The organism is Zafaria cholistanensis (assembly GCF_008580665.1).
Taxonomy (GTDB): domain Bacteria; phylum Actinomycetota; class Actinomycetes; order Actinomycetales; family Micrococcaceae; genus Zafaria; species Zafaria cholistanensis.
This window is the reverse complement of record NZ_BKDJ01000001.1, coordinates 1-111739: the sequence shown is the minus strand read 5'-3', so window position 1 is coordinate 111739 and position 111739 is coordinate 1. Positions and strand designations below refer to the sequence as shown.

At 68.8% G+C, this 111739-nt stretch carries 113 protein-coding genes, 6 tRNA genes and 1 pseudogene (1 of these 120 cut by a window edge); 35 read left to right on the top strand and 85 right to left on the bottom strand.

Going from position 1 to position 111739, the window contains the following annotated elements:
- The 4 genes from NCCP_RS00600 to NCCP_RS00585 form a co-directional block, all read left to right on the top strand.
- Positions 1–1155 carry the 3' portion of a CpaE/TadZ family protein gene (locus NCCP_RS00600; protein ID WP_149955162.1) on the top strand. Its footprint begins 39 nt before the window's first position, so the window shows 1155 of its 1194 coding nt (coding positions 40–1194); its start codon lies beyond the left edge, outside the window; it ends in the stop codon at positions 1153–1155.
- A 236-nt stretch (positions 1156–1391) separates the two neighbouring features.
- Positions 1392–2840 carry a TadA family conjugal transfer-associated ATPase gene (locus NCCP_RS00595; protein ID WP_149955512.1) on the top strand — a complete coding sequence of 483 codons (1449 nt, stop codon included), beginning with the start codon at positions 1392–1394 and terminating at the stop codon, positions 2838–2840.
- 2 nt (positions 2841–2842) lie between these two features.
- Complete coding sequence (locus NCCP_RS00590; RefSeq protein ID WP_149955161.1) at positions 2843–3808, top strand: type II secretion system F family protein; 966 nt, start codon at positions 2843–2845, stop codon at positions 3806–3808.
- Positions 3809–3817: 9 nt separating this feature from the next.
- Positions 3818–4708 (top strand): type II secretion system F family protein, encoded by an 891-nt coding sequence (locus NCCP_RS00585; RefSeq protein ID WP_225873594.1) that lies wholly within the window; start codon positions 3818–3820, stop codon positions 4706–4708.
- 18 nt (positions 4709–4726) lie between these two features.
- Here the strand turns inward: NCCP_RS00585 and truA are convergent, their stop codons facing one another.
- From truA to infA, 8 genes are all read right to left on the bottom strand, one after another.
- Positions 4727–5566: a tRNA pseudouridine(38-40) synthase TruA gene (gene truA / locus NCCP_RS00580; RefSeq protein WP_225873627.1), complete on the bottom strand. Its 840-nt coding sequence runs from the start codon at positions 5564–5566 to the stop codon at positions 4727–4729.
- 220 nt (positions 5567–5786) lie between these two features.
- A complete protein-coding gene (locus tag NCCP_RS00575) occupies positions 5787–6275 on the bottom strand; it encodes a VOC family protein (protein ID WP_149955159.1) in 489 nt (162 codons plus the stop codon).
- Positions 6276–6525: 250 nt separating this feature from the next.
- The gene (rplQ, locus tag NCCP_RS00570; RefSeq protein ID WP_149955158.1) at positions 6526–7065 is read right to left on the bottom strand and encodes a 50S ribosomal protein L17; all 540 of its coding nucleotides are present in this window, start codon (positions 7063–7065) and stop codon (positions 6526–6528) included.
- An 85-nt stretch (positions 7066–7150) separates the two neighbouring features.
- Entirely contained in the window at positions 7151–8161 is a 1011-nt protein-coding gene (locus NCCP_RS00565; protein ID WP_149955157.1) for a DNA-directed RNA polymerase subunit alpha, read from the bottom strand.
- Between the two features lie 162 nt (positions 8162–8323).
- Positions 8324–8725, bottom strand: a complete 402-nt coding sequence (gene rpsK / locus NCCP_RS00560; protein ID WP_149955156.1) for a 30S ribosomal protein S11 — start codon at positions 8723–8725, stop codon at positions 8324–8326.
- 45 nt (positions 8726–8770) lie between these two features.
- Positions 8771–9145, bottom strand: coding sequence for a 30S ribosomal protein S13 (gene rpsM / locus NCCP_RS00555; RefSeq protein WP_149955155.1), 375 nt, complete (start codon positions 9143–9145; stop codon positions 8771–8773).
- A 155-nt stretch (positions 9146–9300) separates the two neighbouring features.
- On the bottom strand, positions 9301–9414 hold the full coding sequence (rpmJ, locus tag NCCP_RS00550; RefSeq protein WP_071894985.1) for a 50S ribosomal protein L36: 114 nt from the start codon (positions 9412–9414) through the stop codon (positions 9301–9303).
- Between the two features lie 84 nt (positions 9415–9498).
- Positions 9499–9720, bottom strand: coding sequence for a translation initiation factor IF-1 (gene infA / locus NCCP_RS00545; RefSeq protein ID WP_068731548.1), 222 nt, complete (start codon positions 9718–9720; stop codon positions 9499–9501).
- A 445-nt stretch (positions 9721–10165) separates the two neighbouring features.
- On the opposite strand from infA, the gene NCCP_RS00540 reads away from it, so the two are divergent.
- The gene (locus tag NCCP_RS00540) at positions 10166–10987 is read left to right on the top strand and encodes a hypothetical protein (protein ID WP_149955154.1); all 822 of its coding nucleotides are present in this window, start codon (positions 10166–10168) and stop codon (positions 10985–10987) included.
- A 61-nt stretch (positions 10988–11048) separates the two neighbouring features.
- On the opposite strand, the gene map is transcribed toward NCCP_RS00540, so the two are convergent.
- The 30 genes and pseudogenes from map to rpoB all read right to left on the bottom strand — a co-directional run bounded on the left by map (position 11049) and on the right by rpoB (position 37626).
- Positions 11049–11879, bottom strand: a complete 831-nt coding sequence (map, locus tag NCCP_RS00535) for a type I methionyl aminopeptidase (protein WP_149955153.1) — start codon at positions 11877–11879, stop codon at positions 11049–11051.
- 112 nt (positions 11880–11991) lie between these two features.
- On the bottom strand, positions 11992–12558 hold the full coding sequence (locus NCCP_RS00530) for an adenylate kinase (RefSeq protein WP_149955152.1): 567 nt from the start codon (positions 12556–12558) through the stop codon (positions 11992–11994).
- Positions 12555–13859, bottom strand: coding sequence for a preprotein translocase subunit SecY (gene secY, locus NCCP_RS00525; protein WP_149955151.1), 1305 nt, complete (start codon positions 13857–13859; stop codon positions 12555–12557). The genes NCCP_RS00530 and secY overlap by 4 nt, the downstream gene beginning before the upstream one ends.
- A 217-nt stretch (positions 13860–14076) precedes the next feature.
- Positions 14077–14535, bottom strand: coding sequence for a 50S ribosomal protein L15 (gene rplO / locus NCCP_RS00520; RefSeq protein ID WP_149955150.1), 459 nt, complete (start codon positions 14533–14535; stop codon positions 14077–14079).
- Positions 14536–14537: 2 nt separating this feature from the next.
- On the bottom strand, positions 14538–14744 hold the full coding sequence (rpmD, locus tag NCCP_RS00515) for a 50S ribosomal protein L30 (protein WP_149955149.1): 207 nt from the start codon (positions 14742–14744) through the stop codon (positions 14538–14540).
- Between the two features lie 3 nt (positions 14745–14747).
- Entirely contained in the window at positions 14748–15467 is a 720-nt protein-coding gene (gene rpsE / locus NCCP_RS00510; protein ID WP_149955148.1) for a 30S ribosomal protein S5, read from the bottom strand.
- On the bottom strand, positions 15464–15835 hold the full coding sequence (gene rplR, locus NCCP_RS00505; protein WP_149955147.1) for a 50S ribosomal protein L18: 372 nt from the start codon (positions 15833–15835) through the stop codon (positions 15464–15466). The genes rpsE and rplR overlap by 4 nt, the downstream gene beginning before the upstream one ends.
- A gap of 2 nt (positions 15836–15837) precedes the next feature.
- Positions 15838–16374 carry a 50S ribosomal protein L6 gene (gene rplF, locus NCCP_RS00500; protein ID WP_149955146.1) on the bottom strand — a complete coding sequence of 179 codons (537 nt, stop codon included), beginning with the start codon at positions 16372–16374 and terminating at the stop codon, positions 15838–15840.
- Between the two features lie 20 nt (positions 16375–16394).
- On the bottom strand, positions 16395–16793 hold the full coding sequence (gene rpsH, locus NCCP_RS00495; protein WP_149955145.1) for a 30S ribosomal protein S8: 399 nt from the start codon (positions 16791–16793) through the stop codon (positions 16395–16397).
- Positions 16794–16855: 62 nt separating this feature from the next.
- Entirely contained in the window at positions 16856–17395 is a 540-nt protein-coding gene (rplE, locus tag NCCP_RS00490) for a 50S ribosomal protein L5 (protein ID WP_225873626.1), read from the bottom strand.
- Between the two features lie 32 nt (positions 17396–17427).
- Entirely contained in the window at positions 17428–17790 is a 363-nt protein-coding gene (gene rplX / locus NCCP_RS00485) for a 50S ribosomal protein L24 (RefSeq protein WP_149955143.1), read from the bottom strand.
- Between the two features lie 2 nt (positions 17791–17792).
- Positions 17793–18161 carry a 50S ribosomal protein L14 gene (gene rplN, locus NCCP_RS00480; RefSeq protein ID WP_149955142.1) on the bottom strand — a complete coding sequence of 123 codons (369 nt, stop codon included), beginning with the start codon at positions 18159–18161 and terminating at the stop codon, positions 17793–17795.
- Positions 18162–18550: 389 nt separating this feature from the next.
- Positions 18551–18841, bottom strand: a complete 291-nt coding sequence (gene rpsQ, locus NCCP_RS00475) for a 30S ribosomal protein S17 (RefSeq protein WP_149955141.1) — start codon at positions 18839–18841, stop codon at positions 18551–18553.
- 2 nt (positions 18842–18843) lie between these two features.
- Positions 18844–19092: pseudogene (rpmC, locus tag NCCP_RS00470) on the bottom strand (50S ribosomal protein L29); the annotation flags it as partial.
- Between the two features lie 2 nt (positions 19093–19094).
- Positions 19095–19511, bottom strand: coding sequence for a 50S ribosomal protein L16 (gene rplP / locus NCCP_RS00465; protein ID WP_149955139.1), 417 nt, complete (start codon positions 19509–19511; stop codon positions 19095–19097).
- Positions 19512–20330, bottom strand: coding sequence for a 30S ribosomal protein S3 (gene rpsC / locus NCCP_RS00460; RefSeq protein ID WP_149955138.1), 819 nt, complete (start codon positions 20328–20330; stop codon positions 19512–19514). It lies immediately after the preceding gene.
- Positions 20331–20696 carry a 50S ribosomal protein L22 gene (rplV, locus tag NCCP_RS00455; RefSeq protein WP_149955137.1) on the bottom strand — a complete coding sequence of 122 codons (366 nt, stop codon included), beginning with the start codon at positions 20694–20696 and terminating at the stop codon, positions 20331–20333.
- A 55-nt stretch (positions 20697–20751) separates the two neighbouring features.
- Entirely contained in the window at positions 20752–21033 is a 282-nt protein-coding gene (rpsS, locus tag NCCP_RS00450; protein WP_149955136.1) for a 30S ribosomal protein S19, read from the bottom strand.
- A gap of 12 nt (positions 21034–21045) precedes the next feature.
- Complete coding sequence (gene rplB, locus NCCP_RS00445; RefSeq protein ID WP_149955135.1) at positions 21046–21885, bottom strand: 50S ribosomal protein L2; 840 nt, start codon at positions 21883–21885, stop codon at positions 21046–21048.
- Positions 21886–21915: 30 nt separating this feature from the next.
- On the bottom strand, positions 21916–22221 hold the full coding sequence (gene rplW / locus NCCP_RS00440) for a 50S ribosomal protein L23 (protein WP_149955134.1): 306 nt from the start codon (positions 22219–22221) through the stop codon (positions 21916–21918).
- Positions 22218–22823 (bottom strand): 50S ribosomal protein L4, encoded by a 606-nt coding sequence (rplD, locus tag NCCP_RS00435; RefSeq protein WP_149955133.1) that lies wholly within the window; start codon positions 22821–22823, stop codon positions 22218–22220. Before rplD ends, rplW begins: the two co-directional genes overlap by 4 nt.
- Positions 22824–22827: 4 nt before the next feature.
- A complete protein-coding gene (rplC, locus tag NCCP_RS00430) occupies positions 22828–23478 on the bottom strand; it encodes a 50S ribosomal protein L3 (protein WP_149955132.1) in 651 nt (216 codons plus the stop codon).
- Positions 23479–23496: 18 nt separating this feature from the next.
- Positions 23497–23805 carry a 30S ribosomal protein S10 gene (gene rpsJ / locus NCCP_RS00425; RefSeq protein ID WP_003803825.1) on the bottom strand — a complete coding sequence of 103 codons (309 nt, stop codon included), beginning with the start codon at positions 23803–23805 and terminating at the stop codon, positions 23497–23499.
- A 456-nt stretch (positions 23806–24261) separates the two neighbouring features.
- Entirely contained in the window at positions 24262–24918 is a 657-nt protein-coding gene (locus NCCP_RS00420) for a thermonuclease family protein (RefSeq protein WP_149955131.1), read from the bottom strand.
- A gap of 274 nt (positions 24919–25192) precedes the next feature.
- Positions 25193–26383 (bottom strand): elongation factor Tu, encoded by a 1191-nt coding sequence (gene tuf, locus NCCP_RS00415; RefSeq protein ID WP_149955130.1) that lies wholly within the window; start codon positions 26381–26383, stop codon positions 25193–25195.
- Positions 26384–26621: 238 nt separating this feature from the next.
- Positions 26622–28736, bottom strand: coding sequence for an elongation factor G (gene fusA / locus NCCP_RS00410; protein WP_149955129.1), 2115 nt, complete (start codon positions 28734–28736; stop codon positions 26622–26624).
- Between the two features lie 87 nt (positions 28737–28823).
- The gene (gene rpsG / locus NCCP_RS00405; RefSeq protein WP_149955128.1) at positions 28824–29294 is read right to left on the bottom strand and encodes a 30S ribosomal protein S7; all 471 of its coding nucleotides are present in this window, start codon (positions 29292–29294) and stop codon (positions 28824–28826) included.
- Positions 29294–29668, bottom strand: a complete 375-nt coding sequence (gene rpsL / locus NCCP_RS00400; RefSeq protein ID WP_071894958.1) for a 30S ribosomal protein S12 — start codon at positions 29666–29668, stop codon at positions 29294–29296. Before rpsL ends, rpsG begins: the two co-directional genes overlap by 1 nt.
- A 431-nt stretch (positions 29669–30099) precedes the next feature.
- A complete protein-coding gene (locus NCCP_RS00395; RefSeq protein WP_149955127.1) occupies positions 30100–33990 on the bottom strand; it encodes a DNA-directed RNA polymerase subunit beta' in 3891 nt (1296 codons plus the stop codon).
- A gap of 129 nt (positions 33991–34119) precedes the next feature.
- Positions 34120–37626: a DNA-directed RNA polymerase subunit beta gene (gene rpoB / locus NCCP_RS00390; protein WP_149955126.1), complete on the bottom strand. Its 3507-nt coding sequence runs from the start codon at positions 37624–37626 to the stop codon at positions 34120–34122.
- A gap of 666 nt (positions 37627–38292) precedes the next feature.
- Between rpoB and NCCP_RS00385 the strand changes: the two genes are divergently transcribed.
- Positions 38293–39480 (top strand): acetyl-CoA C-acetyltransferase, encoded by a 1188-nt coding sequence (locus NCCP_RS00385; protein WP_149955125.1) that lies wholly within the window; start codon positions 38293–38295, stop codon positions 39478–39480.
- Positions 39481–39564: 84 nt separating this feature from the next.
- Here the strand turns inward: NCCP_RS00385 and NCCP_RS00380 are convergent, their stop codons facing one another.
- The 8 genes from NCCP_RS00380 to NCCP_RS00345 form a co-directional block, all read right to left on the bottom strand.
- On the bottom strand, positions 39565–40815 hold the full coding sequence (locus tag NCCP_RS00380; RefSeq protein WP_149955124.1) for an acyltransferase family protein: 1251 nt from the start codon (positions 40813–40815) through the stop codon (positions 39565–39567).
- A gap of 205 nt (positions 40816–41020) precedes the next feature.
- Positions 41021–41398, bottom strand: a complete 378-nt coding sequence (gene rplL / locus NCCP_RS00375) for a 50S ribosomal protein L7/L12 (RefSeq protein WP_149955123.1) — start codon at positions 41396–41398, stop codon at positions 41021–41023.
- A gap of 65 nt (positions 41399–41463) precedes the next feature.
- A complete protein-coding gene (gene rplJ / locus NCCP_RS00370; RefSeq protein WP_149955122.1) occupies positions 41464–42033 on the bottom strand; it encodes a 50S ribosomal protein L10 in 570 nt (189 codons plus the stop codon).
- A gap of 821 nt (positions 42034–42854) precedes the next feature.
- A complete protein-coding gene (gene rplA / locus NCCP_RS00365) occupies positions 42855–43562 on the bottom strand; it encodes a 50S ribosomal protein L1 (protein WP_149955121.1) in 708 nt (235 codons plus the stop codon).
- A 142-nt stretch (positions 43563–43704) separates the two neighbouring features.
- Positions 43705–44136 carry a 50S ribosomal protein L11 gene (rplK, locus tag NCCP_RS00360; RefSeq protein WP_149955120.1) on the bottom strand — a complete coding sequence of 144 codons (432 nt, stop codon included), beginning with the start codon at positions 44134–44136 and terminating at the stop codon, positions 43705–43707.
- Positions 44137–44259: 123 nt separating this feature from the next.
- A complete protein-coding gene (gene nusG / locus NCCP_RS00355) occupies positions 44260–45060 on the bottom strand; it encodes a transcription termination/antitermination protein NusG (protein ID WP_149955119.1) in 801 nt (266 codons plus the stop codon).
- A 58-nt stretch (positions 45061–45118) separates the two neighbouring features.
- Positions 45119–45385: a preprotein translocase subunit SecE gene (gene secE, locus NCCP_RS00350; RefSeq protein ID WP_149955118.1), complete on the bottom strand. Its 267-nt coding sequence runs from the start codon at positions 45383–45385 to the stop codon at positions 45119–45121.
- Positions 45386–45501: 116 nt separating this feature from the next.
- Positions 45502–45574 (bottom strand) — tRNA-Trp (locus NCCP_RS00345).
- 222 nt (positions 45575–45796) lie between these two features.
- Between NCCP_RS00345 and NCCP_RS00340 the strand changes: the two genes are divergently transcribed.
- The gene (locus tag NCCP_RS00340; RefSeq protein ID WP_149955117.1) at positions 45797–46987 is read left to right on the top strand and encodes a pyridoxal phosphate-dependent aminotransferase; all 1191 of its coding nucleotides are present in this window, start codon (positions 45797–45799) and stop codon (positions 46985–46987) included.
- Between the two features lie 79 nt (positions 46988–47066).
- On the opposite strand, the gene NCCP_RS00335 is transcribed toward NCCP_RS00340, so the two are convergent.
- Together NCCP_RS00335 and NCCP_RS00330 are read right to left on the bottom strand one after the other, a co-directional pair.
- The gene (locus NCCP_RS00335) at positions 47067–47714 is read right to left on the bottom strand and encodes a LuxR C-terminal-related transcriptional regulator (RefSeq protein WP_149955116.1); all 648 of its coding nucleotides are present in this window, start codon (positions 47712–47714) and stop codon (positions 47067–47069) included.
- Positions 47711–49006, bottom strand: a complete 1296-nt coding sequence (locus NCCP_RS00330) for an ATP-binding protein (RefSeq protein ID WP_149955115.1) — start codon at positions 49004–49006, stop codon at positions 47711–47713. The genes NCCP_RS00335 and NCCP_RS00330 overlap by 4 nt, the downstream gene beginning before the upstream one ends.
- A 124-nt stretch (positions 49007–49130) precedes the next feature.
- Between NCCP_RS00330 and NCCP_RS00325 the strand changes: the two genes are divergently transcribed.
- The 5 genes from NCCP_RS00325 (at position 49131) to NCCP_RS14875 (ending at position 52873) form a co-directional block, all read left to right on the top strand.
- Positions 49131–50366, top strand: a complete 1236-nt coding sequence (locus NCCP_RS00325; RefSeq protein ID WP_172627235.1) for a PspC domain-containing protein — start codon at positions 49131–49133, stop codon at positions 50364–50366.
- Positions 50363–50590, top strand: a complete 228-nt coding sequence (locus NCCP_RS00320) for a hypothetical protein (RefSeq protein ID WP_149955113.1) — start codon at positions 50363–50365, stop codon at positions 50588–50590. The genes NCCP_RS00325 and NCCP_RS00320 overlap by 4 nt, the downstream gene beginning before the upstream one ends.
- Positions 50591–50628: 38 nt before the next feature.
- A complete protein-coding gene (locus NCCP_RS00315; protein WP_149955112.1) occupies positions 50629–50871 on the top strand; it encodes a PspC domain-containing protein in 243 nt (80 codons plus the stop codon).
- A gap of 111 nt (positions 50872–50982) precedes the next feature.
- Positions 50983–52011, top strand: coding sequence for an ATP-dependent 6-phosphofructokinase (locus NCCP_RS00310; protein WP_149955111.1), 1029 nt, complete (start codon positions 50983–50985; stop codon positions 52009–52011).
- A gap of 121 nt (positions 52012–52132) precedes the next feature.
- Positions 52133–52873, top strand: a complete 741-nt coding sequence (locus NCCP_RS14875; protein WP_172627234.1) for a GNAT family N-acetyltransferase — start codon at positions 52133–52135, stop codon at positions 52871–52873.
- A 10-nt stretch (positions 52874–52883) separates the two neighbouring features.
- Here NCCP_RS14875 and ygfZ read toward each other — a convergent pair whose 3' ends face one another.
- The 3 genes from ygfZ to NCCP_RS00290 all read right to left on the bottom strand — a co-directional run bounded on the left by ygfZ (position 52884) and on the right by NCCP_RS00290 (position 55557).
- Positions 52884–53954 carry a CAF17-like 4Fe-4S cluster assembly/insertion protein YgfZ gene (gene ygfZ / locus NCCP_RS00300; protein ID WP_149955110.1) on the bottom strand — a complete coding sequence of 357 codons (1071 nt, stop codon included), beginning with the start codon at positions 53952–53954 and terminating at the stop codon, positions 52884–52886.
- Between the two features lie 16 nt (positions 53955–53970).
- The gene (locus NCCP_RS00295; protein WP_149955109.1) at positions 53971–54570 is read right to left on the bottom strand and encodes a nitrobindin family protein; all 600 of its coding nucleotides are present in this window, start codon (positions 54568–54570) and stop codon (positions 53971–53973) included.
- Positions 54571–54798: 228 nt separating this feature from the next.
- Positions 54799–55557 (bottom strand): hypothetical protein, encoded by a 759-nt coding sequence (locus NCCP_RS00290; protein WP_149955108.1) that lies wholly within the window; start codon positions 55555–55557, stop codon positions 54799–54801.
- A 169-nt stretch (positions 55558–55726) separates the two neighbouring features.
- Here NCCP_RS00290 and NCCP_RS00285 point away from each other — a divergent pair, with 169 nt between their 5' ends.
- The 4 genes from NCCP_RS00285 to NCCP_RS00270 all read left to right on the top strand — a co-directional run bounded on the left by NCCP_RS00285 (position 55727) and on the right by NCCP_RS00270 (position 60718).
- Positions 55727–56437, top strand: a complete 711-nt coding sequence (locus NCCP_RS00285; RefSeq protein ID WP_149955107.1) for a winged helix-turn-helix transcriptional regulator — start codon at positions 55727–55729, stop codon at positions 56435–56437.
- A 53-nt stretch (positions 56438–56490) separates the two neighbouring features.
- Positions 56491–57462, top strand: a complete 972-nt coding sequence (mshD, locus tag NCCP_RS00280; RefSeq protein ID WP_149955106.1) for a mycothiol synthase — start codon at positions 56491–56493, stop codon at positions 57460–57462.
- 77 nt (positions 57463–57539) lie between these two features.
- Positions 57540–59750, top strand: coding sequence for an RNA degradosome polyphosphate kinase (locus NCCP_RS00275; protein ID WP_149955105.1), 2211 nt, complete (start codon positions 57540–57542; stop codon positions 59748–59750).
- Entirely contained in the window at positions 59750–60718 is a 969-nt protein-coding gene (locus tag NCCP_RS00270) for an NUDIX hydrolase (protein WP_149955104.1), read from the top strand. Before NCCP_RS00275 ends, NCCP_RS00270 begins: the two co-directional genes overlap by 1 nt.
- A 24-nt stretch (positions 60719–60742) precedes the next feature.
- On the opposite strand, the gene NCCP_RS00265 is transcribed toward NCCP_RS00270, so the two are convergent.
- Positions 60743–62137, bottom strand: coding sequence for a cryptochrome/photolyase family protein (locus tag NCCP_RS00265; protein ID WP_149955103.1), 1395 nt, complete (start codon positions 62135–62137; stop codon positions 60743–60745).
- 201 nt (positions 62138–62338) lie between these two features.
- Between NCCP_RS00265 and NCCP_RS00260 the strand changes: the two genes are divergently transcribed.
- From NCCP_RS00260 to asd, 4 genes are read left to right on the top strand one after another with little or no spacing between them, the layout of a single operon-like run.
- Positions 62339–63142 carry a thymidylate synthase gene (locus NCCP_RS00260; RefSeq protein ID WP_149955102.1) on the top strand — a complete coding sequence of 268 codons (804 nt, stop codon included), beginning with the start codon at positions 62339–62341 and terminating at the stop codon, positions 63140–63142.
- Positions 63139–63756, top strand: a complete 618-nt coding sequence (locus NCCP_RS00255) for a dihydrofolate reductase (RefSeq protein ID WP_149955101.1) — start codon at positions 63139–63141, stop codon at positions 63754–63756. Before NCCP_RS00260 ends, NCCP_RS00255 begins: the two co-directional genes overlap by 4 nt.
- The gene (locus NCCP_RS00250; RefSeq protein WP_216364638.1) at positions 63753–63998 is read left to right on the top strand and encodes an NF038396 family protein; all 246 of its coding nucleotides are present in this window, start codon (positions 63753–63755) and stop codon (positions 63996–63998) included. The genes NCCP_RS00255 and NCCP_RS00250 overlap by 4 nt, the downstream gene beginning before the upstream one ends.
- A 42-nt stretch (positions 63999–64040) precedes the next feature.
- Positions 64041–65159 carry an aspartate-semialdehyde dehydrogenase gene (asd, locus tag NCCP_RS00245; RefSeq protein WP_149955100.1) on the top strand — a complete coding sequence of 373 codons (1119 nt, stop codon included), beginning with the start codon at positions 64041–64043 and terminating at the stop codon, positions 65157–65159.
- Between the two features lie 150 nt (positions 65160–65309).
- Here asd and NCCP_RS00240 read toward each other — a convergent pair whose 3' ends face one another.
- From NCCP_RS00240 to NCCP_RS00175, 14 genes are all read right to left on the bottom strand, one after another.
- Complete coding sequence (locus tag NCCP_RS00240) at positions 65310–65501, bottom strand: hypothetical protein (protein WP_149955099.1); 192 nt, start codon at positions 65499–65501, stop codon at positions 65310–65312.
- Positions 65502–65626: 125 nt separating this feature from the next.
- Positions 65627–66694: a UDP-N-acetylmuramate dehydrogenase gene (locus tag NCCP_RS00235; RefSeq protein ID WP_149955098.1), complete on the bottom strand. Its 1068-nt coding sequence runs from the start codon at positions 66692–66694 to the stop codon at positions 65627–65629.
- Between the two features lie 175 nt (positions 66695–66869).
- The gene (locus NCCP_RS00230; protein ID WP_149955097.1) at positions 66870–69260 is read right to left on the bottom strand and encodes an ATP-binding cassette domain-containing protein; all 2391 of its coding nucleotides are present in this window, start codon (positions 69258–69260) and stop codon (positions 66870–66872) included.
- A gap of 117 nt (positions 69261–69377) precedes the next feature.
- Positions 69378–69824 (bottom strand): MaoC family dehydratase, encoded by a 447-nt coding sequence (locus NCCP_RS00225; RefSeq protein ID WP_149955096.1) that lies wholly within the window; start codon positions 69822–69824, stop codon positions 69378–69380.
- Complete coding sequence (locus tag NCCP_RS00220; RefSeq protein ID WP_149955095.1) at positions 69824–70273, bottom strand: FAS1-like dehydratase domain-containing protein; 450 nt, start codon at positions 70271–70273, stop codon at positions 69824–69826. The genes NCCP_RS00225 and NCCP_RS00220 overlap by 1 nt, the downstream gene beginning before the upstream one ends.
- Positions 70274–70281: 8 nt before the next feature.
- The gene (locus NCCP_RS00215) at positions 70282–70539 is read right to left on the bottom strand and encodes a hypothetical protein (RefSeq protein ID WP_149955094.1); all 258 of its coding nucleotides are present in this window, start codon (positions 70537–70539) and stop codon (positions 70282–70284) included.
- A gap of 104 nt (positions 70540–70643) precedes the next feature.
- A complete protein-coding gene (locus NCCP_RS00210) occupies positions 70644–71600 on the bottom strand; it encodes a DUF2797 domain-containing protein (RefSeq protein WP_225873593.1) in 957 nt (318 codons plus the stop codon).
- A 31-nt stretch (positions 71601–71631) separates the two neighbouring features.
- Positions 71632–73107, bottom strand: a complete 1476-nt coding sequence (locus NCCP_RS00205; RefSeq protein WP_149955093.1) for an ATPase — start codon at positions 73105–73107, stop codon at positions 71632–71634.
- 452 nt (positions 73108–73559) lie between these two features.
- Positions 73560–73633: transfer RNA gene (locus tag NCCP_RS00200), tRNA-Met, on the bottom strand.
- Between the two features lie 59 nt (positions 73634–73692).
- A tRNA-Thr gene (locus NCCP_RS00195) sits at positions 73693–73764 on the bottom strand.
- Positions 73765–73894: 130 nt separating this feature from the next.
- Positions 73895–73968, bottom strand: a tRNA-Met gene (locus tag NCCP_RS00190).
- Positions 73969–74027: 59 nt separating this feature from the next.
- A tRNA-Thr gene (locus NCCP_RS00185) sits at positions 74028–74099 on the bottom strand.
- 194 nt (positions 74100–74293) lie between these two features.
- Complete coding sequence (locus NCCP_RS00180; RefSeq protein ID WP_149955092.1) at positions 74294–76234, bottom strand: DEAD/DEAH box helicase; 1941 nt, start codon at positions 76232–76234, stop codon at positions 74294–74296.
- 318 nt (positions 76235–76552) lie between these two features.
- Positions 76553–77215 (bottom strand): MOSC domain-containing protein, encoded by a 663-nt coding sequence (locus NCCP_RS00175; RefSeq protein ID WP_149955091.1) that lies wholly within the window; start codon positions 77213–77215, stop codon positions 76553–76555.
- Positions 77216–77270: 55 nt separating this feature from the next.
- Here NCCP_RS00175 and NCCP_RS00170 point away from each other — a divergent pair, with 55 nt between their 5' ends.
- Entirely contained in the window at positions 77271–77690 is a 420-nt protein-coding gene (locus NCCP_RS00170; protein WP_149955090.1) for a hypothetical protein, read from the top strand.
- 124 nt (positions 77691–77814) lie between these two features.
- On the opposite strand, the gene NCCP_RS00165 is transcribed toward NCCP_RS00170, so the two are convergent.
- Together NCCP_RS00165 and NCCP_RS00160 are read right to left on the bottom strand one after the other, a co-directional pair.
- Positions 77815–78972, bottom strand: a complete 1158-nt coding sequence (locus NCCP_RS00165) for a cystathionine gamma-synthase (RefSeq protein ID WP_414727684.1) — start codon at positions 78970–78972, stop codon at positions 77815–77817.
- A gap of 8 nt (positions 78973–78980) precedes the next feature.
- The gene (locus NCCP_RS00160; protein ID WP_149955088.1) at positions 78981–80357 is read right to left on the bottom strand and encodes a cystathionine beta-synthase; all 1377 of its coding nucleotides are present in this window, start codon (positions 80355–80357) and stop codon (positions 78981–78983) included.
- Between the two features lie 222 nt (positions 80358–80579).
- Between NCCP_RS00160 and NCCP_RS00155 the strand changes: the two genes are divergently transcribed.
- Positions 80580–81659, top strand: coding sequence for a DNA-3-methyladenine glycosylase family protein (locus NCCP_RS00155; RefSeq protein WP_225873592.1), 1080 nt, complete (start codon positions 80580–80582; stop codon positions 81657–81659).
- Positions 81660–81890: 231 nt separating this feature from the next.
- Complete coding sequence (locus NCCP_RS00150) at positions 81891–82823, top strand: acyl-CoA thioesterase (protein ID WP_414727689.1); 933 nt, start codon at positions 81891–81893, stop codon at positions 82821–82823.
- Between the two features lie 79 nt (positions 82824–82902).
- On the opposite strand, the gene trxA is transcribed toward NCCP_RS00150, so the two are convergent.
- A complete protein-coding gene (trxA, locus tag NCCP_RS00145) occupies positions 82903–83277 on the bottom strand; it encodes a thioredoxin (protein WP_149955087.1) in 375 nt (124 codons plus the stop codon).
- 159 nt (positions 83278–83436) lie between these two features.
- Here trxA and NCCP_RS00140 point away from each other — a divergent pair, with 159 nt between their 5' ends.
- The gene (locus NCCP_RS00140) at positions 83437–83850 is read left to right on the top strand and encodes a hypothetical protein (protein WP_149955086.1); all 414 of its coding nucleotides are present in this window, start codon (positions 83437–83439) and stop codon (positions 83848–83850) included.
- 30 nt (positions 83851–83880) lie between these two features.
- Here NCCP_RS00140 and NCCP_RS00135 read toward each other — a convergent pair whose 3' ends face one another.
- Together NCCP_RS00135 and NCCP_RS00130 are read right to left on the bottom strand one after the other, a co-directional pair.
- Positions 83881–85047 carry an RtcB family protein gene (locus tag NCCP_RS00135; protein WP_149955085.1) on the bottom strand — a complete coding sequence of 389 codons (1167 nt, stop codon included), beginning with the start codon at positions 85045–85047 and terminating at the stop codon, positions 83881–83883.
- 88 nt (positions 85048–85135) lie between these two features.
- Positions 85136–85217: transfer RNA gene (locus NCCP_RS00130), tRNA-Tyr, on the bottom strand.
- 144 nt (positions 85218–85361) lie between these two features.
- Here NCCP_RS00130 and NCCP_RS00125 point away from each other — a divergent pair.
- Positions 85362–85850: a YajQ family cyclic di-GMP-binding protein gene (locus tag NCCP_RS00125; RefSeq protein WP_149955084.1), complete on the top strand. Its 489-nt coding sequence runs from the start codon at positions 85362–85364 to the stop codon at positions 85848–85850.
- A 78-nt stretch (positions 85851–85928) separates the two neighbouring features.
- On the opposite strand, the gene htpX is transcribed toward NCCP_RS00125, so the two are convergent.
- On the bottom strand, positions 85929–86801 hold the full coding sequence (htpX, locus tag NCCP_RS00120; RefSeq protein WP_149955506.1) for a zinc metalloprotease HtpX: 873 nt from the start codon (positions 86799–86801) through the stop codon (positions 85929–85931).
- Between the two features lie 172 nt (positions 86802–86973).
- Between htpX and NCCP_RS00115 the strand changes: the two genes are divergently transcribed.
- A complete protein-coding gene (locus NCCP_RS00115) occupies positions 86974–87411 on the top strand; it encodes a Fur family transcriptional regulator (protein ID WP_149955083.1) in 438 nt (145 codons plus the stop codon).
- A 48-nt stretch (positions 87412–87459) separates the two neighbouring features.
- On the top strand, positions 87460–88956 hold the full coding sequence (locus NCCP_RS00110) for a catalase (RefSeq protein ID WP_149955082.1): 1497 nt from the start codon (positions 87460–87462) through the stop codon (positions 88954–88956).
- Between the two features lie 125 nt (positions 88957–89081).
- Here the strand turns inward: NCCP_RS00110 and NCCP_RS00105 are convergent, their stop codons facing one another.
- Positions 89082–90482 (bottom strand): FAD-dependent oxidoreductase, encoded by a 1401-nt coding sequence (locus NCCP_RS00105; RefSeq protein WP_149955081.1) that lies wholly within the window; start codon positions 90480–90482, stop codon positions 89082–89084.
- Between the two features lie 153 nt (positions 90483–90635).
- Between NCCP_RS00105 and rarD the strand changes: the two genes are divergently transcribed.
- Positions 90636–91685 carry an EamA family transporter RarD gene (rarD, locus tag NCCP_RS00100; RefSeq protein ID WP_149955080.1) on the top strand — a complete coding sequence of 350 codons (1050 nt, stop codon included), beginning with the start codon at positions 90636–90638 and terminating at the stop codon, positions 91683–91685.
- A 99-nt stretch (positions 91686–91784) separates the two neighbouring features.
- Here the strand turns inward: rarD and NCCP_RS00095 are convergent, their stop codons facing one another.
- The 8 genes from NCCP_RS00095 to NCCP_RS00060 form a co-directional block, all read right to left on the bottom strand.
- Complete coding sequence (locus tag NCCP_RS00095; RefSeq protein WP_172627232.1) at positions 91785–92633, bottom strand: substrate-binding periplasmic protein; 849 nt, start codon at positions 92631–92633, stop codon at positions 91785–91787.
- A 59-nt stretch (positions 92634–92692) separates the two neighbouring features.
- Complete coding sequence (locus NCCP_RS00090; RefSeq protein WP_149955078.1) at positions 92693–93370, bottom strand: amino acid ABC transporter permease; 678 nt, start codon at positions 93368–93370, stop codon at positions 92693–92695.
- Positions 93367–94005, bottom strand: coding sequence for an amino acid ABC transporter permease (locus NCCP_RS00085; protein ID WP_172627231.1), 639 nt, complete (start codon positions 94003–94005; stop codon positions 93367–93369). The genes NCCP_RS00090 and NCCP_RS00085 overlap by 4 nt, the downstream gene beginning before the upstream one ends.
- Before the next feature lies 1 nt (position 94006).
- Positions 94007–94849, bottom strand: coding sequence for an amino acid ABC transporter ATP-binding protein (locus NCCP_RS00080; RefSeq protein WP_149955076.1), 843 nt, complete (start codon positions 94847–94849; stop codon positions 94007–94009).
- A 385-nt stretch (positions 94850–95234) separates the two neighbouring features.
- Entirely contained in the window at positions 95235–96023 is a 789-nt protein-coding gene (locus tag NCCP_RS00075; RefSeq protein WP_149955075.1) for an IclR family transcriptional regulator, read from the bottom strand.
- 302 nt (positions 96024–96325) lie between these two features.
- The gene (gabT, locus tag NCCP_RS00070; RefSeq protein ID WP_149955074.1) at positions 96326–97666 is read right to left on the bottom strand and encodes a 4-aminobutyrate--2-oxoglutarate transaminase; all 1341 of its coding nucleotides are present in this window, start codon (positions 97664–97666) and stop codon (positions 96326–96328) included.
- Positions 97667–97855: 189 nt separating this feature from the next.
- Complete coding sequence (locus tag NCCP_RS00065; RefSeq protein ID WP_149955073.1) at positions 97856–97993, bottom strand: methionine/alanine import family NSS transporter small subunit; 138 nt, start codon at positions 97991–97993, stop codon at positions 97856–97858.
- Complete coding sequence (locus tag NCCP_RS00060) at positions 97990–99567, bottom strand: sodium-dependent transporter (protein WP_149955072.1); 1578 nt, start codon at positions 99565–99567, stop codon at positions 97990–97992. The genes NCCP_RS00065 and NCCP_RS00060 overlap by 4 nt, the downstream gene beginning before the upstream one ends.
- Positions 99568–99689: 122 nt before the next feature.
- Here NCCP_RS00060 and NCCP_RS00055 point away from each other — a divergent pair, with 122 nt between their 5' ends.
- From NCCP_RS00055 to NCCP_RS00045, 3 genes are read left to right on the top strand one after another with little or no spacing between them, the layout of a single operon-like run.
- Complete coding sequence (locus NCCP_RS00055) at positions 99690–101096, top strand: PucR family transcriptional regulator (RefSeq protein WP_149955071.1); 1407 nt, start codon at positions 99690–99692, stop codon at positions 101094–101096.
- A 24-nt stretch (positions 101097–101120) separates the two neighbouring features.
- Positions 101121–101555, top strand: a complete 435-nt coding sequence (locus tag NCCP_RS00050) for an SMI1/KNR4 family protein (RefSeq protein WP_149955070.1) — start codon at positions 101121–101123, stop codon at positions 101553–101555.
- Positions 101556–101559: 4 nt separating this feature from the next.
- Positions 101560–102066, top strand: a complete 507-nt coding sequence (locus tag NCCP_RS00045) for an HIT family protein (RefSeq protein WP_149955069.1) — start codon at positions 101560–101562, stop codon at positions 102064–102066.
- 111 nt (positions 102067–102177) lie between these two features.
- Here NCCP_RS00045 and NCCP_RS00040 read toward each other — a convergent pair whose 3' ends face one another.
- Genes NCCP_RS00040 through NCCP_RS00030 form a run of 3 tightly spaced genes read right to left on the bottom strand, consistent with a single transcriptional unit; the run spans position 102178 to position 105312 of the window.
- Positions 102178–103275 carry a polyprenyl synthetase family protein gene (locus NCCP_RS00040; RefSeq protein ID WP_149955068.1) on the bottom strand — a complete coding sequence of 366 codons (1098 nt, stop codon included), beginning with the start codon at positions 103273–103275 and terminating at the stop codon, positions 102178–102180.
- 3 nt (positions 103276–103278) lie between these two features.
- The gene (locus NCCP_RS00035; RefSeq protein ID WP_149955067.1) at positions 103279–104601 is read right to left on the bottom strand and encodes a geranylgeranyl reductase family protein; all 1323 of its coding nucleotides are present in this window, start codon (positions 104599–104601) and stop codon (positions 103279–103281) included.
- A 6-nt stretch (positions 104602–104607) separates the two neighbouring features.
- A complete protein-coding gene (locus NCCP_RS00030; RefSeq protein WP_172627230.1) occupies positions 104608–105312 on the bottom strand; it encodes a demethylmenaquinone methyltransferase in 705 nt (234 codons plus the stop codon).
- Between the two features lie 312 nt (positions 105313–105624).
- Between NCCP_RS00030 and NCCP_RS00025 the strand changes: the two genes are divergently transcribed.
- The 4 genes from NCCP_RS00025 (at position 105625) to NCCP_RS00010 (ending at position 109727) form a co-directional block, all read left to right on the top strand.
- Positions 105625–106875 carry an isochorismate synthase gene (locus NCCP_RS00025; protein WP_149955505.1) on the top strand — a complete coding sequence of 417 codons (1251 nt, stop codon included), beginning with the start codon at positions 105625–105627 and terminating at the stop codon, positions 106873–106875.
- Positions 106876–107032: 157 nt separating this feature from the next.
- Positions 107033–107962: an ABC transporter substrate-binding protein gene (locus NCCP_RS00020; protein WP_149955065.1), complete on the top strand. Its 930-nt coding sequence runs from the start codon at positions 107033–107035 to the stop codon at positions 107960–107962.
- Positions 107962–108960: an amino acid ABC transporter permease gene (locus NCCP_RS00015; RefSeq protein ID WP_149955064.1), complete on the top strand. Its 999-nt coding sequence runs from the start codon at positions 107962–107964 to the stop codon at positions 108958–108960. Before NCCP_RS00020 ends, NCCP_RS00015 begins: the two co-directional genes overlap by 1 nt.
- Entirely contained in the window at positions 108957–109727 is a 771-nt protein-coding gene (locus tag NCCP_RS00010) for an amino acid ABC transporter ATP-binding protein (RefSeq protein ID WP_149955063.1), read from the top strand. Before NCCP_RS00015 ends, NCCP_RS00010 begins: the two co-directional genes overlap by 4 nt.
- Before the next feature lie 40 nt (positions 109728–109767).
- Here NCCP_RS00010 and menD read toward each other — a convergent pair whose 3' ends face one another.
- The gene (gene menD, locus NCCP_RS00005) at positions 109768–111588 is read right to left on the bottom strand and encodes a 2-succinyl-5-enolpyruvyl-6-hydroxy-3-cyclohexene-1-carboxylic-acid synthase (RefSeq protein ID WP_149955062.1); all 1821 of its coding nucleotides are present in this window, start codon (positions 111586–111588) and stop codon (positions 109768–109770) included.
- Between the last annotated feature and the right edge of the window lie 151 nt (positions 111589–111739).

Here is a 111739-nt window from a genome sequence, read left to right as displayed (position 1 = left end):
GAACGCCGCCTGCGCGCCGCAGTGAACGACGCGATGCCCGGCACCATCCACCGCATTCCCGCCGAGGCCGTCAACCTCACCCCGCGGGACCTGCTCACGCGCAGCATCGGCGAGCCGACCGACGTCGTGCTCTTCGGTCCGGATGTCGACCGCCAGGCCGCCTTCCGCCTGGCCCTGGAACTGGACCTGCAGCATTCGGACCTTTCGGTGGTCCTCGCCGGCACCCCGGCGCCGGAGGAACTGGTTGCCGCGATGCGCGCCGGCATCCGCGACATCGCGGATCCGGCTGCGGATCCGGCCGAGCTGCGCCTGCTCCTGGAACGCGCCTGCCTTGCCACGGAGTCCCGCCGCCGCCAGGGCGGAGACGGCAGTTCCGGGGACCGGAGCCAGGGCCGCGTCATTGCGGTCATGTCGCCCAAGGGCGGGGTGGGCAAAACCACCGTCGCCACCAACCTGGCCGTGGGATTGGGCAGGACGGCCCCGATGGGCGTGGTGATCGTCGACCTGGACCTGCAGTTCGGGGACGTCGCCAGCGCCCTGAACGTGAATCCGGAGCACACCATCACGGATGCTGTGTTCGGGGCAGCAGCCCAGGACTCCATGGTGCTCAAGGCCTTCCTCACCGTTGACGAGACCGGGGTCTACGCGCTGTGCGGACCCAAGAATCCGGCGGACGCTGACCTGATCACCGCCGAACAGGTAGCCGTGCTGATCAACCAGCTGGCCGCCGAGTTCCAGTACGTGGTGCTGGACACCGCGCCGGGCCTCGGCGAGCACCTGCTGGCCGTGCTGGAACAGGCCACCGACGCGGTCTGGGTGATTGGCATGGACGTGCCCAGCATCCGCGGCCTGAACTCCGGGCTCAGCGTGCTCAAGGAACTGCAGCTGATCCCGCAGGGCCGGCACGTGGTGCTCAACTTCGCGGACCGGCGCACCGGCCTGTCCGTCCAGGACGTGGAAACCTCGATCGGAATTCCGGTGGACACCGTGGTTCCGCACTCCCGTGCGGTGCCGCTGAGCACCAACAAGGGCGTGCCCCTGCTGACCGAGCCGATGCGGGAAGGTGCCTGGCGCAGCCTGGACAAGCTGGCCAGGCGGTTCGACCCCAGCATGAAGACCGAGCGCAAGCTCCACCGACGGGAGGTTGTCAAGTGAACCTGGCCGAACGCCTGAACCAGTTACGCGAGGAACGCGAGGCCCGCGAGGGCCTGGCTACCGGAGGCCCACGCGCCGGCGCGCCGGGCCCTGCAGTTCCGGAGCTGGCAGTTCCGGAACCGATAGTTCCGGAACCGGCGGTTCCGGAGGCGGCCGCGCTTCCGTTCCAGCCCGCGTTCCCGGTCCAGCCTGTTTTCGCGCAGTCCGCGTTCCCGGTCCAGCCTGTTCCCGCCGGGGTGGAGGCCGCGCCCGCCGCAGTTCCGGGTTCCTCCTGGGATGCCGGGGAAGCGGGCGGTCCGGCCCCGGCCGCCCCCCAGGAGCTGCGCGGTTTGGCCGCCAAGCTCGCCTCCCGCGGAGCGGCAAGCCAGCCGGTGCCGCCCCAGGAGAAGGTGGATGCCCTCGGCGGGCTCAAGGCCCGGGCCGGCGAGGCGCTGTATGGCAGGCTCGGTTCGCGCCTTACGGACACCTCCCTGACCGAGGAGGCGGTGCGCCAGCTCGCCCGCGACGAACTCAGCGAGGTGATCGACCAGGAGCAGGTGCCGCTCTCCCCCGAGGAGCGGCGGCGGCTGATCCGCGAAATCGCCGACGAGGTCCTGGGGCTGGGGCCGATCCAGCGCCTGCTGGACGATGAAGACATCACCGAGATCATGGTGAACGGGGCAGACCGGATCTATGTGGAGCGCGGCGGCCAGCTGACCCTCTCCGAAGCGACCTTCAGCTCGGAGGAGCAGCTGCGCCGGGTAATCGAACGCATCGTCTCCCGGGTAGGCCGGCGCATCGACGAATCGTCCCCGCTGGTGGATGCCCGGCTCGAGGACGGCAGCCGCGTCAACGCGATCATCCCGCCGCTGGCTGTCAGCGGGGCCACGCTGACCATCCGCAAATTCAGCAAGAGCCCCTACACCGTGCGCAACCTGATCGACTTCGGCACCCTGAGCCCGGACATGGCGCACCTGCTCGACGCCTGCGTCAAGGCCCGCCTGAACATCATCGTTGCCGGCGGCACCGGCACGGGCAAGACGACCCTGCTGAACGTGCTCTCCGGGTTCATTCCCAGCGACGAGCGCATCATCACGATCGAGGATGCCGTGGAGCTCCAACTCCAGCAGGAGCACGTGGTGCGGCTGGAGAGCCGCCCGGCAAACATCGAGGGCAAGGGCGCCGTGACTATTCGGGAGCTGGTGCGCAACTCGCTGCGCATGCGCCCGGACCGGATCGTGGTCGGGGAGGTCCGGGGCGGCGAGACCCTGGACATGCTGCAGGCCATGAACACCGGACACGACGGCTCCATTTCCACCGTCCACGCCAACACACCGCGCGACGCGATCGCCCGCCTCGAGACGCTGGTGCTGATGGCCGGCATGGACCTTCCGCTGCGGGCGGTCCGCGAACAGATCGCCTCGGCCGTTGACCTGATCGTCCAGCTCACCCGCCTGCGCGACGGAACCCGCCGCGTCACCCACATCACGGAGGTCCAGGGCATGGAAGGGGACATCGTCACCCTGCAGGACGCATTCCTCTTCGACTATTCGGCGGGGATCGATCCCAACGGCCGGTTCCTCGGCCGGCCGCAGGCGACCGGCGTCCGCCCCCGGTTCCTGGACCGCTTCCAGGACATGGGCATCGTCCTGCCGCCGGGCGTATTTGGGAACCCCCGGACCCCCGCGGCGACAGGCAGGCGGTAGCCATGGAACTGGTGCCCATCGTTGGCGGGATCACCGCGTGCCTCGCCGCAGCAATAGTCCTGCTGTTCACGGTCTACCGGCCGGCCAGCGCGGAGATCGACCGCGAGCGGCGCAGCTGGCTGGTCAGTACGTCCACGTTCACCAGCGCCGCCCGGCCGGCATCCCTGCTCGCCCGCTTCAGCGGGGCCGCCGTGGGGGCTGCCGAACGCACCATTGGGACCACCGGACGCGGCCTGTTCCGCCAGGAGGCGCTGCGGGGGGCCGGGCTCAAGCTCTCCCCCGCGGAGTTCATGGTGCTGCTGGCCGCCGGGGCCGTGGTCGCCGGACTCCTCGGCACCGCGCTGGCCGGACCGGGGCTTGGCGTGTTGCTGGCCCTGCTGGTGCCGTTTGCGGGGTGGGGAGTGCTGGTTTTGCTGCGGGAGCGGCGGCGGACCCAGTTCGACAACCAGCTGCCGGACCTGATCATGACGCTCACGGGCAGCCTCCGCGCAGGGCACTCCGTCATGCGCGCCCTTGACTCCGCCGCCCAGGAATTCGATGCGCCCATGGGCGAGGAGCTGGCCCGGGTGGTCAACGAGATCCGCATGGGGCGCAATCCCGAGGCGACCCTGATCGACACCGCGCGCCGCATGGACTCGGAGGACTTCTCCTGGATCGGGGAAGCGATCCAGATCAACCGCGAGGTCGGCGGCGACCTGGCCGAGGTGCTGGACCAGGTGGGCGGCACCATCCGCGAACGCGCCCAGATCAAGGGCCAGGTGCGGGCGCTGTCCGCGGAAGGCAAGATCTCCGCCTACATCCTGATCGCGCTGCCCTTTGGCATCAGTGGCGTCCTGTTCGTCATGAACCCCGGCTACCTCAGCACCCTGTTCTCCCACCCGCTGGGGTTCGGGATGCTCGCCGTCGGCGGCATCATGCTCGTCATCGGCTCCTTCTGGATGAGCCGCATGATCAAGATCAAGTTCTAGGGGGGAACCATGGGAATCGGAATCATGGGCTGGCTGGGGATCGCCCTGCTGGTGCTGCCGCTGGCCTTCCTCACGTGGGGACTGGTGGCGGTGGACCGGAACCAGTTTGTGCTGATCCGGCGCAACCTCTCCCGCATCGGTGCAGAGAGCACAGAGCACCAGGTCCTCGCGGAGGCGGAGTTCGCCGCCATTGCCCGGCGGATCACCCCGGGAACCTACGCGGCCAAGTTGGACCGGCTGCTGGCCATGGCCGGACGCCCGGCCGCGTGGCCGCTGGACCGTGTCCTGATTCTCAAGCCGGTACTGGCCGTGGCGGGGGCCGCACCGGGGCTGCTGCTCATGGCCAAGGGGATCGACTCCACGTCCTTCCTGCTGTTCCTGTTGCTGACGTCCTTCGGATATTTCCTGCCGGACCTGCTGGTCTACAACGTGGGCATCAAGCGCCAGGAAGCCATCCAGTTGGAGTTGCCCAACATGCTCGACCAGCTGCTGATATCGGTGGAGGCCGGCTTGGGGTTCGAGGCGGCCATGGCCCGCGTGGCGGCCGGAAGTTCGGGACCCATGGCCGAGGAGATGGGCAGGACGCTGCAGGAGATCCAGGTGGGACGGTCCCGCGGCGAGGCGTACCAGGCAATGGCCGACCGCTCCTCCGTGCAGGACCTCAAGGCCTTCATCCGGGCCGTGGTCCAGGCGGACCGCTACGGCATCGGCATCACCCGGGTGCTCCGGACCCAGGCCGGGCAGATGCGCATCAAGCGGCGCCAGCGCGCCGAAGAGAAGGCCATGCAGCTTCCCGTGAAGATCCTCTTCCCGCTGCTGTTCTTCATCTTCCCCACGCTGTTCATCGTGATCATGGGCCCGGCCGCGATCAACATGATGAAGAGCGGCATGTTTGGCTGACCGGCGGAACCTGCGGCGTCAACGCGCGTCGACGTCGTGCGCCGCGCGCCGTGCCCGGGTCTGTTCGGCCCGGGCCGCCAGCTCCGCGGTCCCCGGGTAGGCCACCTCCTCCAGCACCAGCGGGTGCGGGGCGGCCAACCGGGTCTTCGAGTCGCGGACCTTCTCCACCAGCCTCCCGGCCAGCCACCCCCGCGGCTCCCGGCCGTCGCCAACCATCAGGGCGGCCCCGACCAGGGCCCGGACCATGTTGTGGCAGAACGCATCCGCCCGCAGGTGGGCCACCAGGACCCCGTCCTCCCCGCGGGCAAAGCGGAACTCCTCCAGGGTGCGGATCGTCGTCGCCCCCTCGCGGGGCTTGCAGAAGGAGTGGAAGTCATGGCGCCCGGCCACCGTGGCCGCCTCCGCGTTCATGAGGTCCGCATCCAGGGACTGCCCGTGCCACAGCGTCGTGGCACGGGTCAGCGGGTCCCACCGTTCGGGCCCGTCGGCGATCCGGTAGGAATACCGGCGCCACAAGGCGGAAAAACGCGCGTCGAACCCCGGTGCCGCCAGTGCCGCCGAATGCACGAACACCGCGCCCTCCAGCCGGGAGAGCACTCCCCGGACCCGGCGCACCAGCGCCCGGGCCGGTTCGATCGCCTGGCCGCGCGGCAGTGCCTCCCACTCCCCCGGCGTCAGGTCAAAGTGCACCACCTGTCCGCGGGCGTGGACGCCGGCGTCGGTCCGTCCGGCCACCACGGTCCGCACGGGCCGGCGCACCAGCAGCGCCAGGGCCGCCTCCAGCGCCCCCTGGACGGTGGGCAGCCCGGGCTGGGTGGCCCACCCGTTAAACGCCGCACCGTCGTACGCCAACTCCATCCGGACCCGCACCGTCGCGGGTTCGGAGGCCCCGGCGTCGGACACGGCTGCACCCAGGGGATTGACATCAGGCAGGGAATCAAGCATGGCATCCAGTTTAGGCGCCGGCGTGTCCGGCCGGGCGCAGCGCGGTCGGACACCGGCAATGCCAGGCACCGGCAATGTCAGGCAGCCGGCAATCTCAGGTACCCGGGTGTCCGGTCCGGAGCCTGCCCCGGGCTCACCTGCCGTCGAAGGCCGCCTGCAGGGCCGCGAGGTCCAGCTTGCGCATGGGCATCAGGGCGTCCCAGGCGCGCTTTACCGCGGCGGGATCCGAATCGGTGAAAAACGCGCTGATCTGCCGCGGGACCACCTGCCAGGAGAGTCCGTACCGGTCCTTGAGCCACCCGCACTGGCTCTCCTGCCCGCCGTCGGCCGTCAGGGCCTCCCAGTAGCGGTCGATTTCCGCCTGGTCCTCGCAGTAGAGCTGGATGGACACGGCCTCGCTGAACGTGAACCCGGGCCCACCGTTCAGGGCCGTGTAGCGGCGCCCGGCGAGTTCGAACTCCACCGTGAGCACCGTTCCGGCGGGCAGGTGCTGGCCCTCGATGTAGTACGAGGTTTCCACGATCCGCGAGTTCGGGATCAGGCCGACGTAGAACCGCGCGGCCTCCTCCGCCTCGGTTGCGAACCACAGGCAGGGGGCGGTCTTGTCCTTGGGCGTTTCCATGGGGCACTCCTGACGGGCCTTGCGTTGTGCTCCACCATAGGCCCCGGCCGCGTCCGCGGGTACCCCGGGCCCGGGAGTACCCGCGCCCGGGCCCCAGCGTCGCGTCCAGTTCCGTCCCGTCCCGTCCCGTCCCGTCCCGTCCCGTCCCATCCCGTCCCGTCCCGTCCTATGAAACAGGAAGGCTTAAGGCAGGAAGGCCCGCCGCGTGAGCGGCGGGCCTTCCTGTATGCGATGCCGGAAGGGCTGAGGCCTAGGCCTGGTCCTTCTTCTCGGTCTCGGCCTCGGCGGCCTCAACCTCGGTGGCCTCGACCTCGGCGGTCTCGGTCGCCTCGGTCTCCTCGACCGCCGGCTCCTCGGCCGGGGCGGCCTTGGAGGCAGCCTGCTCGGCTTCCTTCACAACGGCCTGCTTCGGGGAGACGGGCTCCAGCACCAGTTCGATGACGGCCATGGGGGCGTTGTCGCCCTTGCGGTTGCCGATCTTGGTGATGCGGGTGTAGCCGCCGTCGCGCTCGGCCATCGCCGGGGCGATGTTCTCGAACAGCTCGTGGACGATGCCCTTGTTGGTGCGGGAACGCGAGGCGATCACGGACTGCACGCGGCGGCGGGACGCGAGGTCACCGCGCTTGGCGAAGGTGATCAGGCGCTCGGCGAACGGGCGAAGGCGCTTGGCCTTGGTCTCCGTGGTGGTGATCCGCTTGTGCTCGAACAGCTGGGCCGACAGGTTGGCCAGCATCAGGCGCTGGTGGGCAGGGCTGCCTCCGAGGCGCGGACCCTTGGTGGGGGTAGGCATTGGTTTTTCTCCTCAAATGGTGCCCTCCGGACCGCCCCGCAAGGGAGCGGGTCCGTGGGCAAAGTTTTAGTCCTTGAATCGGCCCTTAGGCCTCTTCGTCACCGTAAGCGGCGTCGTCCTCTTCGATGGCGGCAGCGCGCGCGGCAAGGTCAAACCCTGGAGGGGAATCCTTCAGGGACAGACCCAGTTCGATCAGCTTCGCCTTGACCTCGTCGATGGACTTGGCACCGAAGTTGCGGATGTCCATCAGGTCGGCCTCGGAGCGGGCAACGAGCTCACCCACGGTGTGGATGCCCTCACGCTTGAGGCAGTTGTAGGAGCGGACGGTCAGTTCCAGGTCCTCGATCGGCAGGGCCATGTCGGCGGCAAGGGCGGCGTCCGTCGGGGACGGGCCGATCTCGATGCCTTCAGCGGCCGTGTTCAGCTCGCGGGCCAGACCGAACAGCTCGACCAGGGTCGTGCCGGCGGACGCAACGGCGTCGCGCGGCGCGATCGAGTCCTTGGTCTCGACGTCGACGATCAGCTTGTCGAAGTCGGTGCGCTGCTCGACGCGGGTGGCCTCCACGCGGAAGGTCACCTTCAGAACCGGAGAGTAGATGGAGTCAACCGGAATACGGCCGATCTCCTGGTCCGCGCTCTTGTTCTGCGAAGCCGAAACGTACCCGCGGCCGCGCTCGATGGTCAGTTCCATGTCGAACTTGCCCTTCGCGTTCAGCGTCGCGATGTGCAGGTCCGGGTTGTGGAACTCAACGCCGGCGGGCGGGGTGATGTCCGCGGCCGTGACGACGCCGGGGCCCTGCTTGCGCAGGTAGGCGACGACGGGCTCGTCGTGCTCGGAAGACACCGCCAGGTTCTTGATGTTCAGGATCAGTTCGGTGACGTCTTCCTTCACACCCGAAACCGTGGTGAATTCATGCAGCACGCCATCGATCCGCACGCTGGTCACCGCTGCCCCCGGAATGGAGGACAGCAGGGTGCGGCGGAGCGAGTTGCCAAGGGTGTAGCCGAAGCCCGGCTCCAGCGGTTCGATGATGAACCGGGAGCGGTTGTCGGCGACGACTTCTTCGGTCAGGGTGGGTCGCTGTGCGATAAGCACTTAAGATTTCCTTTCAGCGAGCGTCCGCTATATGACGCAACACATGGGGGTGGAAACGGCGTCTGCCTGCCGGCGAACGTCAGGTGGTCCAGCGGACCGCGGGCGGCGCATGCCGCCGTCGTCCCCGGAAGGACGACGGCGGCACGCACCTTGCGCGGTCAGCTAGACGCGGCGACGCTTCGACGGGCGGCAGCCGTTGTGCGCGCTCGGGGACACGTCCTGGATGGACCCGACCTCGAGGCCAGCGGCCTGCAGCGAGCGAATGGCGGTCTCGCGACCGGAGCCCGGACCCTTCACGAACACGTCGACCTTCTTCAGGCCGTGCTCCTGCGCGCGCTTTGCAGCGGCCTCAGCGGCCATCTGCGCGGCGTACGGGGTGGACTTGCGGGAGCCCTTGAAGCCAACCTCACCGGCGGAAGCCCAGGAGATGACCGCACCGGTCGGGTCCGTGATGGACACGATGGTGTTGTTAAAGGTGCTCTTGATGTGCGCCTGACCAAGCGCGATGTTCTTCTTGTCCTTGCGACGCGGCTTGCGGACCGCTCCACGAGTCTTCGGGGGCATATTTTTACTCCTACGAGAAAATTTAGGCTTAGGGGGCCGCTAGATTTAGCGGGCCTTCTTCTTACCGGCGACGGTGCGCTTCGGGCCCTTGCGGGTACGAGCGTTGGTCTTGGTGCGCTGACCGCGGACCGGCAGGCCCTTGCGGTGGCGGATGCCCTCGTAGGAGCCGATCTCGACCTTGCGGCGGATGTCGGCAGCAACTTCGCGGCGAAGGTCGCCTTCGACCTTGAAGTTGCCCTCGATGTAGTCACGCAGCTGAACCAGCTCAGCGTCGGTGAGGTCCTTGACACGGGTGTCGGGGTTGATCCCGGTCTCGGCGATGGTCTGCTCTGCACGGGTCTTGCCCACGCCGTAGATGTAGGTAAGCGCGATGATCACGCGCTTTTCGCGCGGGATGTCTACGCCAGCGAGACGAGCCATATTGGTTGTCTACTTTCGTTTTGCGGAGGTCTGAAGCAGCCCGTCCCCGTTTCCGGGTCCCCGGCCTCCGTGCCGGGGGTGTGCGTCCCGCGTAGTGGACGCTGAGCTGCCTGTGTTGATAACTACGCGCTAGGTCTTACTTCCCGTGCGGGAAATTAGCCCTGGCGCTGCTTGTGGCGTGGGTTTTCGCAGATCACCATGACCCGACCGTTACGGCGGATCACCTTGCACTTATCGCAGATCGGCTTCACGCTAGGGTTAACCTTCACGGTTTTCTCCTTTGCGGTTGCTGTGTTTGATTGAGCTGACGTAACTACCTTCGCTCCCTGCGCGTGCGCGGGGAGCGGAAGTCTTTACTTGTAGCGGTAGACGATACGGCCGCGGTTAAGGTCGTACGGGCTGAGTTCCACCACTACGCGGTCCTCGGGGAGGATCCGAATGTAGTGCTGACGCATCTTTCCCGAGATAGTTGCAAGCACAACGTGCCCGTTCGGAAGCTCAACGCGGAACATCGCGTTGGGCAGTGCCTCCGACACGGTGCCTTCTACCTCGATGACACCCTCTTTCTTGGCCATATCCTCCGCTAACGTTTGTGCCAGGACGGACGTCCCGACGGTTTTTGTTTCCGGTTCTCCCCTGCCCCCAAGCCCGCAACACCCCGCGGGGAACCCCGTTGGCGTTTTGGGCACAGGCATAGAGACAACCAACGCATAAGCCTACCGGGCTTTGCCCGATTCCGCCAATCGGCCCCGGAGGCGACGCTGTCCCCCGATTCGACGCAATGACGGGACCGAAGCGTCGAATCGGGGGACAGCGTTCCTGTGCATGCCCGGCAGGAGCCGGAGGCTGTGGAAAACGTCCGCGGCGGCGGCCAAAGTCGGCTATCAATGTGCCATGCGCACGCCGTCCCCACTCCCCCAGCAACTCCGCCACCGGCCTTTCACCCTGGCCCGGGCGCGGAGCCTGGGGGTGACGCGTCGCCGGCTGGACGCTTCCGATGTTCGGCGCGTCGTCGGGCCGGTGTTCTTTCACGGGCCGGGGGAACCCGACCTGCGCGCAGTGCTCGAGTGCCTCGTTGGGCTCTATCCCGGCATTTGGGCCTCGCACCTGACGGCCGCACTCCTCCACGAGTTTTGGCTTCCGCCGCGCTTCCGGCGTCCCGGTGACCTTCATATCAGCCGGGCCCGAAAACAACCCCAGGTCAAGCTGTCCGGCCTGGTATGCCACCGCCCGCTGGTGCTGGACGGCGAAGTCTCCACCCTGCAGGGCATCCCCGTATCCACCCCTGCCCGGACGTGGCTCGACCTCGCCGGCACGCTCGAGCACGACGCCCTCGTGGTTTTGGGTGACCAGCTGGTGCGGCTCCCCCGGTGGGGTCGCGAACTGCAGTTCGAGCGGTGGTCGACGCCCGGACAGATGGCCGAACTGCTCACCGCCCATCCCAACGTGCCCGGCACTGCGCGAGCGCGCGCCGCCCTCAAGGATGTCAGGGTGGGTTCGGACTCACCCCCCGAAACGATGCTCCGGCTGGCCCTGGTCCGAAGCGGCCTTCCTGAGCCCGAACTGCAGGTCAGGCTGAACCCGGCCGACAGGAACTCTCCCGAGGCCGACCTCGGCTATCGCAGGTACCGCATCGCCATCCAGTACGACGGCGAGCATCACCGCACGCCCGCCCAGCAGGCCAGCGACAACCGGCGGGACGGTTACTTCGACAGGGCGCGCTGGCGCTACTTCAAGCTTGGGCGGGAGGACCTGCGCACCTCCTTCACCCGCGCGTGCCAGTTGATTCGCGAGGCCATCGTGGAGGCGCAAGGAGACGCTGTCCCCGGATTGAACGCTTAGGTCATCCCTGAGCGTCCAATCCGGGGACAGCGTTGGCCCGCCTCCGGGACACTTCCGGCGGCTACGGCTGGATGGGGGACGGCACGACGCCGAACGGCGCCAGCCCGGCCACGCCGCCGTCGTGCGCGGAGAGCACCCAGATCCCGCCCAGGTGCACAGCCACGGTGTGCTCCCACTGGGACGCGCGCGAACCGTCCGTAGTCACCACGGTCCAGTCGTCCTCCAGCACCCGGGTCTCGATGTTTCCCCGTACCAGCATCGGTTCGATGGCCAGGCACAGGCCCGGCTTCACGCGCGCGCCGCGGTGGCCGGAGCGGTAGTTGAGCACGTCGGGGGCCTGGTGCATCTCGGAGCCGATGCCGTGGCCGACGTAGTCCTCCAGGATGCCCAGCGGCTTGCCCGGAACGGCGGAGACGAAGTCGTCGATCGCCTCTCCAATCTGCCCCACGAAGCGCGCGTTCGCCAGCGCCGCGATACCGCGCCACATGGCCTCCTCGGTGACGTCGCTCAGCCGCTGGTCCTCCGGGTCGGCCTGGCCCACGATGACCGTGCGGGCCGAGTCGGAGTGCCAGCCGTCCACGATCGCGCCGCCGTCGATCTTGAGCACATCCCCGTCCTGCAGCACGTAGCCGGACGGGAAGCCGTGGACCACCTCGTGGTTGACGGACGCGCAGATGGTGGCGGGGAAGCCGTGGTAGCCCTTGAAGTTGCTGGTGGCACCGCGGCGCTCCAGGACGGCCGCGAACACGGCGTCCACCTCCGCCGTCGTGGTGCCGACCGTAGCCGCGGCCACCGCCTCGTCCAGCGCCTCGGCCAGGACCAGCCCGGCCTCCCGCATCTTCAGGATCTGGCTGTTGGTCTTGTACTCGATCTTCGGCTGGCCGAACGCCATGGTGCTTTCCTCCCGGTTGGTCTGGTTCCAATTATCCCGCACGACGGCGGAAGCCCCCGCCCGGCAGGGGGCGGGGGCTTCCGGTGCCGCACGCGGCAGCACGGGCGGGGCGCTAGGCCTTGAGGGCGTCCAGGACGCGGTCGGTGACCTCGTCGATGGGGCCGATGCCGTCCACCTTGCGGACAATCCCGCGGTCCAGGTAGCGGTCCACCACGATCTGGGTCTGCTCGTGGTAGAGGGCCAGGCGGTGGCGGATGACGTCCTCGGTGTCGTCGGCGCGGCCTTCGATCTCGGCGCGCTTGAGCAGGCGGGCCACCAGCTCGTCGTCGTCGGCGGTCAGCTGCAGCACCGCATCCAGGGCCTGACCGTTCCCGGCCAGGATGGAGTCCAACTCGTCGACCTGGGCGGAGGTGCGCGGGTAGCCGTCAAGCAGGAAGCCCTCGGACACGTCCGGCTGGGCCAGGCGGTCGCGGACCATGTTGTTGGTTACCGAGTCGGGTACGAAGTCGCCGTTGTCGATGTACTTCTTCGCCTCGACGCCCAGCGGCGTCTGCTCCTTGACGTTGGCGCGGAAGATGTCCCCGGTGGAGATGGCCACGACGCCAAGCCGCTCGGAGATGCGGGCGGCCTGCGTGCCTTTCCCGGAACCGGGCGGGCCAATGATCAGGAGACGGGTCATCGCAAGAGTCCTTCGTAGTGTCGCTGCTGCATTTGGGCATTGATTTGCTTGACGGTTTCAAGACCCACGCCAACCATGATGAGGATCGAGGTGCCGCCAAAGGGGAAATTCTGGTCGGCGCCGATCTGCACGAAGGCGATCAGCGGGATCAGAGCCACGAAAGCCAGGTAAATGGCTCCGGGGAGAGTGATGCGCGCGAGTACGTACTGGAGGTACTCGGCCGTCGGGCGCCCGGCGCGGATGCCCGGGATGAAGCCGCCGTAGTTCTTCATGTTGTCCGCCACCTCGGTGGGGTTGAAGGTGATGGCGACGTAGAAGTACGTGAAGAAGAGGATCATCAGCGCGTAGATGGCCATGTACAGCGGCGAGGTGCCGGACAGGTGCGTCTGCACCCACAGGGCCCAGTCCGGAAGCGTTCCGTCGGGGCGGATGTTGAACTGCACCAGCATCGCCGGCAGGGCAAGCATCGAGGAGGCGAAGATGACGGGGATGACGCCGGCCATGTTGACCTTCAGCGGAATGTAGGTCGAGGTGCCGCCGACGGTGCGGCGGCCCACCATGCGCTTGGCGTACTGGACGGGGATGCGGCGCTGGGACTGCTCCACGAAGACCACCAGGGCCACCACGACGATGCCGATCAGCATCACCCCGGCAAAGACCCACCAGCCCTGGGTGGAAATGATCTGGCCCATCGAGGCCGGGAAGCCCGAGGCGATGGAGACGAAGATCAGCAGGGACATGCCGTTGCCGACGCCCTTCTCGGTCACCAGCTCGCCCATCCACATGATCAGGCCGGTGCCGGCGGTCAGCGTGATGACCATCAGCAGCACCACCAGCAGCGAATCGTCCGGAACCACCGGCAGGGTGCATCCGGCGAAGAGTGCGCCGGAGCGGGCCAGGGACACCAGCGTCGTGGCCTGCAGCAGCCCCAGCGCAATCGTCAGGTAGCGCGTGTACTGGGTCAGCGTCGCCTGCCCGGCTTGGCCTTCCTTGTGCAGCTCCTCGAAGCGCGGGATCACCACGCGCAGCAGCTGCACGATGATGGAGGCGGTGATGTAGGGCATGATGCCCATGGCGAAGATCGAGACCTGGAGCAGGGCGCCGCCGCTGAAGAGGTTGACGAACTGGTACAACCCGCCGCTCGTGGTGCCGGCCGCAAGGCACTGCTGGACATTGCTGTAATCCACGCCGGGGGCCGGGATGAACACGCCCACCCGGTAGATAGCGATGATGGCCAGCGTGAACAGCAGCTTGCGCCGGAGGTCAGGCGTCCGGAAAACCCGGGCAATGGCGCTGAACAAGCGTCCTCCTGAAAGATTGTTGCCGGACCGCTGTCCGGGATTGACGTCCTGAGTCTACCGGTATCGGGAGGTTCGCCCGTAAACAAACGCACACAAAAGGCTGGATGGCGCGGCGCCGGCCCGGGGCCGTCCCCCGGGGGTTAAACGCCGAAGGGCCGCCGGGTCCGGTTTTCACCGGATCCGGCGGCCCTTCGGGACCAACAAGATCAACGCAAGCTTAGAGCTCGGTCACGCTGCCGCCGGCGGCGGCGATCTTCTCGGCGGCGGACGCGGAGAAGGCGTTGGCCTTCACGTCCACCTTGACGGTGATGTCGCCGGTGCCCAGGACCTTGACGGGCTGGTTCTTGCGAACAGCGCCCTTCGCGACCAGGCCCTCGACGGTGACTTCGCCACCTTCGGGGAACAGCTCCGAGAGCTTGTCCAGGTTCACGACCTGGAACTCGACGCGGAACGGGTTCTTGAAGCCGCGCAGCTTCGGCAGGCGCATGTGCAGCGGCAGCTGGCCGCCGGCAAAGCCAGCCTTGACCTGGTAGCGGGCCTTGGTGCCCTTGGTGCCGCGACCGGCGGTCTTGCCCTTGGAGCCTTCACCGCGACCCACACGGGTCTTTGCGGTCTTGGCGCCCTCGGCCGGACGCAGGTGGTGGACCTTGAGAGCGGTTTCCTTGTTCTCAGCCATGATTACTTCGCCTCCTCAACCTTCACGAGGTGCGGAACCGTGTTGAGCATGCCCACGGTCACGGCGTCGGCGGTACGGACCACAGTGTGGCCGATCCGCTTCAGACCGAGCGATCGCACGGTGTCGCGCTGGTTCTGCTTGCCACCAATGGTGGACTTGATCAGGGTAATTGCCAGCTTCGCGTCGCTGGGGACCAGGTTCTTGGCCACTTGCTACGCACCTGCCTTCGCGTTGTTGATGGTGCGCAGCATCTGGGCCGGCACAACCTCATCCATCGGCAGGCCACGGCGGGCCGCGACGGCCGCCGGCTCTTCCAGCATCTTCAGCGCAGCCACGGTGCCGTGGACGATGTTGATCTGGTTCGAGGTGCCCATGGACTTGGAGAGGACATCGTGGATACCGGCGCACTCGAGCACGGCGCGGACCGGACCACCGGCGATAACGCCGGTACCCGGAGCGGCCGGACGCAGCAGCACGACGCCGGCAGCGGCCTCGCCCTGCACGACGTGCGGGATGGTGGAGCCGACGCGCGGAACGCGGAAGAAGGACTTCTTCGCTTCCTCGACGCCCTTGGCAATGGCGGCCGGAACTTCCTTGGCCTTGCCGTAGCCCACGCCGACGAGGCCGTTGCCGTCGCCCACCACAACAAGTGCGGTGAAGCTGAAGCGGCGGCCGCCCTTGACGACCTTAGCCACGCGGTTGATGTTCACAACGCGCTCAAGGAACTTGTCCTTGTCCTCGTTGCGGCTGTCCTTGGAGTCGCGGCCACGGCCACGGCCCTCGCCACGGCCACGGCCCTCGCCACGGCCACGGCCGTCGCCACGGCCTTCGCCGCGACGTCCGCCAGCGTTGTCGGCGGCGGGAGCAGCGGTCTCCACTGCCTCAGTTGCTTCAGACACCTGAGTTTCCTTCTCGTTAGTAGCTTCGCTCACAGTGCCAGCCCACCTTCACGAGCGCCATCGGCAACCGCGGCCACACGGCCGTGGTACTTGTTGCCGCCGCGGTCGAAGACAACGGCTTCGACGCCGGCAGCCTTGGCGCGCTCGGCAACGAGCTCGCCAACGCGCTTGGCCTTGGCGGTCTTGTCACCCTCGAACGCGCGCAGGTCGGCCTCGAGCGTGGAGGCGTAGGCCACGGTGATGCCCTTGCTGTCATCGACAACCTGGACAAACATGTGGCGAGCGGAGCGGTTGACGACCAGGCGCGGACGCGCCTCGGTGCCAACGATGCGCTTACGGACACGCAGGTGGCGGCGCCCGCGAGAGGCGCTCTTGCTCTTACCCTTGATTCCGAGAGCCATGATTACTTACCAGCCTTTCCGACCTTGCGGCGGATAACTTCGCCCGCGTAGCGAACGCCCTTGCCCTTGTACGGGTCAGGCTTGCGGAGCTTGCGGATGTTGGCGGCAACTTCGCCAACCTGCTGCTTGCTGATGCCGGAAACGGTCAGCTTGTTGGCGCCCTCGACCGAGAAGGTGATGCCTTCCGGAGCGGTGACGTTGACCGGGTGCGAGTAGCCCAGGGCGAACTCGAGGTCCGCACCCTTGGCCTGCACGCGGTAGCCGGTGCCGTGGATTTCCAGGCCCTTGCTGTAGCCCTGGGTCACACCGGTGATCATGTTGTCGATCAGGGTGCGGGTCAGGCCGTGCAGCGAGCGGGCGACGCGGTCGTCCGTCGGGCGGGTCACGGAGAGGGTGCCCTCCTCGAGGGACACGGAGATCGGGCTGGCCACAACGTGGTTCAGCTCGCCCTTCGGGCCCTTCACGGAGACGGTGGCACCGTCGATGTTGACCTCAACGCCGGCGGGAACGGTGATGGGGAGACGTCCAATACGAGACATGTTCTTTTACTCCCTTCCCGTTACCAGACGTAGGCGAGGACTTCCCCACCTACGCCCTTCTTTGCGGCCTGGCGGTCGGTGAGCAGACCGGAGGAGGTGGACAGGATGGCAATGCCGAGGCCCCCGAGGACGTGCGGCAGGTTGGTGGACTTCGCGTAAACGCGCAGGCCCGGCTTGGAGATACGGCGGATGCCGGCGATCGAACGCTCGCGGCTGGGGCCGAACTTCAGGCTGATGGTCAGCTTCTTGCCGACCTCGGCAGCTTCCTCGACGAAGTCACCGATGTAACCTTCGCGCTTCAGGATCTCCGCAAGGCGCACCTTCAGCTTGGACGACGGCATCGAAACGGTGTCGTGGTAGGCCGAGTTGGCGTTGCGCAGACGAGTCAGCATGTCTGCGACAGGATCTGTCATGGTCATTTGGGCTTCTGCCCTTCCTCGTCACGGTTTCCGTCCTGGGACGGACCTGCGACGTAGTTGAACTAGTTGTCTTCGGTCTTGAACGGGAAGCCCAGCGCCTTGAGCAGCGCGCGGCCTTCCGCGTCGGTCTTGGCGGTGGTCACCACGGTGATGTCCATGCCGCGGACGCGGTCGATCGCGTCCTGGTCGATCTCGTGGAACATGGACTGCTCCGTGAGGCCGAAGGTGTAGTTGCCGTTTCCGTCGAACTGCTTGCCGTTCAGGCCGCGGAAGTCGCGGATACGGGGCAGGGCCAGGGTGACCAGGCGGTCCACGAATTCCCACATGCGGTCGCCGCGCAGCGTGGCGTGCGCACCGATCGGCATGCCTTCGCGCAGCTTGAACTGGGCGATGGACTTGCGGGCCTTGGTGACCATCGGCTTCTGGCCGGTGATCGCGGTGAGGTCGCGCACGGCGCCCTCGATCAGCTTGGAGTCCTTGGCGGCCTCGCCGACACCCATGTTCACGACGACCTTCACCAGGCCGGGAACCTGCATGACGTTGGCGTAGTTGAACTCGGACTGCAGGGTCGCGCGGATCTCGGAGGCGTACTTGGCCTTCAGGCGCGGCTGGGTCTTCACAGCTGCTTCAGTCATTAGAGTGCCTTTCCGGAAGCCTTGGCGTAGCGCACGCGCACGGTCTTCTTCACGCCATCCTTCTCGACGGTTTCCTCGCGGAAACCAACGCGGGTCGGCTTCTTGGTCTCCGGGTCCACGATCGCGACGTTGGAAACGTGCATCGGGGCCTCAACGACCTCGATGCCACCGGTGGTGGTACCGCGCTCGGTCTGGCCGGCCTTGGTGTGCTTGGTGACGCGGTTGATGCCCTCAACGAGCACGCGGTTGGTCTCCGGGAACACCTTCAGGACCTTGCCCTGCTTGCCGCGGTCGCCGCCGCGCTCAGCCTTGGCGCCCGTGATGACCTGGACGAGATCGCCCTTCTTGATCTTTGCACCCATGCTTACAGCACCTCCGGAGCCAGGGAAACGATCTTCATGAACTTCTTGTCACGAAGCTCACGCCCCACCGGGCCGAAGATACGAGTACCGCGGGGTTCGCCATCGTTCTTGAGGATGACGGCCGCGTTCTCGTCGAACTTGATGTAGGAGCCGTCCGCACGGCGGCGCTCCTTCTTGGTACGAACGATGACAGCCTTGACGACGTCACCCTTCTTTACGTTGCCGCCAGGGATTGCGTCCTTGACGGTGGCGACGATGACGTCGCCGATGCCTGCGTAGCGACGTCCGGAACCGCCGAGAACACGGATGGTAAGGATCTCCTTAGCACCGGTGTTGTCGGCCACCTTGAGTCGCGACTCCTGCTGAATCACTATTTGCTCCTGTCGTCTCGCCGGTTCTCCCAAGGAGCCTTGCGGAACGGATTTATGGTCCATCCCCAACTGTCGCTTACCCCCACCTCCAAACAGCCGGGCCCAAAAGGGCCGGAACTGCTGGGGAGGCAGGGCCGAGGCGTTAGCCGGAGAGCCGTGCCGTGCGCTGTGCGGGGACGATTCGCCGCCCCCATCCGCACGCTTGCCCTGGATGCAAAGGTGGATAGTCTTCACATGCAGGGCGCACAGATATTCAATATTACGCCAAAAAGGCCGGGACCCGAAATCGTGCGGTGAACGCATGATTTCGGGTCCCGGCCCCGGTTTTTTTGCGCGGCCGGCGCGAGCCGGCCGCGGCCTGCACCCCTCAGGAGCGCATCAAGCAGGCCTTACTTGGCCTTTTCGATGATCTCCACCAGGCGCCAGTTCTTGTCCTTGGACAAGGGACGGGTCTCGGCGATGAGCACCAGGTCGCCGATGCCGGCGACGTTCTGCTCGTCGTGGGCCTTGACCTTCTTGTTGCGGCGCATGACCTTGCCGTAGAGGGAGTGCTTCACGCGATCCTCCACGTCCACGACGATGGTCTTCTGCATCTTGTCGGAAACCACGTACCCGCGGAGGGTCTTGCGGTAACCGCGCGCTTCTGCTGCTTCAGCCACTGCGTTTTCCTTCTCGCTCATTACTTGGCGTCCTCCGCCGGGACAACAACTTCCTGGCGGATGCCCAGCTCGCGTTCGCGCAGCACCGTGTAGATGCGGGCGATGTCGCGCTTGACAGACTTCAGGCGACCGTGCGATTCCAGCTGGCCGGTGGCGGACTGGAAACGGAGGTTGAAGAGTTCCTCCTTGGCCTTCTTCAGCTCCTCGACCAGACGGCCGTTGTCGAAGCCGTCAAGGGCCTCGGTTGCGAGATCCTTAGATCCGATTGCCATTCCTATTCACCTGCCTCACGACGCACAATGCGTGCCTTCAGCGGCAGCTTGTGGATTGCCAGGCGCAGGGCCTCGCGAGCTACCTCTTCATTGACGCCGGAGAGTTCAAACAGAACCCGTCCCGGCTTGACGTTTGCGACCCACCATTCCGGCGAACCCTTACCGGAACCCATACGGGTTTCGGCGGGCTTCTTGGTCAGCGGGCGGTCCGGATAAATGTTGATCCAGACCTTACCGCCACGCTTGATGTGGCGGGTCATCGCGATACGCGCGGCTTCGATCTGACGGTTCGTCACGTAGGCCGGGGTCAGGGCCTGGATGCCGTACTCGCCAAAGGTAACCTCGGTTCCGCCGGTAGCATTGCCCGAACGCTTCGGGTGGTGCTGCTTACGGAACTTGACTCGGCGTGGGATAAGCATTTAAGCCTGTCCTCCTTCTGCGGCCGCGGCCGGAGCCTCGGCAGCCTGCGCTGCCTCGGAGGCCGGAGCGGCGTTGCGGTCGTTGCGACGACGGCGGTCGCCACCCTGGCCGCCGGGGCGACCCGGGCGCTCGCCGCGACCGCGGGCCGGAGCGGCTGCGGCCTGGGCCGCGAGCTCCTTGGCGGTCACATCGCCCTTGTAGATCCACACCTTCACGCCGATACGGCCAAAGGTGGTCTTGGCCTCGAACTTGCCGTAGTCGATGTTCGCGCGGAGGGTGTGCAGGGGCACACGGCCTTCGCGGTAGAACTCCTTGCGGGACATTTCGGCGCCGCCCAGACGGCCGGAGCACTGGACACGGATGCCCTTGGCGCCGGCGCGCATTGCGGACTGCATGGCCTTCTTCATCGCGCGGCGGAACGCAACGCGGGAAGAGAGCTGCTCGGCGATGCCCTGGGCAACCAGCTGGGCCTCGATCTCGGGGTTCTTGACCTCGAGGATGTTCAGCTGAACCTGCTTGCCGGTGAGCTTCTCCAGCTCGCCGCGGATGCGGTCGGCCTCGGCGCCGCGGCGGCCGATGACGATGCCCGGACGCGCCGTGTGGATGTCCACGCGGACGCGGTCGCGGGTGCGCTCGATCTCGACCTTGGCGATACCGGCGCGCTCCATGCCCACGGTCATCAGCTCGCGGATCTTGACGTCCTCGCGAACGAAGTCCTTGTAGCGCTGACCCGGCTTGTTGCTGTCGGCAAACCAGTGCGAGACGTGGTCGGTGGTGATGCCGAGACGGAAACCGTTCGGATTAACCTTCTGACCCATTTACTTTTCCCCACCCTTCTCCGGGGTTGCAACGACCACAGTGATGTGGCTGGTGCGCTTGTTGATGCGGAACGCGCGGCCCTGGGCACGCGGCTGGAACCGCTTCATGGTCGGACCCTCGTCAACAAAGGCCTCGCTGATGAACAGCTCGTCCTCCTTGAACGCGACGCCTTCGCGGTCCGCGGCGACACGTGCGTTGGCGACGGCCGACGCAACAACCTTGAACACCGGCTCCGAAGCTGCCTGCGGGGCGAACTTCAGAATCGCCAGAGCCTCATTCGCCTGCTTGCCACGAACAAGGTTGACGACGCGCCGGGCCTTCATAGGCGTTACGCGGATATGGCGCGCAATTGCCTTGGCTTCCATTGCTTTCCTTCTCTCGTCTATCGAAGAAGTGCTAAGCACTCGCTACCCTTGCGGGTTAGCGGCGCTTGCCCTTCTTGTCGTCCTTCACGTGGCTGCGGAAAGTCCGCGTCGGGGCGAATTCGCCGAGCTTGTGCCCGACCATCGACTCGGTGACAAACACCGGAATGTGCTTGCGTCCGTCGTGAACGGCGATCGTGTGCCCGAGCATGTCCGGGACGATCATCGAACGGCGGGACCACGTCTTGATGACGTTCTTGGTGCCCTTTTCGTTCTCAGCAGCGACCTTTACGAAGAGGTGCTGATCGACGAAGGGGCCTTTCTTCAGGCTGCGTGGCATGTTTCCAGGCTCCTATCGCTTGTTCTTGCCGGTACGACGGCGACGCACAATAAGCTTGTCGCTTTCCTTGTTCGGGCGACGGGTGCGCCCTTCCGGCTTGCCGTTCGGGTTGACCGGGTGGCGACCACCGGAGGTCTTGCCCTCGCCACCACCGTGCGGGTGGTCGACCGGGTTCATGGCGACACCACGGACGGTCGGGCGAACGCCCTTCCAGCGCATGCGGCCGGCCTTGCCCCAGTTGATGTTCGACTGCTCGGCGTTGCCGACCTCGCCGATCGTGGCGCGGCAGCGCACGTCAACGTTGCGGATTTCGCCGGAGGGCAGGCGCAGCTGGGCGAAGCGGCCCTCACGGGCAACCAGCTGCACGGAGGCGCCTGCGGAGCGGGCCATCTTGGCCCCGCCGCCCGGACGCAGCTCCACGGCGTGGATCACGGTACCCACGGGGATGTTGCGCAGCGGCAGGTTGTTGCCCGGCTTGATGTCAGCGTCCGGACCGGCTTCGATCTGGTCGCCCTGCTTCAGCTTGTTCGGCGCGATGATGTAGCGCTTGGTGCCGTCCACGTAGTGGAGCAGCGCGATGCGCGCGGTGCGGTTCGGGTCGTACTCGATGTGAGCGACCTTCGCCGGCACGCCGTCCTTGTCGTGGCGACGGAAGTCGATCAGACGGTACTGGCGCTTGTGGCCACCACCCTTGTGGCGGGTGGTGATCTTACCGGAGTTGTTGCGTCCGCCGGTCTTGGTGAGCGGGCGGAGCAGCGACTTTTCCGGCGTCGACCGCGTGATTTCTGCGAAGTCGGCCACGCTCGAGCCGCGAAGGCCCGGGGTAGTCGGCTTGTACTTACGGATTCCCATAATTCAATTCCTCGTTAAAGTGGTCTCCGCTTAGGAAAGCGGACCGCCGAAGATGTCGATGGTGCCTTCCTTCAGGGTGATGATGGCACGCTTGGTGTTCTTGCGTGCACCCCACCCGAAGCGAGTGCGCTTGCGCTTACCGGCACGGTTGATGGTGTTGACGGAGGCAACCTGGACGGAGAAAATCTTCTCCACCGCCAGCTTGATCTCGGTCTTGTTCGAGCGCGGGTCGACCAGGAAGGTGTACTTGCCTTCGTCGATCAGGCCGTAGCTCTTTTCCGAAACGACCGGCGCAATAACGACGTCGTGCGGAGACTTGGACAGGGCGGCGCTCACTTGGCGGCCTCCTTGTTGACCAGGGCATCGAAGGCGGCCTTGGTGAACACGACATCATCGGAGACCAGAACATCGTAGGTGTTCAGCTGGTCAACGTAGAGGACGTGAACTTCAGCGAGGTTGCGCACGGACAGCGCGGCAACGTCGTTGGCACGATCGATGACAACGAGCAGGTTCTTGCGCTCGGACAGAGCGCGCAGGGTGGCCAGCGCCTCCTTGGTGGACGGCGTGGTGCCGGCAACCAGGGACTCGACCACGTGGATGCGGCCGTTGCGGGCACGGTCGGAGAGGGCTCCGCGCAGGGCGGCGGCCTTCATCTTCTTGGGGGTCCGCTGGCTGTAGTCGCGCGGCTGCGGGCCGTGGACAACGCCACCACCGGTCATGTGCGGAGCACGGATGGAACCCTGGCGGGCGCGGCCCGTGCCCTTCTGCTTGAACGGCTTGCGGCCGGCGCCGGAAACCTCGGCGCGGGTCTTGGTCTTGTGCGTACCCTGGCGGGCGGCGGCCAGCTGGGCCACGACAACCTGGTGCAGCAGCGGGACGTTGGTCTGGACGTCGAAGATCGCGGCGGGAAGCTCGACCTTCAGTGCAGAGTTAGCCATTTACTTATGCTCCCTTCACGGCAGAGCGTACGAGGACGACCTGGCCGCGGGCGCCCGGAACGGCACCCTTGATCAGCAGGAGGTTCTTCTCGGCGTCCACCGCGTGAACCGTGAGGTTCTGCGTGGTGTGGCGCACGGCGCCCATGCGGCCAGCCATGCGCAGGCCCTTGAAGACGCGGCCCGGGGTGGACGCGCCACCGATGGAACCCGGCTTACGGTGGTTCTTGTGGGCACCGTGGGAGGCGCCGACACCGTGGAAGCCGTGGCGCTTCATGACACCGGCGAAGCCCTTACCCTTGGACTTGCCCACGACGTCGATCTTCTGGCCGGCCTCGAAAAGCTCAACGGAGAGCTCCTGGCCCAGCTCGTAAGAACCGGCGTCGGCGGTGCGCAGCTCCACGACGTGGCGGCGCGGGGTGACCCCGGCGGCCTCGAAGTGGCCGGCCAGCGGCTTGGTGACCTTGCGCGGGTCGATCTGGCCGTAGCCGATCTGCACGGCGGTGTAGCCATCGCGGTCCGCATTGCGGAGCTGGGTCACGACGTTGGAGTCGGCCTGCACGACGGTGACCGGGATGAGCTTGTTGTTCTCGTCCCACACCTGGGTCATGCCGAGCTTCGTGCCCAGCAGGCCCTTGATATTACGGGTTGCGGTCATAGTTTCTCAGCACCTCCCCTAGAGCTTGATTTCGATGTTGACGTCCGCCGGCAGGTCGAGACGCATGAGCGAGTCGACGGCCTTCGGGGTCGGGTCGATGATGTCGATCAGACGCTTGTGAGTACGCATTTCGAAGTGCTCACGAGAGTCCTTGTACTTGTGGGGCGAGCGGATGACGCAGTACACGTTCTTCTCCGTCGGCAGCGGCACGGGGCCAACCACGGTTGCGCCTGCGCGCGTGACCGTCTCAACGATCTTCCGGGCAGAAACGTCAATGACCTCGTGGTCATACGACTTCAGCCGGATGCGGATTTTCTGTCCCGCCATGGCGTAATGCCTCTTTCTGATAGCACTCTCTGTACAGTTGCTGTGCCCTTACGGCTCCTTGCGGAGCGGCACGCCTTCCAACGGACTGAATCCGGACGATTCCGGGTTCCTCACCCCGCCGAGGCTCCGACCCCCGCGGTCGGGCGTGTCGCGATTCTTTCGAAGCGCAACCCGCACTGTTTGCTTGGGGGAAGAGGCTGTTTTGGTCATTTCCGCGTTTCAGTCGTATCCGCCCCTGCCCCGGGCATTATCCCGGGCGGGACGCAATCCCTGTCGAAACAGTGCCCCCTGCCCCGCTATCGGTTCCCCGATCGGCAGGCACGGTGCATGGAAATGCGCGTGAACAACTTGTCCAGTGTGGCAGAATTCCGCCCCGATTGCCAATTGGGGGCCGGGCAGGGGACGGGCGGTGCCTGCCCGGGCCGGCGCCGGCCCCCCGGCCAGGGATTCATTGCCTCAGCGGCAGGCGGACCACTGTCCCCTGCCGGCGTCCCGGGCCTGCTGCTCCAGGGCCTCCAAAAGCGCGAAGTGTGTGGTGTTCCGACCCACCGCCAGGGCCTCCACCGCGCCGGCCGCGGCCAGCTCCGCCTGGATGAACCGCCCGTCGCCGTTCCACAGATACAGCAGCACCCGCCCGTACCGGTCGTACTCCTCGGCGTCGGCGGCCCCCCACACCGTGGATCCGGCCGGAGCCAGGGCACGCAGCGCCGCGGTGGCTTCGGCGCCGTGGCACTCAGCCCGCTTTCCCACCTCGGGAGCGTCCACTCCAATCAGCCGCACGCGCCCGGCCTCCAGATCCGCAAGCCATCCGGGGTCCCCCTTCCCGGCCGCCCGGGCCGGACGCAGCCGGAGCGTATCGCCGTCGTGCACCGAGCGGACGCGCAGGGGGACCGCGTCCCGGGGACGCGGGACCAAACCGGCAGCCGCGGTTGCCGTTCCCTTGTCCCCCGGCAGGTCCGCCAGCGGCCCGAGCGATCCGCTGTCCAGGGCAAGCCAGGCGGCTCCGCCGGCCAGGAGAAGGCCGGCAGCCAGCGCGGCTGTCCGCGCGGACCGGCTCCGCCGCCCGCTTTTTGGCCCCCCGCCGTTACGGTTCACCCGCCGCATCCATCCCATGCGCAGAGCCTATCCCCCACGGTCCCGCGACCCGGCCAGCACGCCCGGCGCCACGAGGGGACGCGGCAACCCGCGGAAACTCCAGCCCACAGGCCGGCCGATACCCGGGCCTGCCGGTAGGCAGGCACACCAGTAAACGGGCATGACAGTTCGCGGGCATAACAGAAGGGCCCCGCTGCCAAAGCAGCGGGGCCCTTCTGTTCGGTCGTCAGGCCCGGACCATCAGGCGTATGCCATCAGGTCCGGATCATCGGGCCATAGATCCAAGCAGAAACTACTTGATGATCTTGGTAACGCGGCCCGAGCCAACGGTGCGGCCACCCTCACGGATGGCGAAGCCGAGGCCCTCTTCCATTGCGATCGGCTGGATCAGCGCAACGGTCATCTCGGTGTTGTCACCCGGCATAACCATTTCGGTGCCTTCCGGCAGGGTGATAACGCCGGTCACGTCCGTGGTGCGGAAGTAGAACTGCGGGCGGTAGTTCGAGTAGAACGGGTTGTGGCGGCCGCCTTCGTCCTTGGAGAGGATGTAGACGTTGGCCTCGAAGTCGGTGTGCGGGGTGATGGAACCCGGCTTGACGACAACCTGGCCACGCTCCACGTCTTCGCGCTTGATACCGCGAAGCAGCAGACCACAGTTCTCGCCGGCCCAGGCCTCGTCGAGCTGCTTGTGGAACATCTCGATGCCGGTGACCGTGGTCTTCTGGACCGGGCGGATGCCGACGATCTCGACCTCGGAGTTGATCGGCAGGGTGCCACGCTCGGCGCGGCCGGTGACGACGGTGCCACGACCGGTGATCGTGAAAACGTCCTCGATCGGCATCAGGAACGGCTTGTCGCGGTCACGCACCGGGTCCGGCACGTTCTCGTCGACAGCTTCCATCAGTTCCTCGACGGACTTGACCCACTTCGGGTCGCCTTCCAGAGCCTTCAGGCCCGAAACGCGCACGACCGGAGCGTTGTCGCCGTCGAAGCCCTGGGAGGACAGCAGCTCGCGAACTTCCATCTCGACGAGGTCGAGGAGTTCCTCGTCCTCAACCATGTCGGCCTTGTTCAGCGCGACCAGCAGGTACGGCACGCCGACCTGGCGGGCGAGCAGAACGTGCTCGCGGGTCTGGGCCATCGGGCCGTCAGTGGCGGCGACCACGAGGATGGCACCGTCCATCTGGGCGGCACCAGTGATCATGTTCTTGATGTAGTCGGCGTGACCCGGGGCATCAACGTGCGCGTAGTGGCGCTTCTCCGTCTGGTACTCAATGTGGGAGATGTTGATGGTGATACCGCGCTGGCGCTCCTCCGGAGCGGAGTCGATCTGCGCGAAGTCACGCTGCTCGTTGAGATCGGGGTACTTGTCAGCAAGCACCTTGGAAATGGCAGCGGTCAACGTGGTCTTACCGTGGTCAACGTGACCGATGGTGCCGATGTTGACGTGCGGCTTAGTCCGCTCGAACTTTGCCTTCGCCACAGGTTCCTCCTAGAACGTATTCAGAAGACTTACCTCCACCCACGCTGTTCGCGGGGGAAACTCATGCAAGTCTACTGTGGGCTTCTTGATTTCTTGAAATTGCGGTGGCCCATCCGCTCCGTCAGGAGCGTGCGGTTCCCGCACCGTGGGGCCGGCCCCGGCTGCCCGAAGGCCAGCCCCACGCTGTGGCGTTTCCCCGGTTTCCCGAAGTCACGGCCGGTCTTTCGACCCCGGGCGATTACTCGCCGCGGGACTTCTGGATGATCTCGTCGGCAACGGCCTTCGGGACCTCGGCGTAGCTGTCGAAGGTCATCGAGTACACCGCGCGGCCCTGGGTCTTGGACCGCAGGTCGCCGATGTATCCAAACATCTCGGACAGCGGGACCAGGGCGCTGACCACCTTGACGCCGGCGGCGTCTTCCATGGACTGGATCTGGCCACGGCGGGAGTTCAGGTCGCCGATGACGTCGCCCATGTACTCTTCCGGGGTGCGGACCTCGACGGCCATGAGCGGCTCGAGGATGATCGGGTTGGCGCGGCGCGCGCCTTCCTTGAACACCTGGGAACCGGCGATCTTGAACGCCATTTCCGAGGAGTCGACGTCGTGGTAGGCGCCGTCGGTCAGGATCGCCTTGACGCCGACCATCGGGTAGCCGGCCAGGATGCCGAACTGCATGGCGTCCTGGATGCCCGCGTCGACCGAGGGGATGTACTCGCGCGGGATGCGGCCACCGGTGACGGCGTTCTCGAACTCGTAGAAGGTGCCGTCCGTGGTCTCCAGCGGCTCGAAGCTCACCTGGACCTTTGCGAACTGGCCGGAACCACCGGTCTGCTTCTTGTGGGTGAAGTCGACCTTCTCGACCTTCTTCTTGATGGTCTCGCGGTAGGCGACCTGCGGCTTGCCCACGTTGGCCTCGACCTTGAACTCGCGGCGCATGCGGTCCACCAGGATGTCCAGGTGGAGCTCGCCCATGCCGCCGATCTCGGTCTGGCCGGTGTCCTCGTTGAGGGAGACGGTGAAGGTCGGGTCCTCGGCGGAGAGCTTCTGGATGGCCGTGGAGAGCTTCTCCTGGTCACCCTTGGTCTTCGGCTCGATGGCCACGAAGATCACCGGGGCGGGGAAGGACATGGACTCGAGGACGATCGGGTTCTCGATGTCGCACAGGGTGTCGCCCGTGGTGGTGTCCTTCAGGCCGATGACGGCGTAGATGTGGCCGGCGACGACCTCATCGACGGGCATCTCCTTGTTGGCGTGCATCTGGAACAGCTTGCCCAGACGCTCCTTCTTGCCCTTGGTGGAGTTGAGCACCTGGGTGCCCGGGGTGGCCTTGCCGGAGTACACGCGGATGAAGTTCAGCTGGCCGAAGAACGGGTGGGCAGCGATCTTGAACGCCAGCGCGGAGAACGGCTCGTCGATGGCCGGCTTGCGGGTGAGCTCGATCTCTTCGTTCTTCGGGTCGTGACCGATCATCGGGGGAACGTCGACCGGAGACGGCAGGAAGTCGATGACGGCGTCGAGCATCGGCTGCACGCCGCGGTTCTTGAAGGCGGAACCACAGAAGACCGGGTAGATCTCCGAGTTGACGACCATCTTGCGGATGCCGGCCTTCAGCTCGTCGATGGAGATCTCTTCGCCCTCGAGGTACTTCTCCATGAGCTCCTCGGAGCCCTCGGCGACGTCCTCGACCAGCTTGGCGCGGTACTCCTCGGCCTTCTCCTGAAGGTCGGCCGGGATGTCCTGGGTCTCGTAGGCCGCACCCATGGTGACGTCGCCCTTGGCGTCGCCCGGCCACACGAAGGCCTTCATGGTGAGCAGGTCCACGACGCCGGTGAATTCGCTCTCGGAACCGATCGGCAGCTGCATGACCAGCGGCTTGGCGCCCAGACGCTTGATGATGGTGTCGACGGTGAAGTAGAAGTCGGCGCCGAGCTTGTCCATCTTGTTGACGAAGCAGATGCGCGGCACGTTGTACTTGTCGGCCTGGCGCCACACGGTCTCGGACTGCGGCTCGACGCCCTCCTTGCCGTCGAAGACGGCAACGGCGCCATCGAGCACGCGCAGGGAGCGCTCCACCTCGACGGTGAAGTCAACGTGGCCCGGGGTGTCGATGATGTTGATCTGGTTCTTGTTCCAGAAGCAGGTGACGGCCGCGGACGTGATGGTGATGCCGCGCTCCTTCTCCTGCTCCATCCAGTCGGTCGTCGAAGCGCCGTCGTGCGTCTCGCCGATCTTGTGGCTCACACCCGTGTAGAACAGGATGCGCTCCGTAGTGGTGGTCTTGCCGGCATCGATGTGCGCCATGATGCCGATGTTGCGGACCTTGCTGAGGTCGGTAAGCACGTCCTGTGCCACGGTGTCTCCCTAAAATCTGTGGTTGCCGGGACGACGGCGGAGGCGGCACCCGAGGTGCCGCAACCGCCGTCGCGCCTTAAGTGCCTATTACCAGCGGTAGTGGGCGAAGGCCTTGTTGGACTCGGCCATCTTGTGCGTGTCTTCGCGGCGCTTCACAGCGGCACCCAGACCGTTCGAGGCGTCCAGGATCTCGTTCATGAGACGCTCGATCATCGTCTTCTCGCGGCGGGCCTTGGAGTAGCCGACCAGCCAGCGCAGGGCCAGCGCGGTGGCGCGACCCGGCTTGACCTCGACCGGCACCTGGTAGGTGGCGCCGCCGACGCGGCGGGAGCGGACCTCGAGGGCCGGACGGATGTTGTCCATGGCCTTCTTCAGGGTGACGACCGGGTCGGCACCGTTCTTGGCCTGGGCACCCTCAAGCGCGCCGTAAACGATGCGCTCAGCGGTGGACTTCTTGCCGTCCAGCAGGACCTTGTTGATCAGCTGCGTGACCATCGGGGACCCGTAGACCGGATCGGAAACGAGGGGGCGCTTGGGCGCCGGACCCTTACGAGGCATTACTTCTTCTCCTTCTTGGCGCCGTAGCGGGAGCGGGCCTGCTGGCGGTTCTTCACACCCTGGGTATCAAGGGCGCCACGGACGATCTTGTAACGGACACCCGGAAGGTCCTTCACACGGCCGCCGCGGACGAGCACGATGGAGTGCTCCTGCAGGTTGTGGCCAACGCCCGGGATGTACGCGGTAACCTCGATGCCGCCGGCGAGGCGGACGCGGGCGACCTTGCGGAGCGCGGAGTTCGGCTTCTTCGGGGTCGTGGTGTACACGCGGGTGCACACGCCACGACGCATCGGGTTGCCCTTGAGGGCGGGAGCCTTGGTCTTGTTGACCTTCGGCGAGCGGCCCTTACGGACCAGCTGCTGAATAGTAGGCACTTTCGTGTCCTCCGGTTTCTTGGTTCTGCCGCGCCCCCGGCCCACGTGCTGGCGAGCGGCGCTGCGCTTTTGGTCGTTTCATCGCACCCTCCGCGGATTCGACCGTAGGCGTGCAAAAGTGTGGCATCTGTTGCGCAAGTTCCCCGCAACCCGGACCGTGTCCATTTGCCACACATAAAACAATTGCATTTAGTCTATCACGCCGCCGTCGGGCTTAATGACGCGGGTCTCCCCCGTCCCCGCCGCACGCCCGCACTGTCCGCAGGGCCCGCGCAGCCCGGGCGGCAACACTGCTCGCGCAGGAGCGCGTGGAGGCGGGCAGGACTGAAGGGTGCGCCAAACGCCGCGAGGCGGCCGGCACCCTTCGGTGCCGGCCGCCTCGCGCTGGGACGTCCCGCCGGTCGCATCCGGCGGGACGTTCGCCTTCCGGTTTAGCGGAAGTCGTTGCCCAGGTCGTAGTCGTCCATCGGGATCGCGTGGAACTCGGGCGCGGAGCCCGGCTCCATGCCGTCGTAGTCGAACCCGGTGAAGGCGCTCGGGCCGGTGAACAGGTTGGCCTTGGCCTCCTCCGTCGGCTCGACCGTGACCTGGGTGTAGCGGTCCAGGCCGGTGCCGGCCGGGATCAGCTTACCGATGATCACGTTCTCCTTCAGGCCCAGCAGCGGGTCGGACTTGCCCTCCATGGCCGCCTGCGTCAGGACGCGGGTGGTTTCCTGGAAGGACGCCGCGGAGAGCCAGGAATCCGTGGCCAGCGAGGCCTTCGTGATACCCATGAGCTCGTCGCGGCCCGACGCCGGCTGCTTGCCTTCGGAGACGGCCTTGCGGTTCTCGTTCTGGAAGCGGCTGCGCTCGGCCAGTTCGCCCGGCAGCAGTTCCGTCTCACCGGACTCGATGACCGTGATGCGGCGCAGCATCTGGCGCACGATGACCTCCACGTGCTTGTCGTGGATGCCCACACCCTGGGACTGGTACACGTTCTGGACCTCGCGGACCAGGAACTTCTGGGCCTCGCGCGGGCCCAGGACACGCAGTACCTGCTTCGGGTCGATCGCACCGGAGACCAGCTGCTGGCCGACCGCGACGTGGTCGCCGTCGACGACCAGCAGGCGCGCGCGGCGCAGCACCGGGTAGGCGACCTCTTCGGTGCCGTCGTCGGGGACGATGACGATCCGCAGCTGCTTCTCGCTGTCCTCGATGGTGACCCGGCCGGCGACCTCGGAGATCGGGGCCACACCCTTGGGGGTACGGGCCTCGAAGAGCTCCTGGATACGGGGCAGACCCTGGGTGATGTCCTCCGCGGACGCCACGCCACCGGTGTGGAAGGTACGCATGGTCAGCTGGGTGCCCGGCTCACCAATGGACTGTGCCGCGATGATGCCGACAGCCTCGCCGATGTCCACCGTCTTGCCCGAGGCCAGCGAGCGGCCGTAGCAGAGCGCGCAGGTACCGACGACCGACTCGCAGGTCAGCACGGAGCGGACCTTGATCTCCTGCACGCCGGCCTGGAACAGCTCCTCGATGAGCACGTCGCCCACGTCGGATCCGGCCGGGGCCAGCACGTTTCCGGACTCGTCGAGGACGTCGACGGCCAGGGTGCGGGTGTAGGCGGAGTTCTCCACGGTCTCGTGCTTGCGCACGGTGCCCATCTCGTCGATCGCGACGATCGGCACGGTCAGGCCGCGCTCGGTGCCGCAGTCGTGCTCGCGGACAATCACGTCCTGGGAGACATCCACCAGGCGGCGGGTCAGGTAACCCGAGTTGGCGGTCTTCAGCGCGGTGTCCGCGAGGCCCTTGCGGGCACCGTGGGTAGCGATGAAGTACTCCAGCACCGACAGGCCCTCGCGGTAGGAGGACTTGATCGGGCGCGGGATGATCTCGCCCTTCGGGTTGGACACCAGGCCACGGATACCGGCGATCTGGCGCAGTTGCAGCCAGTTACCACGAGCCTTGGAGGTCACCATGCGGTTGATGGTGTTCAGGCGCTCCATGCCGTTCTTCATGGCCTCGGCAACCTCGTCGGTGGCCTTGGTCCAGATGTCGATCAGCTCGGTGCGGCGCTCGTTGTCCGCGATGAGGCCCTTGTCGTACTGCTGCTGGACCTTCAGCGCCTGGGCCTCGTAGGGCTCCAGGATCGCGGCCTTGTCCATGTTCGACGTGATGTCGGAGATGGCCACGGTCACGCCCGAGCGGGTCGCCCAGCGGAAGCCGGCGTCCTTCAGGTTGTCCAGGGTGGCAGCGGTGACGATCTTCGGGTAGCGCTCGGCGAGGTCGTTGACGATCTCGGAGAGCTTGTCCTTGCCGGCGACGCCCTCGACCCACGGGTAGTCCTCGGGCAGGGTGTCGTTGAACAGGACCTGTCCGAGGGAGGTTTCGATCAGCGCCGGGGCGCCTTCCTCCCAGCCCTCCGGAGCGGGCTGCTCCGCGGACGGGACGAAGTTCTCAACGCGGATCTTCACGACGGCGTTCAGGTGCAGCTCGCCCGCGTCCAGGGCCATGATGGCCTCGGCCGGGGAGGAGAACACGCGGCCCTCGCCCTTCTCACCGGGACGCTTGGTGGTGAGGTGGTGCAGGCCGATGATCATGTCCTGCGACGGCAGGGCCACCGGACGGCCGTCCGAAGGCTTCAGGATGTTGTGCGAGGACAGCATCAGGATGCGGGCCTCGGCCTGGGCCTCCGGGCTCAGCGGCAGGTGCACTGCCATCTGGTCGCCGTCGAAGTCGGCGTTGAACGCGGCACACACGAGCGGGTGCAGCTGCAGGGCCTTGCCCTCGACCAGCTGCGGCTCGAACGCCTGGATGCCCAGGCGGTGCAGGGTGGGGGCGCGGTTGAGCAGCACCGGGTGCTCGGTGATGATCTCCTCGAGCACGTCCCAGACCTGCGGGCGGTAGCGCTCGACCATGCGCTTGGCGCTCTTGATGTTCTGCGCGTGGTTCAGGTCCACGAGGCGCTTCATCACGAACGGCTTGAACAGCTCCAGCGCCATCTGCTTGGGCAGGCCGCACTGGTGCAGCTTCAGCTGCGGGCCGACGACGATGACCGAACGGCCGGAGTAGTCGACGCGCTTGCCCAGCAGGTTCTGGCGGAAGCGGCCCTGCTTGCCCTTGAGCATGTCGGAGAGCGACTTCAGCGGGCGGTTGCCCGGACCGGTGACCGGACGGCCACGGCGGCCGTTGTCGAACAGCGAGTCGACGGCCTCCTGAAGCATGCGCTTCTCGTTGTTGACGATGATCTCCGGCGCGCCCAGGTCAAGCAGGCGCTTGAGGCGGTTGTTGCGGTTGATCACGCGGCGGTACAGGTCGTTCAGGTCGGAGGTCGCGAAGCGGCCACCGTCCAGCTGGACCATCGGGCGCAGCTCCGGCGGGATCACCGGAACGGCGTCCAGGACCATGCCCAACGGGGAGTTGGTGGTGGTCAGGAACGCGTTGACGACCTTCAGGCGCTTGAGCGCGCGGGTCTTGCGCTGGCCCTTGCCGTTCTTGATGATGTCGCGCAGCAGCTCGGCCTCGGCCTCCATGTCGAAGCTCTCGAGGCGCTTCTTGATGGCCTCGGCGCCCATGTGGCCCTCGAAGAACAGTCCGTACTTCTCGCGCAGCTGGCGGAACAGGCCCTCGTCGCCCTCCAGGTCGGCGACCTTGAGGTTCTTGAAGCGGTCCCAGACCTGCTCGAGGCGCTCGATGGAGGCATCGGCGCGCTTGCGCACCTGGGCCATCGACTTATCGGCGAGGTCGCGGACCTTCTTCTTGTCGGCGGCCTTGGCGCCCTCGCCCTCAAGCTTGGCCAGCTCGGACTCGAGCTCGCGGGCGATCGCGGCGATGTCGGCGTCGCGGGTGTCGACCAGGCGCTTGCGCTCGAGGTCGTGCTGGGCCTGCAGGTTCGGCAGCTCCGCGTGGCGGCGCTCGTCGTCGACCGAGGTGATCATGTACGCGGCGAAGTAGATGACCTTCTCAAGGTCCTTCGGGGCGAGGTCAAGCAGGTAGCCCAGGCGGGAGGGAACGCCCTTGAAGTACCAGATGTGGGTCACGGGGGCGGCCAGCTCGATGTGGCCCATGCGCTCGCGGCGCACCTTGGCGCGGGTCACCTCGACGCCGCAGCGCTCGCAGATGATGCCCTTGAAGCGGACCCGCTTGTACTTTCCGCAGTAGCACTCCCAGTCGCGCGAGGGGCCAAAGATCTTCTCGCAGAAGAGGCCGTCCTTCTCGGGCTTGAGGGTGCGGTAGTTGATGGTTTCCGGCTTCTTGACCTCGCCGAAGCTCCAGCCGCGGATTTCTTCCGCGGTGGCGAGGCCGATACGCATGAGGCCGAAGGAGGATTCGCTGGACATGTGGTCCCTGTCTCTCTCTTTGTTCTCTGAAGTCTTGTTCGTCGGCGGTCCTAAACCGCCGGTGGATCGGGAAAAACCGGTACGGCGGCGGGTGCCCGGCAGCAATGCCGGGCGCCCGCCTGCCGGTGGCTAGACCTCCTCGACGGAGCTGGGCTCCGCCCGGGACAGGTCAATGCCCAGTTCCTCCGCGGCCCGGAAGACCTCTTCGTCCGAGTCCCGCATTTCAATGGTCGTGCCGTCCGTGGAGAGCACTTCCACGTTCAGGCAGAGCGACTGCATTTCCTTGATGAGGACCTTGAAGGACTCGGGGACACCCGGCTCCGGGATGTTCTCGCCCTTGACGATCGCCTCGTAGACCTTCACGCGGCCGTGAATGTCGTCGGACTTGATGGTCAGCAGTTCCTGCAGCGTGTACGCGGCGCCGTAGGCCTCCAGGGCCCACACTTCCATTTCGCCGAAGCGCTGGCCGCCGAACTGTGCCTTACCGCCCAGCGGCTGCTGGGTGATCATGGAGTACGGTCCGGTGGAGCGGGCGTGGATCTTGTCATCCACCAGGTGGTGCAGCTTCAGGATGTACATGTAGCCGACCGAGATCGGGTCCGGGAACGGCTCGCCGGAGCGGCCGTCGAACAGGCGGGCCTTTCCGGAGTTGCCGATCAGGCGCTGGCCATCGCGGGTGAGCGCGGTGTGGTCGAGCAGTCCGCGGATCTCGTCCTCGTGCGCGCCGTCGAACACCGGGGTGGCGACCGTGGTCGGGCCGGACTCGCGGGGCAGGTTCGGCAGGTCCTTGACCCACTCCGGCTCGCCCTCGATCTTCCAGCCCTGCTTCGCGGCCCAGCCCAGGTGGATTTCCAGGACCTGGCCGACGTTCATGCGGCCCGGGACACCCAGCGGGTTCAGGACAACGTCCACCGGGGTGCCGTCCTCGAGGAACGGCATGTCCTCAACCGGAAGGATCTTGGAGATGACGCCCTTGTTGCCGTGGCGGCCGGCGAGCTTGTCGCCGTCCGTGATCTTGCGCTTCTGGGCCACGTAGACGCGCACCAGCTGGTTCACGCCCGGGGGCAGCTCGTCGTCGTTGTCGCGGTCGAAGATCCGCACGCCGATGACGGTGCCGGACTCGCCGTGAGGCACCTTCAGGGAGGTGTCGCGGACTTCGCGGGACTTTTCGCCGAAGATCGCGCGCAGCAGGCGCTCCTCCGGGGTCAGCTCCGTCTCGCCCTTCGGAGTGACGCGGCCGACCAGGATGTCTCCGGCCTCGACCTCGGCACCGATGTGGATGATGCCGCGCTCGTCGAGCTGGGACAGGATCTCCTCGGAGACGTTCGGGATGTCCCGGGTGATCTCCTCGGCGCCCAGCTTGGTGTCGCGGGCGTCGACCTCGTGCTCCTCGATGTGGATCGAGGTCAGGACGTCGTCCGAAACCATGCGCTGGCTCAGGATGATGGCGTCCTCGAAGTTGTGGCCTTCCCAGGACATGAACGCGACCAGCAGGTTCTTGCCCAGCGCCAGCTCGCCGTTGTCCGTGGACGGACCGTCGGCGATGATCGCGTTGTGCTCAACGCGGTCGCCCTCGGACACGCGGACGCGCTGGTTGTAGGCGTTGCCCTGGTTGGAGCGCGCGAACTTCATGATCGGGTAGGCGTGCTCGGTGCCGTCGTCGTTCATGACGGTGACCAGGTCCGCCGAGACCTCAGTGACGACGCCCGGCTGCTGCGCGGTGACGGAGTCGCCGGCGTCGACGGCCACGTACTTCTCCATGCCGGTGCCGACCAGCGGCGCCTCGGAGGCCAGCAGCGGCACGGCCTGGCGCTGCATGTTCGCGCCCATGAGCGCGCGGTTGGCGTCGTCGTGCTCGAGGAACGGGATCAGCGCGGTGGCCGCGGACACCATCTGGCGCGGGGAGACGTCCATGTAGTCGATCGCGGACGGCTCGACGAGCACCGGCTCGCCGCCGCCGCCACGCTCACGGCAGAGGACCAGGTCCTCGACGAAGCTCTGGTCGTCATTCATCGGCGCGTTCGCCTGGGCGATGACGCACTCGAGCTCCTCGTCCGCGGTGAGGTAGTCGACCTGCGTGGTGACGCGGCCGTCGACGACCTTGCGGTACGGGGTTTCGATGAAGCCGAACGCGTTGATGCGCCCGTAGGTCGCCAGCGAACCGATGAGGCCGATGTTCGGGCCTTCAGGGGTTTCGATGGGGCACATGCGGCCGTAGTGCGACGGGTGGACGTCACGGACCTCCATGCCGGCGCGGTCGCGGGACAGGCCGCCCGGGCCCAGCGCGGACAGGCGGCGCTTGTGCGTCAGGCCGGCCAGCGGGTTGTTCTGGTCCATGAACTGCGACAGCTGGGAGGTTCCGAAGAACTCCTTGATCGCGGCCACGACCGGGCGGATGTTGATCAGGGTCTGGGGCGTGATCGCCTCGACGTCCTGGGTGGTCATGCGCTCGCGCACGACGCGCTCCATGCGGGACAGGCCGGTGCGGACCTGGTTCTCGATCAGCTCGCCGACCGCACGGATGCGGCGGTTCCCGAAGTGGTCGATGTCGTCGATCTCGACACGGATGTCGACGTCGGCGCCGTCGCGCTTGCCCGGGATGGTCCGCTCGCCGGCGTGCAGCGCCACGAGGAACTTGATCATCGCGACGATGTCGTCGATGTTCAGGACCGAGGCGTCGGAGGAGTCCAGGGACTTGTCGACGCCGAGCTTGCGGTTGATCTTGTAGCGGCCGACCTTCGCGAGGTCATAGCGCTTGGCGTTGAAGTACAGGTTGTCCAGCAGGGCCTGGGCGGCTTCGACCGTCGGCGGCTCTCCCGGGCGCAGCTTGCGGTAGATGTCCAGCAGCGCCTCTTCCTGGGAGTCGGTGGTGTCCTTCTCCAGGGTGGCGCGGATGGAGTCGTAGTTTCCGAACTCCTCGAGGATGCGTCCCTCGGTCCAGCCCAGCGCCTTCAGCAGCACGGTGACGGACTGCTTGCGCTTGCGGTCGAGGCGGACGCCGACCTGGTCGCGCTTGTCGATCTCGAGCTCGAACCAGGCACCGCGCGAGGGGATGATCTTCGCGGTGAAGATGTCCTTGTCGCTGGTCTTGTCCGGGGTGCGCTCGAAGTAGGCGCCCGGGGAGCGGACGAGCTGGGACACGACGACGCGCTCGGTGCCGTTGATGATGAACGTGCCCTTGTCGGTCATCAGCGGGAAGTCGCCCATGAACACGGTCTGCTGCTTGATCTCGCCCGTGTTGTTGTTCATGAACTCGGCCTTGACGTACAGCGGCGCCGCGTAGGTTGCGTCGCGGTCCTTGCACTCGGCCATGGTGTACTTGGGGTCGGCAAACTCCGGCTCCGAGAAGCTCAGGGACATGGTGCCCTGGAAGTCCTCGATCGGGGAGATCTCCTCGAAGATCTCGGCCAGGCCGGAGACGTTCGCTACGCCCTGGATGCCTTCGGCGCGGGCCTGCTCCACACGCGCCTTCCAGCGCTGGTTGCCGACGAGCCAGTCAAAGCTCTCCGTCTGCAGCGCCAGCAGGTTGGGCACATCCAAGGGTTCGTGAATCTTAGCGAATGAGAGTCGGCCGGCGGCTTCCGCGCTACGGGCCGAGCTAGCGGTTTCATTGTTAGAGGTGCTCGAGGCGACCAAGATGGATCCTTCCACAGACCGTCAGGTTTCCGGCGCCCATCCCCCGCCCGGCAAGTGCCGGAATGCAACCATTGGAGCAAGCCCACCGCTATATGAAGGCCGAAGGTTAAGAGGGAAGACGCAAAGCTCTATCCTACACCTTGGCTCCTACCATGTCGAATACCCTTCCGGCAAGACAGGAATTTCTCCGCCTCTTCCGGGCCGGCCGGGCGGGGCCGCCTCCGCCGCGCCCGCGGCTGCCCCCAGCAGTCGCGAACCGCACCGGCACGCAGCCCCGCGCCGCCGTCCCCCGCTTGCCGGGCCCGGCGCTGCGGCGAATCCCCCTTCGCGCTGCCGGCGCCCTGCCGGTCCGCCGCCATGGCGGCCTCCGCGCCGCGTCCGGCTTCGGGACCCCCCAACGACTCCCCGATGCCCGTGCTGCTGCGGACTGGTGTAGCGGTGTGGAACCGGCCCCATCCCCCCGGCGGGGCCGTTGCCGCCACTTTAGCCACGGCGGAGGACCGTCCGGAAGTGATTCTGGCCGTAGAATTGCAAGATTCTTTGTAAAAAACTGTAAATGATGTGTGCATTTTTTGTAAAAAAGGATGCTCTCCGCTGGGGCTCACCCTGTGAGCGGGGCCACGTCTAGACTGGCAGCAGCCGTTCATCCGTCCCAGGAGTGACCCAGTGCCTTCTTCCCGTGATGCTGTGATCGTCGGCGGGGCCCGCACCCCGTTCGGCCGCCTGAACGGGGCTTTGGCCCCGCTTCCCGCCGCCACCTTGGGCGGAACCGCGATCGCCGGCGCCCTCACGCGGGCGGGGGTGCCCGCTGCGGATGTCGATGCCGTGGTGATGGGCCACGTGGTGCAGGCCGGCTGCGGGCAGAACCCCGCCCGCCAGGCTGCCATCGCGGCGGGCATTGGATGGAACGTGCCCACGGTGACGGTGAACAAGGTGTGCCTGTCCGGGCTGGCCGCGGTCACCGACGCCGCCCGCCAGATCCGCCTGGGGGAGGCGCAGGTGGTGGTCGCCGGCGGCCAGGAGTCCATGAGCCTGGCTCCGCACCTGCTTCCGGGGTCCCGTCAGGGGTGGACCTACGGGGATATTCCGGCGCGTGATTCGCTGGCCCGCGACGGACTCACCGACGCGTTCGACGGGCTCTCCATGGGTTCCTCCACGGAGGCGCGCAATGCCGCCCTGGGCATCGGCCGGCAGGCGCAGGACGAGGTGGCCGCGGCGTCCCACCAGCGCGCCGCGGCGGCCCAGCGGGCGGGGGTGTTCGATGCCGAGATCGTCCCGGTAGAGGTGCCGCACCGCCGGGGGACTTCCACCGTCACCGCGGACGAGGGCGTCCGGCCGGGCACGACTGCGGACACCCTGGCCGGGCTGCGGCCGGCCTTCGCGGCCGAGGGGACCATCACGGCCGGGAACTCCTCCCCGATTTCCGACGGAGCCGCGGCGCTGGTGCTCACCTCGCGCAGCTACGCGGAGGCCCGGGGGCTGCGCATCCTGGCCACGGTTGGCGTGGCGGGCCAGGTGGCCGGCCCCGACACGTCCCTGCACTCGCAGCCCTCCCGCGCCATCGAGGCCGCCCTGGACAGGGCCGGCTGGTCCGTCGGGGAGCTGGATTTCGTGGAGATCAACGAGGCGTTCGGCGCAGTGGCCGTGCAGTCGCTGAAGGATCTGGGCTACCCGCTGGAGCGGACCAACATCCATGGCGGCGCTATCGCGCTGGGGCATCCGATTGGCGCCTCCGGCGCGCGGCTGGCCCTGCACGCGGCGCTGGAACTGGACCGGCGCGGCAGCGGTAGGGCCGCCGTCAGCCTGTGCGGCGGCGGCGGCCAGGGCGAAGCCCTGCTCCTTTTCCGCGAATAAGGCCCCATTTCGCGAACCAATTTCGCGAACAGGCAGGGTCAGCGAACAGGCTGGGTCAGCGAACAGGCCCGGTTCCGCGGGGCGTCACTTCGGGTCCGGCCCGACCCGTTCCAACCCCCGCCCGGCACTGCGCCCAGCACTGCGCCCGAGACTGCGTACCGCGCTGCCGGCCAGGCGCCCCGCCGCCTCCACCCCGCGGCCGGCCCACCGGCCGAGCGCGGGGCCGAAACGCCGTTCCAGGTACCGGTTCACCAGATACGCGGCGGCGAAGACCACCGCCAGTGCCACCGCGAGCACCACCGGGCGCGGGAGGGCCGGGCTCAGCACCGAAATGATCCACCAGCCCCAGATCTCATGAAGCAGGTAAACGGGGTAGGTCAGCGCCCCGGCCAGGGCCATGCCCGGCAGGCTGACGGACCGAAGGGGGGTCAGGGACAGTGCGGCCACGAGGGCGAAGAGGCCGGCCACGATGCCCCAGTACGCCTGCTCGGGCACCTGGTACCCCACCAGTTCAAGGGCCTCCCGGGCTCCGGTGACGCCGGTGTGGTGCGCGGCCAGGACCACGTTGTAGAGCAGCACGGCCCAGCGCAGCGGGGTGTGCCCAAAGCGGTAGATCAGGAACAGCGCCATGCCGCCGGCGAAGAGCGGGGAATGCTCGGGGATGAGGACCTGCTCGGCCCAGTTGCCCCCGAGCGCCGCCGTGATCTGCGGCTCGAACAGGCCCAGGGTGGGCCACAGGGCGGCGAAGGCCACCAGGGGGCCCGGGGTGAGCCAGCCCAGCAGCATCAGCGCGAGGATCCAGCCGTAGAAGCGCATCTCGGCCCAAAGCGTCCAGTACACCCCGTCCACGTGCGGGACCCCGAAGCCCTGCTGGAACATGGTCAGGTTCATGGCCCAGTCGGCGAGGCTGAGGCTGACCCCCGTCTCCGGCCAGAAGAACAGCACCAGCGCCCCGGTCAGCAGCACCGCCGCCCAGTAGGCAGGATAGAGCCGGCCGATGCGTGATCCGATGAACCGGGCCGGCGTCTTGCCGTAGCTGGAGAGCAGGATGACGAAGCCGCTGATGATGAAGAACAGCTGTACGCCCATGTTGCCGAACACGCTCAGCCGCGACAGCACCGGCCAGGCCTCCCGGGCGGTCCCGCTCCCCCAGTGTCCGTGGTGCCAGGCGGTCCAGTGGAACAGGACGACGGCGACGGCGGCCACCAGGCGCAGGCCGTCCAGCAGGGCCAGGCGCGGCGGCCGGGCCGCGGCGGGAGCCGCAGCGGGGGCCACGGCCACGCTGGTGGCGGGCTGGCTGGTGGCGGGCTGGCCCGGCGCGGTGGTCGTAATCATGCGGCTCCCTCCGGGACACTCCTGCCCCCAGACCCATGGCGTTACGGGTTCGTTATCTTCAATTGCACCGCATGTCCCGGTCCCGCGGCAAATCCGGTGCTCCAGCCGGAACGTCCCGGCAGCATCCCGTCCACGCTTCGGCGGGCAACGCAAAGGCCCCGCCCACCAAGCGGTGGACGGGGCCTTTGTCGAAGAGGCGGAAAGCCTACTTGAGGGTAACCGTGGCGCCGGCAGCCTCGAGGACTTCCTTGGCCTTCTCGGCGGTCTCCTTGTTGGCGCCTTCCAGGACGGCCTTCGGAGCGCTGTCAACCAGGTCCTTGGCTTCCTTCAGACCCAGGGAGGTCAGGGCGCGAACTTCCTTGATGACGGCGATCTTCTTGTCGCCGGCAGCCTCGAGCACGACGTCGAAGTCGGTCTTCTCTTCGACAGCGGCTTCGCCGGCACCGCCAGCCGGGCCTGCAACGGCGACGGCAGCGGCGGTGACCTCGAAGGTCTCCTCGAAGGTCTTGACGAACTCGGAGAGCTCGATGATGGTCATTTCCTTGAAAGCTTCAAGCAGCTCTTCAGTGGTGAGCTTCGCCATGGTGTGGCGTCCTTTCGGTGAGGCGGCGCCGGGGCGCCGCAAGAAGGGGGTGGGGTGAAGGAGCTCTAGGCTTCTTCGGTGGCGGCTTCGGCAGCCGGAGCTTCCTCGGCCTCTGCGGCCGGGGCCTCGGCGGAAACCGGGGCAGCGCCACCGTTCTCCTCGAGCTTCAGGCGCAGCGCGTCGATGGTGCGGGCCGCGGCGGCAGCCGGGGCCTTCAGGACGCCAGCCACGCGGGCCAGCTGGAACTCGCGGGACTCGAGGGCAGCCAGTTCGGCAACCCCGGCTGCGTCAAGGGACTTGCCCTCGAAGTAGCCGGTCTTGATGATGAGTTCCTTGTTGGCCTTAGCGAAATCCGTGAGGCTCTTGGCAGCTGCAACCGCGTCACCCTTGATGAAGGCGATGGCGGTCGGGCCGGCAAGCTGGCCATCGAACGCGTCGATGCCCGCTTCCTTGGCTGCAATACCAGTCAGGGTGTTCTTCACGACCGCGTACTTGGTCTCGAGACCAAGCGAGCGGCGCAGTTCCTTGAGCTGTGCAACGGAAAGCCCACGGTATTCGGTCAGGACAGCGGCGGACGACTCCTTGAAGTCGGCGGTGATTTCAGCGACAGCGGAAACCTTGCTCGGCGTTGCCATAACCCTCCTTCCGGGGAATTGTTCGGTGCCGGTCATCCCGGTTCCCCGGCCCTGGGGCCACATGAAAAACGCCCCGCGCAGATGCACGGGGCTTTGCCCTCGACCGAACCGGAAAACGGTTCGGGAGGATAAGTTCGTTCACCTGCGCTGGCCGTCCTCATGCGAGGAACTTTCGGATTATCCACCAAGTGCAGGCACAAGGAGAATCATCGACCGACGGTCTTTGGTGACTTAACCATACCCCGGCACCGGGCCCGGGCCAAATCGGCGCCCGCACCACCGCGGGCAGGCGGGGCCGGCGCCGGTGCCGGGACCGCGGCCAAGGCCGGGCAGGGGATACGAAACGCGTGGCGGAAACAAACTCACCCTGGAGACAGAAAAAGCGCGGCGGGCCGCGCAAGCATCTCAAGCAAACATCCCCGGAAAACATCCAAGACAGGCATCCGGAGGGTGATCACGGTGGTTACCGGTGCGGATGCGGGCCCCTGATACAGACCTGATTGATACAGACCTGATACAGATACGGGCCGTTCCCCGCCACTTGGGGGACGGCGGGGAACGGCCCGATCCGGGGTACCACGGTACGGCTTGGGGGAACGCACCGTGGCTATTCCATGCCGGAGGGCTTGGGGGAACCAGACCGGCATGGTGGCGCTGCGCGCCTGCTGGCCTGCGGAAGCGCCAACAGCTAAAGCTTAGCAGGTTACGGGGCCTGATCTCCAGCCCATTCCTCCTCCGGCGTGACGGAACCGGAAAAATTTTTGCCAGAACGGCAAAGGGCCCGTCCGGCGAATGCCGGACGGGCCCTCCAGTCCCGGGGACTAGGCCTCGATGACGACCTTGGTGACGTTCGGGTCCAGCGGAATGCCGGGGCCGAAGGTCGTGGCCAGGGTGGCCTTCTGGATGTAGCGGCCCTTGGAAGCGGACGGCTTCAGGCGCAGCACCTCTTCCAGCGCGGCGGCGTAGTTCTCGGCCAGCTTGGTGGCGTCGAACGAGGTCTTGCCGATGATGAAGTGCAGGTTGGAGTGCTTGTCGACACGGAAGTCGATCTTGCCGCCCTTGATGTCGTTGACAGCCTTGGCGACATCCATGGTCACGGTGCCGACCTTGGGGTTCGGCATCAGGTTGCGCGGGCCGAGGATCTTGCCCAGGCGGCCGACCTTGCCCATCAGGTCCGGGGTGGCGACGGCGGCGTCGAAGTCGGTCCAGCCGCCGGAGATCTTCTCGATCAGGTCGTCGGAGCCCACGAAGTCGGCGCCGGCGGCGATCGCGGCCTCAGCCTTGTCACCGTTGGCGAACACCAGGACGCGGGCGGTCTTGCCCGTGCCGTTGGGCAGGTTCACCGTGCCGCGGACCATCTGGTCAGCCTTGCGCGGGTCGACGCCCAGGCGGAAGGCGACCTCGACGGTGGCGTCGATCTTGGAGGGGTTGGTCTCCTTGGCCAGTTCGATTGCCTCGAACGGGGCGTACAGCTTGTCGCCATCGATCTTGGCTACAGCTGCCTCGTATGCTTTGCTGCGCTTTGCCATCTGCGTTTTCTCCTTATGCAGTCGTGGTCTCGAGTGGGTCGCGCTGGACCCTGCCACTGCGACGGCGCGGTGCCCGCGTGCGGTGCGTCCCGCCGTCGTTCTTTGTTTTTACGGGGTGGGGTGCCTGGAAAGGCGGTGGGGACTAGCCCTCGACGGTGATGCCCATGGAGCGGGCGGTGCCGGCGATGATCTTCGCGGCGGCGGCGATGTCGTTGGCGTTCAGGTCCTCAAGCTTGGTCTGGGCGATTTCCTCGACCTGGGCCTGGGTCAGCTTGGCGACCTTGGTGGTGTGGGGGGTGGCGGAGCCCTTCTGGACGCCCGCGGCCTTCTTGATCAGCTCGGCGGCCGGCGGGGTCTTCGTGACGAAGGTGAAGGAGCGGTCCTCGTAGACCGTGATCTCCACCGGGATGACGTTGCCGCGCTGGGCTTCCGTCGCGGCGTTGTACGCCTTGCAGAACTCCATGATGTTGACGCCGTGCTGACCAAGCGCCGGACCGATCGGCGGGGCCGGGTTGGCGGCGCCTGCCTGGATCTGCAGCTTGATGAGGCCGGTGACCTTCTTCTTGGGGGCCATTTCGGGTCCTTCTACTCATACGTTTCCCCGATGCACAGGAGCGTGCCCGGGGGGTTGGCCGCCGTGGCGCGGCGGCCGGATCGTCGCCTCCCGGTAAAGCGGCCGGGCGGGACGAAGACTGGGTTACTGGATCTTGGTGACCTGGCTGAAGGACAGCGTCACCGGGGTCTCGCGCTCGAAGATGGAGACGAGGACCACCAGCTGGGAAGACTCCGGCTTGATCTCGGAGATGGTCGCCGGGAGGGTCTCGAACGGGCCGTCATTGACGATCACGGATTCGCCGACCTCGAAGTCGATGTTGACCTCGGTGACCGGAATGCGTACCGGCTTGCCGGTCTCGGCGGCGGTGGCCTCGGCGATGACGGTGTGCTCCAGCATGGAGAAGACCTCGTCCAGGCTCAGCGGCACCGGGTCGTGGGCATTGCCGACGAAGCCGGTGACGCCCGGAGTGTGGCGCACGGCGCCCCACGAGGCGTCGGTCAGCTCCATGCGGACCAGCACGTAGCCGGGGATGCGCACGCGGCGGACGATCTTGCGGGTGGTGTTCTTGATCTCCACGACCTCTTCCATGGGGACCTGGATCTCGTAGATGAAATCCTCCATGCCCAAGGTCTGGATACGGGTCTCCAGGTTCACCTTCACGCGGTTCTCGTAGCCGGCGTAGGAGTGGATGACGTACCAGTCGCCCGGCTGGCGGCGAAGCTTGGCCTTGAACTCGGCGACCGGGTCGACGGCGGGCTCGGCTTCGGCTTCGGCCTCAGCCCCGGGGGCGGCGGGCCCGGCTGCGTCCTCGACGTCGGCGGAATCCTCGGAGGCGGAGTCCTCGGAAACGACGGAATCGGCCGGCGCCTCTTCGGCGTCGACCTCGGCGGCCAGCTCAACGATCTCGTCGTTGGCGTGCGGTTCGAGTTCCTGCTCGGACACTGCGGTTCCTGCTTTCTTTGACTGGTTCACCAGAACTGTGGCGCGGACGCCCGACGGTCTACTGCTCGGTCGGGTTCGTGAAGATCAGGATCGATCCGTTGCCGAACACGTAGTCGAGGCCGCTGACGATGAGCATGACCAGGGCCACGAAGCCGAGCACCACGAGCGTGTAGTTGACCAGTTCGCTGCGGGTCGGGGTGACGACCTTGCGCAGCTCGGCAATCATCTGCCGAAAGAACAGCGCGATGCCCGCAAAGAAACCGGTCTTGGCCTGCTTCTTGTGGTGGGGTGCCCCTTGGGAGCTACCTGCGGCCGTTTCGGTCACTGTCCCTCGTTTCACGTTTAAACCGTACTGAAACAACACGGTGTGCCGCAGCCACAAGGGCTACGGCACACCGTGACGTGGATTTCGCCGAGCCGCCCCTAGGGGCTGCCACTGCGCAGGGCAGACAGGACTCGAACCTGCAACCTGCGGTTTTGGAGACCGCTGCGCTACCAATTGCGCCACTACCCTTCGGGCCAGGGCCCGTGGACATCCCACACCCAATGAGCGCGTTCCATCCGCGGCGCTTTCCAGCACCGAGGAAACACTCTACTGCACATTGGGGCCGTAAGTCGAACCGGCTGGCGCAGGGCGTGTCGAAGGGGTCTTTGGGGGCCGCGACACAAGATGACCGTGCCGCCGGGCCGTGACTAAGCTGGGAACCGCCCAGCCCCCTTTACCCCAGGAAGCGCCATGTCACGCATCTCCCGCCGTATCGGTTCCATTGCCGAATCCGCCACCCTCGCCGTCGACGCCAAGGCGAAGGCCCTCAAGGCTGCGGGCCGCCCCGTGATCGGCTTCGGAGCGGGCGAGCCGGACTTCCCCACCCCTGACTACATCGTCGAGGCCGCCGTCGCCGCCGCCCGCGACCCGCGCTTCCACCGCTACTCCCCCGCGGCGGGGCTTCCCGAACTGAAGGACGCGATCGCCGCAAAGACCCTGCGCGATTCGGGCTACGCGATCGACGCGGCCCAGGTCCTGGTGACCAACGGCGGCAAGCAGGCCGTGTACAACACCTTCGCCACCCTGCTGGATCCGGGCGACGAGGTCCTGGTTCCGTCCCCGTTCTGGACCACCTACCCGGAGGCCATCCGGCTGGCCGGCGGCGTGCCGGTCGACGTCTTTGCCGGACCGGAGCAGGGCTACAAGGTCACCGTGGACCAGCTCGACGCCGCACTGACGGACCGGACCAAGGTCCTGCTCTTCGTCTCCCCCTCCAATCCCACCGGCGCCGTCTACTCCCCGGAGCAGGTCAGGGAGATCGGCCAGTGGGCCGCCTCCAAGGGGCTTTGGGTCGTCACTGACGAGATCTACGAGCACCTCACCTACGACACCGCGCAGTTCACCTCCATCGCCACGGCGGTGCCGGAGCTGGGCGACAGGGTCGTCATCCTCAACGGCGTCGCCAAGACCTACGCCATGACCGGCTGGCGCGTGGGGTGGATGGCGGGACCGGCCGATGTCATCAAGGCCGCCACCAACCTGCAGTCGCACGCGACCTCCAACGTCGCCAACGTGTCCCAGATGGCCGCGCTCGCCGCCGTTTCGGGCCCGCTGGACGCGGTGCACGAGATGAAAAAGGCCTTCGACCGCCGCCGCCGGGCCATGGTCGAGGCGCTCAACGCCGTCGACGGCATCTACTGCCCCACCCCGGAGGGCGCCTTCTATGCCTACGCCGACGTGCGCGGGCTGCTGGGCCGGGAGATTGCCGGTGCCCGTCCGGAGACGTCCGCCGACCTGGCGGCGCTGATCCTGGACAAGGCGGAGGTCGCCGTCGTTCCGGGCGAGGCATTCGGCCCCTCCGGGTTCATCCGCCTGTCCTACGCCCTGGGGGACGACGACCTCGCCGAGGGCGTGGGCCGCATCCAGGACCTGCTCAAGTAGTCCGCCCGAAAGGGGCCCCGGCCGGGGCCCCTTTTGCGTGCCCGCAGCAGAACCGGCCACGGCCCGGCCCCACGCTGGGCTAGAGAATGCGCCGGTCCACGGCCCAGCGGGTGAGTTCATGGCGGTTGGACAGCTGCAGCTTGCGCAGCACCGAGGACACGTGGGTCTCCACGGTCTTCACCGAAATGAACAGGTCCTTGGCGACCTCGCGGTAGGTGTACCCGCGCGCGATCAGCCGCATGACCTCCAGTTCCCGCGCCGAAAGCAGGTCAAGCTCGTCGTCCGTGCTCACCGCCTGCGTGCCGAAGGCATCCAGCACGAACCCGGCCAGCCGGGGCGAAAACACCGCGTCCCCGCCGGCCACGCGCTGGACCGCATCGGAGATCTCCTGCCCGGAAACGGATTTGGTCACGTAGCCGCGCGCCCCGGCACGGATCACGGACACCACGTCCTCGGCGGCGTCGGAAACACTCAGGGCCAGGAACCTGACCTGCCCCAGCAGCCCGCCACACCGGGTGATCACCTCCGCGCCTCCCCCGCCCCGGCCCCCCGGCAGGTGGACGTCCAGGAGCACGACGGCGGGACGCAGCTCGTGCACGGCTCCCACCGCCTCCTCCACGGTGGCTGCCTCGCCGACCACCCGGACCCGCGCATCCAGGTCGGCTTTCAGTCCGGACCGGAAGATAGCGTGGTCGTCGACCACCACAACGTCGATGGGTTCGTTCACGGGGTGTCCCCTTCCATGGGCATGTGCAGCCTGATTTCGGTGCCGTCGCCGCTGCGGATGGTGGCGGTGCCCCCGTGGCGGCGCATGCGCCCGACAATGGATTCCCGCACCCCCAGCCGGTCCTCGGCAACGGTGTCCGGGTCGAATCCGGGGCCGCGGTCGCGGATGAAGACGTCCACGCCCGCAGGGCCCGCCTCGACGTACACCGAGACCGTGCCGCCGGCGTGCTTGACGGCGTTGAGCATTGCTTCCCGGGCAGCCTGCAGCAACGCGTCGTAACCGGGCAGCCCGGTCAGGGACCCGACCGCCACGACGTCGATGACGGCTCCCCGGCTGTCCTCCAGCTCCGCCGCCGCGGCCCGGATGGCCTCGCAGATTTCCCCCTCCGGGGCGGCCCCGTCCGTGTAGAGCCACTGGCGCAGTTCCCGTTCCTGGGCACGGGCCAGCCGCACCACCTGGACCTCGTCTCCGGCGCGCTTCTGGATCAGGGCCAGTGTCTGCAGTACCGAGTCGTGCAGGTGGGCGGCGATCTCCGCGCGCTCGGCGGCGCGGATCCGGGCGGAGCGTTCGGACACGAAGCCGCGCCAGGTGCGCACGGCAAAAGGCAGCGCCACCAGGGACACCCCGGCCAGCACGGCGAGCGCCACGGCCAGCCCGGCCCACAGGTCCTCCCAGGGAACGGCCCCGGAGACCAGAACCACCAGCCCGGCCACCACGAGGCCCAGCCCCGCGGCCAGCCGAACCACGCCGGCGGCGCCCGTGGCCCCCGCGCGGCGCCTGAGCCCTTCGCGGCTGACGGCGTCCAGCTGGAGCCAGGCGATCACGGCTCCGGCCAGCACGGCCAGCACGGGCCAGAGGATATGCCAGGCCACGTCCACTCCGGCCGCCTGCGCCGCGAGCAGCCCGGCCAGCAGCAGCAGTGCGGCCCCGACGAGGATCTCCTTGCTCCCCAAGGTGCCTGCCCCGAAACGCGCCGGCGGCATGCTAGCCCCTAAACGCGCCTGCGGCCCGTTTGCCTCTATACGCGCCTGCGGCCCGAGCCGCAGTCCGGCCCGGCCCGCCGCCTCGCGGTCGGCCTCGCGGGCGGCGTCCTCGACGCTGGGAACCAGCAGCCACAGCCACAGGTACAGCAGGACTCCAGCCCCGCCCAGCAGCGCCGAAACCACCATCGCCCCGCGCACCACCTTCACGGGCAGGCCCAGGTGCACGGCCAGGCCCGCGCAGACCCCGGCCAGCACGCGCGGGGTCCCGCGCAGCAGGGGCGGCCGGGGACCGGCGGCGGGTTCGGTCATGGTTCCATCCAAGCACGTCCGGGCAGGCAGGGGCCCTATTTCCGGGTTGCCGGGTGAAGGATCAGGGACGCCTCAGGGGATCCCCCGATGGTGGGGGGACCCGCCGCCGGGAACGATGGGACATATGAACACCGCACCTGTGGAACCCCCACCTGTTGAACCCCCACCTGTTGAACATGGCTTCTTCCGCTGGATCCGCGGCCTGGGCGTGCAGCGCAGCCAGGAACGCTGGATCGGCGGCGTGGCCGCAGGGCTGGGCCAGCGCTTCGGGATCGACCCGCTGCTGGCCCGCGGCCTCGTCGTTGTCCTGGCCGTCTTCACCGGCTCCGGGCTGCTGCTGTACGGGCTTGCCTGGGCCCTGCTGCCGGAGCCGGACGGCCGCATCCACCTCCAGGAGGCAGGGCGCGGGCGCTGGACCGCAGGCATGACCGGTGCACTGGCTGCCTTCCTCCTGGGCCTGGCCGACTTCCCCACCCCGTTCGGGCACTGGAACGGCGGCTGGTGGCCCGGCACCCTGTGGACGCTTCTGGTGGTCGGCGGCATCATCTGGTTCGTCGCTTCCCGCCAGCGGCCCCGTGGCGGGGCGCCCGCCCCCGGGTCCCCGAACCCGGCTCCCGCTCCGGCTCCCGCTCCGGCCTGGGAAGGCACCGCGCCTCCACGGAGCACCGGGTTCACCACGGGCACCACTCCGGAAGGCCGCACCCCGGCGAAGCACCCCCGCCCCCAGCCTTCGCTGCCCGGCCACACCGTGGCCGTCGTCGTCGGGGTGGCCGTGCTGGTGGCCGGGACCCTCGCGCTCCTGAACCTGCTGAACATGGTCTCACTGGACGGGATCGTCGTCCCGGTCGCCCTGGCCGCCGCCCTGGTGGTCCTGGGCCTGGGCCTGGTGGCCGCGGCCCTGCGGCACACTACCGGCGGCGCGCTGACCGGGCTGACCATCGCCCTGCTGGTCTGTACGGTGCTGGCCTCCGGCGCTGCGCTGAACACCTCGCAGTGGCGGTGGGGCAGCCCGATCAGCGAACGGAACGGCAACTCCTACACCAACGTCTTCGCCAGCAGCACGGTGGACCTCACGGGCTACTCCACGGTCTCCACGGACACCACCGTCCGGATGGACGGAGCCTTCAGCTCGCTGGAGGTGCTGGTCCCGGACAACATCCCGGTGGTCGTCACGAGCGACGGCGCCTTCTACTCGATGGAGGTCGCCACCGACACCGGGCGGCAGACCCAATCCGGCATCGGCCGCAGCGGCGACGTCCTCCTGAACCAGGACGCGGCCGGACCGACCCTCACCGTCGAGATCGACGGTGCCTTCAACAACATCAGCGTCGAAACCGCGGAAGCGCAGGTCATTCCATGAGCGAACACCCCACTCCCGAAACGCGCGGTCCCGCGTCCCCGCGGGTGCCGGTCGGCACGCTGGTCTTCGGCTCCGTTGCGGTGGTCCTCGGCCTGCTGCTGCTGGGCGGGCTCCTGTTCGAACTGGTGCTCGACCCGGCGTATGTCGCCGTCGGGCTCCTGGTGCTCGCAGGGGCATCGATGATCATCGGTGGCATCGCCGCCGGCCGGCGCAGCCGGCGGTAACGGTTCCCCCACCCGCTCCCCCGTGAAAGGCTTTACGCATGGATAAGTTCTTCAATTCCCTCCGCGCCTTCCCCCTCCGCCGGGGCCCCAAGCGCATGGTGGCCGGCATTGCCGGGGGCATCGCCGACAGGTTCGGCTGGGACGTCACCCTGGTGCGCATCGGCCTGCTGCTGGCCTTCCTGCTGCCGGTGGTCAGCATCCCGCTGTATTTGGTGCTGTGGCTGCTCATTCCGGACCAGAACGGCACGATCGTGCTGGAACGGCTGATCGGCCAGCGCTGACCTGCTGGTCGCCGCTGGGCCCGCTGGCTAGACTCATGACCGGCGGGCCCACCGGCGTGCCCCGGCACCGGCCCGTGCGGGCGACGACCACTCACGAAAGCTGAGTCTGCGATGCGTATTGGAATCATGACCAGCGGCGGGGACTGCCCCGGCCTGAACGCGGTGATCCGCGGAGCGGTGCTCAACGGCATCAAGCGGTACGGGCATGAATTCGTGGGGTTCCTCGATGGATGGCGCGGAGTGGTCGAAGGCGATTACATCGACCTGCCGCGCGCCACGGTGCGCGGCATCTCCAAGCAGGGCGGCACCATCCTGGGCACGTCCCGAACCAACCCCTACGACGGCGAGCAGGGGGGTCCGGAAAACATCCAGGCCACGCTGGACCGGCTGGGGGTCGACGCCGTGATCGCGATCGGCGGCGAAGGCACCCTCGCCGGGGCCAAGGAGCTGACCGACGCGGGGCTGCCGATCGTCGGGGTCCCCAAGACCATCGACAACGACCTGGACGCCACCGACTACACCTTCGGTTTCGACACCGCTGTCCAGATCGCCACGGAGGCGATCGACCGGCTGCGCACCACCGGAGAGTCCCACCACCGCTGCATGGTGGCCGAGGTCATGGGCCGCCACGTCGGCTGGATCGCGCTGCACGCGGGCATGGCGGCAGGCGCCCATGCCATCCTCATTCCGGAACACCCCCTGAGCATGGAGCAGATCACCCAGTGGGTCCGCGAGGCGCACGAACGCGGCCGCGCCCCGCTGGTCGTGGTCGCCGAGGGGTTCGTCCCGGAGGGTTCGTTCGAACCCTATGCGGACCGCGGCCGCGACGCCTCCGGCCGGCCCCGGCTCGGTGGCGTGGGCGAGCGGCTGGCCCCGCTGATCGAGGAGGCCACCGGCCTTGAAACCCGTGCAACCGTGCTCGGGTATATCCAGCGCGGCGGGGTGCCCACCGCGTACGACCGCGTGCTGGCCACCCGGCTGGGGATGGCAGCGGTGGATTCGGCCACCGACAAGGCATGGGGAACCATGGTGGCCCTGCGGGGCACCGACATCTGCCGCGTTCCGTTCGTGGACGCGCTGGACAACCTCAAGCGCGTGCCGCAGCACCGCTATGACGAGGCCGCCGTCCTCTTCGGCTAGCGGCTGGCCACCTCCCACCCCTCACTTCGTTCGGGGCGGGGCCCTCGGCCGCTAGCGACTAGCCACCTCCCACCCCTCACTTCGTTCGGGGCGGGGCCCTCGGCCGCTAGTCTTAGATCTTATGGACTTGGAGACGGGAACCCGCGCCATCATCGCGCTCGCCTGGGCACGGCGGTTCGGCCTGCCCGACGCGGAACTGCACTATGCAGCCATGGGCGAAACGGCCCCGCGTGTCCTGGCCCGGGACGACACCGCGGACAGCGTGCGGTTCCTGCGCCTGCTGCGCGGCTCCGCGCTGCACGGGCCGGGATGGGCGCTGGACGCGGCCGAACGGTACGACGACGACGAACTGGGCCTGGAGTCGACGCTGGTGCGGCTGGTGCGCGAGCACGGCGGGGGCAGCCATGCGCGTGGCCTGGGCGAAACCGCACTGTACTACCTGGACGAGCCGCTGGATGTGGCCGAGTCCGAATCCACGGTGGTCTCCTTCGACCTCGCCCACGCGCGCGAACTGGAAGCGGCGTGCCCGCGCGACGACGTGGCGGAGGTGCGGCTCTCCTCGCGCGAGCACCCCTTCACCCTGCTCGCCGAGGAGGGGCATAAGCCGCTGGCCGGCGCCGGATACGACATCTGGGAGGGAATGGTGGCTGACCTTTCGGCACTCACCGTGCCCGCGCTGCGCAGGCACGGACTGGCCTCCTACATCACCGCGGTGGCGATCGACGATGCGCTCACGCAGGGCCTCATCCCCCAGTGGCGTGCCGGAGTCAGCAACCGGGCGGGGCACCTGACCGCGCAAACGCTGGGGTTCGTGCTGGCCGGTTCGCTGACCGCTGCCAGCATCGGAGACCGCCGCTTCTGAGCGCCCCGGGCTAGCGTTTGCGCAGGAAGCCCTGCTGGCGGCCGACGACCTGGCCGGAGTCCGGCGCGACGATCGCCTGCTGGGCGGCCGCGTAGCGCTCCGTCCCGTCTACCACCACCAGGTCCGCGGCGGGATCGACGTTGCGCTTGATGAGCGCCAGCGCGATTGGTCCGGCCTCGTGGTGCAGGGCCGCGGAGGTGATCCGTCCGACGGCTTTCTCCCCGAGCATGACGTCGCTGCCCACGCCCGGCAGGGTGTGCAGGCTGCCGTCCAGGTGCAGGAAGACCAGGCGGCGCGGGGGGTGGCCGAGGTTGTGCACGCGGGCCACGGTTTCCTGGCCCTTGTAGCAGCCCTTGGTCAGGTGCACGGCGGTGCGCAGCAGGTCCAGTTCGTGCGGAATGGCCTTATCGTCGGTCTCAAAGCCCAACCGGGGGCGCCAGGCGGCAATGCGCAGGGCCTCCACGGCCATGGTCCCGGCCAGCGGCAGGCCCTCCACGGCGGCCTCCAGTTCCGCGGCGGGAACCAGGTATTCGAGCCAGACGCGTCCGGCCGCCGGATGCTCCGGCCCGGAGTAGGAGTACCCGCCCGGGGCCACGCCCGGCCACGGGTCCCGCCACACGGTGCGCCCCGCCAGTTGTGGAACCTCGGCGGCGGCCCCCACGACGGCCCATTCGGCGCTGGCGTCGGCCACTTCGACCCTGAGCATGAACCGCATCGAATCCAGCCACGCGGCCAGCGGCGCGGCCTCGGCACCCTCCACGAGCAGCCATGTTGCCGCTCCGTCGTCGACCACCCGGCAGTCGTGCTCGATGCGCCCCTGCACGTTCAGGAAAAGTGCTTCCGTGGACTCCCCCGGGGCCAGCCCCAGCAGGAGTTGGGTGGAGAGCGAGTTCAGCCAGGAAAGGCGATCCGGCCCGGTGACCGTGACGACTCCGCGGTGGGAGAGGTCCGCCACGGCCTGCCCCGATTCCAGCCTGCGCTGTTCGGGCAGCGGGTCACCGTAATGGGCGGCCACGCCGGCATCGGCTCCGGAGCCCTCGACGGCGCCGGGGCGCCCAAGGAGCGGGGAAGGAAGGGGCATGGAGGTTCCCTCGGATTCAGTTGATCTTTTTCAAGGCGGCCGACGCGTGGGCGGCCAGCCCGCTGCCGCCGGCGGCAACGTCCCAGCGCCAGTAGAGGTCGCCGTTGACCAGCCCGTAGATACGGGTGGCCGACGCGTAGTCCTTGGAGTTGGTGCCGCGCATGACCAGGTCCGTGGCGAGCTCGATCTGCGGGCCCTTGATCCGCCCGTAGTAGAGTTCGCTGATCCCGCCGGGGTGGACGATGTTCACCTGGATGTCGAATCCGCCGGAGTCGTTCCTGAGTTCCTCGACCTCGTCCGCCGAGCGCAGTGCCGGGACGATGTCGGCCGGAACCATGCCCGGGCCCCCGTCCGCCTCTACGCGGGGCCGGTCCAGGGCCCAGAAGCCGGTCTCGACGGTGAGCGGACGCAGCCGGGTCCCGTCCTCGTCCACGAGCCAGCTTTCGGCACGGTACTCGAGGTAGGGCAGGCCGTTTTGCGAGAACACGACGCGTTGGGAGAAGTGGGCGTCGTCGCCTTCGCCGGCACCAAGCCGTCCGGTGCCCTCCCACGTGCCCAGCAACCAGGACAGCGGAACGAGTTCCGGCGTCAGGTCGGTCGGGATCTCAATGGCCATGGTGGTGTCCTGCCGCTAGCCGGCTACTTCTGGCCCTTGAAAAGACGGGCGACGACGAGCGCGGCGAACCCGGCCATGCCGAGGCTGGCAACCGCAAGGAGGCTGATGAAGAAGATTTCGAGCGCAACGTAATTGTGGTCCATGGCTCCCATATTAGCCGGACGCCGACGGCGCCGACGCGCACCGTGCGGGTGGGCGCGTAACACCGGCGCGGCGCCGGCCCAGCCGCTAGCCCAGAAGCAGGCGTTCGAGGAAATAGGCCAGGGTCCCGGAGCCGAGGACCGCGCACAGCCCGGTGGCGATGGCCGCCAGGGTGCCGCGGGGCCCGCCGGAGGAGACGACCAGCGAACGCACCCCGGCAATGACGGCGCCGCTCACGGCCCCCACGGCGAGCGCGGGCAGCAGCGGGGCGGTGCCGAAGGCCAGCGTGGCCAGGCCCCCCACGAGGACCGCGACAACGACCGCGAGGGGGCCGACGATGCGGTCCGGCCAGCGGATGGTGCACACCAGGATTGCGGCAGCCATCGAGGCCCCGGCGGCGACCATGAGGGAGGACTCCGCCGCGGTGCCGGCGATCCGGTCGAGGGCGATCCACCCGGATCCGGAAGCCACCACGAGGGCCCCCGTGGCCGAGGACAGCATGGATTCGAGGCGCAGTTTCTCCCCCGTGCCGCGCAGCAACTGGACAAGGAAGGCGAGGATCAGGCCGACGGCGGCCGCGGGCGCCATCCAGAAAAGGGGCTGCGGCATGGGTGCCAGGGCGGCACCGGCGGCGGCGGCCAGGCCGGCGGCCCCCAGCACGGCCGCGATCTGCGTTGCGGCGGGCAGGCCGAAAAGCCTGGGCCAGCCGGCCGCGAAGAGCAGCGACAGGGCGGAGACGAGCGCCCAGACCGCGACGGGTGCAGCGGCGGCCGGTCCCACCTGGCTGGCCGCGACGATCAGGGCGACTGCGGCCAGGGCGGAGCCTGCAACGGTTTTGGTCCTCACCCCCCCATCCTGCCTCATGGGCGCGCGGTGGCGGCGCCGCAGGCAAAGCCCGTGTTTCCGGTACATGACGCGCAGGACAACCGGCCCGGGGCCCGCCAACCTATACTGGGGCTGATTCCCGAACCCAATGGCGCGTTTGGTCCACCCGGCTATTGAGGAGGTCTCGATAATGGCCAGCATCCTGCTTCTGACCAACGCGTCAGGGTCATCCGTGGAGATTCTGCCTGCCCTTGAGCTCCTGGCCCACACCGTCCATATCCTTCCGGCCGAGGCCTCGGCCCTCCTGGACGCCGGGGAGACGGACGTCGTGATGGTCGACGCGCGCCGGGACCTCTCCGGATCCCGCTCACTGTGCCAGCTGCTGCGCACGACGGGCCTGGATGCGCCGATCCTGCTGGTGCTCACCGAGGGCGGCATGGCGGCCGTTTCGGCGCTCTGGCAGGCGGACGACGTCCTGCTGGACACCGCCGGTCCGGCAGAGGTCGAGGCGCGGCTGCGCCTGGCCACCGCGCGCTCCCGGGCCGAGACCGAGGCCGACACCTCCGAGATCCGGGCCGCCGGCGTCGTCATCGACGAAGCCAGCTACACCGCGAAGGTCCACGGGGAACCGCTGAACCTGACGTACAAGGAGTTCGAGCTCCTCAAGTACCTGGCCCAGCACCCGGGCCGCGTGTTCACCCGCGACCAGCTGCTGCACGAGGTCTGGGGCTACGACTACTACGGCGGCACCCGCACCGTGGACGTCCACGTGCGGCGCCTGCGCGCCAAGCTCGGCGCCGACCACGAGCAGCTCATCGGCACCGTGCGCAACGTCGGCTACCGCTTCACGCTGGCCCGCGCCCATGAGGACCAGGACACCGCACAGAACGTCGGCACCTAGAAACACGCGCACCACAGCCACGGGGCCGGTCCCCACCGGCTATCTTTGGTCCCATGAGCGCAGCCACGAGCACCGACTGGACCATCACCCTGCTTCCGGGCGCCCCGGACACGGAACTCCTGCGCCAGGTCCGCGCCCTGGCTGCGGCCGCGGAGGAATCCGACGGCAACCCGCCGCTGAGCGAGCAGACCCTGGTGCGGCTGGGCGCCCCCCGCGGCGCCGGCTCGCTGCTGGGCGCCTATGCGCACCTGGTGGAGGAGGGGGACGGCCGGGGGGCGCTGGTCGGCGTTGCCGTGGCCGCGCTGCCGCTCGCGGATGAACCCGGCGTGCTCGAACTGGTGGTGCACCCCGAGGCGCGCCACAGCGGGATCGGCACGGCCCTGGTGGAGGCGTCGCGCGCCTCCACCGATGTGGACAGGCTGCAGGCCTGGGCCCATGGCGGGCACGACGGCGCCGCCCGGCTGGCGCAGCGCTACGGGTTCGCGCCGGTGCGGGAGCTGTGGAGGATGCGCCTGGTACACCCGGTCGACCTGCCCGAGCCCGCGCTGCCGGAGGGTCTTACGCTGCGCGCCTTCGTGCCGGGCCGCGACGAGGATGCCTGGCTCGAGGCCAACCGGGCCGCGTTCGCCCACCACCCGGAACAGGGGGCGTTGGGCCGGGCCGACCTGGAGGCCCGGATGGCCGAGGACTGGTTCGACCCGGACGGGTTCCTGCTGGCCGTGGATGCCCAAGACCGGATTGCCGGCTTCCACTGGACCAAAATCCACCAGCCGGAGCTCGGCGAGGTGTACGTGGTGGGCGTCGTTCCGGGCGCGCAGGGCGGCGGGCTGGGGCGCGCCCTGACCGTGGCCGGGATCCGGCACCTGGTCGGCCGGGGCATCCGCACGGTGATGCTCTATGTGGACGCGGACAACGAGCCCGCGGTACGCCTCTACAGGAGCCTGGGCTTCACCCGGTGGGACGTTGACACCATGTACGCGCACCGCGGCCGCACCGGCGGCGCCACCGGCGCGCAGGTAGAGTGAATCCCGAGCGTCCTGCCGCGGCCCGCCGCGCAGGCCCGCCGCACCACTCCATTGGATCCATTGGAAGGAATTCAGCCATGGACTCCCTGGCCGCGCAAACCTTCGGTGACAGCGATGTCCCCGCATCCCGCGCCACACAGGACCGCATCGAACTCCCAGACTTCGAGCCGACGCTCGGTCCCGAAGGCGACTTCGCCCTGGACCGGTTCCTGGACCGCGAGATCAGCTGGCTGGACTTCAACGCGCGCGTGCTGGAACTGGCGGAGGACCCGGACCTGTTCCTGCTGGAGCGGGTGCAGTTCCTGTCCATCTTCGCCTCCAACCTGGACGAGTTCTTCATGGTGCGCGTGGCCGGACTGAAGCGGCGCATCGCCACCGGCCTGGCCGTTCCCTCCGCCGCCGGGGTCAGCCCGCGGGACCAGCTGGACCACATCCTTGAGGCCGCCCACCAGCTCCAGCGCCGGCACGCTAAGGTCTTCTCCGAACAGGTGCGCCCCGCCCTGGCGGCCGAGGGGATCGCGGTCACCCGGTGGGGCGAACTCGACGAGGACGCCCGGCAGGGCCTCAGCCGCTGGTTCACCGACCAGGTGTTCCCGATCCTCACCCCGCTGGCGGTGGATCCCGCCCACCCGTTCCCCTATATCTCCGGATTGTCCCTGAACCTGGCCGTGGTGGTGCGCAACCCCGTCAGCGGCAAGGAGCTGTTCGCCCGCCTGAAGGTTCCGGACCAGCTGCCGCGCCTGATCTCGGTGGACGGGCCCCGCGCCGGGCACACCCCCGGCCGGCCCGCCCGGTTCATCCCCCTCGAGGAAGTCATCGCGGTGCACCTGGAGCACCTCTTCCCGGGCATGGAGGTCGTGGAGCACCACTCGTTCCGCGTCACCCGCAACGAGGACCTGGAGGTGGAGGAGGATGACGCGGAGAACCTCCTGCAGGCACTGGAGAAGGAACTGCTGCGCCGCCGCTTCGGCCCGCCCGTGCGGCTCGAAGTGGCCAGCGACATCAACCCGGCCGTGCGCAGGCTGCTGGTACGCGAGCTCGGCGTCGAGGAGGAGGAGGTGTTCACCCTGCCGGCGCCGCTGGACCTGCGCGGGCTCAACGTCATCTCCGGCATCGAGCGCGCCGACCTGCACTACCCCCGGCACCTGGCCCACACCAGCCGCTTCCTGAACGAGTCGGAAACCTCCAAGGCGGCCAACGTCTTTGCCGCCATGCGCCGGCGCGACATCCTGCTGCACCACCCCTACGACTCCTTCTCCACCTCAGTCCAGGCGTTCCTTGAGCAGGCCGCCGCGGACCCCAAGGTGCAGGCCATCAAGCAGACGCTGTACCGCACCTCGGGAGACTCCCCGATCGTGGACGCGCTCATCGACGCGGCGGAGTCCGGCAAGCAGGTGCTGGCCCTGGTGGAGATCAAGGCCCGCTTCGACGAGCAGGCCAACATCACCTGGGCCCGCAAGCTGGAACAGGCGGGCGTGCACGTGGTCTACGGCATCGTCGGGCTGAAAACGCACAGCAAGCTCTCCCTGGTGGTCCGCCGCGAAGGTGACCGGCTGCGCCGCTACTGCCACATCGGCACCGGCAACTACCACCCGCGCACGGCCCGCTATTACGAGGACCTGGGCCTGCTGACCTGCGACGACCAGGTCGGCGAGGACCTGTCGCGGCTCTTCAACCAGCTCTCCGGCTACGCCCCCCGCTCCGCGTTCAAGCGGCTGCTCGTGGCGCCGCGCTCGCTGCGGTCGGGCCTGATCGACCACATCGAGCAGGAGATCGCCCACCGCAAGGCCGGGCTCGCCGCGCGCGTGGTCATCAAGGTCAACTCCATGGTGGACGAGGCCGTCATTGACGCCCTCTACCGCGCCTCGCAGGCCGGCGTGCAGGTGGACGTGATCGTGCGCGGCATCTGCGCGCTGCGCCCGGGCGTGCCGGGTCTCAGCGAGAACATCCGCGTGCGCTCGGTCCTGGGCAGGTTCCTGGAGCACTCCCGCGTGTTCGCCTTCGGCAATGCCGGACAGCCCATCGTCTACATCGGCTCCGCGGACATGATGCACCGCAACCTCGACCGCCGCGTCGAGGCGCTGGTGCGGCTCTCCAACCGCGAGGACATTGCCGAACTGGTCTCGCTGCTGGACCGCTACCTCGATCCGGGCACCGCCAGCTGGCACCTGGACAACGCCGGCGTCTGGACCCGCCACCACAAGGACGCGGACGGCCGGCCGCTGACCGATATCCAGAGCTGGCTGCTGGATTCGCGCAGCCGCCAGCGCGGGGCGGCCCGGCGCTGATGGCTTTGCTGGTGCGTTCCTCCGATGGCCCGGACGTCGCCGGAGGCAGTTTTTCCGTGGTCGCGGCCGGGGTCCTGCCCTGGCGGGTGAAAGGCAAGCAGCTGCAGGTGCTGCTGATCCACCGCGGGCGCTATGACGACTGGTCCTGGCCCAAAGGCAAGCTCGATGCCGGCGAAACCGTCCCCGAGTGCGCAGTGCGCGAGGCCTACGAGGAGATCGGCCTGCGCATCCGCCTGGGCATCCCGCTGCCGGCGATCACCTACCCCGTGGGCTCCGGGCCGAAGGTGGTTTACTACTGGGCCGCCCAGGTCCAGGACGGCACCCCTGTGCCGGACGGCGTCGAAACCGACGAGGTCCGCTGGGTGTCCCCGGAAGAGGCCCGCCTGATGCTCACCAACGCCTCGGACGCCGCCCCGCTCGATGCCCTGGTCCAGGCGCACGAGTCGGGCGTGCTTGAGACGCGCGCGTTCGTGGTCGTGCGCCATGCCAAGGCCAAGCCGCGCTCCAGCTGGACCCTGGCCGAGGGCAAGCGGCCGCTGGCCGCCACCGGCCAGCGGCAGGCCCTGGCCGTGGCGGACCTGCTCGCCGCCTGGGCTCCCAAGAAGATCGCCAGCAGCCCGTGGACCCGGTGCATGCAGACGGTGGCCCCCTACGCCAACCGCAACGCCGTCGGGGTCAAGACGGTGGGGGAGCTCACCGAACACGCGGCCCGGCGCAACCCCGGCAAGGCGCGCAGGGCCATCGCCGCGCTGCTGGCCAAGCGGCGCTCGCAGGCGGTGTGCACGCACCGTCCCGTGATGCCCTCCGTGCTGGCCGTCCTGCGGGAGCAGCTGCCCTCGCGGCTGGCCGCGTTCCTGCCCGCGGAGGACCCGTACCTGCGGCCGGGCGCTGTCCTCGTGGTGCAGCAGCCCGTGGCCACCCCGGGCAAACTCGTCTCCGTGGAACTGTACGAGCCGTTTGAGGACTAGGGCCCGGCAGGGGCACGTGTCGCGTCAGGACACGGCAGGGGGGCGCTGCTCCGCGCGCAGCGACGCCAGGTCCTCCAGCGCCCGGCGGCGGGAGGCGCCGAGGTCCACGACCGGTTCCGGGTAGGCGGGGGTGCCCGCCTCGGGGACCCAGCGGCTGATGTACCGGCGCTCGGGGTCGAACTTCTTTGCCTGCGTGTTGGGGTTGAAGATGCGGAAGAAGGGAGCGGCGTCGGCTCCGCAGCCGGCCACCCACTGCCAGTTGGCCGCGTTCAGCGCCGCGTCGGCATCCACCAGGGTGTCCCAGAACCACTCTTCCCCCACCCTCCAGTGGATGCCCAGGTTCTTCACCAGGAAGCTGGCCGAGACCATGCGCACGCGGTTGTGCATCCACCCGGTGGCCCACAGTTCCCGCTGGCCCGCATCGACCAGCTCGATGCCGGTGCGTCCGCGCCTCCAGGCCTCGGTCAGTGCCGCCTCCTCGGCGCCGTCCTGCGGCCAGCTCCATGGGAACGCATCGAACTCCCGGCGCAGGTTGGTGGTGGCCAGGTGCGGGTGTTCGTGGAGCTGGTGCCAGCAGAACTCGCGCCACCCCACTTGCGTGGCGAAGACCGAGGCGCCCGCCCCGCCGCCGGCCGCCAGCAGCCGGTCACGGACCTGGAACGGGGACAGGTGCCCCCAGCGCAGGTAGGGGGACAGCCGGCTGGTACCGTCCAGGTCCGGGCGGTCGCGGTCCTCGTCGTAGTGGTGCAGCGGGCCGGAGGCGAAGTCCTCCAGCAGCTGCTCCCCCGCGGCCACGCCCGGTTCCCATGCCTCGCCCAGCCCCCCGGCCCAGTCGGGCCGGGGCGGCAGCAGCCCCCACGCCTCCAAACCTTCCCCGTCGGGACATTCGGGCAGGGACAGCACGGCGCCGCGGCCGGCGTCGGGCAGGCCCCAAGCGGACCGCACCGGCCGGGCGGAGGCCGCCTTCCAGAACGGGGTAAACACGCGGTAGGGCCCGCCCTGTCCGGTGCGCACGGTCCAGGGTTCGTGGAGCAGGGACGCGGCGAAGGTCTCGGCGTGGATCCCGTCCGCCGTGGCGCGGCGTTCCACCGCCGCGTCCACCTCCCGTTCGGGGCCGCCGTAGCGGCGGTTCCAGTACACGGCCCCGGCGCCGAGCGCGTCCAGCACCTCCGGCAGGACGGTGGCCGCAGGGCCGCGGCGCAGCAGCAGCGGAATCCCCAGCTCGGCCAGTGACCGGCCCAGGTCTTCCAGCCCGTGGTGCAGCCACCACCGCGAGGCCGCGCCCAGCGGACGCACCCCGGGCGAAGCCTCGTCCAGGACGAACAGTCCGACGGCGGCGCCGTCGGCCACAGCGGCCAGCAGCGCCGGATGGTCCTGCACCCGCAGGTCGTCGCGGAACCAGACCAGGGAGGGTTTCATCGGTTTGCCTTTCGGACGGAGGCGGTGCGGCCGGCCACGGGTGCCCGTGGGCCCATTCTTCGCGGTGCGCTGCGCGGCGTCCATCTCCCACCCCGGCCTTCGGCGGCGCCGGGGCCGGCACCGGCGGCTGCCCCGGTGCCGGAACACTCCGGCGGAAGCGGCCTTAAGGGGACCGCGACCGGCTATGGCTAGACTTGACCGGTGACTATCCCCACCCCGTACGAGGACCTGCTGCGCGATGTGCTGGCCAACGGCACCCCCAAAGGCGACCGCACCGGCACCGGCACCCGGAGTGTTTTCGGACGCCAGATCCGCTTCGATCTGGCCGGATCGTTTCCGTTGATCACCACCAAGCGGGTGCATTTCAAGTCGGTGGCGCTGGAGCTGCTGTGGTTCCTGCGCGGGGATTCGAACGTGCGCTGGCTGCAGGAACAGGGCGTCACCATCTGGGACGAGTGGGCCGATGCCGACGGCGAACTGGGACCGGTGTACGGCGTCCAGTGGCGCTCCTGGCCGACCCCTGACGGCGGCCACATCGACCAGATCTCCCGGGTCGTGGACTCCCTGCGCGCCAACCCCGACTCCCGCCGCCACATCGTCTCCGCCTGGAACGTGGCCGAGATCGAAAACATGGCGCTGCCGCCCTGCCACGCCTTCTTCCAGTTCTACGTGGCCGGCGGGAAACTCTCCTGCCAGCTCTACCAGCGCTCCGCCGACATGTTCCTCGGGGTGCCCTTCAACATCGCCTCCTACGCCCTGCTCACCCACATGGTCGCCCAGCAGGCGGGCCTGGAGGTCGGCGAATTCGTGTGGACCGGCGGCGACTGCCACATTTACGACAACCACGTCGAGCAGGTGAAGGAACAGCTCGCCCGTGAGCCGTACCCGTACCCGCAACTGGCGATCCACCGGAAGCCGGAGTCGATCCTCGACTACGCGCTCGAGGACTTCGAGATCGCCGGATACCAACATCACCCGACCATCAAGGCACCCATCGCGATATGAGCACCACATCCGAAAACCCCACCCTCTCCGAAAACCCGGGCCCGGACACCGCGCCGGCAGCGGCGGCACACCGTGCGGAGGCCGCGACCCAGTCGCGCCTGGGCATGATCTGGGCCCGCTCCGTCGACGGCGTCATCGGCCACGAGGGCCGCATGCCCTGGCACCTGCCCGAGGACCTGGCCCACTTCAAGCGCACCACGCTGGGTCGGCCGATCATCATGGGCCGGCGCACGTGGGAATCCCTTCCGGAAGCGTTCCGTCCCCTGCCCGGACGCACCAACGTCGTGCTGACCTCGGACAAGTCGGCGGCTGCCGCAATTAAGGCAGCCGGCGCCATCGTCGCGGCCTCCCCGGAGGCCGCCCTGGAGGCCGCGCGCGCGGCTGAGGGCTCGGAGGAAATCTGGGTGGTCGGCGGCGGCCAGGTCTACGCAGCCTTTGCCGGGCTGGCCGACACCGCGGTCGTCACCGTGGTCAACGCCACGCCGGCCGGGGACACCCGCGCCCCGGAGCTGGGCGAAGGCTGGAAGCGCACGCTGGCCGAGCCCGACGCCGGCTGGCTGGCCTCGGCCTCCGGCCTCGAGTACCGCTACGAGCTGTGGGAGAAGACGGCGTGAAGGAAGCCTTCAAGGCCCTTGCCAACCGCCCCGAGCCACTGTTCGTGATCGGCTACATGCTCTGTCCGCTGCTGGCGCTGATCTGCGCCGCGCTGGGCCTGTGGATGATCCTGACCGGCCAAAAGGCTGGCGGCCTGGTGGTGCTGCTGGTGGTCACCCAGGCATTCACGTTTACCTCCCTGTGGGCGATCGGGCGCCGCCGCCGGCTGCTCGAGTCCCATGGTGGCGGGCCCCACGCGTAACCGAGGTGCCCGCACGCCCGGGGCCCCATTACGATAGATTGCATGACTTCTTCCGTTGGCTTCGTCGGTTACCGCGGCATGGTCGGCTCCGTCCTCATGCAGCGCATGCAGGATGAGGGCGACTTTGCCCACCTGGACCCCGTGTTCTTCTCCACCTCCAATGCCGGCGGCAACGCCCCGGCGTTCGCCGAGGGCGCAGGCGCGCTGAAGGACGCCTACGACCTCGACGAGCTTGCCAAGCTGCCGATCATTGTCACCGCCCAGGGCGGCGACTACACCAAGGCGGTGCACGCGGACCTGCGCGGGCGCGGCTGGAACGGCCTGTGGATCGACGCAGCATCGACCCTGCGCATGAACGACGACTCGATCATCGTCCTGGACCCGGTCAACCGCAACGTGATCGACGCCGGCCTGGCCAATGGCACCCGCGACTTCGTCGGCGGCAACTGCACCGTTTCCTGCATGCTCATGGGTCTGGGCGGCCTGTTCCGCAACGGCCTGGTCGAGTGGGGCACCTCGATGACCTACCAGGCCGCCTCCGGCGGCGGCGCCCGCCACATGCGGGAGCTGCTGACGCAATTCGGCGACATCAACACGGCCGTGGCCGCCGAGCTGGACAACCCGGCCTCCGCGATCCTGGAGATCGACCGCAAGGTGCTCGCCACGCAGCGCGGCGGCCTGGACGCCACCCAGTTCGGGGTGCCGCTGGCCGGTTCGCTGATCCCGTGGATCGACGCGGACCTGGGCAACGGCCAGTCCAAGGAGGAATGGAAGGCCGGGGTCGAGACCAACAAGATCCTGGGCACCTCCGCCGCGGACCGCGTCGCCATGGACGGGCTGTGCGTGCGCATCGGCGCCATGCGCTCCCACTCCCAGGCCCTGACCCTGAAGCTGAAGGAAGACCTCACGGTCACGGAGATCGAGCGCCTGATCGACGCCGACAACGAGTGGGCCACCGTGGTGCCCAACACCAAGGAAGCCTCCATGAAGGGGCTGACCCCGGTCGCCGCCTCCGGCACCCTGGACATTCCGGTTGGCCGCATCCGCAAGCTGGAGATGGGCCCGGAGTACATCTCCGCCTTCACCGTCGGGGACCAGCTGCTGTGGGGCGCGGCCGAGCCGCTGCGCCGCATGCTGCTGATCGCCCTGGGCCGGCTCTAGCCGGACCGCTCCCGCAAGCGACCCGCCCACGGTCCCGCGTCCCCCGGCAACACACCCGGGGACGCGGGACCGTTCGCGTTCGGAGCCCCGTCCGGAGTTCCCTGCGGCACCTCCGCAGTTCCCGGGGGCATCGAAGCCCGGGGGCGGGAGCTAGTTCTCCTTGCGGACCCGCTGGAGGTCTTCCAGGGCGGTCTCGTAGAGGCGCTGAAGCGAGGCAAGCCGGGCGTCATCGATGTCCCCCGCCGCATGCGCCACCTTTCCGCGCTCCAGAAGGCGCTGCGCTTCCTTGAGGTTGCCCTCCGCCAGGTCGAGGGCGTGTTCGCGGCTGGTCAGGTGTTCCATGGGCCCATGATGGACCCGCCCCGCCCGCACTGTCCACACTCCCAAACCCCTTCCCGCGGCCCCCTCCCCCGCACCGCGCCGCTGCGTATTCCCGGGCCCCGGGCCGGGTCCTGCCGGGGCCCGGGTCAGAGGGCGCAGCCGATGAGCAGCGGCTCGTTGTGCAGTTCGATTCCGAAGCGTTCGGCGACGCCCGAGCGCACGGCCCGGGCGACGGCAAGGATGTCCGCGGCGGTCGCTCCGCCCCGGTTGGTGATGGCCAGCGTGTGCTTGGTGGACAGCGACGCACGGCCCCCGGCCAGGTGCTCCCCCGCGCTTCCGGGAAGCCCGTAGCCCTTGCCGAAGCCGGAGCGGTCGATCAGCCAGGCGGCGGAAAGCTTGACCAGGCCCTCCCCGGCCGGGTAGTTCGGGGCGTCGTCAGGCAGGGAGGCGGCCACCGCGGCGGGCACCACCGGGTTGGTGAAGAACGAGCCGGTGCTGAAGGTGTCCCGGTCGGCCGGGTCCAACACCATGCCCTTGCCGGCACGGAGCCGGAGGACCTCGCGGCGCACATCGGCGGCGGCGGCCCGCTCGCCGGGGGCGAGGCCGAGGGCCCGGGCCAGTTCGGCGTAGGCGACCGGCGCGCTGAGCCCGCCCGCCTCCAGCCGGAACGTCACGGTGAGGACCACGTAGCGCGGGGACCCGTTGGTGGTGGTCCGCTTGAGGAGTGAGTCCCGGTAGCCGAAGCCCAGGTCGGCATTGGTGAAGGTCCTCACGGCCCCCGCCACCCGGTCCCACGCGCGCACGCCCTCCAGGGTTTGGGAGACGTCCGCGCCGTAGGCTCCGACGTTCTGTACGGGGGTGGCGCCGGTGGATCCGGGGATGCCGGACAGGGCTTCGAGGCCGGAGAGCCCGCGTTCGACAGCATGGGCGACGACCTGGTCCCACGGGTGCCCGGCCTGGACGGTGAGCAGCACGTGCCCGTCGCCGGCGTGTTCCTGGAGGCCGGTGCTGGCGATGCGCAGCACCGTGCCCGGATACCCGGCGTCGGCCACGACCAGGTTGGATCCTCCGGCCAGGATCAGCAGGTCCTCCCCCGCGGCGTCGGCGGCGCGCACGGCGGCAACGATCTCCGCCTCCGTGCCGGCTTCGAGGTACCGGCCCGCGGGGCCGCCGACAGCGGTGGTGGTCAAGGACGAAAGCAGCTGCAAACTCACGGGCATAAGCCTAACCGCCGAGGGACCCGCGCCGAGCGCAGCGAGGTGCGGGAGGCGGTGAGGCGCTAACCGCCGAGGGACCCGCGCCGAGCGCAGCGAGGTGCGGGAGGCGGTGAGGCGCTAACCGCCGAGGGACCCGCGCCGAGCGCAGCGAGGTGCGGGAGGCGGTGAGGCGCTAACCGCCGACGTAGGCCGCGAGGTGCTCGCCCGTAAGGGTGGAGCGGGCCGCGACGAGGTCCGCGGGGGTGCCCTCGAAGACGATCCGGCCGCCGTCGTGCCCGGCACCGGGGCCGACGTCGATAATCCAGTCGGCGTGCGCCATGACCGCCTGGTGGTGTTCGATGACCACCACCGACTTGCCCGACTCCACAAGGCGGTCCAGCAGCCCCAGCAGCTGCTCGACGTCGGCCAGGTGCAGGCCGGTGGTCGGCTCGTCGAGGACGTAGACGTCCCCCTTCTCCCCCATCCAAGTGGCCAGCTTCAGCCGCTGGCGCTCGCCGCCCGAGAGCGTGGTGAGCGGCTGGCCCAGGGTGAGGTAGCCGAGCCCGACGTCGGCAAGCCGCGACAGGATCTTGTGCGCGGCCGGCAGGCGCGCCTCGCCGCCGCCGAAGAACGCCCCAGCCTCGGACACCGGCATCGCCAGCACCTCGCTGATGTTCCGGTCCCCGAGGGTGTACTCCAGCACCGACGCGTCGAAGCGCTTGCCTTCGCACCCTTCGCAGGGGGTTTCGACAGTGGCCATGACCCCCAGGTCGGTGTAGATGACGCCCGCGCCGTTGCAGGTGGGGCAGGCACCTTCTGAGTTGGAGCTGAACAGCGCCGGCTTCACGCCGTTGGCCTTGGCAAACGCCTTGCGGATGGGCTCCAGCAGCCCGGTGTAGGTGGCCGGGTTGCTGCGCCGGGAGCCCTTGATGGCTCCCTGGTCGATCACCACCACGCCCTCGCGGCCGGCGACCGAACCGTGGATCAGCGAGCTCTTGCCCGATCCGGCCACTCCCGTCACCACGCACAGCACACCCAGCGGGATGTCGACGTCCACGTCCCGGAGGTTGTGGGTCGATGCTCCACGGATCTCCAGCGCACCGGAGGAGGAGCGCACGGACACCTTCAGGCCGGCCCGGTCGTCGAGGTGCCGGCCGGTGGTGGTGTCGCTGGTCCGCAGCCCCGCCACCGTGCCCTCGAAGCAGACGGTGCCGCCGGCGGTGCCGGCACCCGGGCCGAGGTCGACGACGTGGTCGGCAATCGCGATCGCCTCGGGCTTGTGTTCGACGACGAGCACGGTGTTGCCCTTGTCCCGCAGCTGCAGCAGCAGCCTGTTCATCCGCTCGATGTCGTGCGGATGCAGCCCGATGGTCGGCTCGTCGAAGACGTAGGTGACGTCGGTGAGCGAGGATCCGAGGTGGCGGATCATCTTGGTGCGCTGGGCCTCTCCCCCGGACAGGGTGCCCGAGGACCGGTCCAGCGAGAGGTATCCCAACCCGATCTCCGCGAACGAGTCAAGGAGGTGCTGCAGGCCGGCCAGCAGCGGGCCGGCCGACGGCTCGTGGAGTTCCCGGAGCCACTCGGCCAGGTCGCTGATCTGCATCGCACAGACGTCGGCGATGCTCTTTCCGTTGATCTTCGAGGACCGGGCCGCCGTACTGAGCCGGGTGCCGTCGCACTCCGGGCAGGCCGTGAACGTGACCGCCCGCTCCACGAAGGCGCGGATGTGCGGCTGCATCGCTTCGACGTCCTTGGCCAGGAACGACTTCTGGATCTGCGGGATCAGGCCCAGATACGTCAGGTTGACCCCGTCGACCTTAATCTTGGTGGCCTCCTTGTGGAGGAGGTCGTCCAGTTCCTTCCGCGTGTAGTCGCGGATCGCCTTGTCCGGATCCAACCAGCCGCAGCCGCGGTAGATGCGCCCGTACCAGCCCTCCATGCTGTAGCCCGGGATGGTGAGCGCGCCCTCGTTGAGCGACTTGTCCGCGTCGTACAGCACCGACAGGTCGAAGTCGGTGATGGAACCGCGGCCCTCGCAGCGCGGACACATGCCGCCGGTGATGCTGAAGCTGCGCCGTTCCCTGACGGTCTTCCCGCCGCGCTCGAGCGTGACCGCCCCGGCCCCGCTGATGGAGGCGACGTTGAAGGAGAAGGCCTGGGGCGAGCCAATGTGCGGGGTACCGAGCCGGCTGAAGAGGAGGCGCAGCATCGCGTTCGCGTCGGTGACGGTGCCGACCGTGGAGCGCGGGTTGGCGCCCATCCGTTCCTGGTCCACGATGATCGCCGGGGTCAGCCCCTCAAGCACGTCGACCTCGGGCCGCGACAGCGTTGGCATGAAGCCCTGGACGAAGGCGCTGTAGGTCTCGTTGATCATCCGCTGCGACTCGGCGGCGATCGTGGCAAACACCAGCGAGCTCTTGCCCGAGCCGGAGACGCCCGTGAACACCGTCAGCCGGCGCTTGGGGATCTCAACGCTGATGTCCTTGAGGTTGTTCGCCCGCGCACCCAGCACCCGGATCAGGTCGTGGTTGTCGGCGGCGTGCCGCGCCGGTGGCTGCGTGTGCGTCGTCATGGCCGTGCTCATCGTGCCTCCATTCGTTGCGCAGCCGCTGTCCCGGCCGCCGTCGTCAGCCTCTATCCAACCAGCTTCAGGTGACACGAAAGGGACGGCGCGTGCATGGCATGGGCACGGGTCCGGCACCTAGAACTGGACGAGCGCCTGTGCCTTGACCAGGACCTTCTGTCCCTCGACGGTGACGGTCAGGTCCACGCGGGCGGTGCGGGCCTCGGCGTCGAGCGCGCCGATAGTGCCTTCGACGCCGATTTCGGTGCCCGCGTATTCGGAGGGGTTGCTGCCGGCCGGATCCTCCACCACGACCGGCTTGGTGAAGCGGGTCTGGTAGTCGATGACCGCCGCCGGGTCACCGGCCCAGTCGCTGACCAGCTGCACGGCCGCACCCATGGTGAACATGCCGTGGGCGATGACGCCGGGCAGACCGACCTCCCCGGCGAAGCGCTGGTTCCAGTGGATCGGGTTGAAGTCCCCCGAGGCCCCGGCGTAACGGACCAGATCGGCCCGGTTGACGCGCACGGTGGTGGCGCCGATGGACTGTCCCTTTTCGAGGGATTCAAAGGGGAAGGCGGGCATTACTGGTCCTCTCCGCGCACGAGCAGGGACGAGACGGCGGTGGCGACCCGGTCTCCGGCGGTGGTGGCGATTTCGGCGCGGGTGGTGATCATGGCGCCGCCACCCATGGCGCGGACCTGGTCCACGTGCAGCTCGGCGACCAGCTCGTCGCCGGCAACGATCGGGCGGTGGTGGGTGAAGCGCTGGTCCGCGTGGACGACGCGGGAGAAGTCGATGCCGGACTCGGGGTCCTGGATCAGCTGGGCGTCGGCCCGCTGGGCCACGATAATCGCGAAGGTCGGCGGCGCGACGACGTCGGCGTGGCCGAGTTCCGCGGCGGCGGCGGGATCGTAGTGCGCCCGGTGGCCTGCCTTGACGGCGGCGGCGAACTCGCGGATCTTTTCGCGGCCGACGGCGTAGGGCTCGCCGGCCGGGTACGTGCGCCCCTGCAGGGCGGGGTTGATGCTCATGGGGTCCTTTACTTGGGGCCGGGCTGGCGGCCCTGCGGTGGGTTCTGCTTGCGGTAGGCCTTCATGTCCCGGGTGCGGACCACCAATCCCACCATGTGGGTGAGCAGGCCCGCGAAGATGATCCCCACGGCCGTGTACATCAGCCCCCGGTTGCCAATGTTGGCGCCCACCAAGGCCAGCACGATGCCCACTCCGGAAAGCGCCATCGAGGCGATGACGACCTTCTTGTACAGCGGCGAACCGGCGTCCCAGGGCGTGTTGATCATGGCTTCGATTCTATCGGGGCCGGCAGTGCCCGCCCGCACCGCCGTCGCATCCCCAAAATGACGCCCCCGGAAAGGCCGGGCAAGGCCGCAATGGAACCCTCAACCTAAAACAGCAGCTCCTGGACGGCGGGGGCCGCGGTTGCCTGGTGGCCGGGCCGGAGCAGTTTTCCCTTCAGCGGCGCCGCGTCCGCAACAAACCGGACCGGGCTGTCCGCCAGGCGCACCAGCAGGACCTGCCCAAGCACCGCTTCGACGGTGAACCCGTGCCCGCCCTCCCCCAGCCGTCCGGCTTGGGGATGCCCCGGGTAGGGCTGGGTCCGCCGCTCCCGCCAGGCCCGCAGCAGCGGCGCGGAGACCGCCGGCGGCGCCCATTCCTCCTCGACCACGGCGAACGGACCCTCACCCGCGGTGCCGCGCAGGAAGCCGCGCACCCTGTGCGCCAGCCGTGCGTTCAGGGCCGCCGGACCGCCATCGCCCTCCCCGTTCCCGACGGGCGCGGCGAGGCCGGCAGCCTTCGCGGCCGAGCGCACGGCCTGTCCGATTCCCAGCCGTGCGGTGACCGCGTCCTCGAGCAGGCGCACCGTCCTGCCGTCGGCGGCCAGCGCCACGTAGCGGGCCGCGACCGCGCCCTGTTCGGCCAGCCGCCGCCATTTGCCGGGGGCCGCCGCGGTGCCCACCTTGGAGGCCCCGTGGGCGAAGGTGGCGACGTAGAGCCAGTGCTCCTGGGCCAGGTAGTCCCGCAGTCCGGGCGGGGCAATGCCCGAGCGGTGGAAGTCGTGCATGTGGCGGGTGTCGTCGCGGGCGAAGCACGGGCCGCACTGGTGCCCTCGGGCGGCCGGGGCACGGTCGGGGCAGGGCATGCTGGCGCGTTCCGTCCGGCTGGCGACGGTGGTGTGCCCCAGGCACCAGTTCCCGGGAAGCACCGCGAAACCCAGCCGGGTGCCGGGGGCGAGCGGAACATCTGCCGGCGTGCCGTCCGGGGTGCGCAGGGCCAGGCGCGGGATGCCCTCGGAGTCCGGCCAGGACACCCCGTGGCAGAGCACCTGAGCACCCTCCGGCACCGGGCCTTCCGCGGGCACGACTTTGCCCGGCCTAGGAGATACCGTCAGCGACCGCAGCGGCCGCTTCCAGCCAGGCGCGCCGGGTGGCCGGGCGCAATGCCTGGTAGCGGATGCGGCCCTTCACCAGTGCGGGGTCGAACGGAACGGTCACCACCGCGCGGGCCAGCCGGCGGAAGCCTGAGGCAATGCGGGCCAGCTGGTCCTTGTTGCCGTTCTGCTGGTGCTGGCTGACGATCACGACGGCGTTGCGCGCCAGTTCGGCGTAGCGCCCCCCGCGGTTGGCGAGCGCCTCCAGCAACAGGGCCGCCGCCTCGGCGTGCTCCTCCACCGTGGTGCTGGCGACCACCAGCTGGTCGGTGTGGTCGATCATGCGCAGCCAGCGCTCGGCGGATTCATCATTGCCGGAGTCCACGATGGACAGCTGGAAGAACTTGCTCGCCGCCGCGTGCACGATGTCGAAGTCCGCGGCCGTCAGGTTTTGCTCGGAGGCCAGCAGGGTGGGGTCGGTGCGCAGGACGCTGTAGCGGTCCTCCGGCTGGTAGTGCACGTAGGCGTTGATGGCCGGGTCCCCGGCGGTGGTTCCCATGAGGTCGGGGGCGGCGTGCAGCAGGTCCATGACGTGTGCGTTGTGGGAAGCCTGAACCGTGCGCCAGCCAAGCGTGCCACGGGTGCCGTTGTTGTCCCACGCCAGAACCGGATCCCCGCTGTTGCGGCCGAACACGGCGGCCAGCAGGACAGCGGTGGGGGTCTTGTTGGCCCCGCCCTTGCCGTTGACCACCGAGACGGTACGCGGGGCGGAGAGGCGCTGGCCAATGGCACGGCGCCACTGGCGCTCCTCCTTCTCCTCGGCGGAAGGCTCCACGGAGAAGCCGATGCGGGAGAGGAAGCCGCGCATGCCCCGCGTCGGGGGCAGGGCCTCGTCCTCCGGACGCAGGAACGTCCCGCGTCCGGCTGCCGCGTCGGCGGTTTCCGCGCCCGTCGTCCCCGGTTCCTGGTCAGGGGCGGGCTCCGTGGGGATGTTTGCGGTGGGGGTGCCCGTGGAGGGGGCGTCCGTGGAGGTGACATCATCGCCGGCGGTTTCCGGGCCCCTGGCCTGCCCGCCCGCGGCGCGCTCGCCCGAGGGGCCCTGGGCAGGCACGCCCGGGGCAGGCGCGCCTTGGGGGGTTTCCTGGTCTACAGGGACCGCGAGGCCCTCGTTCTCCGCGGAGGCCAGGGCTGCATCGGGCTCCACCACCGGAGCGCCGGGCAACGGATCCGCCGGCAGGTCGAGGGGCCCGACTACCGGGAAAAGAGGCGCCAGCTCGGCCACGTCGTCGAACTCGTCGCGTTCGGGGAGCATCGCGCCGGGGCGCGCCGGCTCCGCCTGCAGCGTCGCCTGGGCCGCCTGGCCGCGCGCCTGGATCCCTTGCCCGTGGGGCTGCGCGGCACCTTGGCTGCGCGGCTCGGCACCTTGGCTGCCCGGCTGGGTGGCACCTTGGCTGCCCGGCTGGGTGGCACCCTCGCTCACCGGCTGGGCAGCGCCCTCACTAACGGGCGGGATGGCGCCCTGGCTGCGGGGCTGGCCCTCCGGAAGGGTCCCCTCGCCGCGGGCCTGCTCCGCGGCGAGCCGTGCCCGGCGCAAAGCGGCCCTGGTCGGAAATTCCTGAGTCGGTTCCCCGGCTGCCATTCCCTGATTCCTCTCACCCGTTGTGGACACCGCGCGCGGCCTCCCGGATCGGCCAGGGCGCGGACACGCCCTGGAGCGCTGCCCCTGCATCGAATTTGGTCCCATTCTCTCACCCGGGCCCGGCAACGGGCGCCGCCCCGGGAGTCGCGGCGCGTCGGACCGATTCCATCCCGCACCCCGGCAAAAGGGGCAAAACGCAACGTCAGGCCCGGAAAGGCACGCACGGGCAGGGCCAGCAGGCCCCGGACAAAAAAGAAGTCCCGGCCCTGGATTGGGGCCGGGACTTCGAGGGGTAGCGGTGCCGGGACTCGATCCCGGGACCTCACGATTATGAGTCGTGCGCTCTAACCAGCTGAGCTACACCGCCACGAATGGGAAGGCCCGCGGCCGCGTCTCCTGGACACAGGCGCGGGCTCCACCATTCAGAGCCCCCCACGGGAATCGATCCCGTGACCTCAGTCTTACCAAGACTGCGCTCTACCACTGAGCTAGGGGGGCAACGAGGAAATACTCTACCAGCGCCCGGCCCCGAAAGCGAAACGGGACCGCCTGCCAAACCGGTACCGGCGCGCCACCCGCCGGAAACGAAAAGATCCCCGCTTCCTGGGGGGAGCCGGGGATCCGTCGGTAGCGGTGCCGGGACTCGATCCCGGGACCTCACGATTATGAGTCGTGCGCTCTAACCAGCTGAGCTACACCGCCACGAATGGGAAGGCCCGCGCCTGCGTCTCCTGGACACAGACGCGGGCTCCGCCATTCAGAGCCCCCCACGGGAATCGATCCCGTGACCTCAGTCTTACCAAGACTGCGCTCTACCACTGAGCTAGGGGGGCAACGAGGAAATACATTACCCGAGGCCGGGGGCACTGTCCAATCGAGCGGGGCCTTTATGACCGAACACACACGATGGTGCCCCCAGGCCTCCGGCGGCAGGCAAAAGGGCGGCCCGGGCACGTCGTGCCCGGGCCGCCCCGCCATGCTTCAGGGAGATCCCCCGCCGGGTTCCACCCCCGCGGGGAACCCTGTATCAGTAGCGGTTGCGGCCGCCGGTGCGGGGCTTTCGGGGTCCGCCAAAGCGCTCCCCACCCTGCTCCTGGCGGTAGCCGCCGCGGTCCTCGCCGCCACGGTATCCGCCGCGGTCCTCGCGGTCGTACCCGCCGCCTTCGCCCTCACGGCGCGGCTTGCGGAAACCGCCGCGGTCTCCGCCACGGTCTCCGCCACGGTAGCCGCCGCCTTCGTAGCCACCCTCGCGGCGCGGCTTGCGCCCGGAGTCCAACTCAAGGTTGATCAGCTCGCCGCCGATGCGGGTGCGGGAGAGCGCCCGCAGCTGGTCCTGCGACAGGTCCGCCGGCAGTTCGACCAGGGTGTGGTCGCTGCGGATGTCGATGCCGCCGATTTGGGCCGAGGACAAACCGCCCTCGTTCGCCAAGGCGCCGACGATCGAACCCGGCATGACGCGCTGGCGGCGCCCCACGGCCAGGCGGTAGGTGGCGTTGCCCTCGGTCAGCGGGCGGGACGGGCCGCGCGACCCGAAGCCGTCGCGGGCGCCCTTGGCCATGCGGGCCTGCTTGGCCGGCGGGACCGGGAGATCCTCCATGAGCAGCGGGCGGCCGCCCTGGGCCATGTGCGCCAGGGCCGCGGCGATCTCCACTTCGCTAAGGTCCTCGTGGTCCGCCGCATACTTCTCCACCAGCCCGCGGAAGACCGTGAGGTCCTGCGAGGAGATGGTTTCGGTGATCCGCTCGGCGAACTTGGCCAGGCGCTTGTCGTTGACGATCTCAACGCTCGGCAGGTGCATCAGCTCCACCTCCTGGCGCGTGGTCTTCTCGATGGCCCGGAGAAGGTACTTCTCGCGGGGGGTCATGAAGAGGATCGCGTCGCCCTTGCGGCCGGCACGGCCGGTGCGGCCGATGCGGTGCACGTAGGACTCGGTGTCGTTCGGGATGTCGTAGTTGATGACGTGGCTGATGCGCTCCACGTCCAACCCGCGGGCCGCGACGTCGGTGGCGACCAGGATGTCGATCTTGCCCTCGCGCAGGTTCTCCACCGTACGCTCGCGCTGCTGCTGCGGGATGTCGCCGTTGATGGCGGCCGCGGTGTAGCCGCGGGCCTTCAGCTTGTCGGCGAGGTCCTCGGTAGCCATCTTGGTGCGCACGAAGGCGATGACGCCGTCGAACTCCTCCGCCTCAAGGATGCGGGTCATCGCATCGAGCTTGTGCGGGCCCATGACCTGCACGTAGCGCTGGCGGATGTTGGTGCCGGTGGTCGTCTGGGACTTGACGGTCACTTCCTGCGGGTTGCGCAGGTACTGCTTGGAGATGCGCCGGATCGAGGACGGCATGGTTGCAGAGAACAGGACAACCTGCTTGTCCTCGGGGGTGGCCTCGAGGATCTTGTCCACTTCTTCGGCGAAGCCCATGCGCAGCATCTCGTCGGCCTCGTCCAGCACAACGTACTGGAGGTCGGAGAGATCCATCGAGCCCTTGTTGATGTGGTCGATCACGCGGCCCGGGGTACCGACGACCACCTGGGCGCCGCGGCGCAGGCCGGCCAGCTGCGGGCCGTAGGCGGAGCCACCGTACACCGGCAGGACGCTGAAGTTGTCCAGGTACTTGGCGTAGGAGTTGAAGGCCTCGGCGACCTGCAGCGCCAGCTCGCGGGTCGGTGCGAGGACCAGGACCTGCGGAGTGTTGGCGGGACCGTTCAGGTCGGCGAGCTCGGCCAGGCGGGACAGCGCCGGGATCGCGAACGCGGCGGTCTTGCCGGTTCCGGTCTGGGCGACGCCCACGACGTCGCGGCCCTCAAGCAGCAGCGGGATGGTTGCGGCCTGGATCGGGGACGGCTTCTCGTAGCCGATGTCGGTCAGGGCGGCCAGGATGCGGCCGTCGATGCCGAGGTCCGCAAACAGGACCTCGTTGCTTGCCTGCCCGGTGGTGTTCGGGGTTTCGGTGGCCTGGTTTTCGGGCATGTCAGTAGACACTGGGTTTTACCTCATTCATAGGGGCGGTCCAGCCGCTCGCTGGGAGCGGCAACCGCGGCACATACGGACTCAATCACTGATTGGTCCGGCGCTCCCCTATGACTACTGACCGCTGGTTGCGCGGTGGAACACACGTTGAGCTCCCGCCTCAAAAATTGGGCGGAATGCGAGGGAAGCCGGATGCAGTGAACACTTAATTCTACAGGACCTGCGGCCGCCGTGCGACGCGGGAGCTGTGGGATCCGGCACACGCGGAGGCGACCGAGAAAGCACGCACAGGGCGTGCCCGTGGCGCTGAAGAGCGCGCTAAAGGGCGCGCAGCACCTTGCCGGGGAGTTCCCATTCGCCGGCTTCCAGGCCTGCGCGCAGCCGGTCCGCCTGCGCCCGGTCCAGGCCGCGGAACACGTCGCGGACACTCACCCCGTGCGCCGGCCGGTGCACGACGGCGACGGGGTCCCCGGCACGTACGGCCCCCGTGCGCACCACCTTCAGGTAGCAGCCGGTGTCCCCGCGTTCGGTGAAGCGGGCCACCCAACCGTCCTCCCCCATGGTCCGGGCGAATGTGGAGCAGGGCACGCGTGGAAGCGTTGCCTCAAGGACGACGTCCCGGCCGATCCGCCACCGTTCGCCCATGATCGCGCCGGAGACGTCGACCCCGCGCAGGCGCAGGTTTTCGCCGAACAAACCCGGCGGAATGTCCCGGCCCAGTTCCGCGGCCCAGCGTGCGGCGTCCTCCTCCGCATAGGCGTAGACGGCCTGCTCCCCGCCGCCGTGGTGGGCCCTGTCCGCCTGGATGTCGGCGTAGACGCCCTGCGGGCCGACTTTCACTGTGCCCCCGGCCGGGCGCTTGTCGATCGCGGTCACCCCAACGGGCCCGGGGTCCGGGCGCAGGGCATGGACGCGGCATACGGCAACCAGTTCCCCACCGCCGGTGCCCGGCACGGGATCGCGGGGTATCGCAGGGACCATGCCACCAGCGTAGCGCGGGAGCGGCCGGCCCCGCCCGCTCCGTTAGGCTCGGGGCATGAAGGATTTCCCCTGGACCCTGCGGACCGCCGTGTGGTGGTGGTCGGTGTCCGCCGCCGCCCTGCTGGTGCTCGCCGCCGCCACGTTCGGCAACGCGCAGGCGGAAAACGCCACCGGCCCGGCCGGGCTCTTCGCGCTCTCCGTATTTCTTTTGTTCCTGGGACTGGTGGTCGGCTACGGCGCGTGGCACCTGTTCCGCGGCAGGCTCGCCGGGCGCGGGCTGTTGACCACTTTTGGGCTCATTGCGGGGCTTCCGCTGCTTTTCCGCGGGCCGCGCCTGAGTTCCATGGCCGTGGCGCTGCTGGCGGGCGTCGTCCTGCTGTGGCTGCCTCCGAGCCTGCGCCACTTCAAGGCCCAAGCCGCGGCCGCCCGCGCCCAGCGCAAGGCCGCCCGCAAGGCCGCCGGCACAGCCCGCTAGCTGCGCTGCCCGGGCTGTGGAGGCATGCGGGCCCGGGCCGGGCCAACCGCGGCCGTCCCGGGCACAACGGAGGGTCCCCGGCAGGGAAGCCGGGGACCCTCCGTTGTGTTCGGGGCCGGTTGGCCTACAGCGCCGCGAACGCCTGCTCAAGGTCCGCGATGAGGTCCTCCACGTCCTCAATGCCCACCGAGAAGCGCAGCAGGTTGACCGGGACGGCCAACTCGGTGCCCTTCACGGACGCGTGGGTCATCTCCGATGGGTAGTTCACCAGGGATTCGATGCCGCCCAGCGACTCGGCCAGGGTGAAGACGGTGGTGGACTCGGCAACCTTGCGGGCGGCGGCCTCGCCGCCGGCGAACTGCACGGACACCATGCCGCCGAAGCCGCTCATTTGGCTCTTGGCCAGCTCGTGGCCGGGGTGGCCGGGCAGGCCGGGGTAAAGGACTGCCTCCACCTCCGGGCGGCCGGAGAGCCATTCGGCCACGGCCTGCGCGTTGGCGGAGTGCTTCGCCATGCGCACGCCCAAAGTCTTCAGTCCGCGGGTGGTCAGGAAGGCGTCCATGGGGCCGGACACGGCGCCAACGGCGAACTGGACGAACCCGATCTTTTCCGCCAGTTCCGCATCGTTCACCACGACGGCGCCGCCGACGACGTCCGAGTGGCCGCCGATGTACTTGGTCGTGGAATGGACCACGACGTCCGCGCCCAGGGACAGCGGCTGCTGCAGTGCCGGGGAGGCGAAGGTGTTGTCCACGACCAGCAGCGCGCCGGCCTCGTGGGCGATCCCGGCCAGGGCCGCGATGTCGGAAATCTTCATCAGCGGGTTGGAGGGGGTCTCCACCCACAGCAGCCGCGTCCGGTTCGCCGCGACGGCCGCGCGGACCGCGTCGAGGTCGGACATGTCCACCGGGGTATTGCCGATGCCCCACGGGCCCAGCACCCGGCTGATCAGGCGGTAGGTGCCGCCATAGGCGTCGTTGCCCAGGACGATGTGGTCGCCCGGACGGGCCACCGCCCGGATCAGGGAGTCCTCGGCGGCCAGGCCGGAGCCAAACGAGTAGGCGTGGGCGCCGCCCTCGACCGCGGCCAGCTGCTCCTGCAGCGAGTCGCGGGTGGGGTTGCCGCCGCGGCCGTACTCGTAGCCGCCGCGCAGCCCGCCAATGCCGTCCTGGGCATAGGTGGTGCTGAAGTGCAGCGGCGGGACGACGGCCCCGGTGCGCGGCTCGAAGGCCTGTCCGGCGTGGATGGCGCGGGTGTTGAACCCGGGGTTTTCGGTGCTCATCACGTTCCTTAGTTAGTGAGGTAGGTCAGCAGGTCGTGGCGGGTCAGGACGCCGACGGGTTCGCCGCCGCGGGTGACCAGCAGGGCATCGGCCTCCTCCAGCTTGCGCCGGGCGACGGAAAGGTCCTCCAGGGCGCCGACCAGCGGCAGGACGGGGCCGGCGTGGGCGCTCACCGGGTCGTCCAGCGTGGCCTCTCCCGAAAGCAGGGCGGAGGTGAGGGTGCGTCCGTCAAGGGTGCCGAGGACCTCGCCCATCCGGACCGGAGGCTCCTGGGAGAGCACCGGGAGCGCATCCACGCCGTACTCCCGCATCAGTGCGACCGCGTCCCGGATCGATGCGTTCGCACGGGTGTGCACCAGCGCCGGGACGGCGGAGGACTTGGCGGACAGCGCCTGTTCGACCGTTGCCTCCTCGCCGCCGGAGAGGAACCCGTAGTTCCTCATCCAGGTATCGTTGAAGATCTTCGCCAGGTAGCCGCGTCCGCCGTCGGGCAGGATCACCACCACGACCGCATCCTCCGGGAGGTCCCGTGCCACGCGCAGCGCGGCGACCACGGCCATGCCGGAGGATCCGCCAACGAGCAGGCCCTCCTCGCGGGCCAGCCGCCGGGTCATCGCGAACGCCTCGGCGTCGGTGACCGCCAGGACCTCGTCCGGCACGGACGGGTCGTAGTTGCCCGGCCACATGTCTTCCCCGACGCCCTCAACGAAGTACGGGCGGCCGGTGCCGCCGGAGTAGACGGAGCCGTCGGGGTCCGCGCCGATGATGCGCACGGGACCGGAGGCCCGGTCCCTGGACACGGTCTTGAGGTAGCGTCCGGTGCCGGTGATGGTGCCGCCGGTGCCGGCACCGATGACCACGTGGGTCACCGTACCGTCGGTGTCCTCCCAGATCTCCGGGCCGGTGGACTCGTAGTGGCTCTCCGGGGCGGCCGGGTTGGAGAACTGGTCCGGCTTGTAGGCGCCGGGAATCTCGGTGACCAGGCGGTCGGAGACGCCGTAGTAGGACTCGGGGCTGTCCGGGGCGACGGCGGTCGGGGTGACCACCACGTCGGCGCCGTAGGCGCGCAGCACGTCACGCTTTTCCTCGCCCACCTTGTCGGGGGTGACGAAGATCGTCTTGTAGCCCTTGATCTGGCCGACCAGGGCCAGGCCGACGCCGGTGTTGCCGGAGGTCGGCTCGACGATCGTTCCGCCGGGCTTCAGCTCGCCGGAGGCCTCGGCGTTTTCCACCATCTTCAGCGCGATGCGGTCCTTGATGGACCCGCCCGGATTCAGGTACTCGAGCTTCACCAGGACGGTGGCGCGCACCCCCTCAGTGACCCTGTTGAGTTTCACCAGGGGCGTGTGGCCGATCAGGTCCAGAACGGAATTGGCGTATTTCATACGCCAGACTCTACCGGCGCCCGGTCCCGCGGCGCAGCGGAAATGACGCTGCGGGAAGCACGGTTTGGGCCTTCCGGGACGGCACCGCGCAGGGGACGGCACCGCGCAGGGGGAAGCCACTGCCCGGGGGACGCCACCGCGCCGTGGGGCGGCTGCGGGGCGAAAGGCGACGGCGGGGGCAGCGGTATGGGGCAGGTGGGGCAGCCGTGGGAGCATGGGAGGGTGCCCAGCAGCCTTCCCGCTTCCCCCCTCCACGCCGGCGGCCATCCCGGAACGGCCCCTGCGGCCACCTCGGTGTGGGTGCCCCAGGGCCCGTACTCGCTGGAGTCGACGCTCTCCGTCCTGCAGCGCGGAACCCACGATCCCTGCACGCGGGTGGGCCGCGGCGAGGCCTGGTTGTGCTTTTCCACCCCGGAAGGGCCCGCGTCCCTGCGGCTGACCCAGCCCGCGGCGGGCCCGGTGGCCGCGGAACCAGGCGCCGCAAAACCAGCCGTTGCGGAACCGCCACCCCATTCCTCCCCAGCAGGCCACTCCTTCGGGGGGCCTTCCTCTCCGGTGCGGATCCGCGCCTGGGGGCCGGGGGCTCGGGCAGCCCTGGCCGGGGTGCCGCGTCTGCTCGGCGCCGGGGACGACTGGTCCGGCTTCGACGAGTCCGGGTTCCGGGCCTCGCTCCCCCGTGCCGTGAACGAGGCCCGGCGGCGCAACCCGGGGCTGCGCCTGCCCGCCACCGGACGGGTCTTCGACGCCCTGGTCCCGGCCATCCTGGAGCAGAAGGTCACCGTTATCGAGGCCCGCTACGCGTGGCGCTACCTGGTGCGCCGCTTTGGGTCCCCCGCCCCCGGACCGGTGCCCGAAGGCATGGCGGTCGCACCCGACGCGCACGCGCTGCGCCGGGTTCCCAGCTGGGAATGGCACGCCGCGCGGGTCGATGCCAAACGCTCCATGACGATCCTGCGGGCCGCCGAGGCCGCGGCCGGGCTGGACCGCTTGGGGTCCCGGGAACTTACGGACGGGGTCTCCGCCACGCTGCAGACGGTGCCGGGCATTGGTCCGTGGACTGCCGCGGAGGTGCTCCAGCGCACGCACGGCGACCCGGACTCGGTTTCCGTGGGCGACTTCCATCTCGCCGCGTGGGTGGGTTACGCCCTGACCGGACGCAAGACTGACGATGCCGGCATGCTGCGCCTGCTTGAGCCGTGGGCCGGGCACCGGCAGCGCTTCGTGCGGATGCTGGGGCTCACCGGCTTCCGCAAGCCGTCGTACGGTCCCCGGCTGTCCCCGGAAGACCACCGCCGCCGGTAGCCGCTCTGTTCCACCACCGCGCGCCCGCCCGCGGTGCTACGTTGGGACCCACTTCATACGGGTTCCGACCGCCGGCGCCACCGCCCGGCCCGCACCGAGGGGAAGCACGCCATGGCCCATGAGAACGAGTCCGCCAGGGTCCTGCCCGCCGGGGTCCTGCCCGCCGGGGCCGGGGCCGGAATCCCCGGACCTGCCTCCAACGTGGTGACGTTGCGCTTCCTGGCCGCGCCGATGGACCTGGGGCACAGCGGGTCCGTCGACGCGGGCACCATTTTGGAGTGGGTGGACAAGGCGGCCTACGCGGTGGCGGTCGGATGGGCGAAGGCGTACTGCGTGACCGCATACGTGGGCAACATCCACTTCGCCGCCCCAGTGGAGGTTGGGGACATGGTGGAGGTGGAGGCCCGGATCGTGCACACGGGGCGCACCTCCATGCACATCCTGACCACCGTTACCTCGGGTGATCCCCGCACCTTTGGCACTGTCCCGGCGGTGGCCCGGAGCCAGTGCCTGGTGATCTTCGTGGCCGTGGGCGACGACGGGAAGCCGGTGCCGGTGCCGGAGTTCGTGCCCTCCACGCCGCAGGAGATCCAGCAGCGCGACTACGCGGTGGCCCGGATCAAGGTCCGGGAGGAGATCTCCGCATCCATGAAGCGGGTGGCGTACACCAGTGCCGGAACCTCGGAGTCGGTGGTGCTGCGGTTCATGGCCGCGCCCTCCGACGTGAACTGGGGCGGCAAGGTCCACGGCGGCATCGTGATGGACTGGATCGACGAGGCGGCCTACGTCTGCTCCACGCGCTACTGCGGGCGGGACACCGTGGCGGTATTCTCCGGCGGCGTTCGTTTCTACCGGCCACTGCTGATCGGGCATCTGGTGGAGGTCGAGGCCCGGCTGGTCTACACGGGCAACAAGGGCATGCACGTGGCGGTGAACGTACGTTCCGGGGACCCGAAATCGCGGGAGATGGAGCTGACCACCAATTGCATGACGGTGATGGTCACCCGGGACGAGACGGGAACGGCCGTCCCGGTCCGGCCCTGGGTGCCGGTTTCGGACGAGGACCGTGCACTGCATGCCCATGCCCGTGAACTCATCGGGATCCGCGCCAAGGCCCCAGGAAACCGGTTGCCGAACCACCTGCTGGCCCAGGGCCAGCTGTAATTCCCGCCGACTCCGTTCCGGCCGGAATGGGGTCAGCCGGAACGGGGCTGGCCGCCCCGCCGCAGCCCGGCCGCGGGGACTACTGGGCGGAGGAGCCCTGCTGCTCGGCGATCTGCGCGTGGACTTCTTCCATGTCAATGCCCTTCACGGCCTCGACCAGGTCTTCCAACTGGGACGCGGCCAGCGCTCCCGGCTGGGAGAAGACCAGCACCTTGTCGCGGAAGGCCATGAGGGTCGGGATCGACGTGATGCCGGCGGCCCTGGCGAGCCCCTGCTCGGCCTCGGTGTCCACCTTGGCGAAGGTGATCTCCGGGAACTTCTCCGAAACCTGCTGGTACACCGGGGCGAACTGGCGGCACGGGCCGCACCAGGCCGCCCAGAAATCGACGAAGACGATCTCGTTCTCCTCGATGGTCTGCGCGAACTGGGCTTCAGTGATGTCAATGGTTGCCATTGCTCCACGGTAGCGGCTGCACGGGCCGGGTGTCTCCCCTGCGGTCCCGCTGTGGAGGGCTTGAGGGGTTATCCACATCCGGGCACGCGCCCCTGTCCCCCCTCCCCGGCGGCACCCTAGCGTCTAAAACCCGATGGGCCGCGACGAAAGGACAAGACCATGCCGCGCAGCACCCTGCTCCTGATCATCGAAGGTCGACCGCTCCGCGATGCCCTCCGCAGGAGCGTCGAACTGGCGGAGGAATACGAGGGCCTCTACCTGGGGTCGGTGGAGACCCTGAAATCGGAGCCGTTCGCCTTTGGGGAGGCCGCCCGGATCCAGCAGCGGACCAAGCTGCCCCGCGCGCTGGCAGACCCGGGCTCGAGCGCCACCAGCGCCGGGCCGATCGACGCCATCTGGGCCGGCGGGCTGTGGACCACCCCGGGCACCTGCCCGCCCGCTCCCCCCGATTCGAACGGGGCCACCGGCTGGCAGTGGGCGCACTATAACGCGGTCATGGGCGCCGCCCCCAAGGACCAATTCATCCTGTGGGACCTCTACCTGCGGACCCAGGAGGGCCGGATGGCCGCATAGGGCCCGGGCGGTGCGGTCCGGCGGCCGGGTTCAGTCGCCCTTGACGTTGATCAACTGGCGCAGCCGGTGCCGGATCCGCACCAGGTCGCGTGAATCCTCCATGACCCGGTCGATCGGTTTGTAGGCGGCCGGAATCTCGTCGACAAACGCGTCCGTGTCCCGGAACTCGATGCCTTGCATGGCCGCGCGGAGCTGCTCGTGCGTAAACATCTTCCGGGCCGCGTTGCGCGAGTATTCGCGTCCGGCCCCGTGCGGGGCGGAGTTGAGCGCCCACGGGTTGCCCAGCCCCTCCACCACGTATGAGGCCGTGCCCATTGAGCCGGGGATCAGCCCGGCCTCGCCGGCCTCGGTGCGGATGGCACCCTTGCGGGAAACCCACACCGTTTTCCCGAAATGCGTCTCCTGTTGGGTGAAGTTGTGGTGGCAGTTGATCCGCCGGGCCTCCCGTACGGGCCCGCCCACCCATTCCTCGAACTGGCGCACCACGCGGTCCATCATCTCCTCGCGGTTGAGCAGCGCGAAGTGTTGGGCCCAGCGCAGTTCGCGGATGTACGCGTCGAACTCCGCCGTGCCCTCGGTGAGGTACGCCAGGTCCGGGTCGGGCAGCTCGATGCGTTGCTGCCTCGCGAGCAGCCGGGCCTCGGTGATGTGGTGCTGGGCGATCCGGTTGCCGATGCCCCGGGAGCCCGAGTGCAGGAAGAGCCACACCCTGTCCTCCTCATCCAGGCAGACCTCGATGAAGTGGTTTCCCGAGCCGAGCGTGCCCAGTTGCCGCTCCCAGGTCGCGGAGTAGCGGCCCGGCTCGAAACCGGCGGCCAGGGCCATTTCCAGCATCTCCAGCACGCGCGGCTCCGCCGTGGCAACCACCTTGCGGTTGTACCCGCCGGCGGAGAGCGGGATGGCGCGTTCGATGGCTTCGCGCAGGGGCCGGCGGTCGGGAGGGAGGTCGGCGGCCCGGTACTGTGTGAGCACCGCGATCATGCCGCAGCCAATGTCCACGCCGATGGCTGCCGGAATGATGGCTCCCAGCGTGGGGATCACCGACCCGACGGTGGCCCCCAGCCCCAAGTGGGCGTCCGGCATCAGGGCCACGTGCGGGTAGATGAAAGGCAGCGAGGACGTGCGCAGGGCCTGCCCCCGCGTCTCTTCGCTGAGGATCGACGCCCAATTCAGAAGCCGAGGCGTGATGGTTTCCACGCCTCAAGCTAACAGCACGGCGGGGCCCGGAAAAGCCGAAGGGCCTGTTTCCCGGCTGATGCCGGGAAACAGGCCCTTCGACGTTCGGTGGCAGATGAGGGATTCGAACCCCCGTAGGCATTGCCAGCTGATTTACAGTCAGCCCCCTTTGGCCGCTCGGGTAATCTGCCGAACGTTCCTTGTGGAACGAGTAGATACTCTACCTAAGATTCCGCACAATTTCGAATCGAGGGCCGCCACCCCCAATTTCCCGCGGAAAACCGCGGCTCCGGTAGGCTGGAGGAAAAGCAAAAACCTACCCAGGGAGGACCCTCATGGCGAGCGATTCCACGTTCGACGTCGTCAGCAAGGTGGACAAGCAGGAAGTGGCCAACGCGCTGAACCAGGCCCAGAAGGAGATCGCCCAGCGCTACGACTTCAAGGGCGTCGGCGCCGAGGTCGACTTCAGCGGCGAGAAGATCCTGATGAAGGCCAACTCCGAGGAGCGCGTCAAGGCCGTCCTCGACGTCTTCCAGTCCAAGCTGGTCAAGCGCAACATCAGCCTCAAGTCCCTGGACGCGGGCGAGCCGTTCGCCTCCGGCAAGGAGTACCGCATCGAGGCCTCCATCAAGGAAGGCATCGCGCAGGACATCGCCAAGAAGATCAACAAGCTGATCCGCGACGAAGCTCCCAAGTCGGTCAAGTCCCAAATCCAAGGTGACGAGCTCCGCGTCTCCTCCAAGTCCCGCGATGACCTGCAGGCCACCATGGCCCTGCTGCGGGACTTCGAGGAAGCCGACCTGCAGTTCGTGAACTTCCGCTAGCTGCCGCGAAGTCCCGCCAAAGCACAGGACCTCCGCTCCCCTTGGGAGCGGAGGTCCTGTGCTTTCATGCGCCTGCGGTCAGTAGCCAAGGGGGCGGCCGGCCATGCGTTCGAGGCGGGAGATGCGGTCGGCCATCGGCGGGTGCGTGGCGAACAGCTTCCGCGCGCCGCCCCTGAACGGGTTGGCGATCATCAGGTGGGAGGTGTTAACCAGGCGCTGGTCGTTCTCCGGCAGCGGAGCCCGGGCCACGCCGGCCTCCAGCTTGCGCAGCGCCGACGCCAGCGCGAGCGGGTCGCCGGTGAGCCGGGCGCCGTCCTCGTCGGCGTCGTATTCCCGGGTGCGGCTGATGGACATCTGGATCAGCGAGGCGGCCAGCGGGGCCAGCAAGGACATCGCGATCAGTGCGATCGGGTTGGCATTGCGACGGTCGCCGCCCCCGAAGAAGAGGAGGAACTGCGCGGCCGAGGTGATCACCCCGGCGACGGCGGCCGCCACCGAGGAGGTGAGGATGTCGCGGTTGTAGACGTGCATCAGCTCGTGTCCGAGCACGCCGCGCAGCTCACGCTCGTCGAGCAGCCGCAGGATGCCCTCGGTGCAGCAGACCGCGGCGTTCTGCGGGTTCCGGCCGGTCGCGAAGGCGTTGGGCGCCATGGTCGGCGAGACGTAGAGCCGGGGCATGGGCTGCCGGGCGGTCGCGGAGAGCTCACGGACGACCCGGTACATCGCCGGCTCATCGGCCTCGGTGACCGGATAGGCATGCATGGAACGGATGGCAATCTTGTCGCTGTTCCAGTAGCCATAGGCGGTGGTGCCCAGGCCGATCAGGGTAAACACCCAAATGAAGGAGGAGTTGCGCGTGCCCGAGGCGAGCAGCGCCCCAATCGCCAGAAGCAGGGCGAACATGCCGCCCAGCAGGGCGGCGGTCTTGAGCCCGTTGTTGTGGTTGTGCACTGCTGCCATTCACCCCTTGGTCGCGGAGGCGCCGCACCGTGCGGCAACACCTGTATCCACTCTAGTGAACGCGCACCTGCCCGCCACTGTTCCCCCGTGCAGGGCGCCGGCCCGGCCGCTTCCCGGGAGGTAAGGCTTGCTTATCTTGACTTACTCAAAATAAGCGGGTGGAATGGGTCACATGGACTTTTCGACCCGGCTCCGCGACCACGGACTGCGCGTAACCCGCCAGCGCCTGGCCGTGCTGGGCGTCGTCGACAGCCACCCCCACTCGTCGGCGGATGCCGTGGCCGAAAAAGTGCGCCGCGACCTGCCGGAACTGTCGCTCCAGTCCGTCTACAACGTGCTGAACGACCTCACGGCGTTCGACCTGCTGCGGCGATTCAGCCCGCCCCACTCCCCCGCGCTCTACGAGACCCGGGTTGGGGACAACCATCATCATGCCGTCTGCACCCGGTGCGGGCGGGTCGAGGACGTGGACTGCGCGGTGGGACATGCCCCCTGCCTGACCCCCTCCGACTCCCACGGCATGACCATTCAGATTGCCGATGTCCTTTACCAGGGCATCTGTAAAGACTGCGCGGAGCGCTCGCCCGGCCCCGCCGGCTGAGCGCCCCGGCCGCAGAATACCCATTCCGAAAGAAGGAGAAAGCCTCTCGTGACCGAGAACTTCACCACCACCCAGACCGGCGCCCCCGTCGCCAGCGACGAGCACTCGCTGACGGCCGGCGTCAACGGCGCCACCGTCCTGCACGACGTCTACCTGGTCGAGAAGCTGGCCCAGTTCAACCGCGAGCGCCTTCCCGAGCGCATCGTCCACGCCAAGGGCGGCGGCGCCTTCGGCACCTTCACGGTGACCAACGACGTCTCCAAGTACACCCGCGTCGCGGCCTTCCAGCCGGGCTCGGTCGTCAAGACCGCGCTGCGCTTCTCCTCCGTCGCCGGCGAGATGGGCTCCCCGGACACCTGGCGCGACGTGCGCGGCTTCGCGACCCGCTTCTACACCACCGAGGGCAACCTGGACATCGTGGGCAACAACACCCCGGTGTTCTTCATCCGCGACGCCATCAAGTTCCCGGACTTCATCCACTCCCAGAAGCGCCTTCCGGGCTCCGGCCTGCGCGACGCCGACATGCAGTGGGACTTCTGGACCCTCTCCCCGGAGTCCGCGCACCAGGTGACCTACCTGATGGGCAACCGCGGCCTGCCGAAGTCCTGGCGCCAGATGCAGGGCTACGGCTCCCACACCTACCTGTGGACCAACGCCGAGGGTGGCCGCTTCTGGGTCAAGTACCACTTCCGCTCCAACCAGGAGCTGGCGGACCTCTCCATGGAGGAGGCCGAGCTCATCGCCGGCGCCGACGCCGACTACTACCGCCGCGACCTGTACCAGGCGATCGAGCACGGGGACTTCCCGAGCTGGGACCTGCACGTCCAGGTCATGCCGTACGAAGAGGCCAAGACCTACCGCTTCAACCCGTTCGACCTCACGAAGACCTGGTCGCACAAGGACTACCCGCTGATCCCGGTGGGCCGCTTCGAGCTGAACCGCAACCCGGAGAACCACTTCGCCGAGATCGAGCAGATCGCCCTGTCCCCGGCGAACGTCGTCCCCGGCCACGCGATCTCCCCGGACAAGATGCTGATGGCCCGCGTGTTCTCCTACCCGGATGCGCAGCGCTACCGCGTCGGCACCAACTACAACGAGCTGCCGGTCAACCGCCCGGAAGCCCCGGTGAACAACTACTCCCAGGACGGCTCGCTGCGCCACACCTTCAAGCCGGCCTCCGCCCCGGTGTACGCGCCGAACTCCTTCGGCGGCCCCGTGGCCCAGCCGGCCCGCGCGGCCGAGGGCAGCTGGGAGTCCGACGGCGAGCTGGTCCGCGCCGCCGCGACCCTGCACGCCGAGGACAACGACTTCGGCCAGCCGGGCACCCTCTACCGTGAGGTGTTCTCCGACGCACAGCGTGCCTACCTGCAGGAAAACCTCCTGGGCCAGGCCAACGGCATCACCCGCGCGGACATCCGCGAGCGCTTCTTCCAGTACTGGACCAACGTTGACGCCAACCTGGGCTCGCTGCTGCGTGCCCGCTACGCGGCCGGCGACCTGGGCCAGACGGACGCCGCCTCGGAGATGGCCGGGATGCCCGCCTAGCCGTCACACGGACACAGCCGTTCCGTACGGACATACCGAAGGCCGGCCCCCGCATCGCGGGGGCCGGCCTTCGGCGCGTAACGGCGCTGGTCCGCCCGGGGCGGGTTGGCGCCGGGGCGGGACGGTTACTTGTTGGAGATCTGGACCATTTCCTCGCGGGGGACGACCTTGATGCGTTCGCGCTCCACCGGGCCGTTGGCCGTCTGGACCGGGCTGGCGGCAGCGCCCAGCGCGCGCTCGTGCTCATCCAGCTTCAGCCAGCCCTCCCAGGTGGTGTACTCGATGCCGCGCTCGGCCAGCAGTTCGATGATGGCTTCCTCCTCCGGGCGCTCCGCGGCGGGCAGGTTCAGCCGGTCCTCAAGCAGGTTGCCGATGGTCTCCAGCGCATCGCCCTTGGTGTGGCCGATCAGGCCCACGGGTCCGCGTTTGATCCAGCCGGTCGCGTAGATGCCCGGCACCGGCTGCCCGGCTTCGTCCAGGACGCGGCCGCCGTCGTTCGGGATCACCCCGCGGCGGGCGTCGAAGCCGACCTCGGGAAGCTCGGAGCCGAAGTAGCCGATGGCGCGGTAGACGGCCTGGACCCCGTAGTCCACATATTCGCCGGTGCCCCTGGCGTTGCCGGTGCCGTCCAGCTCCTGGCGCTCGAACCGGATCCCGGCCACCCTGCCGTCCTCGCCGAGGACCTCCACCGGCTGGTGCAGGAAGTGCAGGTGCAGGCGGCGGGAGGCGCCGGTGTCCTGCTCTTCGACCAGCCAGTTGGTCAAGGTGTTGACCATGGTCTTGGTCTGGTTGTTGGTCTTGATGGCCGCGTCGGAGGCCTCGTCGAATTCAAAGTCCTCCGGGTAGAGCACGATGTCCACGTCGCGGGAATGGCTCAGCTCACGCAGCTCCAGCGGGGTGAACTTCACCTGCGCCGGGCCGCGGCGGCCGAAGACGTGCACGTCGGTGACCGGCGAGGCCTTGAGCCCGCGGTAGACGTTCTCCGGGATCTCGGTGGTCAGCAGGTCGTCGGCGTGCTTGGAAAGCATCCGGGCCACGTCCAGGGCCACGTTGCCGTTACCGATCACCGCGATCTCCCTGGCCTCCAGCGGCCACTCGCGCGGCACGTCCGGATGCCCGTCATACCAGGAGACGAAGTCCGCGGCCCCGAAGGAGCCCTCCAGGCCGATGCCCGGGATGTCCAGGTCCGCGTCCCGGATCGCGCCGGTGGCGAAGATGACCGCGTCGTACATGCTGCGGATGTCGCTCAGCGTCAGGTCCCGGCCGTAGGTGATGTTGCCCAGGAAGCGGATGTCTCCCCGGTCGAGGACCTTGTGGAGGGCGTTCACGATGCCCTTGATGCGCGGGTGGTCCGGGGCCACGCCGTAGCGGATCAGCCCGTAGGGGGCCGGGTAGGCGTCGAAGAGGTCGATGCTGACAGCGAACTCGCGCTCCGCCTTGGTCAGGATGTCCGCGGCGTAGACGCCTGCGGGACCGGCGCCGATGATGGCGACGCGGAGCGGACGGTCGGCGGCTGGGTTGGACACGTGGTTTCCTTCCGGACGGGAATCGCGCACGCACAATTAGCGCACAGCTCACTAGTCTAATTGCCAGCACGACGGCGGCACCAACCGGCGTGGGCCGCCTCACTGGGCGGGGGTCCGGGAATGGGGAACGGTGCCCGGGGTGTTGGCACCGTTATGGCCTTCTCCCCCGCACCGGATTCCCCCTCCGCCCCCACCACCGGGGCCGCTGCTCCAGCCACCGCGGGGCCGGGTTCACGGAGACCCGGTCCAGAAGGGCTTGGCTCCCCGCGCTCGGGGGCCGAACGCAAGGCCGGGCTGCTCCTCGGGTTGGGGGCCTACGGGATCTGGGGCCTGCTGCCGCTGTACTTCGCACTCCTGGCCCCGGCCGGGCCGCTGGAGATCGTGGCCGTGCGCGTGCTGTGGTCGGTGGCGTTCTGCGTCCTCCTCATCGCCGCGGGCCGCCAGTGGCGCGAGTTGGGTGCCGTCCTGCGCAACCGGGCGGCACTGCTGAAGCTCTCGCTGGCGGCGCTGCTGATTGGCGTCAACTGGCTGGTCTTCGCCTTCGCGGTCCTGGCCGGGCGTGCCCTGGAGGCCTCGCTGGGGTACTTCATCAATCCGCTGGTGGCAGTCCTGCTGGGGGTGGTGCTCCTGAAGGAGCGGCTGAACCGGCTGCAGTGGAGCGCGATGGGCATTGGCCTGGCCGCGGTGCTGCTGCTGACGTTCGCCTCCGGGTCCCCGCCATGGATCGCCCTGGCCCTGGCCGGCACGTTCGGACTCTATGGCCTGGTCAAGAAGAACGTGGGAGCGAACGTCGGGGCACTGGCGGGGCTGACGGTGGAGACGGCCGCACTGACTCCCCCCGCCGCCCTCGCCATGGCATGGCTGGGGATGACCGGGGCGGCCACGGCCGCCTCGCACGGGGCAGCCCACTTCTGGCTGCTCGCCGCCGGCGGCATCATCACGGCGCTGCCGCTGATCCTTTTCAGCGCGGCCGCCCGCCGCCTGCCGCTGAGCGTGGTCGGCATGCTCCAGTACGTGGCCCCGGTGATGCAGTTCCTGCTGGCGCTGCTGGTCTTCCACGAGGAAATGCCCCCGGAGCGCTGGGCCGGCTTCGGCCTGATCTGGGCAGCGCTGGTGCTGCTCTCCGCGGACATGGTCCGCGGAGCCCGGGCCAGCGCACATCCGCGTGCCCGCCGGCACCGGGCCCGGCAGGCCGTCCGCTAGGGCTGCCCGGCAGGTGCGCGCCGGCGGACGGCTGGGCCTCGGGGCCTCCTCCACATTCCTGGCCGCCCCCCGCCGCCGTCCGCCGGCCTGCTCCGGATGCTACTTCGCGTCGCCGGCCAGGGCGGGGTCCATCTTCTGCTCGCTCAGGATCGCGCCGATCCGGCCGTTCTCCACCAGGGTCTTGATGTCTTCCTCGAAGGCCTCGGTCATGGCGTCGGCGCCCTTCGGGTGGGGGAGAACCACCTGGCCCGCCTCCAGGGTGGCCTGGACCTTCTCCGTCGGCTCGAAGGCTTCGCTGACGAAGCCGTCAGACGGGGCCTGCGAGAGGCGGTAGGCGGCCTCGGCCGTGGTGAAAACTGCCACGTCGATCCGGCCGGCCTTCAGGTCGCTGAACAGCGCGTCGGAGGTCTGGTACTGCTTCACGCTGTCATTGCCCAGCGCCGCCTGCAGGTCCTTGTTCCACAGGTAACCCTGGATGACGCCGACCTTCTTGCCGGAGAGGTCCTCAAGGGACTTGTAGCCTTCCTTGGACAGCAGTGCCACGCCGTCGCGGTATGCGGTGGCGCCCAGGTCCAGCAGTTCGGCGCGCTCGGCGGTCCGGTAGACGCCGCCCATGGTGGTGTCCACCCGACCGGACTGCAGGCTCTGCATGCCGGCGGCGAAGGTCATTTCCTGCCAGTCCACCTCCAGGCACTCCATGGCCGCGATCTCCTTGATGATTTCGGCGTCAACGCCGCTGATTTCGGTCCCGTTCTTGAGCACGTACGGCGGGGTTACCGGGGTGCCGACGGTCAGCTTGCCGGCGTTGATGGGCTCCAGCCCGGCGTGGGCCGGGGTGCAGTCAGCGGCAGCGGCGGAGCTTCCGGAGGAGGAACCGCAGCCGGTCAGGGTCAGGCCGAGGGCCAGGCAGGCCGCGCCGGCGATGGTGGTGGTAGCAATCTTGCGCATGGTGCGTACTTCCTTTGTGTGGGAGGAGCGGTGGGCGGGAACGGTGTGCGGGCCCATCTTCAGGCGCCAGCCAGGACGGCGGCCCGGGAGGTGGCCGCACTGCGGCGGCGGCCGCTGGCCCTGCGGAACAGCCACAGGCCCAGCAGCGTCACGGCCAGGTACATGAAGCCGGCCAGCGTGAAGGCCAGTGCGTACTCGAAGGTGACCGAAGCGTAGTTGTAAGCGCGGCTCATCAGCTCCGGGACACTGATGGCATAAGCCAGCGAGGTGGCTTGGAACAGCATGATGGTCCACCCGATCAGCGGCGGCACCACAATCTTGATGGCTTGGGGCAGGATGACCAGGCGCAGCGACTTCCAGTAGCTCAGCGCCAGGGTGCCGCAGGCTTCCCACTGGCCTTGGGGGACGGCGCGGAAGCCTGCGACGAAGATTTCCGCCGTGTAGGCGCCGGTCATCAACCCCAGGGCGATCATCGCGGCCGGGAGCGCGTCCATCACGACGCCCATCTGCGGCAGGCCGAAATAGACCAGGTAGAGCATGATCAGCCCCGGAACGCCCCGGCCCAGTTCGACCAGGCCGATGCAGGTGAACTTCAGCGGTTTGCCCGCGAAAAGCGACCCCAGGGCCAGCAGGATGCCCAGCGGCAGTCCCAGGGCCAGGCTGGCGACGGTCACCAGCAGGGAAATGCCCAGGCCGGGAAGGAAATCCGGCACCATGGCCAGGATGGACTCGATCATGCCGCCACCTTTCGGGTCAGCCGGGAACCGGTGTAGCGGGCCAACGCCGCAATCGGGATGCTGAGCAGGATGTACAGCAGCGCCGCCCACATGAACACGGTCAGTCCGTTGAGGTTGGCCTGCGCCTCCTGGAAAGCGCGGAAAGTAATGTCCTGGGCGCCGATCACCGACGCCAGGGCGCTGTCCTTGAGCAGGCCGATGGCGAAGGTGGCCAGCGGCGGAATGACCACCGTGGCGGCCTGCGGGGTGATGACCCTGAAGAACTTCGCCCCGAAGGGCATGCCCAGCGCGTCCGCGGCTTCGAATTGGCCGCTGGGAATAGCCTCGAGTCCGGAGCGGTAGATTTCGGCGATGTAGGCGGTGCTGACGATTCCCAGCCCGATGACGCTGGCCTGGAAGGTGGTCAGCTTCAGGTCCGTCTCGCCCAGGGCGAAGTAGATGAGCAGCAGCCACACGATCGGTGGAATGCCACGGATGCCCTCGATGAGGATTTTGGCCGCGGTGCTCGCAACGGGCAGTTCCGAACGCCTCAGCGCGGCCAGCGGCACGGCCAGGACTGCACCCAGGGCCAGCGCGCCGAAGGTGATGCCCAGGGTCTGTCCGATGCCGGAGGAAAGCAGCGCCAGAAGTTCCACCTCAGCGCCCCCTGACGGCTGACAGGAAGGTCTTGGCGCGTTCACTGGACGGGCGCAGCATGACCTGCTCGGCCGGGCCTTCCTCCACGATCGCGCCGTCGGCCATAAAGACCACCCGGTCCGCCACGTCTTCGGCGAAATGCATCTCGTGGGTGACCACCAGCATGGTCATGCCCTCGGATGCCAGCCGCTTCATGGTGTTGAGCACCTCGACGCCCAGCTCCGGGTCCAGCGAGCTCGTCGGCTCGTCGAACAGCATCAGCTGGGGGTCCATGGCCAGCGCGCGGGCGATGGCGATGCGCTGCTGCTGCCCTCCGGAGCACTTGGCCGGGTACTTGTCCTCGTGTCCGGTGAGGCCGACGTGCGCCAGTTCCTGCCGGGCGCGGGCAACCGCCTCTTCCTTGCTCCGGTTCAGGGAATGGACCTGGGCCAGGACCACGTTTTCCAGCGCCGTCAGATGCGGGAAAAGGTTGAACTGCTGGAAGACCATGCCCACGTCGCGCCGATGGGCGGCGAGGCTTTTGTTGCGGGCAATGGCTCCCCGGCTGCCGGATTGGCCCTGGACGAGTTGGCCATTGACCAGGATCTGGCCGGCTGAGGGTTGCTCCAAAAAGTTGATGCTGCGCAGCAGCGAGGACTTTCCGGCGCCGGAGGGTCCGATCAGTGCAATCACTTCGCCGCGCTGGACCGCCAGCGAAACGCCGTGGACGACCTCGTGGCCCTTGTATTCGATGCGGATGTCCCGCAGTTCGAGGATCGGGGTGCCTCCTGCGGTTGCGTCGGCCTCGCCCGAGGGGAATGCGACCGGGTCCGGCCCCTGGACGCCCTGGGTGGAATGAAACATGGGATGCCTTGCCTTTCGGGATGCCTCAACGGCGAATGTGGGTCAGGTCCGGGCCAAAGAACGGGTCGTCGTGCACGCTCTTGGGGTGGCGCCGGCCGAAACAGGGGACGTCCGTCCCGGCCACGGGCGTGTGGGGCTCGCCTCCGAACCGGGGCGCCTGCTTCGGGGGTCCACGACGCCGGGACCGGGGATGGCGGTTCCGGCGCTTCGATCCATGCTTGGCCACCACGCCATGAGCACTTCCCCCTGATGTAAATATTGCAACTGATGCTTATAGTGCAACACTCTCAGGGCGCGCAGAAGGCGGTGTCAAGGGATGGACGTGCATTGCCGGAAGAAGTAACGTGGGCGGTTAGATAATTTACCCAGCCGAAACAGGAGGGGGTCACACCCCGGCTTGGAGTCCCAGCCTGCTGGCCGCAGCCTGGAGGCGCTCGGCGATGGCTTCGAAGTCCGCGCGCGGCAGCCGGTGCTCCGGTCCGGTGATACTCATCGCCGCCACCACCTGGCCGGCCGAGTCCCGCACCGGGACGGCGAGGGCGTGGATCCGGTCCTCCCATTCCTGGAGCGAGCAGCCCCATCCGCTCCGCCGGACCTGTTCCAGCTCTTCGTCCAGCGCTTGATGGTCGGTGATGGTGCGGTCGGTGAAGCGTTCAAGCTTCATCCTCCGGTACTCCCTGCGCACGTGCTCATCTGCGAAGGCCAGAAGCACCTTGCCGCTGGAGGTCGCATTCAGCGGGGTGCGGTGCCCCACGTACTCCCGGGCCTGATAGAGCGCGGCGCTGCCGGTAGCCTGGGCTATGTTGACCGCCGCGAGATCGTCGAGGATGGCGACGTTGAGGGTTTCCGCCAGGCTCCTGGACACCTCATCGCAGGCCTGTTGGGCGGCTTGGGCAAAAGAGCTCTGGGCAGTGACGGCTCCGGCGAGCCGGACCAGCCCGAAGCCCAGCGAGTATGTGCCACGCCAGGCCGATTGGGTCACGAGCCCATGGCGCTCCAAGGCTGCCAACAGCCGGGAAGCGGTCGATTTGTGGACGTTCAGCTCCCGGGCAACCGCACCCACGGTGGCATCCGGGTGCCTGGCCAAAACGTGCAGGATGGTCAGTGCGCGATCCACGGACTGGTTGGAGCCGGCCTTTTCCGCCGCAGGGGGTCCGGCAAGACTGCTGGTCATGCTCACGCTCCTGAACGGGGGTTGCACGGACTTTCCGGTCCCGGAGGCCGGCAGTTAGTTGCACTCTACGCATCAATGGTACCGAGAGCCGTATTCCTCGCCGGTGGCGGTCCATATGGCGCCACGGGTCCGCTTCTGCTGCGGGGTGCCTAAGAGGGCTTCGGAGGGTGCGCCCCAGGAACGCTGCGGCGGCCCGAATCTGCCGGCCGGCATCCGGCGGACCGGCCCGCAAAAGCACAACAGCGGCCGGCGTCCTCCCCGCGGGGAGGACGCCGGCCGCCGTAGCGTCGCGCCGGTTGCCGCTAGGCGTTGGCGCGGATGGCTGCCTCGAGGACGGCAAGCGCGTCGGCGAGCAGCTCGTCGCCGATGACCAGCGGCGGCAGCAGGCGGACCACGTTGCCGTAGGTGCCGCAGGTGAGGATGACCACGCCCTGGGCCAGGCAGTCGGCGGCGATCTTCCTGGTCAGCTCGGCGTCCGGCTCCTTGCCGCCGGGCTTGACGAACTCAAGCGCCAGCATGGCACCGCGGCCGCGGACGTCGCCGAGGGCCGGGACCTGCTCCTGCAGCGGGCGGGCCCAGGCGTAGAACGCGGACTCGATCTCGCGGGCGCGGCCGTTGAGGTCCTGCTCTTCCATGTATCCGATCGCGGCCAGCGCGCCGGCGACGGCGGTCGGGTTGCCGCCGTAGGTGCCGCCCAGGCCTCCCGGGTGCACGGCGTCGAGCAGGTCGGCGCGTCCCACGATGCCGGAAAGCGGCATGCCGCCGGCGATGCCCTTGGCGAGGGTGAGGATGTCCGGAACCACGCCCTCGTGCTCGGAGGCGAACCAGGCCCCGGTGCGGCAGAAGCCGGCCTGGACCTCGTCGGCGATGAAGACGATGCCCTGTTCCTTGGCCCATTCGGCCAGGCGCGGCAGGAAGCCCTCGGCCGGGACAATGAAGCCGCCCTCGCCCTGGATCGGTTCGATGATGATGGCGGCGATCTGGTCCCCGCCGATCTGCTTCTCCATGTTCAGGATGGCGCGCTCGGCGGCCTCCGTGCCGGAGATGCCGGGGTTTTCCTCACGGAACGGGTAGCTCATCGGCATCCGGTAGATCTCCGGGGCCAGCGGACCGAAGCCGCGCTTGTACGGGGCGGCCTTGGCGGTCAGGCCCATGGTGAGGTTGGTGCGGCCGTGGTAGGCGTGGTCGAAGGCGACGACGGCCTGGCGGCCCGTGGCGACGCGGGCGACCTTGATGGCGTTCTCCACGGCCTCGGAGCCGGAGTTGAAGAAGACGGCCTTCTTGGCGTGGCTGCCCGGGGTCAGTTCCGCCAGCTTCTCCGCCAGTTCGACGTACCCCTCGTAGGGGGTGACCATGAAGCAGGTGTGGGTGAAGCGCGCGGCCTGCTCGGCCACTGAGGCGGCGACCTTCGGGTTGGAGGCGCCCACGGTGGTCACGGCGATGCCGGAGCCGAGGTCCACCAGGGAGTTGCCGTCCACGTCCACAATCACGCCGCCGTCGGCGTCTGCCACGTACACCGGCACCGAGGAGGCCACCCCGGTGGCGACGGCGGAGGTGCGGCGCGCGGCCAGCGCCGCGGACTTGGGTCCGGGGAAGGCCCCCTCGATGCGTCGCTTCTGCTCAAGGCGGTACTGAATGTCCATGGGCGCGTTCCTTTTCCGGCGGGTTGCCTCGGAGGATGGATGGGGTCGTGCGGCGAGCCTATGCCGAGCACGCCCGCTCCACCAGTGAAAACGGCACAGCCGGACGGCCGCTTCGCCGTGCAAGTGCACAGCGCCAGCGGCCGCCCGGCTGCAGGGCGGAAACCGTTCCGGCGGCGCCGGAGTGCCGGCCTAAAGTTCGGGGGCCTGCTCCTCGGGCAGGTGCCCCTCGTCCTCGGGGTGGCGGGCCAGGTTCACGATGGACAGGACCAGCCCGCCCCAGACGGTGACCATGGCCACGATCATCAGGGCAATGGCAATGCCGCTCATCGTCCGGCCTCCTCTTCCAGCGCGGCCGCATGGGCTTCGTATTCGGGATCATGGAGCTTGGATCCGGCGCTCCACGGGATGAAGGTCAGCACGATGGCCAGAACCAGGAGCAGTCCCGCCATGCCCCACCCGAAGACGGCCAGGAAGTCCAGCGGGTAATCCTCGTAAGGGGACGCCGTTTTGGCGATGACCTCGTTGACCAGGATGTACCCGAGCACTACCGGGGCCAGGACCGAAACCAGGACCATCCATGTCCGGCCCATCTTCACCGAGGAGACCTGGTTCAGGTGCCCGGACAGGGACGGCAGCTTGCGCAGCACCCAGGCAATCAGGACCACCATGACCAGGGCGCCGGCGAGGATGCCGAAGCTGTTGACGAAGGCGTCGGAGACATCCAGCAGGTACAGCCCCGTGGCCGTGGGGAAGAGCGCCAGGGACAGCACCGCGGTGGGGATGCTCACCGCCAGGGTCGCCGGCAGGCGGCTCCAGCCAAGCTTGTCCTGGACGGCGGCAATGATGACCTCCAGGATCGAAATCAGCGATGTCAGCCCCGCGAAGACCAGCGATCCGAAGAACAGGACCCCGATCAGCGACCCGAACGGCGCCGAGGACACGATGGTCGGGAACGCGATGAAGGCCAGTCCGATGCCGGGAACGGCCACCTCGGAGACCGAGGTCCCGGCGGTGAAGGCCATGAAGCCCAGGGCGGCGAACACGCCGATGCCGGCGAGGATCTCGAACCCCGAGTTGGCGAACGCCACCACCATGCCGGAACCGGTCAGGTCGGTGCGGCGCTTGAGGTAGGAGGAGTAGGTGACCATGATGCCGAAGGCCACCGACAGCGAGAAGAAGATGTGGCCGTAGGCCGCGGCCCAGACTCCGGGGTCGGCCAGCGCCGCCCAGTTCGGGGTGAAGAAGGCATCCAGGCCGTCGATCGCACCCGGCAGGAAGAGGGACTGGAGCACCAGGATGACGAACATGGCCAGCAGCAGGGGGAAGAAGATGCTGTTGGCGCGGGCGATGCCCTTGTTGACGCCCGCGACCATGATTGCCACCGTCACCACCCAGATGGCCAGCAGCGGCCAGAGCACGCCCGGCACGTAGTCGAACCCGATGCCGACGGTGTCGGAAACCTGGAGGAATTCCCCGGTGAAGAAGGCGGCCGGGTCCCCGCCCCAGGCGTTGGTCACCGAGAACCCCGTGTACATGGTGGCCCAGGCGATGATCACCGCGTAGTAGACGGCGATGACGAAGCAGACCAGCACCTGCCACCAGCCCAGCGGCTCGGCCGCGCGGTGCAGCCGCCGGTATGCCAGCGGGGCCGAGCCGCGGAACTTGTGCCCGATCGCGTAGTCGAGGAACAGCAGCGGAATGCCCGCGGTCAGGAGGGCCGCGAGGTAGGGGATCAGGAAGGCGCCGCCGCCGTTTTCGTAGGCGATGTAGGGGAAACGCCAGATGTTGCCCAGACCGACGGCGGAACCGATGGCCGAGAGGATGAACAGCCGGCGGGAGGAGAACGTCTCCCGCCGGCCTGCCGGCGCAGCCGCAGCGCCGGAGTGGGGTGAAGTTGTCATGGCACCTACGCTAGGCTCCGAACCCGCCAGTAACAATTGCTGGCACATCCGTCCTGGCCTCAGGCCGCGCCCTGCCCTCCTCCGTTGGAGAAACGCACAACAAATTCCCTAAACTTGTGTGCATGGCCATAACCCTTTCCGAACTGATGCACTCCGCCCCGCTGCACCTGCAGCCGCTCACGGCCATGGGCGCCGCCGCCGGGGAACCCATCCAATGGGCCGCGGTGACCGAACTGGAAAATCCGGCCCCTTTCCTGGGAGGGGGCGAGGTGGTGCTCACCACCGGGCTGCGGCAAAAGACCGCGGCCGCGCAGGCGGCGTTCGTGGACCGCGTGCGCCACGCGGGCGCGCTGGCGCTGGGCTACGGCACCGGGCTGACGCACGCCCGGGTTCCGGCCGCCGTCGTGCGCCGGGCCGGGGAGGTGGGCCTGCCGGTCTTCGAGGTCCCCTACGAGACACCCTTCGTCGCCATCACGCGCATGATCGCGGAGGCGATCGCCGCGGACCACCTGGAGCGGCTGAAGCGACTGCTGCACGGCCACCAGCAGCTGGCCGCGGCGCTGCTGGGCGGGGGCGGGCTGCACGGCCTGCTGCACGAACTTTCCCGCCTGCTCGGCACCGCGGTGGCCCTGGACCAGTACGGGGCGCGGATTTACGGGCCGGAAGCGGGCCAGGAGCGCTGGCACGAGGTTGCGATCGCCACGGGCTTCACCGACCGCTGCGTGCTCTCCATCGCCGAGCCCTACACGCACGACGGCCTGGTGGACTACGCCCAGGGCCTGCTTGGCGTGGAGCTGGCCAACCAGGCGCGGCTGCGCGAATCCCGGCGCATCGCGGCCGGCCAGGTCCTGCAGGACCTGGCCCGCGGCAGCCTGGAGGGCCAGGACGCGGCGCTGCGGCTGACCAGCGTGGGCATCGGCACCTCGGCGCCGCTGGCGGTGCTGCTGGTCGAGGCCGTCGGCCAGCCCCGGGCGCTGCGCACGCTGCCGCTGCCGCCGGCGCTGGCTTCCGCGGCGGGGGCCCTGGTGGAGGACCGGCTTGCGGTGGTGCTGGCCACGGAGGACGCCGAGGAGGTGGCCCGCGAACTCGACGCCTTCCTCCACGGGGCCGGGGTACCCTCCCGTGTCGCGTTCGGCGGCTCCTACGTCCAGGCGAAGGGGCTGCGCTGGAGCTACTTCGAGGCGCTGGAGGCGCTCCGCCACGGCGAACGGGTGAACCGGCCCTCCCGGCTGTCGCTGACCTCCCTGCTGCTGGCGGCCCACGACGTGCCGCTGGGCGCGCTCGCCAAGGAGGCGCTGCACCCCCTGGAGGAGTTCGATTCCGTCCACTCGGCGGACCTGATGGCCACGCTGCGCACCTACCTGGAACTGGACGGCAGCGTGGGAGCGGTGGCGGACCGGATGGGGCTGCACCGCAACACGGTGCGCTACCGCTTGCAGCAGGTCAGCGACCTCAGCGGCTACGACCCCTCCAACACCGCCGACCGGGTCCAGCTGTGGCTGGCGCTGGCCGCGCGGGACATCCAGTGACGTTCGGGAGGATAGGATTTGGGCATGGCTGAGATGTTCCTCGAGAAGTTCCGTTCCCTGGTCCCGCAGTACCTGGACGACGCATGGCAGCCCGAGGACGGGCTGACCCCCCAGGAGCTGGATGAGGCCCTTGAGGTGTCCGGCGTCTCCATCCCGCTGGCGCTGCGCGAGTTTTACCTCGCCCTCGGCGGCTGCGAGGACCTCATGGAGGCCTACTACTACATCTGGGACCCGGAGGAACTCGAGATCGAGGACGGCTACCTGCTCTTCATGGAGGACGAGGAGGAGAAGTACGTCTGGGGCGTTCGGGCTGACCAGCTGGACGTGCCCGACCCGATCGTGCACCGCCGGCTGAACGCACGCGGAACGTGGAAGAGCGAGGAAGGCACCTTCAGCGAATACGTGCTGGACATGTTCGAGTGGGTGTTCGAGGAGCTCGAGCCGGAGCTCGGGGACTAGCCGCATGGACGCGGGGGCCCCCCGGGCCGGGCAGCAGCTCTGGTCCAGCCATGCCCCGGAGGACTATGCCTGCCCGTTCTGCGAACTGCGCGACGGCGTCATCCGCTCCCCCGAAAACCTCTGCGCCCTCAGCGACCTGGTCTACCGGGACGGCACCGTCATGGCCTTCATGGCCTGCGACGGCTTCGGCAACCACGGCGGCCACGTGATGGTGGTTCCCACCGAGCACCACGAGGCGCTCTACGACCTGCCGGACGACACCGCGGGGGCGATCATGGTGATGTCCCGGAAGATCGCCCTGGCCATGAAGCGCGCCTGGGCCCCCGACGGCACCAGCGTGCGCCAGCACAACGAACCCGCCGGCAACCAGCACGTGTGGCACTACCACCTGCATGTGTTCCCGCGCTTCCACGGCGACGAACTCTACAAGCAGCTGCGCCACCGGGTCCCGGTAGAAGTCCGCGCCCGCAAGGCCGCGGAACTGCGGGCGGTCCTGCCCGAGTTCCTCTGACCCCGCACCCGCTCCGGGGGCTTGCTGCCCCGGAGCGGGTGCTGACGGAAGTGCGGTCCCTGCCGGAAGTGCGGTCCCTGCCGGATCTGGGGCCTGTCCGGCCGGGAGGACCTAGAGTTCGCGGGTGACGACGGCGTCGGCGAAGGCCGCCAGCGAGGCCTTGACCGGCCCGTCCGGCAGCGGCGCCAGCACGGCGCGAGCCTCGTCGGCCCGCTCGCGGGCCACCGCCCAGGCCTGCCGGGTGCACGGGTGGGCGGCCACTGCGCGCACGGCCGCGGCCAGCGCCTCGTCCCCGCTCAGGTCCCCATCCACCAGCTCCAGCACCTCGGCGGCGGAGGCGTCGCCTGCGGCGGATGCGGCGCGCAGCAGCAGCACCGGCAGCGTCGGGACGCCCTCGCGCAGGTCGGTGCCGGGGGTCTTGCCGGAGCGCACCTTGGCGCCGGTGACGTCGATGACGTCGTCGGCGAGCTGGAACGCGACGCCGACCTTCTCCCCGTATTCGCGCAGCGTCTCCGCGTACTGCCCGGCGCCGCCGAACAGGACGCCGAAGACCCCGGAGGTCGCCAGCAGGGACGCGGTCTTGTCCGCGATGACCTGGAGGTAGTGCTCCACCGCGTCCTCGCCCCCGCGGGGGCCCACCGACTCGTGCAGCTGCCCCAGGCACAGCCGCTCGAAGGTGTGGGCCTGGAGGGTCACGGCCTCCGGCCCCAGCTCCGCTCCCAGGATGGAGGCGCGGGCGAAGATCAGGTCGCCGGTGAGGATGGCCACCGAGTTGCCCCAGACCTCGTGGGCGGTGGGGGCGCCGCGGCGGTACGGGGCCGAGTCCATGACGTCGTCGTGGTACAGCGTGGCCAGGTGGGTCAGCTCCACGATGGCCGCGGCCTTGATGACGTCCTCGTTCACTCCGTCCCCCAACAGCGAGGACAGCACCACCAGCAGCGGCCGGATGCGCTTGCCGCCGGCCTCCACCAAATGGCGGCTGGTGGCGTCGATCAGCGGGTCGGAGTTGGCGATCGCGTCGCGCAGCAGCTTTTCGACCCGGGCCATGCCCAGCGAGATGGCGGGCCCGAACTCCGGGTCCCCCGCCACCGCCGCAAAGCCCGGTGGCAGGTTCACCGGGGCAGCCAAAGCGCTTGTTTCCGGGGTCGGGTCCACGGAGGCCGGCACGCCCTGGCCGGCTGCGGTCCGGTTAGTCTGGGAATCAGTCACGTTCTAGCGCTTACTATCCATCGTAGGGGCGGCCAGCGCGCGGGAAGCACGTTGGTTGCTGGTGGGGGGAGCCAGCCTCTCCAATACATGGATCACTCTATCCTCAAACGCGCTGCCGCCCTCGTCGGTGAGGTTGGCCAGCATCCGCACCACGAAACGCATCAGCGGCGGCACGCCCATCCCGGTGCGCAGCGCCAGCTTCATGACCGCCGGCTTGCCGATGAGCGTGGCAAAGGAGCGGCCCAGCGTGAAGTGGCTGCCCCACTTCCCGCGCACCAGGTCCGCGTAGGAGGCGTATACCGCATCCCGGGCCGCCGGCGTCGCGCCCCGGGCCCCGGAGTGCGCGTCGATGGCCAGCCCGGCCGCGTAGCGGCCCGATTCCATCGCGTAGCTGATGCCCTCGCCGTTGAACGGGGAAACCATCCCGGCGGCGTCCCCGAGCAGCAGCAGCCCGGGCGAGTAGTGCGGGGTGCGGTTGAAGCCCATCGGCAGCGCGGCGCCACGGATCTCCCCCACCTGGTTTTCCGCGGTGAACCCCCATTCGGCGGGCATCCCGGCCGTCCAGTCGCGCAGCACCTGGCGGTAGTCGAGCCTGCCGAACTGCCGGGACGAATTCAGGATGCCCAGGCCGACATTGGACGTGCCGTCCCCGACGCCGAAGACCCACCCGTACCCGGGCAGCGGGTTGCCTGCCTTGTCCGGCAGTTCCAGCCACCCCTCCATCCAGTCGTCCTCATGGCGGGGGCTGGTGAAATAGGTCCGGTAGGCCACGCCCAGCGGGCGGTCGTCGCGTTTCTCGTAGCCCAGGCTCAGCGCGGTGCGGCTGGAATTTCCGTCGGCGGCAAGCACGATGTCGGCGTGGAAGTCCTTTGACTCCCCCGTCTTGCGCCCGCGCTCGTCGAGCAGGTTCGCCCGGACCCCCACGACGCGCCCGGTGGCGTCGCGCAGCGCGTCGGAAACGGAGTGGCGCTCGAGGATGGTGGCCCCGGCGGCCCGGGCGTGCAGGGCCAGCGCCTCGTCGAAGCCGAGCCGGGTGCGGATCAGCCCGTAGTCCGGGAAGTCGGAAAGTTCCGGCCAGGGCATCTCGATGGTGCGGCCGCCGGCCACCAGGCGCAGGCCCCTGTTCCGGCGCCAGCCCTGGGCCTCGTCGTGGGGCAGGCCGAGGAGGCGCATCTCCCGCACGGCGCGCGGGGTGAGCCCGTCGCCGCAGACTTTCTCCCGCGGGAACGCGGTCTTTTCCAGGACGGTGACCTCAACGCCGGCGCGCGCCAGGTAGTGGGCAGCGGTGGAACCGGCCGGACCGGCTCCGACAATCAGGACAGACAAACCGGGCTACCCCGCAGCAAGGGGCTTGACGGCCCGGTGGACGGCGACAATGCCTCCGGTGAGGTTGCGGTAGCGGCAGTCCCGCCAGCCGGCCCCGTCGATCCACGCAGCCAGGCCGTCCTGGTTCGGCCAGGCCCGGATGGATTCGGCAAGGTAGACGTAGGCGGTGGGGTTGGAGGCCACCTTGGTGGCGATGGCCGGCAGCGCACGCATCAGGTACTCGGAGTAGACGGTGCGCCACGGGGCGAACGTGGGGTGGGAGAACTCGGCCACCACCAGCTTGCCGCCGGGCTTGACCACGCGCAGCATTTCGGCGAGCGCCTTCTGGGGCTCGTTGACGTTGCGCAGCCCGAAGCTGATGGTCACGGCGTCGAAGGCGTCATCGGCGAACGGCAGGTTCGTGGCGTCGCCGGCCACGAAGTCGATGTCCGGGCGCCGGCTCTTGCCCACCTGCAGCATGCCCAGCGAGAAGTCGCAGGCAACCACGTGCACGCCGGCGTCCGCGTACGGCTCGGAGGAGGTGCCGGTGCCGGCCGCCAGGTCCAGCACGTGCTGGCCCGGGGCCGCGCCGACGGCCTCGACCACGATCTTGCGCCAGCGCCGGGTCTGGCCCAGGGAGAGGATGTCGTTGACGACGTCGTAGCGCGGGGCGACGTCGTCGAACATGGCTTGGACTTCTTCGGGACGCTTCTCCAGCGATGCACGGCTCACCCGGCCATTCTCCCCCATGCTCCCCGCGCGGGCGAAAATCCGGGCCGCCGCGCACAGCCTCCCCGCCTCCCACCTCTCGCTGGCGCTCGAGGCGGGACCCCCGGCGAGTAGCGCCTCCCCGCCTCCCACCTCTCGCTGGCGCTCGAGGCGGGACCCTCGGCGAGTAGGCTTGGGACCACCATGAGTATCGATTCCCTCGGTGCCGCGGTTCCGTTGGCCGGAGGCCAGGGGGCCGCAGCGCCGCTGCCCGTCCCGCCGGCCGCCGCGGCCCCAGTGCCCGTCCTGCGCAGCTTGACCGTGCGCCGTCCCCCAATGGGCGAGAACGGCCTGTTCGACTATTTCATCCGGGACGACGCGCTGGTCTGGAGCCGCCGCAGCGACGGCATGGTCGGCTTTGGCGAGGCGGCGCGCTTCGAATCGGCCGGGCGGGAGCGCTTCGCGGCCGCGCGCGCCTGGTGGGCAGCGGTGGCGGGGGCGGCCCGGGTGGAGAACCCGCTGGCGGAGCCCGGCACCGGCCTGCCGGCTTTCGCCTCCTTCGCCTTCTCCCACGCCAGTGCCCACGTGTCGCGCCTGGTGGTGCCCGAGCTCGTCGTGGGCCGCCGCGGTGACACCAGCTGGCTGACCTATACGACGGCGGACCCGGGCGCGGAACTGAGCGTCCAGGCCGCCGAGGAGCGCCTCGCCGTGCTGCTGGATGAGGTCTCCGCCGAGCACGAGCTCACCCGGGGCGGGGACCGGCTGGTGCCCGGACAGGTGTCCGAGGACGGCTACCGGGCCGCGGTGGCGGCCGGGGTGGCCGCGATCGCCGCCGGGAAGCTGACCAAGCTGGTGCTGGCCCGCGACGCCGTCGCGGAGCTGGGCTCCCCGGTTGCGGTGGCCCAGGTGCTGCGCGAGCTGGCGCTGCGCTACGGGGACTGCTGGACTTACGCGGTGGACGGGCTGATCGGCTCCACCCCGGAGATGCTGGTGGAGGTGGTGGGCCGCACCGCGCGGGCCCGCGTGCTCGCCGGCACCCTGGACCGTGCGGGCGCCCCGGCCGGAGACCCCGGCTACGCCCACCGGATGCTGGCCGGGGATGAGAAGCAGCGCCACGAGCACCAGATCGCCATCGATTCGCTGACCGAGCAGTTGGGGCCGCTGGTGGAGCGGATGGACGCTCCCGCGGAGCCCTTCGTCCTCGAACTGCCCAACGTGTGGCACCTGGCCTCCGACGTCGAGGCGCGCCTGCCCGTGCGCGCGGACGGCACCTCCCCTTCCGCCCTGGACCTCGCTGAGGCCCTGCATCCCACCGCAGCCGTCTGCGGCACCCCCACCGCCGTCGCGGGGGCACTGCTGCGCGAACTGGAGGGAATGGACCGCGGACCGTATGCAGGCCCCGTGGGCTGGGTGGACGCCGGGGGCAATGGGGAGTTCGGCATCGCGCTGCGCGGAGGCGTCGTGGAATCCCCCCTGCGGGTGCGCCTTTATGCCGGCTGCGGGATCGTGGCGGCCTCGGACCCTGAGGCCGAACTGGCGGAAACCTGGGCAAAAATGCGCCCGATGCGCGAGGCCATGAACCTCTGACCCGGCAGGACGGCCCTTTTCCCGGACCCTTGTTTACAATTGGTGATCGAACGTAGCCTGTGGTGCATATCCCCAAGCGCGCACGTCACCGGGCTAGAATGGCGAAGCCTTAAAGCCTCCCCCCGGGCCTACCAATCCGAGACGAAAGTGACACACAATGCGGATCACTTCCACCTTAACCAAGACGTTCGCGCTGGCGGCAGCGGGCCTGCTGGCGCTCACCGCGTGCACCAACGCATCGGAGACCTCAGGTTCAGGCGCGGCCACCTCCGGCGCCGCAGCCTCCAGCTTTGACCCCGCCACGATCGCCAAGGACGAGGCCCTCGCGGCCCTCGTCCCCGAAGACATCCGCTCCCGCGGCACGCTGACCATCGGCTCGGACACTTCCTACGCCCCGGCCGAGTTCCTGGGCCCGGACAACCAGACCCCGGTGGGCTACGACGTCGACATGGCCAAGGCCATCGGCGCCGTCCTGGGCCTGGAGGTCGACGTACAGACCGCAGAGTTCACCGGCATCCTGCCGGCCCTCGGCACCAAGTACGACCTGGGCATCTCCTCCTTCACCATCAACGAAGAGCGCCTCTCGGCAGTCAACTTGGTCAGCTACTTCCAGGCCGGCACCGCGTGGGCGGTCAAGGCCGGCAATCCGTCCAACTTCTCCTTCGAGGACATCTGCGGCCGCTCCGTCGGCGTGCAGACCGGCACCGTCCAGGAAGACCCGGACCTGGCCGACCGCAACGCCGAGTGCCTGGCCGCCGGCAAGGAAGCGATCGACATCGTCACGCTCAAGGCCCAGACGGACATCACCACCCGCCTGGTCAACGGCAGCATCGATGCGATGGCCGCCGACTCCCCGATCGTGGGCTACGCCATTTCCCAGACGGGCGGCCAGCTGGAGCGCTTCGGCGACACCTACGACGCGGCCCCGCAGGGCATCGCGGTCGCCAAGGAGGACAAGGAGATGGCAGAGCTGGTCCAGCAGGTCGTGACCAAGCTGATCGAGGACGGCAGCTACACCCAGATCCTTGAGACCTGGGGCGTTGCCGACGGTGCCGTGACCGAATCCCAGGTCAATCCGGCCGTCTGATGCGTTCAAGCACACTCCCCGCACGGGGCCAGGGCGCACCGGAACCGATTGACGCGGTTCCGGTGCGCCACCCCGGCCGGTGGGCGGGCGCCGCCGTCATCCTGCTTTTCCTGGGCCTGTTCATCCAGAGCCTGGCCACCAACCCCAACTTCCGGTGGGACGTCGTCTGGCTCTACCTGCGCGATGCCCGGGTCATCGAGGGCGTCGGCTGGACGCTGCTGCTGACCGCGCTGTCGATGGTCCTGGCGATTACGCTGGCCATCCTGCTGGCGTTCATGCGCCAGTCGGACAACCCGATCTTCCGCTGGTCCAGCTGGACCTGGGTGTGGTTCTTCCGCGGCACCCCGGTCTATACCCAGCTGGTTTTCTGGGGCCTGCTGGCCGTGCTGTATCCAAAGATCTCCCTGGGCGTCCCGTTCGGTCCCGAGCTGTTTGCGTTCAACACCCAAGACGTCGTCAACGCCTTTTGGGCGGCCGTGCTGGGCCTGGGCCTGAACGAGTCCGCCTACCTTGCGGAGATCTTCCGCGCCGGCCTGAAGTCGGTGGACAAGGGCCAGATCGAGGCCGCCGAGGCCCTGGGCATGCGCAGCCGCAAGATCATGTGGCGCATTGTGCTGCCGCAGGCCATGCGGGTGATCGTGCCGCCGACCGGCAACGAGACCATCGGCATGCTCAAGACCACCTCGCTGGTCCTGGCGGTGCCCTTCACCCTGGACCTCACCTTCCAGACCAACGCGCTGGCGAACCGGACCTACCTGCCCATCCCGCTGCTGATCGTGGCGGCCATCTGGTACCTGGTCATCACCAGCATCCTCATGGTGGGCCAGCACTACATCGAAAAGCACTACGGCAGGGGCGTGGACAACGTCTCCGGCGCCCGCGGCCCGGTGATCAACCCGGCCGCGGCCAAGGCTGCCGCCGGCGGGCACAGCCCGCCCGAACTCCCCGGCGGGGCCACCGCCGTGGAGGGCGAATACCTCGAGGAGAGCGGACGATGACCGAAACCAGGGAAGTCGTCCGCATCGAGGGCGTCCACAAGTACTTCGGCGACCAGCACGTGCTGCGCGGCATTGACATGACCATCGGCCAGGGCGAAGTGTCGGTGGTGATCGGCCCCTCCGGGTCCGGCAAGTCGACGCTGCTGCGCTGCGTGAACATGCTGGAGACCGCCACCGCCGGGCGCATCTACGTGGACGGCGAACTCATGGGCTACGTGGAGAAGCACGGCAGGCTGCACCACCTGCCGGTCAGGGAAATCGCCCGCCAGCGCCGCAACATCGGCATGGTCTTCCAGCGCTTCAACCTCTTCGGCCACAAGACGGCCATGGAGAACGTGATGGAGGCCCCGATCCAGGTCAAGGGCCAGCCCAGGGCCGTCGCCCGCGCCCGGGCGCTTGAGCTGCTGGACCGCGTGGGCCTGTCCGAGCGGGCCAACCACTACCCGGCCCAGCTCTCCGGCGGCCAGCAGCAGCGCGTGGCGATCGCCCGCGCCCTGGCCATGGACCCGGAACTGATGCTCTTCGATGAGCCCACCTCCGCGCTGGACCCGGAACTGGTCGGGGACGTGCTCAACGTGATGAAGGACCTGGCCCGCGACGGCATGACCATGATGGTGGTGACCCACGAGATCGGCTTTGCCCGCGAGGTAGGCGACACCCTCACGTTCATGGACGGCGGCGTGGTGGTCGAGTCCGGCCCGCCGCGCGAGGTCATCGCCAATCCGCAGCAGGAGCGCACCCGGGCCTTCCTGGGGAAGGTCCTCTGACCGCTGCCGGCCCCGGCCCGTTGCGGATCCGCTGTGGCCCCTATCCGGGCCGTCCGCGGGAACCGGGAACGGCCTCCTGCACGGCGGCAGCGATCCGGCGGTGCAGCTCGCGCACGCCGGTGCGGTCCATCGCGACCTCAACGATGCGCCGCCCCCGTTCCGGGGACTCCAGCGCCGCGCGCAGTTCCGCGGGGGTGTCCACCCGCACGTGGGCCACCCCGTAGGCGGCGGCAAGGCGGTTCATGCGGACCCGGTGCGGGGTGGCGAACAGCCGCTCGACGGCACGTCCGTAGCGGCCGGATTCGGCGACACCGCCGTGCTCCAGCGTGGAAAAGATCGCTCCCCCGGCATCGTTGAGCACCACGATGTCCAGGTCCGGCTCGGGCTCCCCGTCGCCGAGGAGCAGGCCGCCGGCGTCGTGCAGGAAGGTGACATCCCCCACCAGGGCGGTGGTGCGCACCCCCGGTCCGGCCCCCAGCGCGATCCCGGTGGCCGTTGCCAGGGTTCCGTCGATGCCGGCCAGGCCGCGGTTGGCGAAGACGCGGGCGGCGGGGACCGCGGCGGGAAGGCCTGCCAGGTCGGCGTCGCGGATGGCGTTGGAGGAGCCCAGCAGCAGGTTCCCGGCAGCGGCTTCCCACACCGCCCGGGCCACGGCGGGACCGTTCAGCCGGTCCGCATGCAGGACTTCGGCGTCCACGGCGGAAGCGGCGGCCAGTCCGGCCCGCGTCCACCCCTCGAGCCATCCCTCCGGGCCGGTCCCGGCAAAGAGGGAGAGGTCCTCGATGTCCTCCACGACGCGCTCGCGGCGGCGCCCCGGCGTGAACCATCCGACGGGTTCGGGCACATACAGTGCCGCGGGCAGGTCTTCGCGGTCCAGCAGCCGGGCCACGGGGCGGCTGAGCGTGGGGCGGCCAAAGACCACCACGCGTTCGATCAGGTCCTCGAAGGGTGCGATCAGCAGGCGGTAGGGGCCCACGGCGTTGGGCCCGAACCGCGCGTTGGAGCTGGGCTCGGCCAGCAGCGGAAGCCGGTGGGCGCGCGCGAAGGCCTCGGCGGCCGGCCCGGCCCCGTGCCCCGCGACGACGACAGTGCGCCGCCCGGCCAGGTTCGCCAGGTCCGGGGCCTGGAACCCCCCGGGTTCCCCGATCCCGGAGGTGTCCGCGGTCCCGGGCGTGTCCGCGGCTGCAGGGGTGTCCGCGGCTGCAGGGGGGCCGCCGTGGTGCTCCACGCCGGCGGACGGCAGCCGGTCCCCCGGTTCCGGCACCAGGGGGTCCCGGAAGGACAGGTTCACGTGGACGGGTCCGCAGGGTCCCACCTGGACCGATACCGCACCCATGCCGGCGGCCCCGGGACCCGGCTGGGCCTCCGCGGCGACAATGCCCTCCGCTGCCAGCAGGGCCCGGCGCAGTTCCGGAGCCGGGTCGGTTCCGGCCGGTATGTCGGCGCAGTGCCGCACATGGGTGCCGAAGAGCGCCACCTGGTCGGTGGTCTGGTTGGCTCCGGTGCCGCGCAGTTCCTCCGGCCGGTCAGCGGAGAGCACCACCAGCGGCACCCCGGCGTGGTTGGCCTCCATCACCGCCGGCAGCAGCTCTCCGACGGCGGTGCCGGAGGTTGTCACGACGGCGGCCGGCCGGCCGGTCGCCAGCGCCAGGCCAAGCGCGGTAAACCCCGCGTCCCGTTCGTCAATGCGCACGTGCAGCGCGACGGTGCCGCCGGGCTCGGCCTCGGCCAGGGCGTAGGCCAGGGGTGCGCTGCGGGATCCGGGGCAGACGACCACGTGGCGGACACCTCCCTCCACCAACGCGGCAACGGCCCGGCGGGCGGACTGGAGCGAGGTCGGGACGGGAAGCACGGCGGTCATGGCCTCCAGCCTATCCGGCGCGGTCCCGCCCCTCCCACCCGCCCGGCACCTCGCCCGCCGGCGGAGACAACGACGGCGGAGACAACGACGGCGGGCACAGTGTTGCGGATACAACGACGGCGGCGGGCGGCTTCGGTGTGGAAGCCGCCCG

Coding starts and splice junctions, on each gene's coding strand:
- NCCP_RS00180 (WP_149955092.1), bottom strand. CDS start 76,234: ATGCCCGAAAACCAGGCCACCGAAACCCCGAACACCACCGGGCAGGCA.
- NCCP_RS00050 (WP_149955070.1), top strand. CDS start 101,121: ATGGCTGAGATGTTCCTCGAGAAGTTCCGTTCCCTGGTCCCGCAGTAC.
- NCCP_RS00025 (WP_149955505.1), top strand. CDS start 105,625: ATGGGCGAGAACGGCCTGTTCGACTATTTCATCCGGGACGACGCGCTG.
- NCCP_RS00170 (WP_149955090.1), top strand. CDS start 77,271: ATGAAGGATTTCCCCTGGACCCTGCGGACCGCCGTGTGGTGGTGGTCG.
- rplV (WP_149955137.1), bottom strand. CDS start 20,696: ATGGAAGCCAAGGCAATTGCGCGCCATATCCGCGTAACGCCTATGAAG.
- NCCP_RS00530 (WP_149955152.1), bottom strand. CDS start 12,558: ATGACCCGTCTCCTGATCATTGGCCCGCCCGGTTCCGGGAAAGGCACG.
- NCCP_RS00220 (WP_149955095.1), bottom strand. CDS start 70,273: ATGAGCATCAACCCCGCCCTGCAGGGGCGCACGTACCCGGCCGGCGAG.
- NCCP_RS00340 (WP_149955117.1), top strand. CDS start 45,797: ATGTCACGCATCTCCCGCCGTATCGGTTCCATTGCCGAATCCGCCACC.
- rpsQ (WP_149955141.1), bottom strand. CDS start 18,841: ATGAGCGAGAAGGAAAACGCAGTGGCTGAAGCAGCAGAAGCGCGCGGT.
- rpsK (WP_149955156.1), bottom strand. CDS start 8,725: ATGCCCCCGAAGACTCGTGGAGCGGTCCGCAAGCCGCGTCGCAAGGAC.
- NCCP_RS00115 (WP_149955083.1), top strand. CDS start 86,974: ATGGGTCACATGGACTTTTCGACCCGGCTCCGCGACCACGGACTGCGC.
- NCCP_RS00065 (WP_149955073.1), bottom strand. CDS start 97,993: ATGAGCGGCATTGCCATTGCCCTGATGATCGTGGCCATGGTCACCGTC.
- mshD (WP_149955106.1), top strand. CDS start 56,491: ATGAGCGCAGCCACGAGCACCGACTGGACCATCACCCTGCTTCCGGGC.
- NCCP_RS00175 (WP_149955091.1), bottom strand. CDS start 77,215: ATGGTCCCTGCGATACCCCGCGATCCCGTGCCGGGCACCGGCGGTGGG.
- NCCP_RS00320 (WP_149955113.1), top strand. CDS start 50,363: ATGAGCGAACACCCCACTCCCGAAACGCGCGGTCCCGCGTCCCCGCGG.
- NCCP_RS00020 (WP_149955065.1), top strand. CDS start 107,033: ATGCGGATCACTTCCACCTTAACCAAGACGTTCGCGCTGGCGGCAGCG.
- NCCP_RS00015 (WP_149955064.1), top strand. CDS start 107,962: ATGCGTTCAAGCACACTCCCCGCACGGGGCCAGGGCGCACCGGAACCG.
- NCCP_RS00285 (WP_149955107.1), top strand. CDS start 55,727: ATGGCCAGCATCCTGCTTCTGACCAACGCGTCAGGGTCATCCGTGGAG.
- NCCP_RS00045 (WP_149955069.1), top strand. CDS start 101,560: ATGGACGCGGGGGCCCCCCGGGCCGGGCAGCAGCTCTGGTCCAGCCAT.
- NCCP_RS00225 (WP_149955096.1), bottom strand. CDS start 69,824: ATGCCCGCCTTCCCCTTTGAATCCCTCGAAAAGGGACAGTCCATCGGC.
- NCCP_RS00310 (WP_149955111.1), top strand. CDS start 50,983: ATGCGTATTGGAATCATGACCAGCGGCGGGGACTGCCCCGGCCTGAAC.
- ygfZ (WP_149955110.1), bottom strand. CDS start 53,954: ATGCCCCTTCCTTCCCCGCTCCTTGGGCGCCCCGGCGCCGTCGAGGGC.
- NCCP_RS00090 (WP_149955078.1), bottom strand. CDS start 93,370: ATGATCGAGTCCATCCTGGCCATGGTGCCGGATTTCCTTCCCGGCCTG.
- rplX (WP_149955143.1), bottom strand. CDS start 17,790: ATGGGTGCAAAGATCAAGAAGGGCGATCTCGTCCAGGTCATCACGGGC.
- NCCP_RS00255 (WP_149955101.1), top strand. CDS start 63,139: ATGAGCACCACATCCGAAAACCCCACCCTCTCCGAAAACCCGGGCCCG.
- rplA (WP_149955121.1), bottom strand. CDS start 43,562: ATGGCAAAGCGCAGCAAAGCATACGAGGCAGCTGTAGCCAAGATCGAT.
- rplC (WP_149955132.1), bottom strand. CDS start 23,478: ATGACCGCAACCCGTAATATCAAGGGCCTGCTGGGCACGAAGCTCGGC.
- rplJ (WP_149955122.1), bottom strand. CDS start 42,033: ATGGCAACGCCGAGCAAGGTTTCCGCTGTCGCTGAAATCACCGCCGAC.
- truA (WP_225873627.1), bottom strand. CDS start 5,566: ATGGAGTTGGCGTACGACGGTGCGGCGTTTAACGGGTGGGCCACCCAG.
- infA (WP_068731548.1), bottom strand. CDS start 9,720: ATGGCCAAGAAAGAGGGTGTCATCGAGGTAGAAGGCACCGTGTCGGAG.
- NCCP_RS00330 (WP_149955115.1), bottom strand. CDS start 49,006: ATGACCGAACCCGCCGCCGGTCCCCGGCCGCCCCTGCTGCGCGGGACC.
- trxA (WP_149955087.1), bottom strand. CDS start 83,277: ATGGCAACCATTGACATCACTGAAGCCCAGTTCGCGCAGACCATCGAG.
- rplR (WP_149955147.1), bottom strand. CDS start 15,835: ATGGCTCTCGGAATCAAGGGTAAGAGCAAGAGCGCCTCTCGCGGGCGC.
- NCCP_RS00080 (WP_149955076.1), bottom strand. CDS start 94,849: ATGTTTCATTCCACCCAGGGCGTCCAGGGGCCGGACCCGGTCGCATTC.
- rplB (WP_149955135.1), bottom strand. CDS start 21,885: ATGGGAATCCGTAAGTACAAGCCGACTACCCCGGGCCTTCGCGGCTCG.
- rplK (WP_149955120.1), bottom strand. CDS start 44,136: ATGGCCCCCAAGAAGAAGGTCACCGGCCTCATCAAGCTGCAGATCCAG.
- NCCP_RS00125 (WP_149955084.1), top strand. CDS start 85,362: ATGGCGAGCGATTCCACGTTCGACGTCGTCAGCAAGGTGGACAAGCAG.
- NCCP_RS00075 (WP_149955075.1), bottom strand. CDS start 96,023: ATGACCAGCAGTCTTGCCGGACCCCCTGCGGCGGAAAAGGCCGGCTCC.
- NCCP_RS00055 (WP_149955071.1), top strand. CDS start 99,690: ATGGCCATAACCCTTTCCGAACTGATGCACTCCGCCCCGCTGCACCTG.
- NCCP_RS00315 (WP_149955112.1), top strand. CDS start 50,629: ATGGATAAGTTCTTCAATTCCCTCCGCGCCTTCCCCCTCCGCCGGGGC.
- rpsJ (WP_003803825.1), bottom strand. CDS start 23,805: ATGGCGGGACAGAAAATCCGCATCCGGCTGAAGTCGTATGACCACGAG.
- NCCP_RS14875 (WP_172627234.1), top strand. CDS start 52,133: ATGGACTTGGAGACGGGAACCCGCGCCATCATCGCGCTCGCCTGGGCA.
- rpsS (WP_149955136.1), bottom strand. CDS start 21,033: ATGCCACGCAGCCTGAAGAAAGGCCCCTTCGTCGATCAGCACCTCTTC.
- NCCP_RS00160 (WP_149955088.1), bottom strand. CDS start 80,357: ATGAAATACGCCAATTCCGTTCTGGACCTGATCGGCCACACGCCCCTG.
- NCCP_RS00380 (WP_149955124.1), bottom strand. CDS start 40,815: ATGATTACGACCACCGCGCCGGGCCAGCCCGCCACCAGCCAGCCCGCC.
- rplD (WP_149955133.1), bottom strand. CDS start 22,823: ATGGCTAACTCTGCACTGAAGGTCGAGCTTCCCGCCGCGATCTTCGAC.
- NCCP_RS00165 (WP_414727684.1), bottom strand. CDS start 78,972: ATGAGCACCGAAAACCCCGGGTTCAACACCCGCGCCATCCACGCCGGA.
- map (WP_149955153.1), bottom strand. CDS start 11,879: ATGGCGTTCGGCCAGCCGAAGATCGAGTACAAGACCAACAGCCAGATC.
- rplL (WP_149955123.1), bottom strand. CDS start 41,398: ATGGCGAAGCTCACCACTGAAGAGCTGCTTGAAGCTTTCAAGGAAATG.
- rpsG (WP_149955128.1), bottom strand. CDS start 29,294: ATGCCTCGTAAGGGTCCGGCGCCCAAGCGCCCCCTCGTTTCCGATCCG.
- gabT (WP_149955074.1), bottom strand. CDS start 97,666: ATGGACATTCAGTACCGCCTTGAGCAGAAGCGACGCATCGAGGGGGCC.
- NCCP_RS00590 (WP_149955161.1), top strand. CDS start 2,843: ATGGAACTGGTGCCCATCGTTGGCGGGATCACCGCGTGCCTCGCCGCA.
- NCCP_RS00215 (WP_149955094.1), bottom strand. CDS start 70,539: ATGATCAACACGCCCTGGGACGCCGGTTCGCCGCTGTACAAGAAGGTC.
- NCCP_RS00585 (WP_225873594.1), top strand. CDS start 3,818: ATGGGAATCGGAATCATGGGCTGGCTGGGGATCGCCCTGCTGGTGCTG.
- NCCP_RS00010 (WP_149955063.1), top strand. CDS start 108,957: ATGACCGAAACCAGGGAAGTCGTCCGCATCGAGGGCGTCCACAAGTAC.
- rplQ (WP_149955158.1), bottom strand. CDS start 7,065: ATGCCTACCCCCACCAAGGGTCCGCGCCTCGGAGGCAGCCCTGCCCAC.
- asd (WP_149955100.1), top strand. CDS start 64,041: ATGACTTCTTCCGTTGGCTTCGTCGGTTACCGCGGCATGGTCGGCTCC.
- NCCP_RS00275 (WP_149955105.1), top strand. CDS start 57,540: ATGGACTCCCTGGCCGCGCAAACCTTCGGTGACAGCGATGTCCCCGCA.
- NCCP_RS00395 (WP_149955127.1), bottom strand. CDS start 33,990: ATGTCCAGCGAATCCTCCTTCGGCCTCATGCGTATCGGCCTCGCCACC.
- menD (WP_149955062.1), bottom strand. CDS start 111,588: ATGACCGCCGTGCTTCCCGTCCCGACCTCGCTCCAGTCCGCCCGCCGG.
- rarD (WP_149955080.1), top strand. CDS start 90,636: ATGGCCTTCTCCCCCGCACCGGATTCCCCCTCCGCCCCCACCACCGGG.
- NCCP_RS00575 (WP_149955159.1), bottom strand. CDS start 6,275: ATGGAAACGCCCAAGGACAAGACCGCCCCCTGCCTGTGGTTCGCAACC.
- NCCP_RS00270 (WP_149955104.1), top strand. CDS start 59,750: ATGGCTTTGCTGGTGCGTTCCTCCGATGGCCCGGACGTCGCCGGAGGC.
- rplF (WP_149955146.1), bottom strand. CDS start 16,374: ATGTCTCGTATTGGACGTCTCCCCATCACCGTTCCCGCCGGCGTTGAG.
- NCCP_RS00420 (WP_149955131.1), bottom strand. CDS start 24,918: ATGGGATGGATGCGGCGGGTGAACCGTAACGGCGGGGGGCCAAAAAGC.
- rplO (WP_149955150.1), bottom strand. CDS start 14,535: ATGGCTGAGAACAAGGAAACCGCTCTCAAGGTCCACCACCTGCGTCCG.
- NCCP_RS00265 (WP_149955103.1), bottom strand. CDS start 62,137: ATGAAACCCTCCCTGGTCTGGTTCCGCGACGACCTGCGGGTGCAGGAC.
- NCCP_RS00150 (WP_414727689.1), top strand. CDS start 81,891: ATGGACCTGGGGCACAGCGGGTCCGTCGACGCGGGCACCATTTTGGAG.
- NCCP_RS00240 (WP_149955099.1), bottom strand. CDS start 65,501: ATGGAACACCTGACCAGCCGCGAACACGCCCTCGACCTGGCGGAGGGC.
- rpsC (WP_149955138.1), bottom strand. CDS start 20,330: ATGGGTCAGAAGGTTAATCCGAACGGTTTCCGTCTCGGCATCACCACC.
- rpsH (WP_149955145.1), bottom strand. CDS start 16,793: ATGACCATGACAGATCCTGTCGCAGACATGCTGACTCGTCTGCGCAAC.
- NCCP_RS00295 (WP_149955109.1), bottom strand. CDS start 54,570: ATGGCCATTGAGATCCCGACCGACCTGACGCCGGAACTCGTTCCGCTG.
- NCCP_RS00325 (WP_172627235.1), top strand. CDS start 49,131: ATGAACACCGCACCTGTGGAACCCCCACCTGTTGAACCCCCACCTGTT.
- NCCP_RS00140 (WP_149955086.1), top strand. CDS start 83,437: ATGCCGCGCAGCACCCTGCTCCTGATCATCGAAGGTCGACCGCTCCGC.
- NCCP_RS00230 (WP_149955097.1), bottom strand. CDS start 69,260: ATGAGCACGGCCATGACGACGCACACGCAGCCACCGGCGCGGCACGCC.
- NCCP_RS00095 (WP_172627232.1), bottom strand. CDS start 92,633: ATGCGCAAGATTGCTACCACCACCATCGCCGGCGCGGCCTGCCTGGCC.
- NCCP_RS00060 (WP_149955072.1), bottom strand. CDS start 99,567: ATGACAACTTCACCCCACTCCGGCGCTGCGGCTGCGCCGGCAGGCCGG.
- rpsM (WP_149955155.1), bottom strand. CDS start 9,145: ATGGCTCGTCTCGCTGGCGTAGACATCCCGCGCGAAAAGCGCGTGATC.
- rplP (WP_149955139.1), bottom strand. CDS start 19,511: ATGCTTATCCCACGCCGAGTCAAGTTCCGTAAGCAGCACCACCCGAAG.